This is a genomic window from Haloglomus salinum, assembly GCF_024298825.1.
Lineage (GTDB): Archaea > Halobacteriota > Halobacteria > Halobacteriales > Haloarculaceae > Haloglomus > Haloglomus salinum.
The window spans coordinates 1,918,924-2,029,718 of the sequence record NZ_CP101153.1; the positions used below are offsets into that span (position 1 = coordinate 1,918,924).

At 69.0% G+C, this 110,795-nt stretch carries 110 protein-coding genes (2 of these 110 only partly in view); 58 read left to right on the forward strand and 52 right to left on the reverse strand.

The annotated features are described in order from the left end of the window. The 4 genes from NL115_RS09215 to NL115_RS09230 form a co-directional block, all read right to left on the reverse strand. Positions 1-75, reverse strand: partial view of a plastocyanin/azurin family copper-binding protein gene (locus NL115_RS09215; RefSeq protein WP_254832889.1) — the 5' portion only. The gene continues 687 nt to the left of window position 1, outside the view; only the first 75 of its 762 coding nucleotides appear in the window; the start codon lies at positions 73-75; the stop codon falls past the left edge of the window. A gap of 22 nt (positions 76-97) precedes the next feature. Beyond that, positions 98-406, reverse strand: a complete 309-nt coding sequence (locus tag NL115_RS09220) for a thioredoxin family protein (protein ID WP_254832890.1) — start codon at positions 404-406, stop codon at positions 98-100. Between the two features lie 255 nt (positions 407-661). Then, the gene (locus tag NL115_RS09225) at positions 662-1,015 is read right to left on the reverse strand and encodes an SHOCT domain-containing protein (RefSeq protein ID WP_254832891.1); all 354 of its coding nucleotides are present in this window, start codon (positions 1,013-1,015) and stop codon (positions 662-664) included. Positions 1,016-1,071: 56 nt separating this feature from the next. Next, a complete protein-coding gene (locus NL115_RS09230; protein WP_254832892.1) occupies positions 1,072-1,392 on the reverse strand; it encodes a hypothetical protein in 321 nt (106 codons plus the stop codon). 331 nt (positions 1,393-1,723) lie between these two features. On the opposite strand from NL115_RS09230, the gene NL115_RS09235 reads away from it, so the two are divergent. After that, entirely contained in the window at positions 1,724-2,173 is a 450-nt protein-coding gene (locus NL115_RS09235; protein WP_254832893.1) for a universal stress protein, read from the forward strand. A gap of 46 nt (positions 2,174-2,219) precedes the next feature. On the opposite strand, the gene NL115_RS09240 is transcribed toward NL115_RS09235, so the two are convergent. The 7 genes from NL115_RS09240 to NL115_RS09270 all read right to left on the reverse strand — a co-directional run bounded on the left by NL115_RS09240 (position 2,220) and on the right by NL115_RS09270 (position 8,661). Then, complete coding sequence (locus NL115_RS09240) at positions 2,220-2,810, reverse strand: helix-turn-helix transcriptional regulator (RefSeq protein ID WP_254832894.1); 591 nt, start codon at positions 2,808-2,810, stop codon at positions 2,220-2,222. A gap of 132 nt (positions 2,811-2,942) precedes the next feature. Next, entirely contained in the window at positions 2,943-4,346 is a 1,404-nt protein-coding gene (locus tag NL115_RS09245) for a permease (protein ID WP_254832895.1), read from the reverse strand. Between the two features lie 106 nt (positions 4,347-4,452). Next, on the reverse strand, positions 4,453-4,947 hold the full coding sequence (locus tag NL115_RS09250; RefSeq protein WP_254832896.1) for a hypothetical protein: 495 nt from the start codon (positions 4,945-4,947) through the stop codon (positions 4,453-4,455). Then, positions 4,862-5,968, reverse strand: coding sequence for a hypothetical protein (locus NL115_RS09255; RefSeq protein ID WP_254832897.1), 1,107 nt, complete (start codon positions 5,966-5,968; stop codon positions 4,862-4,864). Before NL115_RS09255 ends, NL115_RS09250 begins: the two co-directional genes overlap by 86 nt. 14 nt (positions 5,969-5,982) lie before the next feature. Beyond that, a complete protein-coding gene (locus NL115_RS09260) occupies positions 5,983-7,146 on the reverse strand; it encodes a hypothetical protein (RefSeq protein WP_254832898.1) in 1,164 nt (387 codons plus the stop codon). A 22-nt stretch (positions 7,147-7,168) separates the two neighbouring features. Continuing rightward, on the reverse strand, positions 7,169-7,615 hold the full coding sequence (locus tag NL115_RS09265) for a hypothetical protein (protein WP_254820881.1): 447 nt from the start codon (positions 7,613-7,615) through the stop codon (positions 7,169-7,171). 311 nt (positions 7,616-7,926) lie between these two features. After that, positions 7,927-8,661 (reverse strand): helix-turn-helix domain-containing protein, encoded by a 735-nt coding sequence (locus NL115_RS09270; protein ID WP_254832899.1) that lies wholly within the window; start codon positions 8,659-8,661, stop codon positions 7,927-7,929. A gap of 88 nt (positions 8,662-8,749) precedes the next feature. On the opposite strand from NL115_RS09270, the gene NL115_RS09275 reads away from it, so the two are divergent. Next, a complete protein-coding gene (locus NL115_RS09275) occupies positions 8,750-10,045 on the forward strand; it encodes an MFS transporter (protein ID WP_254832900.1) in 1,296 nt (431 codons plus the stop codon). 54 nt (positions 10,046-10,099) lie between these two features. On the opposite strand, the gene NL115_RS09280 is transcribed toward NL115_RS09275, so the two are convergent. Both NL115_RS09280 and NL115_RS09285 read right to left on the reverse strand, forming a co-directional pair. Continuing rightward, positions 10,100-10,708 (reverse strand): zinc ribbon domain-containing protein, encoded by a 609-nt coding sequence (locus tag NL115_RS09280; RefSeq protein WP_254832901.1) that lies wholly within the window; start codon positions 10,706-10,708, stop codon positions 10,100-10,102. Between the two features lie 44 nt (positions 10,709-10,752). Next, positions 10,753-11,400, reverse strand: coding sequence for a zinc-ribbon domain-containing protein (locus tag NL115_RS09285; protein ID WP_254832902.1), 648 nt, complete (start codon positions 11,398-11,400; stop codon positions 10,753-10,755). Positions 11,401-11,739: 339 nt separating this feature from the next. On the opposite strand from NL115_RS09285, the gene surE reads away from it, so the two are divergent. From surE to NL115_RS09320, 7 genes are all read left to right on the forward strand, one after another. Then, complete coding sequence (gene surE, locus NL115_RS09290) at positions 11,740-12,591, forward strand: 5'/3'-nucleotidase SurE (RefSeq protein WP_254832903.1); 852 nt, start codon at positions 11,740-11,742, stop codon at positions 12,589-12,591. Positions 12,592-12,927: 336 nt separating this feature from the next. After that, a complete protein-coding gene (locus tag NL115_RS09295) occupies positions 12,928-14,007 on the forward strand; it encodes a DsbA family oxidoreductase (RefSeq protein WP_254832904.1) in 1,080 nt (359 codons plus the stop codon). A gap of 24 nt (positions 14,008-14,031) precedes the next feature. Further along, on the forward strand, positions 14,032-15,174 hold the full coding sequence (locus NL115_RS09300; RefSeq protein WP_254832905.1) for an acyl-CoA dehydrogenase family protein: 1,143 nt from the start codon (positions 14,032-14,034) through the stop codon (positions 15,172-15,174). 340 nt (positions 15,175-15,514) lie between these two features. Continuing rightward, entirely contained in the window at positions 15,515-15,931 is a 417-nt protein-coding gene (locus tag NL115_RS09305) for a DoxX family protein (RefSeq protein WP_254832906.1), read from the forward strand. A gap of 4 nt (positions 15,932-15,935) precedes the next feature. Continuing rightward, entirely contained in the window at positions 15,936-17,207 is a 1,272-nt protein-coding gene (locus tag NL115_RS09310) for an MFS transporter (RefSeq protein WP_254832907.1), read from the forward strand. A 98-nt stretch (positions 17,208-17,305) separates the two neighbouring features. Further along, positions 17,306-18,238: a DUF2513 domain-containing protein gene (locus NL115_RS09315; RefSeq protein ID WP_254832908.1), complete on the forward strand. Its 933-nt coding sequence runs from the start codon at positions 17,306-17,308 to the stop codon at positions 18,236-18,238. A gap of 127 nt (positions 18,239-18,365) precedes the next feature. Beyond that, complete coding sequence (locus NL115_RS09320; protein ID WP_254832909.1) at positions 18,366-18,755, forward strand: winged helix-turn-helix transcriptional regulator; 390 nt, start codon at positions 18,366-18,368, stop codon at positions 18,753-18,755. A gap of 119 nt (positions 18,756-18,874) precedes the next feature. Here the strand turns inward: NL115_RS09320 and NL115_RS09325 are convergent, their stop codons facing one another. Next, positions 18,875-19,603 (reverse strand): cupin domain-containing protein, encoded by a 729-nt coding sequence (locus NL115_RS09325; protein ID WP_254832910.1) that lies wholly within the window; start codon positions 19,601-19,603, stop codon positions 18,875-18,877. 87 nt (positions 19,604-19,690) lie between these two features. Between NL115_RS09325 and NL115_RS09330 the strand changes: the two genes are divergently transcribed. Together NL115_RS09330 and NL115_RS09335 are read left to right on the forward strand one after the other, a co-directional pair. Next, positions 19,691-20,365: a helix-turn-helix domain-containing protein gene (locus NL115_RS09330; protein WP_254832911.1), complete on the forward strand. Its 675-nt coding sequence runs from the start codon at positions 19,691-19,693 to the stop codon at positions 20,363-20,365. A gap of 114 nt (positions 20,366-20,479) precedes the next feature. Next, positions 20,480-22,873, forward strand: a complete 2,394-nt coding sequence (locus NL115_RS09335; RefSeq protein WP_254832912.1) for a type II/IV secretion system ATPase subunit — start codon at positions 20,480-20,482, stop codon at positions 22,871-22,873. Between the two features lie 307 nt (positions 22,874-23,180). Here the strand turns inward: NL115_RS09335 and NL115_RS09340 are convergent, their stop codons facing one another. Next, positions 23,181-23,966, reverse strand: a complete 786-nt coding sequence (locus tag NL115_RS09340) for a crotonase/enoyl-CoA hydratase family protein (RefSeq protein ID WP_254832913.1) — start codon at positions 23,964-23,966, stop codon at positions 23,181-23,183. Between the two features lie 174 nt (positions 23,967-24,140). Between NL115_RS09340 and NL115_RS09345 the strand changes: the two genes are divergently transcribed. Further along, the gene (locus NL115_RS09345; RefSeq protein ID WP_254832914.1) at positions 24,141-24,437 is read left to right on the forward strand and encodes a putative quinol monooxygenase; all 297 of its coding nucleotides are present in this window, start codon (positions 24,141-24,143) and stop codon (positions 24,435-24,437) included. Positions 24,438-24,632: 195 nt separating this feature from the next. On the opposite strand, the gene NL115_RS09350 is transcribed toward NL115_RS09345, so the two are convergent. Then, positions 24,633-26,153, reverse strand: a complete 1,521-nt coding sequence (locus tag NL115_RS09350) for an aldehyde dehydrogenase family protein (RefSeq protein WP_254832915.1) — start codon at positions 26,151-26,153, stop codon at positions 24,633-24,635. A gap of 172 nt (positions 26,154-26,325) precedes the next feature. Here NL115_RS09350 and NL115_RS09355 point away from each other — a divergent pair, with 172 nt between their 5' ends. Beyond that, positions 26,326-27,045: a helix-turn-helix domain-containing protein gene (locus NL115_RS09355; protein WP_254832916.1), complete on the forward strand. Its 720-nt coding sequence runs from the start codon at positions 26,326-26,328 to the stop codon at positions 27,043-27,045. Between the two features lie 27 nt (positions 27,046-27,072). On the opposite strand, the gene NL115_RS09360 is transcribed toward NL115_RS09355, so the two are convergent. After that, positions 27,073-27,900 carry a proline dehydrogenase family protein gene (locus tag NL115_RS09360; RefSeq protein WP_254832917.1) on the reverse strand — a complete coding sequence of 276 codons (828 nt, stop codon included), beginning with the start codon at positions 27,898-27,900 and terminating at the stop codon, positions 27,073-27,075. A 171-nt stretch (positions 27,901-28,071) separates the two neighbouring features. On the opposite strand from NL115_RS09360, the gene NL115_RS09365 reads away from it, so the two are divergent. Genes NL115_RS09365 through NL115_RS09390 form a run of 6 tightly spaced genes read left to right on the forward strand, consistent with a single transcriptional unit; the run spans position 28,072 to position 34,098 of the window. Beyond that, a complete protein-coding gene (locus NL115_RS09365; RefSeq protein ID WP_254832918.1) occupies positions 28,072-29,349 on the forward strand; it encodes an ABC transporter substrate-binding protein in 1,278 nt (425 codons plus the stop codon). 6 nt (positions 29,350-29,355) lie between these two features. Further along, on the forward strand, positions 29,356-30,297 hold the full coding sequence (locus NL115_RS09370) for a branched-chain amino acid ABC transporter permease (RefSeq protein WP_254832919.1): 942 nt from the start codon (positions 29,356-29,358) through the stop codon (positions 30,295-30,297). A 1-nt stretch (position 30,298) separates the two neighbouring features. Further along, complete coding sequence (locus NL115_RS09375; protein ID WP_254832920.1) at positions 30,299-31,477, forward strand: branched-chain amino acid ABC transporter permease; 1,179 nt, start codon at positions 30,299-30,301, stop codon at positions 31,475-31,477. Beyond that, positions 31,470-32,345 carry an ABC transporter ATP-binding protein gene (locus NL115_RS09380; RefSeq protein ID WP_254832921.1) on the forward strand — a complete coding sequence of 292 codons (876 nt, stop codon included), beginning with the start codon at positions 31,470-31,472 and terminating at the stop codon, positions 32,343-32,345. The genes NL115_RS09375 and NL115_RS09380 overlap by 8 nt, the downstream gene beginning before the upstream one ends. Before the next feature lie 2 nt (positions 32,346-32,347). Further along, positions 32,348-33,166 (forward strand): ABC transporter ATP-binding protein, encoded by an 819-nt coding sequence (locus tag NL115_RS09385; RefSeq protein WP_254832922.1) that lies wholly within the window; start codon positions 32,348-32,350, stop codon positions 33,164-33,166. Next, positions 33,163-34,098 carry a DMT family transporter gene (locus NL115_RS09390; RefSeq protein WP_254832923.1) on the forward strand — a complete coding sequence of 312 codons (936 nt, stop codon included), beginning with the start codon at positions 33,163-33,165 and terminating at the stop codon, positions 34,096-34,098. The genes NL115_RS09385 and NL115_RS09390 overlap by 4 nt, the downstream gene beginning before the upstream one ends. 161 nt (positions 34,099-34,259) lie before the next feature. On the opposite strand, the gene NL115_RS09395 is transcribed toward NL115_RS09390, so the two are convergent. Beyond that, complete coding sequence (locus tag NL115_RS09395; protein WP_254832924.1) at positions 34,260-36,431, reverse strand: amino acid permease; 2,172 nt, start codon at positions 36,429-36,431, stop codon at positions 34,260-34,262. Continuing rightward, complete coding sequence (locus NL115_RS09400) at positions 36,428-36,835, reverse strand: hypothetical protein (protein ID WP_254832925.1); 408 nt, start codon at positions 36,833-36,835, stop codon at positions 36,428-36,430. The genes NL115_RS09395 and NL115_RS09400 overlap by 4 nt, the downstream gene beginning before the upstream one ends. 198 nt (positions 36,836-37,033) lie before the next feature. Between NL115_RS09400 and NL115_RS09405 the strand changes: the two genes are divergently transcribed. Then, the gene (locus tag NL115_RS09405; RefSeq protein ID WP_254824397.1) at positions 37,034-37,504 is read left to right on the forward strand and encodes an Lrp/AsnC family transcriptional regulator; all 471 of its coding nucleotides are present in this window, start codon (positions 37,034-37,036) and stop codon (positions 37,502-37,504) included. Between the two features lie 112 nt (positions 37,505-37,616). Here the strand turns inward: NL115_RS09405 and NL115_RS09410 are convergent, their stop codons facing one another. Continuing rightward, a complete protein-coding gene (locus NL115_RS09410; protein WP_254832926.1) occupies positions 37,617-38,570 on the reverse strand; it encodes a ferritin family protein in 954 nt (317 codons plus the stop codon). A gap of 140 nt (positions 38,571-38,710) precedes the next feature. Here NL115_RS09410 and NL115_RS09415 point away from each other — a divergent pair, with 140 nt between their 5' ends. Beyond that, the gene (locus NL115_RS09415; RefSeq protein WP_254832927.1) at positions 38,711-39,721 is read left to right on the forward strand and encodes a TIGR03617 family F420-dependent LLM class oxidoreductase; all 1,011 of its coding nucleotides are present in this window, start codon (positions 38,711-38,713) and stop codon (positions 39,719-39,721) included. 133 nt (positions 39,722-39,854) lie between these two features. On the opposite strand, the gene NL115_RS09420 is transcribed toward NL115_RS09415, so the two are convergent. Together NL115_RS09420 and recJ are read right to left on the reverse strand one after the other, a co-directional pair. Further along, positions 39,855-40,955 (reverse strand): DHH family phosphoesterase, encoded by a 1,101-nt coding sequence (locus tag NL115_RS09420; RefSeq protein WP_254832928.1) that lies wholly within the window; start codon positions 40,953-40,955, stop codon positions 39,855-39,857. A 45-nt stretch (positions 40,956-41,000) separates the two neighbouring features. After that, a complete protein-coding gene (gene recJ, locus NL115_RS09425) occupies positions 41,001-42,494 on the reverse strand; it encodes a RecJ family nuclease (protein ID WP_254832929.1) in 1,494 nt (497 codons plus the stop codon). Positions 42,495-42,582: 88 nt separating this feature from the next. On the opposite strand from recJ, the gene NL115_RS09430 reads away from it, so the two are divergent. From NL115_RS09430 to NL115_RS09455, 6 genes are all read left to right on the forward strand, one after another. Next, positions 42,583-42,846, forward strand: a complete 264-nt coding sequence (locus NL115_RS09430) for a hypothetical protein (RefSeq protein ID WP_254832930.1) — start codon at positions 42,583-42,585, stop codon at positions 42,844-42,846. Between the two features lie 51 nt (positions 42,847-42,897). Continuing rightward, a complete protein-coding gene (locus NL115_RS09435) occupies positions 42,898-44,058 on the forward strand; it encodes an ABC transporter substrate-binding protein (protein ID WP_254832931.1) in 1,161 nt (386 codons plus the stop codon). Beyond that, on the forward strand, positions 44,055-44,963 hold the full coding sequence (locus tag NL115_RS09440; protein ID WP_254832932.1) for an FAD-dependent oxidoreductase: 909 nt from the start codon (positions 44,055-44,057) through the stop codon (positions 44,961-44,963). Before NL115_RS09435 ends, NL115_RS09440 begins: the two co-directional genes overlap by 4 nt. Before the next feature lie 114 nt (positions 44,964-45,077). Next, positions 45,078-46,220 carry an ABC transporter substrate-binding protein gene (locus NL115_RS09445; protein ID WP_254832933.1) on the forward strand — a complete coding sequence of 381 codons (1,143 nt, stop codon included), beginning with the start codon at positions 45,078-45,080 and terminating at the stop codon, positions 46,218-46,220. A gap of 1 nt (position 46,221) precedes the next feature. Next, positions 46,222-46,698: a DUF7552 domain-containing protein gene (locus NL115_RS09450; protein ID WP_254832934.1), complete on the forward strand. Its 477-nt coding sequence runs from the start codon at positions 46,222-46,224 to the stop codon at positions 46,696-46,698. Then, entirely contained in the window at positions 46,695-46,928 is a 234-nt protein-coding gene (locus NL115_RS09455) for a hypothetical protein (RefSeq protein WP_254832935.1), read from the forward strand. Before NL115_RS09450 ends, NL115_RS09455 begins: the two co-directional genes overlap by 4 nt. Before the next feature lie 196 nt (positions 46,929-47,124). Here the strand turns inward: NL115_RS09455 and NL115_RS09460 are convergent, their stop codons facing one another. Beyond that, positions 47,125-47,550 (reverse strand): metal-dependent transcriptional regulator, encoded by a 426-nt coding sequence (locus tag NL115_RS09460; RefSeq protein ID WP_254832936.1) that lies wholly within the window; start codon positions 47,548-47,550, stop codon positions 47,125-47,127. Positions 47,551-47,858: 308 nt separating this feature from the next. Between NL115_RS09460 and NL115_RS09465 the strand changes: the two genes are divergently transcribed. Further along, positions 47,859-48,998, forward strand: coding sequence for a FecCD family ABC transporter permease (locus NL115_RS09465; protein WP_254832937.1), 1,140 nt, complete (start codon positions 47,859-47,861; stop codon positions 48,996-48,998). Then, positions 48,998-49,864, forward strand: coding sequence for an ABC transporter ATP-binding protein (locus NL115_RS09470; protein ID WP_434084013.1), 867 nt, complete (start codon positions 48,998-49,000; stop codon positions 49,862-49,864). The genes NL115_RS09465 and NL115_RS09470 overlap by 1 nt, the downstream gene beginning before the upstream one ends. A gap of 99 nt (positions 49,865-49,963) precedes the next feature. Here NL115_RS09470 and NL115_RS09475 read toward each other — a convergent pair whose 3' ends face one another. The 4 genes from NL115_RS09475 to NL115_RS09490 all read right to left on the reverse strand — a co-directional run bounded on the left by NL115_RS09475 (position 49,964) and on the right by NL115_RS09490 (position 54,253). Beyond that, positions 49,964-50,785, reverse strand: coding sequence for a DUF7551 domain-containing protein (locus NL115_RS09475; protein ID WP_254832938.1), 822 nt, complete (start codon positions 50,783-50,785; stop codon positions 49,964-49,966). Between the two features lie 131 nt (positions 50,786-50,916). Beyond that, on the reverse strand, positions 50,917-52,872 hold the full coding sequence (locus NL115_RS09480) for an ABC transporter ATP-binding protein (RefSeq protein ID WP_254832939.1): 1,956 nt from the start codon (positions 52,870-52,872) through the stop codon (positions 50,917-50,919). Positions 52,873-53,017: 145 nt separating this feature from the next. After that, complete coding sequence (locus NL115_RS09485) at positions 53,018-53,467, reverse strand: TIGR00725 family protein (RefSeq protein ID WP_254832940.1); 450 nt, start codon at positions 53,465-53,467, stop codon at positions 53,018-53,020. Positions 53,468-53,518: 51 nt separating this feature from the next. Then, positions 53,519-54,253 (reverse strand): YqjF family protein, encoded by a 735-nt coding sequence (locus tag NL115_RS09490; protein WP_254832941.1) that lies wholly within the window; start codon positions 54,251-54,253, stop codon positions 53,519-53,521. Positions 54,254-54,352: 99 nt separating this feature from the next. Between NL115_RS09490 and NL115_RS09495 the strand changes: the two genes are divergently transcribed. The 4 genes from NL115_RS09495 to NL115_RS09510 all read left to right on the forward strand — a co-directional run bounded on the left by NL115_RS09495 (position 54,353) and on the right by NL115_RS09510 (position 59,834). Further along, the gene (locus tag NL115_RS09495; RefSeq protein WP_254832942.1) at positions 54,353-55,501 is read left to right on the forward strand and encodes an acyl-CoA dehydrogenase family protein; all 1,149 of its coding nucleotides are present in this window, start codon (positions 54,353-54,355) and stop codon (positions 55,499-55,501) included. A 58-nt stretch (positions 55,502-55,559) separates the two neighbouring features. Continuing rightward, entirely contained in the window at positions 55,560-55,967 is a 408-nt protein-coding gene (locus NL115_RS09500) for a hypothetical protein (protein WP_254832943.1), read from the forward strand. Positions 55,968-56,195: 228 nt separating this feature from the next. After that, complete coding sequence (gene ppk1 / locus NL115_RS09505; protein WP_254833081.1) at positions 56,196-58,697, forward strand: polyphosphate kinase 1; 2,502 nt, start codon at positions 56,196-56,198, stop codon at positions 58,695-58,697. A 60-nt stretch (positions 58,698-58,757) separates the two neighbouring features. Then, positions 58,758-59,834 (forward strand): guanosine monophosphate reductase, encoded by a 1,077-nt coding sequence (locus NL115_RS09510; protein WP_254832944.1) that lies wholly within the window; start codon positions 58,758-58,760, stop codon positions 59,832-59,834. Between the two features lie 855 nt (positions 59,835-60,689). Here the strand turns inward: NL115_RS09510 and NL115_RS09515 are convergent. Beyond that, positions 60,690-61,727: a threonine aldolase family protein gene (locus NL115_RS09515; protein ID WP_254832945.1), complete on the reverse strand. Its 1,038-nt coding sequence runs from the start codon at positions 61,725-61,727 to the stop codon at positions 60,690-60,692. Between the two features lie 108 nt (positions 61,728-61,835). Between NL115_RS09515 and NL115_RS09520 the strand changes: the two genes are divergently transcribed. Together NL115_RS09520 and NL115_RS09525 are read left to right on the forward strand one after the other, a co-directional pair. Further along, positions 61,836-62,924 carry an aminopeptidase gene (locus NL115_RS09520; protein ID WP_254824424.1) on the forward strand — a complete coding sequence of 363 codons (1,089 nt, stop codon included), beginning with the start codon at positions 61,836-61,838 and terminating at the stop codon, positions 62,922-62,924. Between the two features lie 183 nt (positions 62,925-63,107). Next, complete coding sequence (locus tag NL115_RS09525; protein WP_254832946.1) at positions 63,108-64,202, forward strand: aminopeptidase; 1,095 nt, start codon at positions 63,108-63,110, stop codon at positions 64,200-64,202. 319 nt (positions 64,203-64,521) lie between these two features. Here the strand turns inward: NL115_RS09525 and NL115_RS20600 are convergent, their stop codons facing one another. Next, a complete protein-coding gene (locus NL115_RS20600; RefSeq protein ID WP_286668312.1) occupies positions 64,522-64,653 on the reverse strand; it encodes a hypothetical protein in 132 nt (43 codons plus the stop codon). A 283-nt stretch (positions 64,654-64,936) separates the two neighbouring features. On the opposite strand from NL115_RS20600, the gene NL115_RS09530 reads away from it, so the two are divergent. Together NL115_RS09530 and NL115_RS09535 are read left to right on the forward strand one after the other, a co-directional pair. Continuing rightward, positions 64,937-65,383 carry a peroxiredoxin gene (locus tag NL115_RS09530; RefSeq protein WP_254832947.1) on the forward strand — a complete coding sequence of 149 codons (447 nt, stop codon included), beginning with the start codon at positions 64,937-64,939 and terminating at the stop codon, positions 65,381-65,383. 46 nt (positions 65,384-65,429) lie between these two features. After that, positions 65,430-65,873, forward strand: coding sequence for a peroxiredoxin (locus NL115_RS09535; protein WP_254832948.1), 444 nt, complete (start codon positions 65,430-65,432; stop codon positions 65,871-65,873). Between the two features lie 69 nt (positions 65,874-65,942). On the opposite strand, the gene NL115_RS09540 is transcribed toward NL115_RS09535, so the two are convergent. Then, positions 65,943-66,419 carry a hypothetical protein gene (locus NL115_RS09540; protein WP_254832949.1) on the reverse strand — a complete coding sequence of 159 codons (477 nt, stop codon included), beginning with the start codon at positions 66,417-66,419 and terminating at the stop codon, positions 65,943-65,945. A 33-nt stretch (positions 66,420-66,452) separates the two neighbouring features. Continuing rightward, positions 66,453-67,841, reverse strand: a complete 1,389-nt coding sequence (locus NL115_RS20605) for a DUF7282 domain-containing protein (protein ID WP_286668316.1) — start codon at positions 67,839-67,841, stop codon at positions 66,453-66,455. Positions 67,842-67,955: 114 nt separating this feature from the next. On the opposite strand from NL115_RS20605, the gene NL115_RS09550 reads away from it, so the two are divergent. Next, positions 67,956-68,546 (forward strand): hypothetical protein, encoded by a 591-nt coding sequence (locus NL115_RS09550; RefSeq protein WP_254832951.1) that lies wholly within the window; start codon positions 67,956-67,958, stop codon positions 68,544-68,546. 167 nt (positions 68,547-68,713) lie between these two features. Here NL115_RS09550 and NL115_RS09555 read toward each other — a convergent pair whose 3' ends face one another. Next, on the reverse strand, positions 68,714-70,099 hold the full coding sequence (locus NL115_RS09555) for a DUF7282 domain-containing protein (RefSeq protein WP_254832952.1): 1,386 nt from the start codon (positions 70,097-70,099) through the stop codon (positions 68,714-68,716). Between the two features lie 155 nt (positions 70,100-70,254). On the opposite strand from NL115_RS09555, the gene leuS reads away from it, so the two are divergent. Both leuS and NL115_RS09565 read left to right on the forward strand, forming a co-directional pair. Further along, positions 70,255-73,104: a leucine--tRNA ligase gene (gene leuS / locus NL115_RS09560; protein WP_254832953.1), complete on the forward strand. Its 2,850-nt coding sequence runs from the start codon at positions 70,255-70,257 to the stop codon at positions 73,102-73,104. 231 nt (positions 73,105-73,335) lie between these two features. Further along, positions 73,336-75,204 (forward strand): cation:proton antiporter domain-containing protein, encoded by a 1,869-nt coding sequence (locus NL115_RS09565; RefSeq protein WP_254832954.1) that lies wholly within the window; start codon positions 73,336-73,338, stop codon positions 75,202-75,204. A gap of 119 nt (positions 75,205-75,323) precedes the next feature. Here the strand turns inward: NL115_RS09565 and NL115_RS09570 are convergent, their stop codons facing one another. Then, positions 75,324-76,691: a serpin family protein gene (locus NL115_RS09570; RefSeq protein WP_254832955.1), complete on the reverse strand. Its 1,368-nt coding sequence runs from the start codon at positions 76,689-76,691 to the stop codon at positions 75,324-75,326. 73 nt (positions 76,692-76,764) lie between these two features. Beyond that, positions 76,765-77,760 (reverse strand): ornithine cyclodeaminase family protein, encoded by a 996-nt coding sequence (locus NL115_RS09575; RefSeq protein ID WP_254832956.1) that lies wholly within the window; start codon positions 77,758-77,760, stop codon positions 76,765-76,767. Positions 77,761-77,913: 153 nt separating this feature from the next. Here NL115_RS09575 and NL115_RS09580 point away from each other — a divergent pair, with 153 nt between their 5' ends. Beyond that, the gene (locus tag NL115_RS09580) at positions 77,914-78,822 is read left to right on the forward strand and encodes a hypothetical protein (protein ID WP_254832957.1); all 909 of its coding nucleotides are present in this window, start codon (positions 77,914-77,916) and stop codon (positions 78,820-78,822) included. 153 nt (positions 78,823-78,975) lie between these two features. On the opposite strand, the gene engB is transcribed toward NL115_RS09580, so the two are convergent. Continuing rightward, positions 78,976-79,596 (reverse strand): GTP-binding protein EngB, encoded by a 621-nt coding sequence (engB, locus tag NL115_RS09585; RefSeq protein ID WP_254832958.1) that lies wholly within the window; start codon positions 79,594-79,596, stop codon positions 78,976-78,978. Between the two features lie 130 nt (positions 79,597-79,726). Here engB and NL115_RS09590 point away from each other — a divergent pair, with 130 nt between their 5' ends. Beyond that, on the forward strand, positions 79,727-80,212 hold the full coding sequence (locus tag NL115_RS09590) for a PaaI family thioesterase (RefSeq protein ID WP_254832959.1): 486 nt from the start codon (positions 79,727-79,729) through the stop codon (positions 80,210-80,212). Between the two features lies 1 nt (position 80,213). On the opposite strand, the gene NL115_RS09595 is transcribed toward NL115_RS09590, so the two are convergent. Beyond that, complete coding sequence (locus NL115_RS09595; protein WP_254832960.1) at positions 80,214-80,696, reverse strand: GNAT family N-acetyltransferase; 483 nt, start codon at positions 80,694-80,696, stop codon at positions 80,214-80,216. Positions 80,697-80,794: 98 nt separating this feature from the next. Further along, positions 80,795-81,418 (reverse strand): GNAT family N-acetyltransferase, encoded by a 624-nt coding sequence (locus tag NL115_RS09600; protein WP_254832961.1) that lies wholly within the window; start codon positions 81,416-81,418, stop codon positions 80,795-80,797. Between the two features lie 131 nt (positions 81,419-81,549). On the opposite strand from NL115_RS09600, the gene NL115_RS09605 reads away from it, so the two are divergent. After that, entirely contained in the window at positions 81,550-82,926 is a 1,377-nt protein-coding gene (locus NL115_RS09605) for an aryl-sulfate sulfotransferase (RefSeq protein ID WP_254832962.1), read from the forward strand. A 22-nt stretch (positions 82,927-82,948) separates the two neighbouring features. On the opposite strand, the gene NL115_RS09610 is transcribed toward NL115_RS09605, so the two are convergent. After that, entirely contained in the window at positions 82,949-83,527 is a 579-nt protein-coding gene (locus tag NL115_RS09610) for a cysteine hydrolase family protein (RefSeq protein WP_254832963.1), read from the reverse strand. A gap of 109 nt (positions 83,528-83,636) precedes the next feature. On the opposite strand from NL115_RS09610, the gene NL115_RS09615 reads away from it, so the two are divergent. Next, positions 83,637-83,888, forward strand: a complete 252-nt coding sequence (locus NL115_RS09615) for a ferredoxin (RefSeq protein ID WP_254832964.1) — start codon at positions 83,637-83,639, stop codon at positions 83,886-83,888. Positions 83,889-83,950: 62 nt separating this feature from the next. Here the strand turns inward: NL115_RS09615 and NL115_RS09620 are convergent, their stop codons facing one another. The 3 genes from NL115_RS09620 to NL115_RS09630 form a co-directional block, all read right to left on the reverse strand. Then, on the reverse strand, positions 83,951-85,852 hold the full coding sequence (locus tag NL115_RS09620) for a pentapeptide repeat-containing protein (protein ID WP_254832965.1): 1,902 nt from the start codon (positions 85,850-85,852) through the stop codon (positions 83,951-83,953). Positions 85,853-85,974: 122 nt separating this feature from the next. Continuing rightward, positions 85,975-86,889: a malate dehydrogenase gene (mdh, locus tag NL115_RS09625; RefSeq protein WP_254832966.1), complete on the reverse strand. Its 915-nt coding sequence runs from the start codon at positions 86,887-86,889 to the stop codon at positions 85,975-85,977. Between the two features lie 96 nt (positions 86,890-86,985). Further along, positions 86,986-88,107, reverse strand: a complete 1,122-nt coding sequence (locus tag NL115_RS09630) for an ORC1-type DNA replication protein (RefSeq protein WP_254832967.1) — start codon at positions 88,105-88,107, stop codon at positions 86,986-86,988. Between the two features lie 155 nt (positions 88,108-88,262). On the opposite strand from NL115_RS09630, the gene NL115_RS09635 reads away from it, so the two are divergent. The 4 genes from NL115_RS09635 to NL115_RS09650 all read left to right on the forward strand — a co-directional run bounded on the left by NL115_RS09635 (position 88,263) and on the right by NL115_RS09650 (position 91,801). After that, a complete protein-coding gene (locus NL115_RS09635; protein ID WP_254832968.1) occupies positions 88,263-89,516 on the forward strand; it encodes an RNA-guided endonuclease InsQ/TnpB family protein in 1,254 nt (417 codons plus the stop codon). A 141-nt stretch (positions 89,517-89,657) separates the two neighbouring features. After that, positions 89,658-90,257: a DJ-1/PfpI family protein gene (locus NL115_RS09640; RefSeq protein WP_254832969.1), complete on the forward strand. Its 600-nt coding sequence runs from the start codon at positions 89,658-89,660 to the stop codon at positions 90,255-90,257. 98 nt (positions 90,258-90,355) lie between these two features. Then, positions 90,356-91,147: a ribonuclease H-like domain-containing protein gene (locus NL115_RS09645; protein ID WP_254832970.1), complete on the forward strand. Its 792-nt coding sequence runs from the start codon at positions 90,356-90,358 to the stop codon at positions 91,145-91,147. A gap of 120 nt (positions 91,148-91,267) precedes the next feature. Further along, positions 91,268-91,801, forward strand: coding sequence for a DUF6653 family protein (locus tag NL115_RS09650; RefSeq protein ID WP_254832971.1), 534 nt, complete (start codon positions 91,268-91,270; stop codon positions 91,799-91,801). 9 nt (positions 91,802-91,810) lie between these two features. On the opposite strand, the gene NL115_RS09655 is transcribed toward NL115_RS09650, so the two are convergent. Next, positions 91,811-92,329: an HPP family protein gene (locus NL115_RS09655; RefSeq protein ID WP_434084019.1), complete on the reverse strand. Its 519-nt coding sequence runs from the start codon at positions 92,327-92,329 to the stop codon at positions 91,811-91,813. A 224-nt stretch (positions 92,330-92,553) separates the two neighbouring features. Between NL115_RS09655 and NL115_RS09660 the strand changes: the two genes are divergently transcribed. Continuing rightward, the gene (locus NL115_RS09660; protein ID WP_254832973.1) at positions 92,554-93,717 is read left to right on the forward strand and encodes an acyl-CoA dehydrogenase family protein; all 1,164 of its coding nucleotides are present in this window, start codon (positions 92,554-92,556) and stop codon (positions 93,715-93,717) included. Between the two features lie 16 nt (positions 93,718-93,733). Here the strand turns inward: NL115_RS09660 and NL115_RS09665 are convergent, their stop codons facing one another. The 3 genes from NL115_RS09665 to NL115_RS09675 form a co-directional block, all read right to left on the reverse strand. Beyond that, complete coding sequence (locus NL115_RS09665) at positions 93,734-94,135, reverse strand: DCC1-like thiol-disulfide oxidoreductase family protein (RefSeq protein ID WP_254832974.1); 402 nt, start codon at positions 94,133-94,135, stop codon at positions 93,734-93,736. A 68-nt stretch (positions 94,136-94,203) separates the two neighbouring features. Then, entirely contained in the window at positions 94,204-94,704 is a 501-nt protein-coding gene (locus NL115_RS09670) for a cupin domain-containing protein (RefSeq protein ID WP_254832975.1), read from the reverse strand. Positions 94,705-94,780: 76 nt separating this feature from the next. Continuing rightward, positions 94,781-95,320, reverse strand: a complete 540-nt coding sequence (locus tag NL115_RS09675) for a cupin domain-containing protein (protein WP_254832976.1) — start codon at positions 95,318-95,320, stop codon at positions 94,781-94,783. A 99-nt stretch (positions 95,321-95,419) separates the two neighbouring features. Here NL115_RS09675 and NL115_RS09680 point away from each other — a divergent pair, with 99 nt between their 5' ends. Further along, complete coding sequence (locus tag NL115_RS09680) at positions 95,420-96,796, forward strand: hypothetical protein (protein ID WP_254832977.1); 1,377 nt, start codon at positions 95,420-95,422, stop codon at positions 96,794-96,796. A gap of 38 nt (positions 96,797-96,834) precedes the next feature. Here the strand turns inward: NL115_RS09680 and purH are convergent, their stop codons facing one another. From purH to NL115_RS09695, 3 genes are all read right to left on the reverse strand, one after another. After that, a complete protein-coding gene (gene purH / locus NL115_RS09685; RefSeq protein WP_254832978.1) occupies positions 96,835-98,439 on the reverse strand; it encodes a bifunctional phosphoribosylaminoimidazolecarboxamide formyltransferase/IMP cyclohydrolase in 1,605 nt (534 codons plus the stop codon). Between the two features lie 159 nt (positions 98,440-98,598). After that, positions 98,599-98,991: a DUF5611 family protein gene (locus NL115_RS09690; protein ID WP_254832979.1), complete on the reverse strand. Its 393-nt coding sequence runs from the start codon at positions 98,989-98,991 to the stop codon at positions 98,599-98,601. Between the two features lie 126 nt (positions 98,992-99,117). Next, the gene (locus NL115_RS09695) at positions 99,118-100,116 is read right to left on the reverse strand and encodes a DUF7093 family protein (RefSeq protein ID WP_254832980.1); all 999 of its coding nucleotides are present in this window, start codon (positions 100,114-100,116) and stop codon (positions 99,118-99,120) included. Positions 100,117-100,300: 184 nt separating this feature from the next. Here NL115_RS09695 and NL115_RS09700 point away from each other — a divergent pair, with 184 nt between their 5' ends. The 4 genes from NL115_RS09700 (at position 100,301) to NL115_RS09715 (ending at position 104,063) form a co-directional block, all read left to right on the forward strand. Continuing rightward, the gene (locus tag NL115_RS09700; RefSeq protein WP_254832981.1) at positions 100,301-100,600 is read left to right on the forward strand and encodes a DUF6432 family protein; all 300 of its coding nucleotides are present in this window, start codon (positions 100,301-100,303) and stop codon (positions 100,598-100,600) included. Between the two features lie 151 nt (positions 100,601-100,751). Continuing rightward, positions 100,752-100,895, forward strand: coding sequence for a hypothetical protein (locus NL115_RS09705; RefSeq protein ID WP_254824457.1), 144 nt, complete (start codon positions 100,752-100,754; stop codon positions 100,893-100,895). Positions 100,896-100,992: 97 nt separating this feature from the next. Next, complete coding sequence (gene ygfZ, locus NL115_RS09710) at positions 100,993-102,087, forward strand: CAF17-like 4Fe-4S cluster assembly/insertion protein YgfZ (protein ID WP_254832982.1); 1,095 nt, start codon at positions 100,993-100,995, stop codon at positions 102,085-102,087. 1,799 nt (positions 102,088-103,886) lie between these two features. After that, a complete protein-coding gene (locus NL115_RS09715; RefSeq protein WP_254832983.1) occupies positions 103,887-104,063 on the forward strand; it encodes a hypothetical protein in 177 nt (58 codons plus the stop codon). Positions 104,064-104,103: 40 nt separating this feature from the next. Here the strand turns inward: NL115_RS09715 and NL115_RS09720 are convergent, their stop codons facing one another. Beyond that, on the reverse strand, positions 104,104-105,111 hold the full coding sequence (locus NL115_RS09720; protein WP_254832984.1) for a transcription initiation factor IIB: 1,008 nt from the start codon (positions 105,109-105,111) through the stop codon (positions 104,104-104,106). A 251-nt stretch (positions 105,112-105,362) separates the two neighbouring features. Between NL115_RS09720 and NL115_RS09725 the strand changes: the two genes are divergently transcribed. Further along, entirely contained in the window at positions 105,363-105,668 is a 306-nt protein-coding gene (locus tag NL115_RS09725; RefSeq protein ID WP_254832985.1) for a DUF7577 domain-containing protein, read from the forward strand. Between the two features lie 250 nt (positions 105,669-105,918). Then, positions 105,919-106,290, forward strand: coding sequence for an Hsp20/alpha crystallin family protein (locus NL115_RS09730; RefSeq protein WP_254832986.1), 372 nt, complete (start codon positions 105,919-105,921; stop codon positions 106,288-106,290). 72 nt (positions 106,291-106,362) lie between these two features. On the opposite strand, the gene NL115_RS09735 is transcribed toward NL115_RS09730, so the two are convergent. From NL115_RS09735 to NL115_RS09745, 3 genes are all read right to left on the reverse strand, one after another. After that, the gene (locus NL115_RS09735; RefSeq protein ID WP_254832987.1) at positions 106,363-107,262 is read right to left on the reverse strand and encodes a diacylglycerol/lipid kinase family protein; all 900 of its coding nucleotides are present in this window, start codon (positions 107,260-107,262) and stop codon (positions 106,363-106,365) included. Positions 107,263-107,339: 77 nt separating this feature from the next. Continuing rightward, on the reverse strand, positions 107,340-108,425 hold the full coding sequence (locus NL115_RS09740; RefSeq protein WP_254832988.1) for an SDR family oxidoreductase: 1,086 nt from the start codon (positions 108,423-108,425) through the stop codon (positions 107,340-107,342). Between the two features lie 88 nt (positions 108,426-108,513). Next, positions 108,514-109,203: a DUF4232 domain-containing protein gene (locus NL115_RS09745; protein ID WP_254832989.1), complete on the reverse strand. Its 690-nt coding sequence runs from the start codon at positions 109,201-109,203 to the stop codon at positions 108,514-108,516. A 145-nt stretch (positions 109,204-109,348) separates the two neighbouring features. On the opposite strand from NL115_RS09745, the gene NL115_RS09750 reads away from it, so the two are divergent. Next, entirely contained in the window at positions 109,349-109,759 is a 411-nt protein-coding gene (locus tag NL115_RS09750; protein ID WP_254832990.1) for a DUF2237 family protein, read from the forward strand. 372 nt (positions 109,760-110,131) lie between these two features. After that, a protein-coding gene (nasA, locus tag NL115_RS09755) for an assimilatory nitrate reductase NasA (RefSeq protein WP_254832991.1) crosses the window boundary here: on the forward strand, positions 110,132-110,795 show its start. Its footprint extends 1,490 nt past the window's final position; only the first 664 of its 2,154 coding nucleotides appear in the window; it begins with the start codon at positions 110,132-110,134; its stop codon lies beyond the right edge, outside the window.

Below are 110,795 nucleotides of genomic sequence, written 5' to 3' on the forward strand. Positions count from 1 at the left end.
TGGCCGGGGGAGGCCCGCAGTTGCAACCGTGCCGGCCCCGAGCGCCCCGATGAACTGGCGTCTACTGTAATTCATTGTCTGAGTTGTCTGGTTTCAGTTATCCGCGGACGAGACTGGCAATCCGCTGTGCGAGGCCGGCCGATTGCTGCTCAGCGCTCTGGATAGCGGCCTCCAGGTCGTCCCGGTCGACGACCCCGATGAACTCGGCAGTCCGTTCCCCGTTCGCGTACACGAGCGTCGTGGGCGTCTTCCGGACCCCGTACGCGTTGGCTGTCCCCAGCTCGTTCTGGATATCGACCTCCCGAAATTCGACATCGGGGTATTCGTCCTCCAGGCCCCCGGTTTTCTCTCGTTGCGTTGCACATGCCCCACACGTCTCCTGCGTGAAGAGGAGTACCTCTGTCATACAGTACAGTACGATTTTGTGCCTTTTGCACATTTCTATTAGTATCCGAAAGCTCAGCCGGTCGCAGAGTCCGGATTCGAAGGGAGCCTACGGACGGCATCCCCGGAGTCCCTGTTCGAATCGTACACTCCGGGCTCGAGGAGACACCCCCCTCGTAATCGATCCTGCCCGAGTGTCGAGCTTGTCTCGACGGGGAGTGCCGCAACGACGGGCGTCGAAGGTGGGGTGTACCGGGTGGAACAGCAGCTGTTCCGGTCATCCGGTACGTTCGAGCTGTGTTCGCCGTCGGTCGAATTCGTCGTCCGAGAGCTCACCCCGGGCGTAGCGCTCACGGAGAACCGACAGCGGCTGCTCGTCGTTCTCGCCGGAGCCTCGGTTGAGGAGCGCATACAGGATGTAGAGCGGGACAGCGAAGAGGAGCCCCATCCAGAGGAGTCCCCAGAGCCCCATCGCTCCGCCGAAGAGTCCCCAGCCGCCGCCCATCATGCCGCCGCCGTAGCTCCCGCCACCGTGGGCAGCAACCGTTCCAGTCGCCGCGACCAGCAGCGGGACGGCGAGGATCGCGGGTCGGCGGGCAGTGCGTCCGATGTGAATGGTGAGTTGGGTCATTGTTCTGGGTTGGGTAATCGGGTGTTCGGTCGAAGCGATCGGAACGGTCAGGGCCGTCAGCAGTGGCCCTGCCCGTACATCCCGCCGTTGGAGCCGGTTTCGGCCCCGTTGTGGTATTCCTCGTCAGCCATGTCCCGGGCCATCTCGTCGACGGTCACACCCATGTGCGACTCCATCCACTCGACGGCACCAGGGCCCATGTGTTCGGTCATCTGTGCCTCCATCCAGGCCGCCCAGTCGCCGGTGGGCTCGTCGGACGGGGGCGCATCGTCTGCGGTCGTGTCGTTGCCGTGGGCGCTGACCACGGGGGCGGCGAACGCGAGTCCGACAATCGCGAGTGCCACGAGCAGCCAGCGGCCGAGTTCGAAGTTGGTCATTGTCGTTCTCCTCGGTTACTCGTAGGACCGCTCGGGAGTTATCTCGATGGGTGTGAATCCGCGCAGGAGAACGTTCGAGAACGTATATGGGGTTCGCTAATCGTCTTTCAGAAATGAAATCGTTCATCTCCGCCGAATTCGGCGGGAGTGAGGGTTCCCCACCTCGGTCCGGTGGAACGCTCGGCCGCCAGTCGGAGGGACAGACACAGACCGCCGAGTACCGACCCACCCAGTCGCAGCGGAATCCGTGCCCCCGCCGGACATGGGTGCACCTCCTGAGCGGCGGGCTCGGAACCTGACTCTATGCCGCCTCAATCTGAAGCCCGACTACATGTACGACCGCATTCTGCTTTCGACGGACGGGACAGTCGCGTCCGAACGGGCTGCGGCGCACGCACTCGAACTTGCGGCGACTCACGATGCTGTCCTCCACGTGCTCTACGTCGTCGACGAGGACGTCGTGACTGCCTACAGCGGGGACGAGTACGTCGACGAAGCCGAAGGCCCGGAGCACGGACTGGAAAAGCACGGGGAGGAGACGCTTTCGGCACTCCGTCACCGGGCATCGGAGGCCGATGTCGATATCGAGACGGCGATGCAGCACGGCCGCCCCGACGAGACGATCGTGCGGTACGGCGACGACCAGGAGGTGGACGTACTCGTGCTGGGAACCAAACGCCGACCGGAAGAGTACCGGACGCTTCTCGGGAGTGTCACCGACCGCGTCCTCCGATTGACCACCCGCCCTGCAATCGTCGTGAAGACAGAGGTCAAAGAGTAGCGACAACCGGTCATCTTCAGCCCTGGTCGACAGGCAGGAGCGACGGCTAGCTCTGGCTCTGCTCCAGGTCGTCGCTCGGATAGATCCGGTAGGTCCGTCCCTGGCGCTCCCGGTACAGCAGGCCCCGCTTCTCGAGGCCACTGACCGTCTGGCTCACCTTGCTCTTCGAGAAGTCCGACCGATCCCTGAGTTCGACCTGCGTGATACCGGGTGAGGAGAGGACCGGGTCGAGGATACGTCGTTCGTCCTCCGGCAACAGGTCCAGCACGCGGGCCCGAGGCTGGGCCTCTGGATTGCTGCCGTCGTTCGAGCGAGCGGTGTCACCTGATGTCTCAGCACTCCCCTGGGCAATTTGCTCCGATGCAGCACGCCGTTGCTGGTCGACTCCCCCCGTGCTGGTGAGCTCATCGCGAATCGCCAGATATCCACCGCCGACGAGGGTCGCGACGAGGAGGGTCCCGAGGACGTACCAGAGCGGATTCGTCCCGTGAACGGTCCCCATGGACGTGCCCATCATCGACCCCATCTGCTCGAATGCCTGCTGTTGCTGGTAGGCGTCCCAGCTGAGTGCTCCGCCGACGAGAACGACTGCAGCGACGAGGAGACCGACTACTGCATCGGCTCGCCGTCGATTCATCCACCCCACCTCGGCCTGTCGTGAGACTGGGTCATACCCGAGCGTTGACGAGACACCACCGTACCAGTTGTGATTGGCCGACGCAAGACTCGTGGGGGCCTGGCCCCGGTACCCGGTGTCGAGAGGTGGCGTTCAGTGATGGTCATGGCTCTGGGAGGCTCTATTTCCTGCGATTTCTGGGTGCTGGTGTGCGAATTCGGATGGGTGTTTCTCGAACGACTGTTTGCATCGGTCCGAACAGAAGTAGTACGTCTCGCCGTCGTGGGTGAGACTCGGCCCGCTATCATCGGTCCGCATCCCACAGACCGGGTCACGGTACTGGCCAGGTGCACCGAGTCCACGCCGATAGACGTAGAGGAGGAAGCCAGAGAACACGAACGCGATGAGGTTGAGGTAGAAGGTGTAGTTGAACTCGAAGTACGTCTGCTCGGATGCGGTCTCCCCGCGGGCGAGGTTCGGGACGATGCCGAGGGCGTTGAACAGTTCCTCCATGAGAAAGCCCGTGAAGGCCATGGTCACGAAGAAGATGCCGAGGATGTACAGCATCACATGCCAGCCGTAGTACTTCCGGTAGATGTTCAGGACGGGGATGGTGATGAGGTCGGCGTAGACGAACGCGATGACACCGGCGAAACTGATGCCACCGCCCCACAGCGCGACGGCGAAGGGAACGTTGCCCATGCTACCGACGAAGCTGATGACCGCGATTGCCACACCCATGACGGCGTTCTCTGCGCTCACCAACAGTCCATCACCCTGGAGGAACAGTGTGTTCCAGACCCACTGCGGGACGAAGACGATGACGAACCCCGAGATGAGAAAGCCCGCGACGACGTCCTTCCAGATCATCGACCACTCCTTGCGGTACTGGTTCCCGACCTTGTACCAGCCGCCCCACGACAGGAGCTCGTCGCGCCACCCGCCGCTGCTGGCCACCTCCTGCTGGTAGGTCTCCATACACCCCTCCGAGCAGAACGTCACTGTCTCGCCGCCGTCGGTCGTCAGCGAGTACTCGTCCGTGCCTTCCATCCCGCAGGTCGGGTCCTCGCTGACACCCTGTGCCAGCTCGCGTTGATTCAGTTCCCGTCGGACCTCGTCGAAGCGGTTCTCGGGGAGGGTCAGATGGACGAGGAGTGCCATCACGGCGATGAGGATGACACCGCCGAGGAGTTCGGCGACGAGGAACTCCCACCCGAGCAGGATGAGTATCATCAGGCCGAGTTCGACGATGAGGTTCGTCGAGGCGAACATGAACGCGAGGACGTTCACCGTGTGCGCACCCTTCTTGAACAGGCCTTTCCCGATTGCGACGGCCCCGAAGCTACAGCCACTACTCGCGGCGCCGAACACCGTCGCCTTCGTGAGGCCGCTCAGGTCCTCGGTTCCGAGGACCTGGGCCATCCGTTCCTTCGAGACGTAGACCTGGACGAGGCTCGTGATCACCAGCCCCATGATGATCGCCCAGGCTGCCGTCCAGAGGAAGCCGACACCGATCCGCAGCGACTCGAGGATTCCGTCGAGGAGGGCGGCCTGCATGTCTAATCCATCACAGCCATCTGTTTTGCCAATTGCTCTTACGAAACCGAGGCAGTAGGCGAGGATAGAATTTGCATCCGGAGGTGAAACCCCCCATCAGCTGTGGTTACCCGTTCTGGGTCCGGGTTCGGCCCGTTCGTTTCTGTGCGTCACTGGCTCCAGTTGGTGGGTGCTGCTCGTTCCTCCGACGGAACGGCCACGCGGATGTCAGCGTCGTACCGCTGTTCTCCCACGAGATTCCCGTGTCGTGTTGGCAGAAACAGAACCCCGGCGTCTCCCCGGCGGTATCGACCGCGTCCCAGCTGCCCCCGGTGCCGAGGAACACCTGACCGGTGTCGGTGGAGTAGTACTCGGCGCCGTCCCTGGGTTCGTAGTCGCCGGTGGTCGCTTCCACGTCGCGGACCTCGATGTCGGTGTCGTACTGCTCGACGTTCTCGTCGGACGGCTGGTGCCAGTCCTGCTCGCCCTCGTTCAGGACGTTGCAGTCGTGGCTGGGTGTCTTGGGTGTGAGTCCGTCAGTCGTCGGCCGGCGCTGGTGACGGGTCCGTGGTATCGGCAGCTCCGGGCTCCCGCACCACCCGCTTGTCCGCGTGGCCGTCACGGGTCCCCTTCACGGTGTAGGAGAACTCGTAGTCGCCGGTGCCGTCGAGGTCCGCGAACACCAGCCGCTCCGTGGACCGTTCGACGGCCGCAAGGCCGTTCGATTCGACCGCGTACGGTGTCGTCTGGACGTGCAACGGCTCGTCGGCGTCGGTGACCCACGCGAAGTGCTCCGGGAGGCCGACCGTGGCACGGCCGTCCGCCAGCTCGGCGACGCCCGACGCCTCGGTGTGGGGCGTGCCGGCCTCCACGGTCGTGTAGACCACCTCCCGTTCGCCGTCGTCGGTGTCGACCGACTGGACGAAGTTCTTGTTCCCGCTCACCTCGAAGTCGCCATTGACGGAGGCCGTGTCCGGTCGAATCCGGAGCGTGTGGCCACTGGTGCCCGCACCGAGCTGGAGCTGCTCGAGGCCACCCTTGGCGCGGACGTTGCATGCACCTCTGCCGCCCCCGCCCAGCGCGACGCCCATCGTGAGTCGGTAGTCCCCATTCCCGATTCGGAGATCGCCGTCGTTGCTGTCGAGGTTCCAGTTGTCCTGTCCGTGGACGTCCAATGGCACACCCGGTGAGGCTCTCCCGATACCGACCTTTCCATCGCCGGCGATATCGTGCCCCTCATCGTTCACAGACAGGACGTTGTGCTGATCGCCATCGTCGTCGAACAGCGTCGCGAGGAAGCGGCCTGGACCAGGTTGATACCCCATTATCATTTTGAGGTCTCCATCTCCGTTCAGGAGGTCGATCCGACTCACTTCGCTCGAGACTTCGAGTCGATTCAGTTTCGGGACCCGACCGCTGGTCTCCAGGCGGTCCCACGACGACCCAGAACCGATGTAGACCGTTTCGGTGTCGGTCGCGAGGAACTTCGCGCCCGCCTTCGGGTCGTAGTTCCCCTTGTTGCCATCGGTGTCGCGGATCTCGATGTCGGTGTCGTACTGCTCGAAGTTCTCGTTCAGCGGTTCGTGCCAGTTCTGTGCCCCCTCGTCGGGGACGTTGTAGCCGTGGTTGGGTGTCTCGGGCATTGATCTCGTAATCGTCAGTCGTCGGCGGTCGGACGCTCGGTACTGTCGGACGCAGCGTCCGCTGCCGAGGGCTCGCGGACGATCCGCTTGTTTTCTTGACCGTCGCGGGTCCCTTTGACGGTGTAGGCGAATTCGTAGTCCCCCTCGCCGTCGAGGGCCTCGACCACGATGCGATCGGTCGATCGCTCGACGACCTTCAGTCCGGTCGACCCACCGTACGGCGTCGTCTGGACCATCAGTGGGTCCGCCTCGCTGGTCACCCACGCGAAGTGCTCGGGCAGGTCGACCTCGGCCCGGCCGTCCGCCAGTTCGGCGACGCCCGACGCCTCGGTGTGTGGCGTCCCCGCCTCGGTGGCGGTGTAGACGACCTCCCGCTCGCCGTCGTCGGTGTCGACCGACTGAACGAAGTTCTTGTTCCCGCTCACGTCGAAGTCACCGTTCACCGAGACCGTATCCGGGCGGATGCGGAGGGTGTGCCCGCTCTCTCCGGCGCCGAGCTGGAGCTGCTGGATGCCGCCCTTCGCCCGGATGTTGCACGCGCCCGCCCCACCCCCGCCGAGCGCGACGCCCATCGCGAGCCGGTAGTCGTCGTCGCCGATCTTGAAGTCTCCGTCACCCTCGTCGAGGTTCCAGTTGTTGTCGCCGCCGACGTGGAGCGGGACATCCGGCGACGAGTCGATCGGCATCGAGACGCCCACGTGGCCGTCGCCGCGGCTCTTGACGGCGTGGAAGGTTCGCTCCTCGCCGCGGTGCCTGATCAGCCACTCGTCGGTCTCGTCGTCGAACGTCTGCTCCAGCCGGAACGTCGTCCCGTTGTGTTCCCCGTTCGAATCTAGGGTGTAGACCGAGTGTCTCATCGTCGAACGGCCGTCCGGCTCGGAGATCAGACGGAGGCTACCTCCGAGGCCATCCCCGTCGATATCGACGGTCTCGAACGTCGGTCGCGGCCCCATCGACGAGAACCCCTGCCACTCCGAGCCGTCGCCGATGACGGCGACCCCGATGTCGGTGGCGAAGAACTTCGCCCCCTCTTTCGGCTCGTAGTCGCCGATGTTCCCCGACTCGTCGCGGATCTCGATGTCGGTGTCGTACTGCTCGAAGTTCTCGTTCAGCGGTTCGTGCCAGTTCTGTGCCCCCTCGTCGGGGACGTTGTAGCCGTGGTTGGGTGTCTCGGGCATGGTGGTCACTCCGTGCGTCGCGTCACGGGGCAACGCCCCCGTAGCCGTACTGGCCGTAGCCCTGCTCGCCGTACTCGTCCTCCGGGGTCGAGGTCGGCGTATCCGTCGCATTGGACCCGGATGCGGGCGTGTCGGTCGGCGTGGCTGTCTGCGACGACTGGCCACCGGGCGTATCCGTCGCGGTCTCCGGCCCGTCCGTCGGCGTCTCCGTGTCGCCGGGCACCGTCGTGTCCGTCGGCTGAGTCGCGTCCTCCGTCGCTGTCCCCGTAGCGGCCACGGTCGCAGTGGCCGTGGCGGTGGGAGAGCCACCGTAGCCGAACGAGGTCGGCGTCGGCGTGTCGTCCCCGTCGGGGTCGCCGTCTGAACCCCCGTCTCCGGTGAGGATCGAACACCCGGCGGTGCCGACCACCATTGTCGCGCTCACGGCGGCGAGCAGTTCTCGCCGCCGCGGCCCGTCGTCGTCCGTCATCGCCGTCGATACCTCCGTCTACGGGGCCGCCCCGACGCTGCCGGGGCAGCCCTACAGCCGATCTTGTGCATCATGTTTCCCCCCATAGGAGCCACCTCGTACGTCCGGCGAATCCTATGGTTCCAATATCCGATGTGGTATGGGGCTAAAAAAGGAGGGGCCACCGTGGTAGCAACCGATCGAAGGGGGTTCGGGGCCACGACGAGGGGGACGGTCCCAGAGGGGGAGCACGGCTCCTTGCCACACGGCACCCACCGGGAGGCTGGGCGACGGAGGTCTCGACTCCGACAGCCGCTCGTGACCGCCAGCGTTCAGTCCGCGTTCTGCTCCGGCGTCGGCGACGGCTCCGCCCCCAGCGGGTTCGTCGCGGTGCCCGCGGTCACGAGTCGCAGGAGCGCCCCGACGTTCGTGAGCAGCTTGTTCTCTGCCTTCCGGAGGTGCTCCTCGTAGGTCGAGCGGGCCACCGAGGTCATGCCGGCCAGCTCACGGAGCGAGGTCCCCCGGGGCTGCTCGTAGTAGCCGTTCTCGAGGGCGAGCTGTAGTGCGGCCAGCTGCCGGTCGGTGATATCCTCGAACAGCCGGTCGACCGGCGTCAGCATGCTGTGTGGGAGCTGCTCGTCCGCGATGGCGGTCTTCGAGAGGACCTCGATGTCGCGGTCGGCCTCCAGGTCACGGAGCAGGGCCCGGATGTCGCCCTCGTCGAACGCGACGACCGTGTAGTGCTCCCAGCCCTGCCGGTGGACGGTCGGCGGCTGGTAGAGGGCGTTGTGCCGCTCGAACCGGTCGAGGATGGAGTCCTCCAGCGAGCAGAGACACGCCTGCGTGACGACGTGGAGGCCAGACTCGTCGGCGGACTCGTGGAGGGTGGTTCCAAGCGCCCGGACGTCCGCGAGGAGGTCCTCCGTCGGCGTCTCCGCCGAGGTGATCTCCAGCACCTGGCAGTCGCTCAGGTACCACTCCCGGATGGTGAGGTCCGGGTGTCGCTCGGAGAGTTCCCGATAGGGACACTCGTGACGGACCCGGAACGAGGCCTGGTGGAGGCTCATACACGACCGTACGTCGCCAGCTGATTAACGATGCCGGCCATGTCCCGCAGTGTTCATATCCTACTTCCCACCGTACGCGTCGGTACCGATGGGTTCGAACTCGGCCGCAGACCTCGAACAGGGCATCCGTGAACACCTCGGGCAGTTCTCGCTCCACGTCCTGCTGGTGTTCGCGACCGGACTGACGATCGGCTCCGAGCGGGCGGTCGTCCCGGTGCTGGGCCGGGACGTGCTCGGCGTCGAGTCGCTGTTCGTCATCGGCTCGTTCGTCGTCTCCTTCGGCTTCGTCAAGGCCCTGCTCAACCTCTACGCCGGCAAGTGGGGCGATGCGTACGGCCGGAAGCCGGTCTTGGTCCTCGGGTGGGCGACCGCGCTGCCGCTGCCGGTCATCCTCATCTTCGCCCCCAGCTGGAGCTGGATTACCGTCGGGAACATCCTGCTGGGTATCAACCAGGCGCTGACCTGGAGCATGGCCATCAACGCCAAGATAGACCTCGCGGGCCCCGAGCAGCGCGGGCTCGCGGTCGGCATCGACGAGGCGTTCGGCTACAGTGGCGTCGCCGTCGGCGCCTGGATAACCGGCCTCATCGCGGGCCAGTGGAGCCTCCGACCCGAGCCGTTCTACTTCCTGGGTGTCGTCGTGGTGCTGGCGTTCCTCATCTCCATCTTCCTCATCAGGGAGACTGCCCAGTACGCGCAGGCCGAGATCGACGACGATGAGGACCACCACGACGCGAACCTGCCGTTCAACGCGGTGCTGAAGCGGGCGACCTACGGTGACCGGACGCTGTTCGCGGCGGCCCAGGCCGGCCACATCGAGAAGTTCGTGGACACGCTGTTCTGGCTGGCGGTGCCGCTGTATCTCACCAGCCAGGGACTGGGCATCGAGGCCGTCGGCGTCGTCGTCGGCATCCACAGCGCGATGTACTTCCTCCAGGTCGGAACCGGCGGACTCGCCGACCGCATCGGCCGCCGGCCGCCGGTCCTGGTCGGGATGTTCCTGGCCGGCGGGGGCGTCCTCGGGATGGTGCTGGTCGAGGGCTACCTCGCGTGGGCTGCCCTCTCGGCGGCCTCAGGGCTGGGGATGGCGCTGCTGTACCCCAACCTGATGACCGTCCCGAGCGACGCGGCCCACCCCACGTGGCGAGTCGCCGGGATGGGCGTCTACCGGATGTGGCGCGACGCCGGGTACGGCGTCGGCGCCATCGTCATCGGGCTCGGGATGGAGTTCGTGAGCGCCGAAGCCGCGTTCTACCTGACCGCGGCCCTGATGTTCGTCTCGGGGGCGGTCGTCTACCTCTGGATGGAGGAGACCCACCCCGACTTCGGCACGCACGAGCCGGTGCCTGCGGAGGGGGATGCCGCGCCGACGCGGGCCGACTGAGGGCTCTCGCGACGAGCGCGCCGCGGGCGTGACCGGTGGCTGCGAGCGCCCCCCTCAATCGCTGGCCACCGCACCCCCCACCAGGCCGCCGATGACGCCGAAGACGATGTTGGCCACGAACGCGGCGAGGACGATCACGACCGCGATGACTCCGTAGGCGGCGAGGAGGTTCTCCCCCTGTGGCGAGTTCGTGGCGAGGGGGGTGTTGGCGATGAGCCCGCCGAGGCCGACCGCCAGGACGCCGAACAGGAGGACCGCGAACGGGATGGTCGACAGCCCCCCCGAGACGGCCCCGACCTTCGCACCGCCGCTGGGTCCCTGCCGGTACAGTACCCCGCCGACGAAGGCTCCGCCGATGACCCCGACGAAGTAGAGGAGTCCTCCAGTGAACGAGGAGAGGAGCAATCCGAGGACGAACGCCAGTACGGCGCCGACGAGCGTGGTGACCCAGAAGCGGCCCGCCAGCGAACCGGCCGTTCCGGACGACTGGTCCCGGGCTCCGGTGTCGGTCTCTGCGGCGTCCGTCGTCGGGGACGCCTCACGCGTCTCCGTCCCGCTCGTCCCGTCGTTCTGACTCCTGCTGTCCGACAGCGACGTGCCACACTCCGGACAGAAGCTGGAACCGTCCGCGATCTCCGTTCCACATTCGTGACAGTAAGGCATTGTCCGATTCCGCTACCTGAAGTCGTTCGTTTGTGCTGGTGGTGCTATCCCTGCTTGGCGAGGTTCTCGGCGAAACCGCCGATGACGGGGGCCACGAACCGCTCTCCCTGATAGGCCTGGATTATCAGGTACACCCAGGCGACGAAGCCGGCCAGCCCGATCACCGCCTGGACGAGACCGAGCAGGGATATCAGGAGTACCCCGATGACATCCGGGAGGAACGACAGGATGCTCGTCAGCACCCCGAAGACCAGATACAGTCCTCCGAACGCCACCGACAGCACGATGCTCTGCGCTGCGTGGAACTGCACGAACTCGTTCTCGTCCTCGATGATGAAGACGACGAGGCCGGTTAGCAGGCCGAGGACGTACGAGAGCGCAGCAGCCTGATTGGCCGGCAGGTCCAGGCTCGACTCCTGGTTCGCCGGGTCATCGGCAGTTCCAGCGGTACTCGACGTGGTGGTCGCCGTGGCGTCGGCGGTGGCCGTCCCGCCCGCCGACGTGGTGCTTGCGGTGGCCCCATCGGCGGCGGTCGTCCCCCCGGCACCGCGCTCGTTTGTTCCCGACGTGCCGGAGCCGCTTCCCGCGGGCGGTGAGTTCGCCGCCGCAGAGTCCTCCAGGGGGGTCCCGCACTCGGAGCAGAACTTCACTCCCTTCGAAACCTCCGCGCCACAGTCCGGACAGTACGCCATCGGTCACGCACCCCCCAGGTCTGCGCCGGTCACAGCCCCGTACCCCTCGCCGGCGGGCGGACCAGACCCGCGGCATGTGGCTCGTGTGGGGTTCCCCCTCGCCACCGTTCGCTCGCCATCCCCACAGGCCATGTGTGTTGATACCATGTATTGACACACATCATTTAGCGTTCATAAAACTATTCCCCGAACTATCACTGGCCGAACGGGGTGAGTGGTCTGGAACCACGAGGCTCCAGTCCGGACACCGCCACCCGATTTATGTCCCTCCGACGGCGAGACGGACCCGATGACACGACGACCGGCCGTGGCTCGCCGTTCCTGCATCACGGGTGCACGATGAAGGTCCTGCTCACGAACGACGACGGCATCGACGCCCCCGGCCTCCGGGCGCTCGCGGACGCGCTCGAAGCACTGGGTGAGGTGACCGTCGTGGCCCCAGCCAGCAACCAGAGTGCCGTTGGCCGAGGGCTCTCCTACGGCCGGATGGGCCCCGACGACGGCGGGAACGACGGCGATCTCGGACTGGGTGCCGACCCGGACGACCCGTTCACGGTGACCATCCCGCACGAGGAGCACGAACTGGGGTACGCGGTCCACGGGACGCCGTGTGACTGCGTCATCCTCGGCGTGGGGGCGTTCGACCCGGACGTGGTCGTCGCGGGCTGTAACGCCGGCGCGAACCTCGGCATCCACGTCCTCCCGCGCTCGGGGACCGCGAGCGCCGCGGTCGAGGCCGCCTCACTGGGGGTCCCCGGCATCGCCGTCTCGATGGATGTCATCGGGCTGGCCCGCGACGGGCTCGCCCCCGAGGACTTCGAGCGGGCCGCCCGCGTCGGCCGGACCGCCGTCGAACGAGCCCTCGACGGGGACGCCTTCGACCACACCGACTACCTCAACGTCAACGTCCCGCGGCCGGACCGCGCGCTCGCGGGCGTGGCCATCACCCGACCGACACCCCGGTACGACATGCACGCGGACCTCGCGGACGACCGCTTCGCCCTCCACAACCCGCTGCACGCGGGGATGGCCGAGGGTGACATCCCCGACGAGGAGGGCACCGACAGGCGGGCGCTGCTCGACGACCGCGTCAGCATCTCCCCGCTCACGCTCCCGCGACACGGCATCGACGAGGCCGTCTTCGAGCGACTGGCGGCCGTCTTCGCGGACGTGGCGGGGACGGCGGACTGAGCCGCGGGGGTAGCTCAAAACGCTGTTTGAGCTAGTGGTAGCTTTACACCCATCGCGCCACACGGTTCGGATGCCGGAAGCCGCCCGAACGGTGCCCGGCAAGACCATCCAGTGTCCGGGGTTGCCCGCCCCCCGGTCGAGCCTGGATTGGCCCCCGCTCCCCCTGCCCCCCCTACCCCTCCACCCCCCTGCCGCACTCCCTCCATCGGGGGGAGCCCGCCGCTGCGACATGACCCAACCACCCGGTAACGAGCCGAAACCTGATACGCCGCGGGAGACGTGGCATAGTGTAATTTAGCTGAAACTTACCGGACAGGGGCCGGTAGTCGGCCCCGTATGCCCGAGACAGTCGACGCCAGTGTGACGCTGATTCAGTTCACCGACCCCATGTGTACGTGGTGCTGGGGGTCCGAGCCGGTGCTTCGTCGGCTCCGAACCGTGTACGGTGACCAGCTTCGTCTCGAGTTCGTGATGGGCGGACTCGTCGAGGACTTCGACGCGTTCTACGACGCCGGCAACGACATCGCCGAGCCGAGCGATGTCGGCCCACACTGGCTCGAGGCGTCCGAACAGCACGGGATGCCCGTAGAGACGGCCATCTTCGAGACGAACCCCGCGCGGTCGACGTACCCCGCCAGCATCGCCTTCGCGGCCGCGCGGCTGCAGGACCGCGAGCGAGCACACCGGTACCTCCGGCTGCTGCGCGAGGTGTATGCGACCCAGGCGCGCAACGTCAACGAACGGTCGGAGCAGGTCGCGCTGGCCGAGCGGGTCGGCCTGGACGTGGAGGCGTTCACCGGCGCACTGGACGACGGTACCGCACAGGCCGCCTTCGAGGACGACCTCGCGCGCACCCGGAACGCCGGTGTCCGGGCCTTTCCGACCTACCGCATCGAGGGGGCCGAGGACACGCTCCAGCTCGCGGGCTTCCAGTCGTTCGACGCGCTCGCCGGGCGGCTCGAAGCCGCCGCGCCAGGGCTGGAACGGTCGTCGCCGCCACCAATTCGGGAGTTCGTCGCCGAGTACGGCCCCGTCGCGACCCGAGAGGTCGCCGAGGTGTACGACCTCGACGACGGGAAGGCCCGACAGGTACTCCAGTCGCTCGTCGACGAGGGGGCGCTGACCCGCGAACAGCGCGGGAACGGCCTGTTCTGGAACGACGTGAGTGGAACCGTCTCACACCACCACAACGAACTATCGGGGACCGACCCCGGTCGTGACCACGAGCGATGTCCGCGGACGAACCCCCGCCAGTCGAACCGCCGCCGCCGGAGGACCCACCCGTCGACGCCACGCGAGACGAGCCGGAGCCAGGACCCACCGACGCCGACCTCGGGTTCTCGCTCGCGGGGCTCCGCGCTGGCATCGCGAAGCTGTAATCGTTCCCACAGGAACGCGTTTCAGCGAGAGTATTAGTGCCCGCCAGCCGCGGCTCCGACCATGCAGTTCCAGCTCACCGAGGAGCAACGGGCGCTCCGTGCGGCGGCCCGCGAGTTCGCTCAGGAGACGATTCGCCCCCAGGCTATCGAACTGGACCGGGCCGAGGAACACCCGAGTGCGATTCTCGACGAACTGGGCGACCGGGGGTACGCGGGACTCACCCTCCCCGAGGAGTACGGCGGCCGGGGCGAGGGCCTGGTCGAACTCGCGCTCGTCGTCGAGGAGCTGTCCGCGGCGCTGATGCCCGTCGCGAGTGCGATGGCGCTCCATCTCGGCGTCGCCACCGTCATCGAGCGGTTCGGCACCGGCGAGCAACGAGAGCGGTACCTCCCCTCGATGGCGTCGTACGACACGGTGGGGGTGCTCGGCCTCAGCGAGGCGAACGCCGGGAGCAACAAGCTGGAGATGGAGACGACCGCCGACCGTGACGGCGACGAGTGGGTGCTGGACGGCCACAAGCAGTGGGTTACGAACTTCCGCCACGCCGACTACGTGCTCACGTACGCGAAGACCGGGCCCGAATCGGAGCAGCCCCACAACATCACCGCGTTCCTCGTGCCGACAGACGCGTACGAAGTCGAGGAGGTGTGGGACACGCTCGGCGCCCGGTCGGTGAAGTCACCGCGAGCGTCGCTCTCGGGGGTCCGGGTGCCCGACAGCCAGCGCATCGGCGAGGTCGGCGAGGCCTACGTCCAGCGCGGGGCCGTCAAGACCGGGGTGAACGTGCCCGCCCGCGGCGTGGGCATCGCGCGGGCGGCACTCGACGACACTGTCGCCTACACCAGCGAGCGCGAGCAGTTCGACCAGTCCATCGGCGACTTCCAGGGCGTCAGGTGGGAGGTCGGCGAGATGGCCCAGCGGGTCGACACCGCCCGGCTCCTGACCCTGCGCGCCGCCGACCGTGCCGACCGGGGGCTGGACACCGCTCGCGAGTTCAGCATGGCGAAGGTCCACGCGACCGAGGCCGCCGTCGAGAACGCGAACACGGCGATGCAGCTCCACGGCGGCATCGGCTACACCACGGAGAAGCACGTCGAGCGCTACCTCCGGGACGCCCGGCTCCTCACGCTCGCCGGCGGCCCGAACGAGGGCCACAAGGACACCCTCGGCGAGGCCGTCTTCGAGGCGCACCCCCGGCGGTAGGCGAGGCTCCCACACCCGGCGTCGGCGGGGTAGGAGCACGTGATTGCAAGATAGCCACAACAACCCACTTCTAAGCTATTTTTGGCCCTAAAACCCAATAAAGCCATCAAGGCCCCAATTTCCACAACCTAACAGCCAAATATATAGATAATCGTTCCATCGGCCCCACCAGTATAGCGGGCTGAACCTGGTATAGTGTAAGCTGCCTGAAACTTACATCGACGGGGGTACCATCCCGAGATGCGATGATAGCAGCAACCAACGGTCGAAGCAGCAGTGGAGAATCGACGCCCCAGCGTGGCACGGGAATCACGACCCGCCGAATCGGAGGTGGCGTCTGATGGTGTTCGACTCGACGCTCTCCGGAGTGGCGTTCCTGCTCGGACGGGCGCTGTTCGCGCTCGTCGTCGGCTACCTCGCGCTCGGGAACCTCCTCGACCTGGAGGCTTCGGTCGGCTACGCGCAGAGCAAGGGGGCACCCCTGGCCTCGGTCACCGTCCCGCTGGGGAGCCTGGGGCTGGTCGCCGGCTCGCTGGCGGTCCTCCTGGGCGTCTACCCCGCGGTCGGGACGCTCGCGGTGGTCGCGTTCCTCGCCCCTATCACGGGCATCATGCACGACTTCTGGACGCTGGAGGGCCAGGACCGGCAGAACGAGCAGATCCACTTCCTGAAGAACGTGGGCCTGCTCGGGGCGGCGCTCGTCTTCCTCGCGCTCTCGACGGTCGAGTGGCCGCTGGCGGTCGGCCTCGGGCTCTGAGTCCATGCCGGTCCCCGACTCCGACGCCGCGGCTGACGACGCGGGCACGGACGCGGACGGGAATGCAGGGATTTCGTGGCGGTCACCGGCACTGCTCGCGATACTCGCGGCCACGCTGTTGACCCCGACGGACGTCCCGCTCATCAGTCCCGCCCTCCCACGCGTGCAGGCTGCGTTCGGTATCCCCGAGTCCAGCGCCGGGCTGCTCGTCACCCTGTACGCCCTCCCGGGAATCGTCCTGGCCCCTGTCGTCGGCGCACTCGCTGACCGGGTCGGCCGCCGGGAGGTCCTGACAGGCTGTCTCGTGCTGTTCGGGCTGACGGGGACGGCCGTCGCCTTCACGGACGCGTTCGCGGTGGCGCTGGGCCTGCGGGTCCTCCAGGGGGCCGCCGCCGGCAGCCTGTTCGCCGCGCTGGCGATGACCGTCGTCGGCGACCGGTACGAGGGCGCCCGGCACGACGCCGTCATGGGTGTCACGTCGGCGGCGCTGTCACTGGGGACTGCGGTCTACCCGCTCGTCGGCGGCTACCTCGCCGAGCGAGCCTGGAACGCGCCGTTCCTGGTGTACGCGCTCGCGCTCCCGGTTGCCGCCCTCGTCTGGGTGGCGCTCGACGGTGGGTCGGCCGGAGCCTCGACCACCCGCGAGTCGGCGTCTGCCGAGGGCGGCTACGTCCGGGAGGCGCTCCGGGCGGTTCCGACCCGACGAGCGCTCGCGCTCTACGGCGTCATGTTCGTCTCGTTCGCCCTCCTGTTCGGCGGGCTCTACACCGCCGTCCCGTTCTACCTCGACGCCGCGTTCGGCCTCTCGCCCACGGCCGTGGGGCTGGTGACGAGCGCCGTGTTGCTCGTGACTGCCGTCGTCTCGATGGGGAACGGCCATCTCGCGAGCAGGGCGTCGCGCACGGAACTGCTCGCGGCCGGCTTCGCGTGCTACGCGGTCAGCTTCCTCGGCGTCGCGCTCGCCGGTACGCTCCCGCTGCTGGCCGGCGCGCTCCTCGTGTTCGGCGCCGGAAACGGGCTCGTGACGCCGACGCTGTTCGCCGGCGTCAGCTCCCTCGCCCCCGACCGGGTCCGGGGCGGCGTGATGAGCCTGCAGACCACGACTATCGGTGTCAGCCAGGCAGTCGGCCCCCTCGCGTTCACCCTCCTCGCCGGCGCCGTCGGCGACCGGACGGCGATTCTGGGCGCAGCGGGCGTCGCAGCGGTCGCCCTGGTCGCGCTCTCGATACTCCCGCTGGCTCCCCGGGGGACCGGCCCGGTCGCGGAGTCGGCCTGAGTGACGAGTGCGAGCGGCACCGGGGCCCACTGCCCGGGCCCGGGAATGGCCGTTCCCCCCCACCAGATTTTTTCACCACCTGGCGAGACACCCCGGACATGAGCCACGAACGGGGGGACGTGGACCGACCGACGGCCGCTGCGGAGTCGGCGTTCACCGTGCTGAGCCACGAACTCCGGCTGAACATCCTGCTGGCGCTGTGGGAGGCGCCGGGCTTCTCGCTCTCGTTCGCGGAGCTCCGGAAGGCCGTCGACGAGCGCGACTCGGGGAAGTTCAACTACCACCTCGGGAAACTTCAGGACCACTTCGTCGTCGCGACCGACGAGGGGTACGAGCTGCAGTATCCCGGCCATCGGGTGCTGGACGCCATCCAGAGCGGCGTCTTCCACGAGGAGACGACCGTCGACCCGGTCGAACTGGACGCGGACTGCCGGGCGTGTGGGTCGGGGCTCACCTTCGAGTACGGGACCGACTGCATCGGCCGGGTGCGGTGTCCCGACTGCGGGAACCGGGCGCTGGAGTGGCCGTTCGACCCCGGCGGCGTCGCGGACCGGGACCCGGAGGACGTCGTCGCGGCGTTCGACCGCCGGACCCGGCTCATCTGGTCGTGTGCGCTCGACGAGGTCTGCCCGTTCTGCGCCGGGCGCATCGCCCGCGAGTTCACCGGCGCCGCCACCGAGGAGGGCACCTGCGTCGGCGTCATCGAGGGGCTGGACCGGTACGAGGAGTACTTCGCCAGCGACCACCCGGCGCTCGTCTACGTCGACTGCGAGCGGTGCAGCTTCTACAGCTTCCTGCCCGTCGGCGTGGTGCTGCTGACGCGTCCGTCGGTGGCCGGACGCCTCCACCGCACCGGCGTGGCCGTCCGGGAGACACCGCTGTGGGACCTCGGGTTCGTGGTCGACGCCGACGCGCTCGACGTGCGGTCGACGGCGCCGTTCGAGGTCGCCATCGCGGTCGAGGACGGTGACGAGCCGCTGACCGCGGTCGTCGAGGACGGGCTCGCGGTCTCGCTGGAGGCCGGCGGCTGACGTGTCAGGTGAGTTAGAGCAACTGGTTTCGCCAAGCGCTTAATCACCACTCCGGCGTTGGTCCGCCCGGACCGGGGCGGGGCCCCGGCGGAACGGTCCCCGCGGCCCCGTCCCATCGAACACAGCCATGACCGCAGAAACCGACGCCCGCCAGGAGGAGATCCGAGCCAGCAACGAATCGGCCTGCCCCGTCGTCCACGCCATCGACCAGGTCGGAACGCCGTGGCGGCTGAACATCCTCCACGCGCTCCAGGACGGCGAGCAGCGCTTCAACGAACTCAAGCGCGCCACGAACGCCCGCTCGAAGACGCTCTCCGACGCGCTCGATGGACTGGCCGAGGCCGACATCGTCGAGCGCCGGATGGAGGAGGCGGCGCCGGTCGCCGTCTACTACAGCCTCACGGCGAAGGGCGGGGCGCTCACTGACGCCCTGTCGGACCTGGGCGACTGGGCCGAGGAGTGGGCCGACGTGCCCACCGCGGAACGCCCGGCGGTCAGAGGGCCGACACAGCACTGAGCACGGCCCGGACCGCCCTCAGTTCCCGGCAGCAGACGCCCGCTCGCCGCCCTGGGGGGACGCGTCGAACGCCCGGTCATCAGGTTCGGCGCTACTCCTCCAGCGTCCGGTCGCTCCGTTCAGCACTGCTCCTCCAGGACCGGCTGTTCGACGTGGCGCCGCCAGAACGCGTCGTCGAGGTAGGACTCGTCGATGCCCGTGTATCCCAGCGCCCGCGCGACGCGGCCAGCGGTGGCCCAGAGCAGCCGCTGGAGGGCGACCGGCGCGGCCGTCATCGTGGTGTCATCGTACACGTCCTCGCTGAGGACCAGCCCGTGCAGGGGCCCCGGCTCGCCGAACCCACCGTCAGCGGCGAAGGCACCCTCGTGGTCGAGCCCCCAGGTGGTGTACAGCGACAGAACGGTCCGCATCGACGGCAGTTCGGCACGGAAGGCAACGACGCCGTCGGTGTCGTTGCGGAAGGCGTGTTCGACCCCGGGACGAACCGTGACGGCATCACCGGAATCGAGTCGATGCTCCTCGCCGTCACGGACGACCGTCAGCCGCCCTCGCAGCACCTCGAACCGCTCCGGAGCCGGATGCCGGTGGACCGGTGGCTGCCCCGCGTCCGGCCCCAGCCACTGGAGCAGTTCAGGCGCCTCGGTCTCGCCCTCGTCCGGCCGCGAGAGCAGGACCCCCCACGTCCCAGCCCCGGGGTTCGACGCCAGCGGTCGTGGGGCGTCCCGGAGGAGCGCAGCGGCCTCGCTCTCCGGGTCGAGTTCGAGCACCGGCCCTTCGCGGGGGGCGCCGTGCTCGTCCAGCGGGCGCCCGGTCCGTCGGACGGCGTCCAGTCCGGTCGTCGTGGTCATAGCCGGACGGTTCGCCCGCCAGCCGCGAGGGATTGCTGCGATAGATAGGAGGGTAGTTTAACCCGGGACTCCGCCGAACGGGCAGCCATGAAACACCTCCGGGTCACGGCCGCGGTCGACCAGGAGCGGGCGCCGCCGTTCTACACGATGCTGGCGGACTCGCCGGCCATCGAGGAGACACGGGTCGTCGAGTGGAACCTGACCGGCGGCGGAGTCGAGACGGTGCTGTTCGCCGTCGACGGGGACACGGCGCCGTTCGCCGCCGGGACAGCCCCCAGCGTCGAGTCGGTCGAGCGCACCGAGACGGACGGGCGGTGGACACACGTGCTGGTCGAACTGCGCCCCCTGGAGACGCCGCTGTTCGACGCCATCCGCGCGGCTCGGGCCCGACCGGGTATCGTCGTCCGCAAACCAATCGTCTACCGCGACGGAGACATGCGCTTCCGGGTCGTGGGCAACGCCGCGGCGCTCCAGGCGGCCCTCGACGAAACCCCCGACGCGATGGACGTGACGGTGACCGATATCGGGACGTTCCACGGCGAGAGCGAGCATCCCATCGCCGCGTTGAGCGACCGGCAGCGCGAGGCGCTGGCCGTCGCGCTCGACCTGGGCTACTACGACCAGCCGCGGAACGCGACCCACGACGACATCGCCGCCGAACTGGGCTGTGCCCCGCCGACTGCGTCCGAACACCTCCAGAAGGCCGAGGCCAAACTCGCCAGGGCCGCGATGGACGACCTGCGGAGCGACCGTCACCGATAACTGCCCGACGATTCCGCCGACACCGACCCCCCGATACCGCTCCCGACGGAGCAGCCACAAGATTACCACGAATATTCCGCAGATTTAAGTCCGAAAACACACCCACAACGACCCATGGCCGACGAGCCACCGACCGTCCCGGCGCCCGAACCACCCGACGCCCCGGACGCGTGGTACGCTCCGGGGGTCCGGGCCCAGTACGAGGTCCGACCCGGCGTGGTCGTTACCATCCGGGAGCGCGAACAGCCCGGGACGGAGTTCGAGTACGCCGTCAGGGAGCCGTCACTGTCGGGAGCGGGGGCCACAGGACTGGACCGACTCCGGGACTACTTCGCCGACGCACCGCTCGACCGGCCGCTCACGCGGGAGGGGGCACGCGAGCGGATGCGAGAGGGGTTCGACGGGAAGTACGAGCGGGTACTGGACCGGCTGCTCGACCTGCCGGCCGACGCCCGTCGCCGGGTGGAGTACCACGCGCTCCGCGAGGAGCGCTGTCTCGGCGAACTGACGGCGCTGGCACTCGATGAGCGCATCGAGGTGGCGGACACGCGCCCCATCGACGATGACGCGAGCACCACGGGTGACGGCGAGCGGCTCGTCGTCCACACCGAGGACTTCGCCCCCGCCGCGACGGGCGTGACCGACCCGGACGAGGACCTCCTCTCGCGGTTCGTCAGCGAACGGCTGGCGCGCTATACGGTCGAGTTCCGTGGGTTCGAGATACCAGTCGTTCGCTACCGCGAGCACACGCTCGGCGGCGACCCGTTCGTGGCGAAGTACGCCGTGCAGGAACCGGACCTGCTACCGGGCGACGAGGAACTGGTCGCGGCCTGCAAGGAGCGCGTCTGGGAGACGGGGACCGACGCGGTGCTGGGCCGGGCGGACGAGACGCCGCCCGACCGCGATGCCGAGCCTGGGACGACCCGCGACCGGACGGCGTTCGTCCGCGAGCGCGCCGAGGAGCTGCTCTCCCGTCGACTCACCGCCCGCAACACCCGAACGTGGCTCGACGCGACCCGCCACCGTGTCCGGTCGGCACTCGCCGAGCACGGACTGGCCCTGCCGCCGGCCGGCGAGCGCTACGCCGAGGACCGACTGGACGACCTCGTCTACCACGTTCTCCGCGATTTCGTCGGTTTCGGTCCGCTCACCGTCCCCATCCGGGACCCACATCTGGAGGACGTGGAGGCCAATCGCGTCGGCGAGCGGGTGAAGGTGGTCCCACGGAGCGATGCCCCCGGGAGCGAGTACCACGGAGCTGACGCTGGCGACCGGACTCCAGGGCCGGGCCGTGACGGCCCCGAACGGCGCGTTCCGACCAATCTCGCGTTCGACGACGAGACGACGTTCGTCAACGTTGTCCGACAGCTGGCCGCTGCAGACGGGGTCGAACTCGACGCCAGCCAGCCCTCCGCGAAGGTGAACCTCGATCCGCCCGGCGTCGACGAGACCATCCGGTGTGCCGTCGCGCTCCCGGTCATCACGGAGGACGGCCCGCACGTCTCTATCCGGAAGCAAGCGCCCGGCGCGCTCACGCCCGTCGACCTCGTCGAGCGCGACGCGCTCTCGGTGGACCTGGTAGCGCTACTGTGGTTGTTCTACGAGCACCACGGCGTCGTCCTGTTCTCCGGGCCGACGGGGGTCGGGAAGACGACACTCCTCAACGCGCATATGCCGTTCGTGGATTACCAGGACCGCCCGGTGAGCATCGACGAGGGGAGTCGGGAGGTGCGCCTCCCCCACGAGACGGGCGTCTCGCTGTCGACGCGCGACCATCAGGACGAGTTCAAGCGCGTGACGATGGCCGACCTGATGACCGAGTCGAACTACCTCAATCCAGATATAGAGGTTATAGCTGAGATAAATACCTCCGAATCGTTCGAGACGTTCGGGGAATCGCTCAACACCGGCCACGGCATCCTCGGCACGACCCACGCCGAGGACGTGGAGAAACTCGTCAACCGGGTCGTCGAGCAGGGGTTGCCGGCCTACCTGCTCCGGGAGATCGACCTCGTGGTGTTCCCGAAGCACGCGGCCGGCGAGCGCTACGTCGCCGAGGCCGTCGAGTTCCTCTCGGCGACGGCGTACGAGGCACTCGACCGACCCGGCGACCCCGGTCGAGACCACGGCACCATCGAGAAGGACGGCACGACGGTCCACTGGAACCGGGTTGCCCGCCGCGACCACGACGGCGGCTTCCGACACGCCTTCGCGCTCGACGGGGCCGGCAGCGAGTCGGCCGGCGGCGCCGTGAGCGACCGGACCCGCGTCTTCGAGCGACTGGCACGGACCACCGACCGCCCGGTCGAAGACGTCGAGCAGGAGTTCCGCCGGAAACGCCGCTACGTGGAGCATCTCGTGCGCGAGGAGCGCGACGACTTCGAGGAACTGTTCGGCTTCCTCGCGGATCTCCGTGCGAACGAGGCCGCGACCGTCGAGCGGGTGCAGGACCGGGGAACGCGGGATGTGGTCGCCGACGGCGGGAGTGGGTCAGCTCCCCACGACTGAGATCGTGGGCTTCCGGCCCTGTGTCACCTGTGGGTGAGTCGGGCGCTGCTGTACCGACGCACCATCGCCGATTCCTGCATCTCACTCGACGACATCCATCGTGTGGCCCCCACGACGGTGCTCCGTCCGGACGCGTTCGTGGAGGTGGAGTGGTCCGCACTGTCGGTTCGTGGTGGGAGGTACTGGACGAGATACGTCGGCTCGTGGTCGTCTGCGTCGGCACCCGACTTCCGGGCTTCTCGGCCGCGTCGGGCCGCTCCGGCTGCTGTTCGCGGGGGCCACCTCACGTCCCTCGCCACGCGGAGCGTCATCCCCCGTCAGGGTCCTCGATTCCGGCGCCACTGCGCCCCTCGCCGCCCGCGAACCGGTCGGCACCGGCCTCGGCCGTCCGCAGCACGCGCGAGCCGTGCCAGCCCTCCAGCCCGAGGCCCTGCTGGAGCGGCGTCCCGATACCGTCGTAGACGGCGTCGCGGTCCGAGAGCATCGTGTCCTGCGGGAAGTCGGCCAGTTGTTTGCCCAGCTCGACGGCCGTCTCCAGGGCCTCGCCCTCGTCGGCGAGCCGCGTCGCGAGCCCCCACCGCTCGGCGGTCTCGGCGTCGACCGCGCGGCCCGTGAGAATCATGTCCAGCGCGCGCCCGAGGCCGACGATGCGGGGCAGGCGCTGGGTCCCGCCGTCGACGAGCGGCACACCGAAGCGCCGCTCGAAGCAGCCGAACGTCGCCCCCTTCGCGGCGACGCGGATGTCGCACCAGCACGCCATCTCGATGCCGCCGGCGACGCAATGGCCCTCGATGGCGGCGATGACGGGCACCTCGCAGCGCGTGCGGGTGAACCCGAGCCATCCCTCCGGCGAGTCCTGCAGGTCCATCGCCTTCAGGTCCGCACCCGCCGAGAAGGTGCCCTCCGAGCCCGTGAGGACCGCCACCTTCGCGTCGGTCTCCTCGACGCGGGTGAACGCGTCCAGCAGGTGCTGGCTGGTCTCGTAGTCGATGGCGTTGCGCCGCTCCGGCCGGTCGACGGTGACGACGGCGACCGGGCCGTCACGCTCGTAGTGGACGGGGCCGTCGTCACCGTCGAGGTCGTGGTCGCTCACGCGCCGGGAGACGGGGGCAGGGGTGTTAACTCCGGCGTGGGTGGTGACGGTGGTGGATGCCTCCAACCGGTCGGTGGAGGCAGTCGGACCATCCACCGGGCAGACCCGTGCTAGCACTGCTCGTGGCATGCTTATGCGTTCGCGAGTCCTACACGAAAGTTAGTGTAGAATAAGATGTATCTACTGGCAAATGCAGCCGTAAAGGACTTCGAGAGCTGGAAATCGTCGTTCCACAGTAACGAATCCTACCGCGCCGAGCACGGAGAACGGGGGTATCAGGTCTTTCAGTCCGCCGACGACCCGAACGAGGCTGTCGTCCTCTTCGAGTGGAGTGACGACGAAGACCCCCGTGCGTTCTTCGGCTCCGAAGAAATGCGTGAGCGAATGACGGAGGCAGGCCTGGTGGCCCCTCCAGAGATGACTGTACTCGAGTTAGTCGAGGAGAAGTCGGCTCGACAGCCGTCTGCGTGACCGCACAGACGGATCGACGTATCCTCTCGCCTCCTTCCGTTCGAACAGCGCTAGCTCCGCGGGTTGTTCTTCTCTAATTTCGATAATAACAGATTTAAATGCCTGCGCATGTCTCTAAATGCAAATTCTCAACAATTATAACGAATGCTCTAAAAATATTCGGGTGGTGGCGCGGTCGGATTCCTCTGATTCTCCTCAGTCGTCCTCGGTGATGATGTCCGCGGAGAGTCCCTGCGCCATCCGGATTTCCTTCGAGTTGTTCAGCGTCCACGCGGTGCGGTCGGTGACAGCCTCGATGATTTCGCGGGCGGAGGGGTAGCCGTTGCCGGACTTCTTGACGCCGCCGAACGGCAGTTGCACCTCGGCCCCGATGCACGGGAGGTTCCCGTACGCCAGCCCGAGTTCCGCGTGGTCGCGGTAGTAGTTTATCTGCCGGTAGTCCTCGGAGACGATGGCCCCGGCGAGGCCGTAGTCCGTGTCGTTCTGGATGTCGACGGCGCGCTCGATGTCGCCGTCGTACTCCAGCAGCGCGACGTGCGGGCCGAACACCTCCTCCTTGGTACAGCGGAGGTCGGCGTCGGGGTCGGCCTCGTAGACGAACGGGCCGACCCAGTGGCCGTCCTCGTGGCCGTCGGGAATCTCGTCGGCGTCGAGTTCGGTGCGGTCGACGAGGACGTTCACGCCCTCCTCGGCGGCGAGTTCGTTGTACCGCGTGACCTTCTCGCGGTGCTCGCCCTCGATGAGCGGGCCCATGAACGTGTCCTCCTCCAGCGGGTCGCCGACGGCCACCTCGCTCGCGATGTCGACGAATCGGCGCCTGAACTCCTCGTACACGTCGGTGTGGACGATGAGGCGCTCGCTGGAGACACAGCGCTGGCCGGTCGTCTTGAACGACGACATCACCGCGGAGTGGACGGCGATGTCGAGGTCGGCCTCCTCGGTGATGACGACGGCGTTCTTCCCCCCCATCTCGCAGGCGGCGCGCTTGCCCGAGTCCGACCCGACGGCGTCGGCGATGCGGTGGCCGACCTCCGCGCTCCCCGTGAACAGGACCGTCGCCACGTCGTCGGACTGGACGATGGCGTTGCCGGCGTCGCCGAAGCCCTGGACCATGTTGAACACGCCGTCCGGAATCCCGGCGTCCTCGAACATCTCGGCGACGATCTGGGCACACCAGGGCGTCTGCTCGGCGGGCTTCCAGACGACCGGGTTCCCCTCGACGAGTGCGACGGCCATGTGCCAGTACGGGATGGCGATGGGGAAGTTCCACGGCGTGATGCAGCCGGTGACGCCGCGGGGCTTGCGCCGCATGTAGGCGTCCTTCTCGGCGATCTCCGAGGGGATGATGTCGCCGCTGGGGTGGCGGGCGTCGCCCGCGGCCCACTCGACCATGTGCGCGGCCTCGACCACGTCGGCGCGCCCCTCGGATATCTCCTTGCCGCACTCGCGCGTGACGATCTCGCCGAGTTCGTCCGTCCGGTCGCGCAGTTCGTGGTACACGTCCCAGAGGTACTCCGCACGGTCGATGCGCGAGAGCTCGCGCCACTCCTCGTAGGCGTCGGCGGCGGCTGCGACGGCCGCGTCGATGTCGGCGGGCGTGCCGCGGTGGAAGGTTCCCAGCGTCTCGCCCGTCGCGGGGTTCTCGCTCTCGAAGGTCTCGGTGTCGGCGCCGGTTGTCCACTCGCCGTCGATGTAGTGTCGGTACGGGTCTGCCATTGGTCGTCCGTACCGCCCCACCTGTCCAAAGCACCCAGCCGACCATGGGCGGGCCGGACATCCCCGGCGAAGGTTGCTGATTCGTCGTCGGATGGGGTCATCCTCCGACCATGGTCGGGTGGCTGTTCGTGAGCCCGACACACACATGCTCATCCGGAGCGATTCACAACGTATGGCTGCCGTCGAACGGAGCACGACGCGGTTGACCCTCGACCTCTGGCACCCGAACTGCTGGGCTATCGAGGCGACCGGGAAGACCGGCGGTGGAGTACTGGCACACGCGATCTACAACTCGCCCCGGACCGACGGTGACAGCCCGACGTCGGTCCAGGGGCTGTTCACGGCGTTCGGGGAGACCGAGGCCGAGGTCGAACACCTCCTCGACGCCATCGCCGACTCCGAGTACGCCGGCGACCTCTCCGAGTTGCAGGAGCGCTTCGGCCGCGAGCGGAGCGCCCCGGGCAACGTCGTCCGGGAGTTCTTCCTCGAGTACGACCCCGCGGACATGGTCTGCCCGACGCTGCTGGAGTACGGCTTCGTCCACAGCGCGCCGGTCCGCATCGAGAACGGGCGCGAGGAGTGGCAGGTCTGCTTCGTGGACGAGCGCTCGAAGATCGAGGACGCGCTCGATGCGGTCCGCGACCAGGCCGGCGCGGAGGTCGAGGTCGACTCCATCACGACCGGCGAGACCAGTAGCCTCACCACCCGCGACCAGCGCCTCGACACCCTCACCGTCCAGCAGCGGCAGGTGTTCGAGCACGCGCGGCAGGCGGGCTACTACGAGTGGCCGCGCGCGACCTCGACCCGCGAACTGGCCGCCGAGTTCGACGTCTCGAAGACGACGCTGCTGGAGCACCTGCGGAAGGCCGAGGCCAAACTGCTGGACCCCTGAGCGAGCGGTGAGCGTGGCCCGCGCCCGTCAGCGCCCGATGACCGCCCGCAGCGCGAACAGCGCGTTCCCCTTGCGCTCGCGGATGCGACGGTAGAAGTAGGAGAACCACTTGCTCCCGTACGGCACGTACTGGTAGACGGGGTACTCCTCGGCGAGTTCGAACTGGGCGTCCTCCCGGACGCCGGTCAGCATCTGTATCTCGAACGGGGTCCCGTGCTCCGCGTGGAGCTCTTTCGCGAGGTCGATCATCGCCGGGTCGTGGCTCCCGACGGCGACGCCGTCCTCGAAGTGCTCGAACATGTACGCGAGATACTCCCGGTACACCTCGTCGACGCGTGATTTCTTCCGGTAGGAGATGTCCTTGGGCTCCTCGTAGGCCCCCTTGACGAGGCGGACCTTCCCCGGGAGCTCGGCGAGGTGTTCGAGGTCCTCGCGCGTGCGCTTCAGATTCGCCTGGATGCAGACGCCGACGTTGCCGTCCGTCTCGCGGGCGTGGCGCTCGAAGGCGTCCAGTGTCACGTCGGTCGTCGTGTGGTCCTCCATGTCGACCCAGACGAAGCAGTCGGCCGCGTCGACGATGCGCGCGAGGTTCTCCTCGAACGCGTGGTCGCCCACCTCCAGCCCGATCTGGCTCGGCTTCACGGAGATACAGGCGTCCGTGTCCCGTTCGGCCAGCGCCTCCACGAGGTCGATGTAGGCGTCGGCGTCCGCGTCGGCGTCGGCGCGGTCCTCGTAGTGCTCGCCGAGCAGGTTCAGGATGGCGCCGACGTCGCGCTCGTTCAGGTCGTCGGCGTGGTCCATCGCGTCGCCCGCCGTCTCGCCCGCCACGAAGTTGCTGGCGATGGGGGGAATCATACGAATCGAACGTGCCGGACCCTGGTATAACACCACCCGACCAAATCTTCCTGACACGTTAGTGTCGGACACAAGACGGCCGGACCGTCACTGGACGGGTGAATGTGGTCGCTCCCGACCATGGTCGGGCGCTAGTTGAGGCCCGTCTGACGCCCTGTACCAGTAGACAGTATGTCACGAGATACCATCCGGGAACTCGATAGACGGACGCTGCTGACACTCGCCGGGACGGCTGGCATCGCCGGCATCGCCGGCTGTTCCACCACGGATAGCGACGGTGGTGACGGCGGCGGTGGTGACGGCGGCGGTGGTGACGGTGGCGATGGCGGGAGCGGCCCGTACACCATCGGGATGATCGACTCGCTGACCGGCTCGCTGTCGGCGTTCGGCGAGCGAAACCAGCGTGGGAAGGACCTCGCGCTGGCGGCGGTCAACGAGGTCGGCCTCGACGGGCGCGAGCTGGCCATCACCGTCGAGGACTCCGAGAGCGAGAACCAGGGTGGCGTCTCCGCGGCCCAGAAGCTCGTCAACCAGGACCGGGTCCCGTTCGTCGTCGGGGCGGTCGGCTCCGGCGTGTCGCTCGCCATCTACGAGAGCGTCATCAGCGGCACCGACGTGGTCCAGCTGAGTCAGAACTCCACCGGCCTCGGGCTGACCGACTTCCCGGGCCTGCTCCGGATGTCGCCGACGGGTCGCACGCAGGCGACCGCGCTCGCGGACATCATCTCGGGCGACGGCTACGACGAGGTGGCACTCACCTACGTCAACAACAACTACGGGTCGAGCCTCGCCGATGCCTTCAAGAACGCGTGGGACGGCGACCTCGCGTACGACAACCCCCACGACCAGGACCAGCAGTCCTACTCCGGGCTCGTCTCCGAGATGAACGGTTCGGGCGCCGACGCCTGGCTGTTCGTCACCTACCAGGCGGAGTACGCCACGATGGTCAACGAGATGTTCTCGAACGGGTACGAGCCGCAACTGTACGGCGCCGACTCCGTCTCCGGGGACAACGTCCTCGAGAACACGCCCGAGGGGAGCATGGACGGGATGAAGATCGTCGTCCCCTCCGCGCCCGTCGAGGAGCAGAACTACCAGGACTTCGCCTCCGAGTTCGAGAGCGAGTACGACGAGGCCCCGACCGCGTGGTCGGCGTACGCCTACGACTGCGTCGTGACGGCGGCACTCTCCATCCTGGCCGCCGACGAGTTCACCGGCGCGGCCCTCTCGGAGGTCGTCCGCGAGGTGACCCGGCCGGAGGGCGAGCAGGTCACCTCCTTCGAGGCGGGTGCCGAGATCCTCGCCGACGGCGGGGGTGCGAGCGATGTCGACTACCAGGGAGTCAGCGGCCCCATCGACCTCGACGAGAACGGTGACCCGGTCGGATTCCTGCAGATCACGGAGGTCCAGAACCACTCCTACGAGGGCATCGGCTTCATCGAAGGCTGAAGGGGAATGGTGCTCGACCTACTCGCCAACGGGCTGGTGTACAGCAGCATCATCGTGCTGGGGAGCATCGGGCTCTCGCTGGTGTACAGCATCGCCGACTTCGCCAACTTCGCCCACGGCGACACGATGACCGTCGGTGCCTACTCGGCGCTGGTCACGTTCGGTGCGGTCGGCGGTCTCGGTGGCGCGATACTCGGACTCCCGTTCGGGTTCTTCGTCGCGCTGGTCGTCGGTATCGCGATGGCCGCCGTCGTCGCCGTCGTCACGGAGAAGGTCGTCTACGAAGGCCTGGACGTCGGGTCCATCGGCCTGCTCATCACCTCCATCGGCATCGCCTTCGTCTACCGGGCGGTCATCCAGATGGGGTTCAGCTCCGACTTCACTCGCTACGACATCCAGGCACTCCGACCCATCGAGGCACTCCTGCCGTACGGTGTCCGGGTCACGGAGCACGACGTGGCCATCTTCGTCTCGGCGGTCGTGCTGGTGACGGGGCTCCACGTCCTGTTGCAGTACACCGACCTCGGGCGGAAGATGCGCGCGATGGCGGACAATCCCGACCTCGCGCGGGTCAGTGGCATCCGGACCGACCGCGTGAAGCTGTGGACCTGGGTCATCGGCGCCGGGTTGGCCGGCGCCGGTGGCGTGTTCCTCGGCCTCTACGGCCGGCTGGGTCCGCGGATGGGGTTCGACCTGCTGCTGGTCATCTTCGCGGCCGTCATCCTCGGCGGCATCGGGTCGGTGTACGGCGCGATGCTGGGCGGAGTGCTCATCGGGATGGTGAACCAGCTGACACCGCTCCTCTCGGGCGTCGGCGCTCTGGTCCCGATGGTGCCCGACGGCTGGGGCATCGGTCTCGAGTACGCGAACGCTCTTGCGTTCCTCATCATGGTGGTCGTGCTGCTGTTCCGTCCCACCGGCATCGCCGGGGACGGGGAGGGGACCTGAGATGTCGGTCCTCTCCGACCCGAAGGGGTACTGGGCGGACCTGACGCGGGCCGAACAGGGCGTGCTGGCGTTCGTCCTCGGGTTCGCGCTCCTGCTGCTCCTGGGGCTGCTCACCGGTGGCATCGGGCCGTCGTACTTCCTGTTCCTCGTCGGGCTGGCCGGGATGTACGCGCTGCTCTCGTTCGGGCTGAACGCCCAGTGGGGCTACTCCGGACTCATCAACTTCAGCGTCGCCGCCTTCTTCGGCATCGGCGCGTACGGCACCGCGCTGGCGAGCGCGAGCTCGTCGCCGCTGGCCGGGGGCATCCCGCCCATCGTCGGGCTGTTCGTCGCGCTCGCGCTCGCGGGCATCCTGGCACTGTGCATCGGCATCCCCACCCTGCGCCTGCGGGCCGATTACCTCGCCATCGCCTCCATCGGCCTGGCGGAGGTCGTCCGCATCATCATCCTGAACGAAGGGTGGCTGACCAACGGGAGCGCCGGGGTCCGTGGCATCCCGGGCTTCTTCGAGGGCTGGCCGGTGCTGGAGACGTTCCCGGAGACGATGCCGGGTGTCATCGTCAGCTTCCTCCCCGGTCCGGACATCGTGCTGGGGACGCCGTTCTGGCGGGCACTCCTGAACGTAGCGCTCGTGCTCACGCTCGTGGGCATCTGCTATCTCGTCCTGCGGCGGGTCCACCGCTCCCCCTGGGGACGCGTCCTGCGGACCATCCGCTCGGACGAGGACGCCGCCCGCGCGCTGGGGAAGAACACCTACTCGTACAAGATGCAGGCGTTCGTCCTCGGGAGCCTCATCATGGCGCTGGCGGGCGTGTTCTACGCCCACCTGAACCTGTACGTGGGCCCCGGCGACCTCAACCCCATCACGACGTTCTACGTCTGGGTCGCGGTCATCCTGGGCGGCAGCGGCTCGAACCGCGGGGCACTGTTCGGCGGCTTCGTCATCGTCGCCATCCAGCAGGGGACCCGGTTCCTCAACGAGTTCGCGTGGATTCCGGTCGACGTGGCGCCGCTGCGGCTGCTGCTCATCGGCGTGCTCATCGTCCTGCTGATGCGGTTCCGCCCGCAGGGCGTGCTGCCGCCACAGCGCGAACTCATCTGGTCCAGCGTCGTCGACGACGCCCCGTCCCAGCCGGACCGTGGCGTCCGCGGGAGCAAGGCGGGTGAGAGCGATGACTGAACCACGGGACTCCGAATCGGAGTCGGCGGGCGACCCCACATCGGCGGCCGCGGCGGCGACCCAGACCGAGTCGCCCGCGTCGCCCCGGTCCGGGGCCGACCGCTCGAAGGAGGACGTGGTGCTGGAGGCCCACGACCTCGTGAAGGCGTTCGGCGCGCTCGTCGCGACCGACCACGCCACCTTCCAGGTCGAGCGCGGCACCATCACCGGCCTCATCGGCCCGAACGGGGCCGGCAAGTCGACGCTGTTCAACCTCGTCTCGGGCTTCTACGAGCCCGATTCGGGCCACGTCGAGGTGAACGGCACCGACGTGACCGACCTCGAACCGTACGAGATTGCCGACCACGGCCTGATACGGACGTTCCAGACCCCGCGCAAGCTGGAGGGGATGACCGTCCGCGAGGCGATGCTGGTCGGGCCACAGAACCAGCCCGGCGAGTCGTTCGTGAAGCTGTTCACGTCGACCGACGAGGTCCGCGAGCACGAGACACGGAACCTCGCGGACGTCGAGCGCATCCTCGGCGAGTTCGAGATCGACCACCTGGCGACCCAGCCGGCGACGAAGATATCCGGCGGGCAGATGAAGCTGGTCGAGCTGGCCCGCGCGATGCTGGCCGAGCCGGACATCCTGCTGCTGGACGAGCCGGCCGCCGGGGTCAACCCCACCCTGCGGAAGAAGCTCGCCGAGCAGATCCGCCGACTCCACGACCAGGGCACGACCTTCCTCCTCATCGAGCACGATATGGAGTTCGTGATGAGCCTCGCGGACCCGGTCATCGTGCTGGACCGCGGGAGCGTCCTGATGGAGGGGACGCCCGACGAGGTCCAGACCGACGACAGAGTCATCGACGCGTATCTCGGAGGCTGACCATGAGCGAGAATCCACCCACGAACGCGGACGCGGACGGAACCGCCACGGGCGCCGAGGCGGCGTCCACGACCAGCGACGGGGCCGGCACGAGCGCCGGGACCGGTGACACGGAGCCCGTCGTCGAGGTGTCGGGCGTCGACAGCGGCTACGGCGAGGTACAGGTGCTGGACGACTGCTCGCTCCACCTCGGTCCCGAGGAGATCGTCTGTCTCATCGGGCCGAACGGTGCCGGGAAGTCGACGGTCCTCAAGACGGTGTTCGGGATGCTGACCCCGTGGGACGGGACGGTCACCTACCACGGCGACGATATCGGTGGGATGGCGCCCGAGGACATCGTCCGGATCGGCATCGGCTACGTCCCCCAAACTGACAACGTGTTCGGCTCGCTCACCATCGACGAGAACCTCAGGATGGGCGGCGTCGCCCGCAAGGGCGGGCTGGACGAGGTCATCGGACGGCTGTACGACCGGTTCCCGCTCCTCGACGACAAGCGGGAGGCGAAGGCCCGAACGCTCTCGGGCGGCCAGCGCCAGGTGCTGGCGTTCGCCCGGGCGCTGGTGATGGAGCCCGATGTGCTCCTCATCGACGAGCCCTCCGCGGGGCTGGCGCCCAACACCGCACAGGAGGTGTTCGGCCACGTCCAGGCCGTCAACGACCTCGACACGGCCATCCTGATGGTTGAGCAGAACGCCAAGGAGGGCCTGGCCATCTCCGACCGCGGCTACGTCCTCGACCAGGGGACGGTCCGGTTCGAGGACCGCGCCGACCAGTTGCTCGACAACGACGAGGTCGGGCGGCTCTACCTCGGCGGAGCGTGACGGCGCTCGGACGCTACGCCTTCGCTCTCGCTCCGCTCGCCGCCGCCGCGCTCTGGGGCGGGATGTACGTCGTCAGCAAGTGGAGCTTCGAGTTCGTCCCGCCGGTCACGCTCGGCTTCCTCCGGGTCGCGCTCGGCGGTGTCGCGCTGTGGCTCGGGCTCCGGGCCGTCACTCTGCTGCGTCCCGGTAGCCACTCGGGGGTCGACCGGGCCGACTGGCCGGGCGTCGTCGAACTCGGCGGCTGGGTGGCGCTCACCATCGCCACCCAGTTCCTCGGGACGCACCTGACGAACGCGAGCCAGGGGTCGCTGCTGACCGTCCTGACGCCGGTGTTCGTGGTCGTCCTCGGCGCGACGCTGCTCGGCGAGGGCGTCACACGGCTGAAGGCCGCCGGTACTGGCCTGGCGGGGGTCGGCACCGTGGTCGTCCTCGCCGGCCAGTACGAACTCGCGGCCGTCGCAGCCGGCAACGCCGCCGGTGTCGGCCTGCTCGTCCTCGCGAGCCTCGCGTGGGCCGGCTACACCGTCCGGGGCGTGGCCGTCGTCCGGCGCTACTCCGCGCTGACTGCGGCCACGTACTCCACTCTCGCGGCGATACCCATGCTGGGGCTGCTGGCCGCCGCCGAGCTGTGGTATCTCGGGCAGGGGGTCGGCACCATCCCGGTGCGCCCGGCGGCCCTGCTCGCGGTTGCGTATCTGGGGCTGGCCGCGACCGCGGCCGCGTGGTATCTCTGGTACAAGGGCCTGGAGTTCGTCCCGTCGGGGACCGTCGCGGTCTTCTTCTTCGTCCAGCCGGTCGTCGGCAGCGCGCTGGGCGCGGCCCTGCTCGGCGAGCAGGTCGGCCCCGGCTTCCTCGCCGGTGGCGCGCTCATCGGGGCCGGCGTGTGGGTCGTGAGCCGGGACCGCGGCGCCGGTCGCGGGTCGAGCCGGTGACGCACGGCCGACCGGGGCCGACATCTTCAGCAGGGCTCGATTCGTGTTCGGAAAAAAGCCAAACAGGTGTTGAAATTCTGATATTATTGAGGTAGCTCAGAGTTTCAGAAGTTGTGGGCAGTTTTGTAAAGATATCTGGGATTCTATCGGCGTCCCAGCCGTCAGAAGGTCGCCCGTTCGAGGAGCCGCCGCAGGAACGGCGGGCGGCGCGACTCGTGGGGGTAGACAGTGACCGTGGTACAGCCCGGGCTGGGGGCGACCGGCCGGTCGTCGAACAGGGCGTCCCGGACCCCGCCGTCGGACCGCCCTCGTACCAGCAGGTCGGGGGTCGTCGCCCGACCGCCGTCCGTGCGGGTGGTCGCGTCGTGGACCGGAACGCGGAGCAGTTCCGAGAGCTCCGTCCGGTAGTCCTCGACGGTCCGCCGCCGCTCGTCGGTCGACTCGTCGGCGGGGTACCACAGCGAGACCGACCCCTCGCCGGCGGCCGCGACGGCCCCGGCCACGCTCACCGCCAGCGGCGGATACGGGGGCGTCCCGGAGAGGACGACCGCCTCGGCCCCGTCGTAGCCGAGGTTGTCGACCAGCAGTACGTCACAGGGGGCGTGCCGGACGACCCAGTCGATGGGGTCGCCGAGCAGCCGCGAGCGGAGCCGGAGCGGCTCGTGCTCGGCGACGACCGTGTCGACGCCGCGGTCCGCAGCGAAATTGACGACCGCGTGTTTGGTGTCGTGGCTGACGACCTCGTCGGCCTCGACCGCGACGCCGAGGTCGTCGGCCAGCGACGCCATCCGGGCCTCGAACGACCGGTCGGCCGCCGACTGGGCGGCCGCCTCCTCGGTCAGCGGCAGCTGGTCGGGAACCTCCTGGAACCGGACGGCGACGACACGGCCGTCGTCGGGCCGGACCAGGTCGGCGGCCAGCCGGACGAGCGCGCGCTCGCGGTCGGGGTCGCCCGCTTTCGTCAGCGCGACCAGCACCTCGCGGCGCCCCTCGTCCATGGTGGACTCGACCTCGGTGAGCGACTCGCGGCCGACCTGCCGGCGGATGGCGTCGGTCGCGGCGCCCTCCCGGCTGACCCGCGGCCGGACGTAGACGAGGTACCAGGCGATGCTCCCGAGGGTGATGACCACGGCCCCCGCGAGTGCGATGGTCCCCATCTGGGTGAGCAGGCCCAGCCCCGTGACGACGCCGAACAGCTGTACCCAGGGGTAGAGCGGCGACGTGAACTCCGGCTCGTAGGCCGTGCTCCCCTCGCGGAACGCGATCACCGCGAGGTTGATCATCGCGAACACGAGAATCTGGAAGGCGCTGGCCAGCTTCGCGATCTCCATGATGGGGACGAACGCGATGAGCACCAGCAGCACCGCGCCCGTGAGGGTGATGGCGTTGACGGGGGTGCCGAAGCGCTCGCTGACGGCCGACAGCGACGGCGGGGCCAGCTTGTCCCGGCTCATCGCGAGCGGGTAGCGCGACGAGGAGAGGATGCCAGCGTTGGCCGTCGAGACCAGCGCGAGGACGGCCGCGAGGATGACCGCCACCACGCCCGCCTGCCCGAGGGTGGCCTCGGCAGCGACCGCGACCGGGGTCAGCGACCCGGCGACGCTACCGGGGTCGGTCACGCCCACGAGGACCGCCACGATGACCACGTACAGAACCGTCGTGAACGCGAGCGAGCCGAGGATGCCCAGCGGGATGTTCCGCCCGGGGTCCTCGACCTCCTCGGCGACGCTGGCGACCTTGGTGACGCCGGCGTAGGAGACGAAGACGAGGCCGGTCGCGGCGAGCAGCCCGCCGATACCGGCATCGAAGAAGCCGGCGTAGTTGGCCGACTGGACCGCGGGGGCGCTCCCGGCGGCGAACCAGCCCAGTGCCGCCAGCATCACGACCACGATGGCGAGCTGGAGCCGCCCGGTCTGTTTCGCCCCGAAGACGTTCACGAGGATGAGGAGCGCCGCCAGCCCCAGCGCGACCGGCTGCAGCGGCAGGTCGACCAGCAAGAGCAGGTACGGGACGCCCCCGACGAGCGCGAGCGCGCCCTTGAACGACAGCGAGAACCACGTTCCCACGCCGGCGATAGTTCCGAGCAGTGGGCCCATCCCGCGCTCGATGTAGATGTACGTGCCGCCGGCCTCGGGCATCGCCGTGGCCATCTCCGACTTCGAGAGCGCCGCTGGCACCACGAGCAGCCCGGCCAGCGCGTACGCGACGATGACGAGCGGCCCGGCGAGGCCCAGCGCGAGCGCCGGCAGGATGAAGATACCGCTGCCGATCATCGCGCCGATGCTGATGGCCAGCACCGAGGGCAGCCCGAGGTCCCGTTCCAGCTCCTTCATAGCTCCCCGATCACCGTCCTGGTGAGTGCCGAGGTCACACAGACCGGGTCGTGTCCGGCCGCCGCGAACGGCGCCAGCCGGACCGGGTCGTGGACGAGCACGAGTATCCGGTCGGTGCCGAACCGGGTGCCGATCCGCTGTGCGAGCAGGAGGTTGCGACTGTCCGAGCGGGTCGCCACCACGACCGTCGACGCCGCCGCCAGCGCGTCGTCGTCGTCGAACGCCGAGAGTGGGTCGTCGCCCGCGTCGTCCGCGTCCGCCGTCGCGTCGACCAGCTCGACGCTGTGCCCGTCTGCGCGGAGCTGGTCGGCGACGGCGGCGCCGACAGCGCCGCCCAGTACGCAGTACTCGCTCGATTCCGCCTCCTCGGTCCGGCCACCGCCGGTGGGTCGGCTGAGACTCATGATGGGTGTGGGTGTCCCGCGAGCGTTGCCCGCGGGGGCTACTCGACGTTAGATGACGGAAGTGCATAAACTAGCGGATTGAAATGACGGATTGTCATTCAAAAGCTACAAAATGCTCGTACTGTCTTCGAGCATCCGTCGGTCGTCGCGGGCCTCCGGCGGAAACACTGATACGGGATGCGGGCCCGCAGGGGAAGCATGAAGGACGGCGAACTGGATGCGACGGACCGGCGCATCCTCTACCACCTCCAGCAGGACGCGAGACGGACCTCGTCGAGCGATATCGCAGACGAGCTCGACCTCTCCTCGAGCACCGTCCGGACCCGGCTCAACCGGCTCGAGGAGAGCGGCATCATCCGCGGGTACCACGTCGATATCGACTACGACCTGGCGGGTTACCCCCTGTACACGAAGATCATCTGTACAGCCGCGGTCACGGAGCGGGACGAACTCGCCAACCAGGCCCGGGAGATACACGGTGTCACGGCCGTCCGCGAGATCATGACCGGCAAGCGGAACGTCTACGTGAACGCCATCGGGCAGAGCCACGACGACCTCAACCGCATCGCCGGGGAACTCGACGAGCTCGGACTCGATATCGTCGACGAGCAGATCATCCGGGACGAGTACGTCTGCCCGTACCACGGGTTCCTCGACCCGGACGAATAAGTCTGGAAAGCGGTAACTAATCCATCTATTCTGGCCTCAGGAAGGGAGAATCTACTTTTGAGGGGTTATCCGGCTCCAATATCTGTCATCTGGGTCGGCTCCGGGACGCTGGTCAGTCGGCGGTGAGCTCGTCGGCCGTGTCCAGCGCCACCAGTTCGTCCACGTCCGGAATCTCGGCGTCGGCGTCGGTGATGATCTCGATACGGCGCGTGAGCTTGTCGCGGGCGTACTCGACGAGCGGCACGGGGTCGATGAACTCCTCGTCGTAGGTGACGATGTCGGCCACGTTCGTCATCTGGGCCTGCAGGACGTCCTGCACCCCCTGTGGGTCGACCCCGTCCTCGGCGATATGCTGCTGGACCTTGTGCATCCCGAAGCCGACGTGGCGGCCCTCGTCGCTGCGGATGTAGCTGAGCCCCTCGACCAGCCCCGGGAGGTGGGGCACCTCCGGCGCGTGGTCGAGAATCAGTTCCTCGGAGGTGTCCGCCTGGAAGGCGCTGGTCAGCCCGAAGTAGCCGGTCTGTGCGAGGACGGACTCGACGACGAGGTGGTAGTGGCAGTACGCGTCCACGCGGTTCTCGGGGGTGTCGTCCTCGAGCAGGCGGTGCATCGACGCCTCGACGTCGTCGAACAGGTCGACGTAGGCGTCCATGAAGTAGCGGTCGTCGGTCGGCTTCACCGGTTCCCAGCCCCGTTCCTCGGCGACCGGCAGGAGCACCTCCCGCCAGTAGCGGTCGAAGAAGGCGGTGTGTTTGGCCTCCTCGTAGAGCTGCGAGGTGAGGAACAGCTGGTCGTCGATGTCGTCGAGCGCGATGGCCAGCGGCGCGAGGTCCTCGGTGACGGCCTCCTCGCCCGCGCCGAACAGGGCGAGCCCCTGCGCGAGCGCGTCGGAGTCGTCCTCCTCGAAGTCGGCCTCCATGAGGGCCCGCCGGTCCTGTTCGAGCAGGTCGTCGGCGATGTCCTCGTACGGGTCCCAGTGGTTGTAGACGGCGTGGCGGAAGTATCCCCCCGACTGGCTGTCCGGGTCGAGGCGGAGCGACCGGCTGGTGTCGGCGTATCGACTCATACCTCCTCCGTTTGTGAACGAGTCCCGATGTCTGCACCGCCCGCATGCTGCGGCCCTTGATAAGCTGACCGGCGATGGACGCCTGCTGGATGCTCCCGGCTCACAAACACCTAACTCCCCTCCCTCCGGCACGTGTTCGCATGACGGACCTCCGCATCGACGCGAGCGTTCCGGGGCTGGACGAGCAGACCGCCGACCTGGCCGAGGCGGCCGAGGCCGCCGGCTTCGACGGTATCTGGGCGCCGGAACTGGACTTCGACCCCGTCCTCCCGCTGCCGGTCGTCGCCGAGCACACGACCGATATCGAACTCGGGACCCGCATCGCCACCGCGTTCACCAAGAGTCCGATGGTGCTGGCGCTCCAGGGCTGGGACCTCCAGCGCTACTCCGACGGGCGCTTCGTACTGGGCATCGGGACGCAGGTGAAAGGGCACAACGAGCGCCGGTTCTCGGTCGACTTCGAGTGGGAGCGCCCCGGCCCGCGCCTGCGCGAGGTCGTCGAGTCCATCAAGCACATCTGGGACGTGTTCGACGGCGAGGCCGACGAACTCGAGTACGACGGGGAGTTCTACCAGTTCTCGCTGCTGCCGGAGGCGTTCAACCCGGGGCCGCTCGACTCGGGCCCGCCGGACATCTGGGTCGCCGGCGTCAACGAGTACAACCTGAAGATGGCCGGCGGCACCGCCGACGGCCTCTGCATGCACGTGTTCAACACGCCCGAGTACACGGAGGAGGTCATCGAACCCACCGTGCGGGCCGGTGCCGAGCAGATGGACCGGCCGTTCGAGGAGGTGACCCTCTCGGCCAGCCCGTTCGTCATCACGGGCGACGAGAGCCGCCGGGAGGCCCGCCGCGAGGAGGTCCGGAGCCGCATCGCCTTCTACGGCTCGACGCGGACCTACCACGACGTGCTGGAACTCCACGGCTGGGAGGACGTGGGGATGGAGCTGCACGAGCTCTCGAAGGAGGACGCGTGGGGGGAGATGTACGAGCTGGTGACCGACGAGATGGTCGAGACGTTCGCCGTCGAGGCGCCTCCCGCGGAGCTGGCCGACGAGATCCGCGACGTGTACGGCGGCGTCGCCGACCGGGTGCAGCTGGAGTTCGATCCGAGCGAGCCGTTCTGGGAGGACGTGGTCGGGGCGCTGTGACAGCCCCGTCGGTGTCTTACGGCCCGCTCCCCGCTCGGTTACTGGGCGCCTCCCTGCGGTCGGCGCCCGTCACTCCTCACGGCTCCCGTCGGTCGCCGTTCGGATACCGTGGGCCCGCTCCATTCGGCCCCACTCACTCCTCCTCGGTCTCGTCTTCGGGCAGGTTCATCGCCTCGACCAGCCGCCCGGTGACGATGCCATCGACGAACTCGACCAGTCGCTCGTCCGTCGCCGCGTCGGCGAACAGCCCCAGTGGTATCTTGCCGCCGGCCATCTCCCGGTGTCCGCCGGCGCTCCCGACGTCCGCGAACGCCGTATCCAGCACCTCGCCGATGTGGACCCGGGAGTCGGTGGTGCGGGCGCTCAGCTCGATGCAGTCGTCGACGATGCCGAAGACGACCGCGCTTCCGACGCCCTCGAGTTCGACGAGGTAGTCCGCCGACTGTGGGAGCGCGTCCCGCTCGTCCGTCCGGCCGACGTGCGAGATGAGCGTGGAGGCCCGGACCTCGCGGTTGTCGATGGCGGTGCCGAGAGCGTCGGCCGTCGAGCCGGTGACCGGCGGGCTCGCCAGCTGCCGGAGCGTCTTCTCGTCGGCGTGTGGGTGGAGTACGGCGGCGGCCTCGTGCTCGGCGGCGGTCACGCCCCGGAGGAAGCCGAGCGTCTCCCGTCGGACCGCGAACAGCAGCCCGGTCGCGAGCCGTCCCTCCAGGTCGACCCCCAGCGCGTGGATGTACTCCGTGAGGATGGTCGCCGTCGCCCCCGCCGCCTCCCGCCGGTCGACGAACCGCGCCTCGACGCCCTCTGCCGGGTGGTGGTCGATGACCACGTCTATCTGTGTCCCCTCGGGGACGGCGTTGTTCTGCCCCGGGACGGAGTGGTCGACGAACGCGACCGACCGGCCGTCCAGCAGTGCCGGGTCGAACGGTTCGAGGTCGAGTTCGAGCAGGTTGACGAACGCCCGGTTCTGCTGGTGGGAGATGTTGCCATCGTAGCAGATGACCACGTCGTCGATGCCGGCGTCGCGGGCGAGCGCCGCGAGCGCCATCGCGCTCGCCAGGCAGTCCGGGTCCGGGTTGTCGTGGCAGACGACGGTGAGCGACTCCTCGGTGGCCAGCAGGTCGTGCAGTTCTCGGGGTCGGGAGGGTTCCGGGTCGCCCGGCTGCACGGCCGCCGTCCCGCCGCTGTCGTCGTCCGGCGGGTCGGCGTCGGTCGACTCGTCGTCGTGCTGTTGCATACCGGCTCTTGGGCGGCACGGCCCAAGGATGTGCGGGTGGGTCGGTCAGCCCAGCTGGTCGCCGACGATGCGGTCCGCTTCCTCGATGAACGCGCGCTCCTCGCCCGCCGGGATGGTGGCCCCCGCGGCCACGTCGTGCCCGCCGCCCCCGCCCCCGACGGCCGCCGAGGCCTCGCCCATCACGACCGAGAGGTCGAGGCCCTGCCCCACGAGCGCGGGTGTGCCGCGCGAGGAGACCTTCGTCTCGTCCTCGTTCTTCCGCGCGAACGCGACGATGGGGGTGTTCCGGTCGACACCGCTCGTCCCGACGGCCATCCCGGCGATGATGCCGACGATGGTCTCGCGGATCTCCTCGCCGGCGTCGAACCACTGGAGGTTGTCCTCGCGGGTGACGCCGGTCCGCTTGACCCAGTTCAGCCCCTCCGAGAGGTTGCGCCGGTGGTCCCGCAGGAGGGTCCGGGCCCGTGCGAGCCCCTCGTCGCGGTCGCCCCGGCAGACCGCGAGCCCCACGTCGGCCCGTTCGTAGCGCGCGGTCGCGTTCAGCAGCGTCGAGAACTCGCTCGCGTCGCGGAGTTCGGTCCCGACCGGCTCGTCGAGCAGCGTGTAGGTCGTCCCGACGAGGTTCTCGGCCTTCCGTGCCGGCACGCCGGAGCGGACCGCCCGTTCGACGAGCCCGGAGGTGATGGCCTTCTGCTCCTCGCGCGCGAGGTCGACCCAGGTCCGCCAGTCGCCGTCCTCGTCCTGCAGGTCCAGCTCCAGCGAGCGGAGGAACTCGATGGCGCCGGCCTCGTCGTTGGAGATGCCGGGGACGAACGTGTCGGTGGCGTACTCCAGCAGTTTCGGCAGGGGCCGGGTCTGCTTGCCGTACACCGCGAGGTCCTGGGCCTCCTCCAGCACCCCGGCGGCGACGCCCTCGGCGACGATGCCGGCGTTGGCGCCGTGCAGTTCGCCCCCCGAGGCCTGCATGTCTCCGACCGCGCCGACGACGGCCAGCGCCGCGAGGTCGCGGTTGTCGGCGTCGTGCCCGTGCTCGCGCTCGGCTCCCACGGGTTCGAGCGCGCGGGCCAGCACGTACGCCGCGCCCGCGCCAGACAGCTCCGAGGCGCCGTTCAACCCCCGGAGCAGCGGGTTCAGGTGGAACTCCGTCTCGCAGTCGCCGCCGTCCGCGGCCTCCTCCTTCGCGGGCTGGTGGTGGTCCGCGATGACCGGCTCGAAGTGACCCTCACGCTCGTGGGCCGCGATGATATCGAGCTGGCCGCTGCCGAAGTCCGTGAACAGCACCGTCTCGTAGTCGCGGTCCGCGATGCCCGCGATGGACTCGGCGTCGAGCTGTTTCTCGAAGACGACCTCGTACGGGATGCCCGCGCGCTCCAGCGCGGTCGAGGCGACGGCGGCGCTGGTCAGCCCGTCGGCGTCGATGTGCGAGGCCAGCAGGACCCGGTCGGCCTCGGCGAGCCGCTCGGCACAGCGGACGGCGTCCTCGGCCAGTTCCGGCACCGGGAGGTCCTCCGGGTCCGGCGCGGCAACGGTGGCAGCCATTACCCGACGGTGGGTCGGGTTCCCGGATAAACCTGCGGTCGGCTGCGGATGCACGCGGAGTTATGCTCTCGCCGGTCGAGTGGTCGGTATGCGCATCGAGGTCTCTCCCCTGGAGCGGCGGACCGGCGGCTGGCTACTCCTCCTCGCCGGACTCGCGCACCTCCTCGCCCCGAACCTGACGGTGGATGTCGTCCGAGCCGCGTACGCCGAGACGCTGGACGCCGCGTTCATCCCCCGAGACGGCACGAACACCCGCGTCCGACTGGTGGGCGCGGTGCTGGTGGCTGTCGCGGTGGCGATGCGTTGGGGGACCGACGTGGGCCGCTCGGCCGGCGACTGCCGGGACAGTTAGGGCGGCCTAAACTTCGATGGGCTTTTCAATAGTTAGGGTGGCCTAAACCATATGGCAGACGACAGCGGCCGCGGTGTGTCGCGCAGGGACGTGCTGACGACCAGCGCTGGACTCGGCAGTGCGGCGTTGCTCGCGGGCTGTACCGGGGGCTTCGCGTCCGGCGGTGACGGTGGCGACGGCGGCAGCGGTGGCGAGGGAAGCTACACCGTGTCGATGGCGCCGACCGGCGAGGTCGAGTTCGACGCGCCGCCGGAGTCGGTGGCGCACTACTTCCCCGGCTACGCGGACATGGCCGTCGCCCTGGGACACGCGGACAGCATCAACTCCATCGGCGTCGTGAGCCGCTACCACGTCGACCACTACGACGAGCTCGACGGCGTCGCCATCGACAAGTCGTCGCTGACGGAGCTGGTGGGCGACAGCGGCATCGACAAGGAGCTGTTCTACGACCTGGAGAGCGACCTCCACCTGATCGACCCGAAGTGGCTGGTCAACAACGGCTTCTTCGGCTTCGAGCAGGCGGACATCGAGGAGCTGTCCGAGAACGTGGCGCCGTTCCTCGGCAACACGGTCTTCCGCCGGACCGACAAGTGGCACGACTACCGCTTCTACACGATGTACGAGGCGTTCGGCAAGATGGCCGCGGTCCACCAGGAGCAGGAGCGCTACGAGTCGTTCCGGTCGTTCCACGACGAGTTCCTCGCAACCCTGCAGGCGTCGCTGCCCAGCGCCGACGCGCGCCCGAACGGGCTGCTGTGCTTCGCCGGTTCTGACGAGCCCGAGGTGTTCTCGCCCTACCGCCTCACGGACAAGGGGACCAACAAGAAGCCGTTCCGCGACCTGGGCATCCCGGACGGGCTGGCGGGAACCGGCATCGAGGGGCTGTCGACGAACGACCGCGGCCAGATCGACTACGAGACGATGCTGGACGTGGACCCCGACGCCATCTTCATCCGTGGGCACGAGGACAAGAGCCGCCAGGAGTTCGAGGACACCGTGGTCGCGTTCATGCAGGACCACAACACCGCCAGCGAACTGACCGCCGTGCAGGAGGGGCGCGTCCTCCGGGGTGGCCCAATCTACCTCGGCCCCATCCAGCACCTGTTCGTCACCGAGCGGCTGGCGCTGGAGTTGTTCCCGGACAGCTACTCCGGGGACCTGTTCGACCGTGACGAACTCGCGGAGATCGTGACGGGGAACCGCTCGGGATGACCACCGCTGGCGCGGAGCAACGGGCGCCCGACCACGATGTCGTGGTCGTCGGCGGAGGCCCGACCGGCTGTTCGGCGGCGGTGTTCACTGCCCGGTACGGCCTCGATACGGTCGTCTTCGACCGCGGCCCCGCGGCTCTGCCCCGGTGTGCGTACCTGTCGAACTATCCCGGCTTCCCGGCCGGTATCGACGTCGAGACGTTCCAGGACCTGCTGCACGCCCACGTCGCGGAGGCGGGGGCCGACCGCCGCGAGGAGCAGGTGACGGCGGTCGAGCGCCGGGACGAGGAACCAGGGTTCGTCGTCGAGACGGACACCGGGGGCGAAGTCACGACGGAGTACGTCCTCGCGGCGGCGTGGTACGACGGCTCCTATCTCCGACCGCTCGGGGAGGACGCGATGTTCGAACTGCAGGAGCACCACGGCGAGGAGGAGCGGTTCGCTCCCGACTACCCGGATGCGGACGGTCGCACGCCGGTCGAGGGGCTGTACGTGGCCTCACCCAGCGGCCGGAGCGAGCAGGCCATCATCGCGGCGGGCAACGGCGCCCACGTCGCCCGGAGCCTCGTCGAGGACGTGCGCCGCGACGAGGGCTACGCGGGCGACCTCGCGTCCCACTTCGACTGGCTCCGCTCGGAGTCGGAGTTCTCCGGCGAGTGGGCCGAGCGCGACCGCTGGCGCGAGTGGTTCGAGAACGAACTCCCGGACGATTACGACCTCGACGAGGACCGCCTCGTCGAACTCCGGGAGCGCTACATCGACGGGGCCTTCGGGACCGCGCTCTCCGACGAGGCGGCGGCAGCGCGAGCGGAGCGTGGCCGCCGGGAACTGATCGAGGGCATCGGGGCCGAGCGGGTGCTCGACGCCATCGACGACGAGCGAATCCGTGAGTACGTGAGCGAGTGAGGAGTGCAGCGAGGCGCCGCGGCGGCTGGTTCACGGACGGAGCGGGCTCCCGGGAATCGTGGCCCGGGGGGCCGCAACCGCAGCAACTATATTGTTTTAGGCCAGCCTAAAAACATGGTCGGCGTTTCGACACACCACGGGGCACCGACGCGACGAGATATCGTGAAGTGCGGTGGCGCAGCGGCAGGAACGGGCCTGCTGGCTGGCTGCACGGGCGACCTGACCAGCGGGGACGGCGGCGGCGGGAACCCGACCCCGACCGACACCTCGTACACCGTCTCGATGGCGCCCGTCGGCGAGGTCGAGTTCGACGACGTGCCCGAGACGTGGGTCCCGTTCACCGGCGACTGGGCGGACATGGGTGTCGCGCTCGGACAGGCCGACGGCCTCGCGGCAGTCGGCATCAAGGCCCGCTACGCGTCCCACCACTACGACGAGCTGCCCGGCGTCTCTGTCGACACCGGAGCCATCGAGCAGCTCTACAACGAGGGCGTCGACAAGGAGCGGCTCTACGATATCGGCGCCGACCTCCACGTCATCGACCCGAACTTCGTGGTGAACCGGCTCGGGCTCAGCGAGGGGGATGTCGAGGAGCTGGGCGAGAACGTCGCACCCTTCTTCGGGAACACGATCTTCTCGCGGGTGTACGACTGGCACGACTACCGCCACTACGACCTGTACGAGGCGTTCGGGAAGCTGGCGGACGTGTTCCAGGAGCGCGAGCGGTACGAGGCGTTCGCGAGTTACCACGACGAGGTGGTCGCCGACGTCGAGTCCCGGCTCCCCGAGGAGCGACCGGACGTGGCCGTCCTGTTCCCGGCGGGCGCGCCGCCGGAGGCGTTCTACCCGTATCTCATCGGTGAGGGGACGCAGTCGAAGCAGTGGCGTGACCTCGGCGTCGGGGACGCGCTGGGGAAGGCCGGCGTCACGGACGCGCAGGCCGGCGGCGGAACGGTCGACTTCGAGACGCTGCTCGACATCGACCCCGACGTGCTCGCGGTCCGGCTCCAGGGCGAAATCACGGACGAGGCGTTCGAGGAGCGCATCGTCTCGCACCTGGCGGACCACGACGTGGCGAGCGAGCTGAGCGCCGTGCAGAACGACCGCGTCGTCTACGGCGGGATGACCTACCAGGGGCCCATCATCCACCTGTTCCAGCTGGAGCGGGCCGCACAGGGGGTCTCCCCCGACGAGTTCGGCGGCGAGCAGCTGTTCGACCGACAGCGCGTGGCGGACATCGTGAACGGTGAGCTCTGAGATGGCGCAGGGCACGACCGAACCCGCGTCGCCCCTCCAGCGGGCCCGCGAGCGGGTCGAGGCGCTCGCCGACCCGGACGGGGAGTTCGCGGTGGCCTGCGCGGAGACAGGCGTCCGGCCCCCGCCGGTCTGGGGGACCCGATTCCCGTCGTTCGAGGCCGCGGAGCGCGCCCGTGACGCGGCGGTCGCCTACCGCGAGACGCTCCGTGCCCTCGACCCCGGATGCGAGTCGTACGACCTCGTCGTCTGCGAGGAGACGGAGTCCTCGCTCGGGTTCGCCAGCGTCCGCGAGACGACGGACGGCCGGCGAGCCAACGGCCTGCCCCGGACCCGCCGGACCGTGACGCTGGCGGGTGAGGGGCGCGACGAGTGGCTCCGCGTCGAGAACGCGCCGGTCGTCGACCTCGTGGGGCCCGACGCGCTACTCGACGACGAGGTCGTGGAACGCCAGCTCCGGACGATGGAGGGCGAGCGATGAGCGACGGCTCCGGCGAGGCCACCGCGACCGCCATCGATGATGAACCGGGCGCGATGCGCACTCGGGAGTGGGCTATCGCCGCGAACTTCCACGACCCCGCGGACTACGGTATCCCGCCGCTGCCGGAGTGGACCGTCTACAAGGAGGCTCGTGGTGGGATGGCGCTCGGTGTCGCGGACGGCGACGGCGTCTTCATCGCCGCGGACGACCCCGTCAAGGTCCGGCGATAGCGCTACGATGTCGAGCGGCCCCGATGCAGCGAACGAGGGGGTACCCGGGAAGCGTGGCGACCCGAACAGAGACTGACCTGGGACTGCACGGTTAGTGGGCAATCTATGGGTTTGTGTGTCTGCCTTGGATATAAATGCGTAATATCGGAATGAGTGGATTAATAACGGTTCTCACGTCGAATGAGCGGATGCTGTCCTATCGCGCGGGGGCGTCGCCGCCGTCATCGGGCTCCGGATTGGGGACATCCACCTCCGGCGGCACGTCGGCGTCGTACGGCAGTGTCCCGACCAGCTGTGCCGCGACCTCGTGGTCCATCACCGCGGCCATCTCCATCGCCTTCCCCTCGTGGTCGTCGAGGTCGAGCACGCTCCGGAAGAACCACGAGAGCAGGACGTACGTCTCGTGGAGTTCCTCCGCCCGTGCCCGACCCGCGTCGGTGAGCGCGACGCCCTCGTAGGGCTCGTAGTCGACCAGCCCGTCCTCGCCGAGCTTGCGGAACATCTCCGAGGCCGTCGCCGGCGACCGACCGAGCCGCTCGGCGACCCGACCCGGCGAGACCGGCGGGTCGTGCTGGTGTTCGACGATGTAGAGCGCCAGCACGTATTCGTCACGTCCGCTCATCCGTGTGCCCTCCCGGGGGGAGTCTGCCTGTTCGGTCCGCGACCCCGTGGCCGGCTGCGTCCATTGGCTCCCGCACTCGCCATGTGTTTAGGTTAACCTAAAAATACAAAACGGTTCGGGTCTGTCGCGGCCCTCGCGCTGTCGGCGGGCGACCATCGTGCTGTCGTGGGGTTCCTCGCGACCGCCGGGCCGCCAGGTGGTCACCGGACCGGCGACCCGTCCGTCGCCCCCACGAGGGTGCCGAACCGCAACCCTCATCAATGCTTAGGCCACCCTAAACCGTAACGAGATGCTCACGGAGGACCGGGATGGCGACTGAGACACGCGAGGTGCTGGGCCGTGAGGTCGGCTGGCTCGACAGCTCGCTCGCGGTGACCTGCGCGGCGGGCCTCGCCATCACCGTCCTCGCGGGCCTGGTGCAGGTGCGCTTCGGCGCCTACGACATGACGTTCTGGCAGGTCGTCGCCGCCGTGTTCGACCCGCTGGTGTGGCTCCGGCCGAACGTGCTGGCGTCGTTCGTCCTCGGGGACGGCCTGGCGAGCGCGCTCGGCTTCCGCACCGAGTTCGACCTGCCGACGACGACGCTCATCGTCTGGAACGTACGGCTGCCCCGCGTCCTCGTCGGCGCGCTCGTCGGGATGAACCTCGCGCTGTCGGGCGCGGTGTTCCAGGCGGTCACGCGCAACGAACTCGCGAGCCCGTTCATCCTCGGCGTCTCCTCGGGGGCCGGCTTCGCCGTCCTCCTGACGCTGGTCGTCTTCGCCAACTTCGCCGCGCTCCTGCCCGTGACGGCCGCGCTCGGCGGCACCGTCGCCTTCCTCGTCGTCTACGCCATCGCGTGGCAGGGCGGCACCTCCCCGGTCCGCCTCGTCCTCGCGGGCGTCATCGTCGGCACCGTCCTCAACTCGATGCAGACGGCGCTGTTCTTCTTCGCCTCGGACCTCGGGACCGTGCAGGCGGCCATCGCCTGGACCACGGGCTCGCTGACGGGGGTCGACTGGGAGCAGGTGCGGATGATTCTCCCACCGACGCTGCTCGTGCTGCCCGCGGCCGTGCTGGGTGCGCGCTACCTGAACGTCCTCCTCCTCGGGGAGTCGACCGCGAGCGCGCTCGGGATGCGCGTCGAGCGGGCGCGCTTCCTCCTCTCGGGGCTGGCCATCCTCGCCGCCGCCGCGTCCGTGGCGGTGGCGGGTATCGTCGGCTTCGTCGGCCTCATCGTCCCCCACATGGTTCGGACAGTCGTCGGGAGCGACTACCGCCGGCTGATGGTGGGCTGTGCGTTCGTCGGGCCCGCCCTCCTCGTGGCGGCGGACCTGGGTGCGCGGCTGACCTTCCAGTTCGCCACGGGCGCGCCCATCCAGCTCCCGGTCGGTATCGTCACCGGCCTCGTCGGCGGCCCGTACTTCCTCTACCTGATGCGGCGCAAGCAGAACCTGGGTGACCTCTGATGGACGGGACAGGCGCTACGAAACCGGTCGAATCGGACGACAGCCAGGCCACGATGACGGCGACGACCGAAGCGACCGACGCCAGCGAACTCGTCGGCCGCGACCTCGCAATCGGCTACCCCGCGACCGAGGAGCCCATCGTCGAGTGCGAGCGCGTCGTCATCCCGGCCGGCGAGGTGACCGCCCTCGTCGGGCCGAACGGGAGCGGCAAGTCGACCCTGCTGAAGGCACTGGCCGGCCAGCTCGAACCGTGGGCGGGGGGCGTCGAACTCGACGGCGAGGACGTGTACGCGATGGGCGACAAGGTCCGCGCCCGCAAGGTCGGCCTGCTCTCCCAGGAGCGCGAGGAACCGGGGTCGCTCACCGTCGAGAAGCTCGTCCAGCACGGGCGCTACCCCTACCGGGGGTTCCTCGACGGCCTCGAGGACGCCGACCGGTCGGCCGTCGACCGCGCCATCGACCTCACGGGCGTCGAGCATCTCCGCGACCGGCCGCTCACGGACCTCTCCGGGGGACAGAAGCAACTGGCGTGGGTCGCGATGAGCCTCGCGCAGGAGACGGATGTCCTGCTGCTCGACGAGCCGACGACGTTCCTCGACCTGCGCCACCAGCTCAACGTGCTGGAGACCGTCCGGACGCTGAACGCGGACCGCGACATCACCGTCGGCGTCGTCCTCCACGACATCTCGCAGGCCGCCCGCTACGCGGACAACCTCATCGCCATGCAGGACGGCGAACCGTACGACTGGGGGCCGCCGGCCGAGGTGGTGACCGAGGAACTGCTCGCGGACGTGTTCGGGGTGGACGCGACCGTGCGCGAGGGGCTGGACGGTCCCGAAATCGTCCCTCGACGGCCGCTGGAGTAACCCGCTCTCGGCCCCGTCCTGTCGCCCGTTGCACCGGGCGCTCGCGGTGGTGTTCCAGCAGCTCGTCTCCCACACACCCCCACCCGTCGCCCCCGTCGCTCAGCCCACGGGCGCCCGGCAGAGCCCCTCCGGGTACGCGGCGTCGAGCGCCAGCCCGAGTTCCCAGCGGTCACCCTCGCGGGTCGCGCGGGTGACCGCCGGGCGCGTGCCGGCCCGCAGGAGGCCAAGCGACAGCGGCAGCGTGGGGCAGCCGTCCGGGCCACGCCCGTCCGCCGTGAGGGCGTAGCCGTCGAGTACCACCGTCGCGTGGCGGCCGCCGTCGAGGTGGTCGTGGGTCTCGAACCCCTCCAGCAGCCGGAGCGTGCGGAGCCGCAAGAGCACTCCGTCGACGGGGTCGGGTGCGACCGTCGCCGGGGTCGAGAGCCGTCCGGCGGCGTCCGAGAGGACGAGCGCCTGCTCGGTCGGGGAGAGCTGCTCGGCCAGCTCGGCGGCCGCGGTGCGCAGCAGCGAGCAGCAGAGTTCGTCCCGACCGACCGTCTCCGCGGCGTCGAGGTAGCGGTCCATCACGGTCCGCTCGACGGCGTCGAACCCCTGTGCGGAGAGCGCCTCGAAGGTCGCCCCGGCGAGGTCGTGGCAGAACTCCACCATCGCCGTCGCGCGTGGGCGCGGCGGGTCGTCGGGCAGCGCCTCGCAGGCGACCAGATCGAGCGGCGGGAGCCGCTCGTCGTAGCGCCGGAGTGCCGCGCGATAGCGTCCGGCCAGCCCGGCAGCCTCGGCGGCAGCCTCCCGGTCCGGGAACCGCCGGTCGGCGACGGGGAACGGCTGCTCGCCGGTCCGGGCACACACCACCTCGAACCGGCCGTCGGGGGCCGCGAGCGCCTCGATGCGCTCGCGCAGTTCGTGCAGGTCACGACCGACCATCGGTCACCTCCCGCCACTCGGCGCCGTTCACCATATTTTTCGGCGTGCCTAAAACAACTTGAACGTACCGGAGCGGGACGGGAAGCGGGCGGCGCGAGCGCCGCGTCGGTCGTCCACGTCAGTCGCGCGCGTCAGCCGTCGGCGTCGGCCCGATCGACCAGCTCGTCGACGACGCCCTCGCCGGCCTGCGCGGCCCAGAGCGCCGCGTAGAGGCCGCCGTCGTCCTTCAGGTCGTCGTGCGTACCGCGCTCGACGACGCGGCCGGCCTCCACGACGAGGATGGTGTCGGCGTCCGTGACGGTGGAGAGACGATGGGCGATGGCGAGCGTCGTCCGGTCCTCGGAGAGGCGGTCGAGCGAGCGCTGGATGCGCGCCTCGGTCGCGGTGTCGACGGCGGAGGTTGCCTCGTCGAGGATGAGGATAGCCGGGTCGCGCAGCATCGCACGAGCGATGGCGATACGCTGACGCTGGCCGCCCGACAGTTTCACGCCGCGCTCGCCGACCCGCGTGTCGTAGCCCGCGGGCAGGTCCGTGATGAAGTCGTGGGCCTCGGCCGCGCGGCAGGCCTCGCGGACCGCCTCGTCGCTCGCGTCGAACCGGCCGTACCGGACGTTCTCGGCGATGGCGCCGTCGAAGAGGACGGCGTCCTGCCCGACGTAGCCAACCGCGTCCCGGAGGCTGTCGCGGGTCACCTCGCGCACGTCGCGCCCGTCGACGCGCACCGCGCCCTCGGTGGTGTCGTACAGCCGGAGCAGCAGTTTCGCGAGCGTCGACTTCCCGGCGCCCGTGGGCCCGACGAGCGCGACCGTCTCGCCCGGCTCCGCGACGAACGACACGTCCTCGATGACCGGTCCCTCGTCGGCCCCGCCGTCGGTGGTGGCGTCCCGGCCCGCGTGCTCGGCGTCGGCCGCATCCGCGTCGCTCGGCCCCTCCGGGTACGCGAACGTCACGTCGTCGTACTCGACGTGCCCTTCGACGTCGCCGAGTTCGACGGCGTCCGCGGCGTCGGTGACGGTCAGCGGGATGTCCATCAGGCCGAAGACGCGCTCGCTGGAGACCTTCGCGTTCTCGTAGCGGTCGACGATGTCGGAGACCTCCGCGAGCGGCGAGACGAACCGCTGGGTCAACAGCAGGAAGGTCACGAACGTCCCGATCTCCAGCCGGCCGGCGCCCGCGACCGGCGGCCCGACGAGGAGCCAGTACCCCCCGACGCCGAACGTGAGCGCGAACGACAGGCCGGCGAGCAGTTCCATCCCCGGCCGGTAGAAGTACGACAGCCGGAGCATGTGCATCGTGTCGTCGAACAGGCGGCGGCTGGCCCCCCGTACGCGGTCGGTCTCGTACGGCTCGCTGGCGGTCGCCTTCGTCAACTCGACGCCCGCGACGGCGTTCTCGATGCGCGTGTTCAGGTTGGCGACGCTGGAGCGCCGCGCGGCGTACCGGGGCTCCGCGGCGCGCATGAACCAGCCCGTGAACAGGACCATGGCCGGCACGGCGACGAGAGTGACGACTGCGAGGGACGGCTGTTCGAGGAACAGGACGACCGCGATGCCCAGCAGCAGCGTACCGAGGCGGACGCTGCTCACGAGCGCGTCGTCGAGGAACAGCTCCAGGTTCTCCGTGTCCGAAGAGAGAATCGAGAGCACCTCGCCGGTCTGCTTGTCGTCGAAGAAACTCATGTCCAGCCCCGACAGTTTCTCGAAGCAGTCCACCCGGACCTCGTGCATCACGCCGTGGGCGAACTCGTTGGCGGCGACGCCGTACACCCAGGTCGCGAGCGCCGTCAGGACGAACGCGCCGGCGATGGCGACCAGCGAGAACTCGAAGGCGGCGGCCTGCGTTCGGGGGAGCCACCCGTCCGGGACCAGCGGGAGGCTGAACTGCCCGACCCCGAACACGCCGTCGATGGCCGCCCCCAGGACGACCGGCGGGACGAGCGAGGCGAACTGCGCGACCAGGTTGGCGAGGACGCCGACGACGAACCAGCCGCGCCGGTCACGGCCGTAGGTTCCGAACAGCCGGCGCATCGGTCGCTTCACGTCCGCGCGGTACCGGTCGAAGACGCTCCCCTCGTCGCCCGTGCTCATTCACCCGGAGTCGGGGAGTCGTGCGGATAGGGGTTACTCATCGGGAGGAGTCCGGACATAACGCCGTGATGGATGGTACTTCTGAACGACACGCGCAGTCACCGAATTATGTGGCATAGACATCGGGCGCGACCCCATCGCGCGCTCACAACCGCCGCTCGACGCTCTCGACGGCCGCCTCGGGCGCGTCGACCGCCTCGAAGCCGTCGAACGCGGACAGGTCGTGCGTGTCCAGTCCCGCCACGGGTTTGCCGTCGTCGAGCGCCAGCGCCAGCTCCGAGAGTGTCCCGGTCGCGCCGTTGACGGCGACGACGCCGTCGCCGTTGAGCACGACCAGCACGTTCCGGCCGTTGCCCATCCCCGTCACGATGGGCGTGTCCACGTAGTCGTTCGCCGCGGACGGGTCGGTCCCCTTGAGGATGCCGACGGTGTGGCCGCCGGCCTCGCTCGCACCACGACAGGCAGCCTCCATCACGCCGCCGTATCCACCGCAGACGACCGTGTGGCCGCGCTCGCCGCAGATCCGACCGACCGTGCGGGCCCGCTCGTAGGTCGCCTCGTCCACTCGACCGCCGCCGATGACGCTCACGCGCATATCCGGGGCTCTCCCCCCGTCGGCGAAAACCTCCCGAACGGCGGTACCGTCCTACCGGCGCGTCGTCACGACTGACTGGAAGCCGGGGCTGTAGTGGAGGTGTGGCTCACCCGAGAGGTCGAGACCGAGCGGGCGCCCCAGCGAGTTCGTCGTCACGTCGGCCGTCGCGGGTGCGACCTGCCACGGGTCACGGTCGATTTCGCCGACGCGGACACCCGGCCCGGCCCGAGCGAGGTACGGCGAGGGCTGACCGGCGTCGGTGAACCAGCCCCGGCGCTCGATACAGAACTCGGCGAGCGACCCCGGTTCGACCGGTTCGGCCGCCCCGTCCGGTGCGTAGTCGGTGGCGAACGCCGCGGCCGGCTGGCCGGCCTGCGACCGGCGGCTCCGGAGGGAGACCGACTCGACCGCCTCGCTCCCCCGCCGGATGTCGACGGTCGTCGACGCGACGTAGCAGGGTATCCCCATCGCGCTGTGGAGTGCCGCCGCCCCGACCCGGGTGCCGGCGTCGACCGAGAGGAAGTAGACCCCGGGCTGGTCGCCGTGCCGGACGTACGTCCGGAGGTTGACCTGGCCGAACGCCTTCGAGGGCCACAGCCCCGCGGGCAGCGCCTTCGGCCGCGCCTCGGTCACCTCGAACGCGAGGATGCTTGCCCACGCCGATCCGTCGTACGTGTCGAGTTCGAGGCCATCGGGGAGGTGCGGCCGGAGCTGGTCGGCGTCGACCCGCCAGTGGACGAACAGCACCGCCCGGCCGGTGGTGGTCAGGGCGGTGTCCATGCGCATACGCCCCCTTGCGGGCGGGGGGTCTTGCCGTTTCGGGCCGGGCCACCCGGCCCCTTTTGTCGGGGGAACCTACTTCCCGACGCCACCCGCCCGTGAGTCATGGTCACGCTCACCGACGAGCAGCGGATGCTGGTGGACGTGCTGGACGACATCGCACGCGAGGAGTTCGTCGCCGACGCGTTCTCGCACGACGGGTTCCCCTGGGAGAACGTCCGGACCCTCGCGGAACACGACCTCTGGGCGGTCAACCTCGGCGAGGAGTGGGGCGGCGGCGGCCTCTCGGAGTTCGCCGCGGTGCTGGCCATCGAGACCGTGGGCGCGGTCTGCCCGGAGACCGCGAACGCCCTCTACGGGCAGACGATGGTCGCGCCCCGCGCCATCGAGATGTTCGGCAGCGAGACCCTCAAAGAGGAATACCTCCCGCCGGTCTGCGCGGGCGAGTCCGCCATCGCCATCGGCATCAGCGAACCCGGCGCCGGCAGCGACGCCGGCGCGATGGAGACCACCGTCGAGGAGACCGACGACGGCCTCCGGCTCTCGGGCGAGAAGATCTGGCTCTCCTACGTCCCCGCCAGCGACGCCGTCGTCGTCTGGGCGCGCTTCCCGGACGGCAACCTCGGAACCGTCCTCGTCGACCTCGACGCGCCCGGCGTCGACGTCCACGAGCACTACACCAACATGGCGGGCCACACCCAGAGCCACCTGTTCTTCGAGGACGTTGCGATCCCCGAGGAGCAGGTCCTCGTCCGCGGGAAACGGGCGCTCAAGGAGCAGCTGAAGGCGCTCAACTGGGAGCGGGTCGGGAGCGCCGCCTACGCCACCTCCATGGCGCGCTGTGCGCTGGAGCATGCCATCGACTACGCCGGCGACCGTGAGCAGTTCGGCCAGCCCATCGGCGAGTTCCAGGGGTTGCGCTGGGAGGTGGCCGACGCCGTGAAGGAGTACACCGCCGCCCGAGCGCTCACCCACGACGCGGCCACGAACACGCGTGGCGGGAGCGACACGCCCGCGCACCCGGAGCGCCTGCGCGCCAGCCTCGCGAAGTTCCACGCCTCCGAGACCGCCGAGTCGGTCGTCAGCGACTGCCTGCAGGTGTTCGGCGCGACGGGCTACCAGCAGGGCCACCCACTGGAGTTCCTCCACCGACTGGCGCGCGGGCGCCGCATCGCCGCCGGCACGGACGAGATCATGCGCGAGAACATCGCCGACGAGGTGTTCGACGGCAGCGGGCTGCCGTCGCTGGGGTGAGACGGACACCGCCACCGGGGCCGGTCCGGCTTTCCGGCCGCAGCACGTACCTGCGCGTATGAACACGCTCGAACTCCCGACCGGCGAGACGGTCACGCCCGAGGACGTCTTCTGCTACGAGGGCTACCCCTACCGGTTCGTCCCGGCCGAGGACCGCCCGGGGACCAACGCCCGCGTCGAGGGACCCGGCCCGGGGCCCGACGAGGTCCAGTTCTATCTCGTTCCCCTCTACTGGGGCGGCGGCGACATGGACGTGCCCTTCCCGGACCGCGAGTCGCTGGTCGAGCAGTGGGACGACGCCCGCGGGGTGCTGACCGACGAGGAGTGGCGCGACTGGCTGGTGGAGTCCCGCGCCGACGGCCGCTTCGACAACAACGAACTGGACGCCATCGCCGCGGAACTCGGCCTCGCCGAGGGGCGTGGCGGGGGCGGCCTGCTCGCCCGCGTGCGGCGGCTGCTGGGGTAGCCCCCGACGGGGAACACGTTGCTCACAATAGTCGCCTGTTTTCTCAATAGGGTGGCATATATATCGTTATTACTCGGGAATTTAGACGGAAAGCGATTAGTTATCGCGGGATATTCGCGAATATGTGGGCCTAAGCCAAACGTATCGGTGTCGTTCGTCCCCATCCGGTGATGGGGTGGTTCCCCTGTGACCGACGACCCGGTCGTCGAGCGGGTCGCCGCCGAGCCGTTGCCCGACCCCGATGGCGAGCCCGACCTCTCGGACCCGACGTACTACCTGAACCGGGAGCTGTCGGAACTCGCCTTCCAGCGGCGCGTCCTGCAGGAGGCACTGGACGAGCGGAACCCGCTGCTGGAGCGGGTCCGCTTCCTCGGCCTGTTCACCAAGAACATCGACGAGTTCGTCATGAAGCGGGTCGGTGGGCTGAAACAGCAGATTGACGTTGGCGTCACCGAGCGAACGGTCGACGGCCGCACGCCCCGCGAGCAGTGGGAGGCGGTGCTGGACGCACTGGGGCCGATGCTCGAGGCCCAGACGGAGTGTTTCACCGACGAGGTCCAGCCGGCGCTCGCCGACGCCGGCATCCACCTCCACGCGTACGACGAGCTATCGGCCACCCAGCGCGAGGACCTGCGGGCGTACTTCGAGGCGTCCGTGCTGCCGACGCTGACGCCACTGGCGTTCGACCCGGCGCACCCGTTCCCCTTCATCTCGAACCGGTCGCTGTCGCTGGCCGTCGTCACGCGCCGTGACGACGAGGACGAGCCGACGTTCACGCGCATCAAGATTCCGCAGAACCGCCCCCGACTCGTCGAGGTCGGTGACGCCGAGTACGTCCTGCTGGAGGAGGTCGTCCGCGAGAACCTGGACCTGCTGCTGCCGAACGTGGACATCGTGGACACGTCGCTGTTCCGGCTCACCCGGAACGCGGAGGTCCGGCGCAACGAGGAGGTCGCCGAGGACCTCATCGACATGATCCAGGAGGTGCTCGAACAGCGTCGGTTCGCGACCGCGGTGCGGATGGAGATCGAGGCCGACGCGCCCGACATCGTCGTCGACATCCTCACCGAGCAACTCGACCTCGACGAGCACGAGGTGTTCCGGCGCGAGGGCATCCTCGACTACCGGCCGCTGCTGGAGCTGACGGACCTCGACCGCCCGGACCTGCAACTGCCCGACTGGTCGCCGATGCCCCACCCGCGACTCGAGCGCGGCGCCGGGAACGCGGCCGTCCCCGGGGCCAGCGGGGACGAGCGCCCCTCCGTCTTCGGTGAGGTCGCGCGCGACGACGTGCTGTTGCACCACCCGTACCACTCCTTCGAGGAGACGTTCCAGCGGTTCCTCGAGGAGGCCGCCGAGGACCCGGATGTGCTGGCCATCAAGGCCGCCATCTACCGGACGGCGAGCGATTCGCGGGTCATCCAGAGCCTCATCGACGCCGCCGACAACGGCAAACAGGTCGCAGTGATGGTCGAGTTGAAGGCCCGCTTCGACGAGGAGAACAACCTCGACTGGGTCCGAACGCTGGAGGAGGAGGGCATCCACGTCGCCTACGGTACCATCGGGCTGAAGACCCACACGAAGACCGCGCTCGTCGTCCGCGACGAGTCGAACCACGGCGAGGGGGACGCCAACACCGCCGACGCCGAGGGGGTCCGGCTCTACTCCCATATCGGCACCGGCAACTACCACTCCGAGACGGCCAAGGGGTACGTCGACCTGGGCCTCCTGACGGCGGACCGTGACATCGGCCGCGACCTGGTGAAGGTGTTCAACTTCTTCACTGGCCCGTCGCTGGACGAGGAGTTCCGGAAGCTGCTCATCGCACCGGTCACGATGCGCCGGGAGTTCACGCGCTCCATCCGCCGCGAGGCCGAGCACGCCCGTGCGGGCCGGCCCGCCCGCATCGTGGTCAAGGTGAACGGGCTGGAGGACCCCGATATCGTCCGAGAGCTGTACGAGGCGTCGCAGGCCGGCGTCGATATCGACCTCGTCGTCCGCGACATCTGCCGGCTCCGGCCGGGTATCGAGGGCGTCAGCGAGACCATCCGGGTCCACAGCATCGTCGGCCGGTTCCTCGAGCACTCGCGGATATTCTACTTCGAGAACGGTGGCGACCCCGAGTGGTACACCGGGAGCGCCGACTGGATGACCCGGAACCTGGATAGTCGTGTCGAGGCCGTCACACCCGTCGAGGACCCGGCCATCCGCGAGCAGCTCCGCTTCAACCTCCACCTCAACCTCTCGGACAACCGCAAGCGCTGGACGATGCACCCGGACGGCTCGTACGTCCAGCAGCGCCCGGGCGACGAGCCGGAGGTGAACACCCAGGAGATCCTGATGGCGTGCGCCCGTGAGGCGACCCGGCGCGACGATGTCCACACGGGCATCGTTCCGGAGCACGAGCACGTCACCGGCGACCTGCTCGTCGAATCCGTCGACGACCCGAGTGGCGACGAGGCAGACGAGAGCGGGCTGCCGGCGTCGCCGGACGGGAACGGGGCCGCCGTCGCGGACGGGAGCGACGTGGTAGTGCCGTCACCCGCGGCCACCGAGGACGCGGCGGCCGACCTCCCGGCGGTGCTGGCGGCCAACCGCGACCACTGGTACGTCCCCGACAGCGGCCGGTACGAGTACGCGGTCCGGACACCCGATGGCGACCGCCGCTACTTCCGAACGGTCGAGGGCGCCGCGAACGCCGTCGCGCGGTTCTACGCCGGGGGGGCGTGAGTCCGGGCCCGGAACCGAACGCCTAAACGCCTCGCCGCCGTGCCCACCTAGGGTTCGAACATGTCAGCAGACGACCCCGCCATCCGCACGGGGCTCTCCTACGACGACGTGCTGGTCGTCCCGGCACGGTCCCCCGTGGACTCCCGGAGCGACGTCTCGCTCGCCACACACCTGACCGACGACATCGCGCTGGAGGCACCCATCCTGAGCGCGCCGATGGACACCGTGACGGGACCGGAGCTCGCGGTCGCGCTCCACGAACTGGGCGGGTTCGGCACCATCCACCGCTTCCAGACCGTCGAGCACCAGGTCGCTGCCATCGAGGAGACGGTCGCGCAGGGCGCCCGCGTCGGCGCCGCACTCGGCATCGACGAGGCGTACCGCGACCGCGCCGAGCGCGTCCTCGAGGCCGGCGCGGCGTGTCTGATGGTCGACGTAGCTCACGGCCACATGGAGGCCGCCCTCGACGTGGTCGAGCACGTCGCCGACGAGTTCGACGTGCCGCTCGTCGCGGGCAACGTCGCCACCGAAGCCGGTGTCGCGGACCTGGCCGCAGCCGGCGCGGACTGTATCAAGGTCGGTATCGGTCCCGGGTCCCACTGCACCACGCGCGAGGTGGCCGGCGCCGGCGTCCCGCAGTTCACGGCCGTCCGCGACTGTGCCCGCGCCGCCGAGGAGTACGGCGTCCGCACCATCGCCGACGGCGGCATCTCGGGGTCGGGCGACGCCGTGACGGCCCTGCTCGGGGGCGCGGACACCGTGATGATGGGCGGGTTCTTCGCGGGCACCGACGAGGCGCCCGGCGAACTCGTCGAACACGCCGGGAGCCGCTACAAGCGCTCGCACGGGATGGCCTCGACCTCCGCGAACGAGGCGCGCTCGGACAAGGCCGCCGCGGAGTCCGCGCCGGAAGCCGACGAGGGCGTCGCCGGACTGGTCCCCTACCAGGGGTCGCTGTCGAGCGTCGTCCCCGAGTTCCTCGCGGGTATCCGCTCGGGGGTGAGCTACGCGGGCGGCTACACGCTGGACGAGGCCCGCGAGGGCGTGGAGTTCGTCCGCGTCACCGAGGCAGCGAAGGCACGCGGCGGGTCGCACACGTTCGTCCGTGACGAGACGCGGCCGACAGGTAGTGATTGAGCAACCGCAATAAACCATCCATTTCCCATATTGTGATATTATGTGGTCTTTTAGTCTACATTCGAGTCGTGTTATAGTGGGAATCGTCCGGAACGGAACCTACGAAGCCCTCACGCTCTCGTGACGCCGCGACTCGCTGCGCTCCTCGGGTTCGCTACGCTCACCCTGCGGTGCTTGCTTCGTCGGGGCGACGACGAGAGCGCTCGCCCTTCGAGTCCGCCAGGGACGCGGGAGGTGGCACGGGCGCGGCGGCCCTGCCCTTCCCCAGGTCGCGCGGGTTCGCCCGCAGGGGCGAACCACGCGCTCCCGGCCCGTGGATTGTGGCGGGTGCGCACCACCGTCAGTCGAACGGGCGCGCGCTGGCGGCTGTGCCGCAGGCCAGCCGCCGCCCAGCGCGCGAGGGACGAGAAGCGCAGGGAGCGAAGCGACCGAGCATCGCAGGCGGTTGGGGAGGTATGAGGCCAACGGCTACTGACTGACGAATCCGCGGTCCTGGTGGAATCGAAGGTGAGCCGAACGCAGTGAGGCGAACAGCGGGGGAGCGAAGCTCCCCCGAGCGAACGGCGGCTTCGCCGCCGTGAGCGTCGGCAGAGCTTGCTCTGCCGGAAGGCGAGCGCTCTCGACCCGGTGAGACGACGTCTCCGGAAATCTTCGATCTCCGGGATGATGAAAATCGCCAGGGGCGATTTTCAGATCACAAGGACCACAGCGCGAGCGAAGCGAGCGCGAGGACCGCAGCGAGTCGCAACCGGTCGAGAGCGCGAGGGCTTCGGAGGCAGTCCCGTCGTCGGAGTCCTCGCCCCGAGAATCACGAAAGCGTCGGAATAAGCCACTCATCAGCCGAAATATTCCCCCTCACACAACCTGCGAGACCCGCTCGACGACCGCCTCCACGTCCGCACGACTCACATCCAAATGCGTACAGAACCGGACCTGATGGTCGTCGAACGGCACCGCCAGCACCCCCACCTCCGCACACCGCTCCAGGAACGCCTCCGCCGGGTCCTCAGTATCCACCAGCACGATGTTCGTCTCCGGGTCGTGCGCGGCGAGTCCGTCCAGTTCGTCCAGCCCGTCCGCCAGGCGCTCGGCGTTCCGGTGGTCCTCGGCGAGGCGGTCGCGGTTCTCCAGCGCCCGCAGGCCCGGCGCCGCGATGATGCCGGCCTGCCGCATCCCGCCGCCGAACAGCTTGCGATGCCGGCGCGCTCGCTCCACGAACTCGGCGTCGCCGGCGAGCATCGAGCCGACGGGCGCGCCGAGCCCCTTCGAGAGGCAGAACATCACCGAGTCCACCTCGCGGGTGAGGCGCGCGGCCGGCACGTCCAGCGCGGCGGCGGCGTTGAACAGGCGCGCGCCGTCGAGGTGGACGGGCACGTCGTACTCGTGCGCGGCATCGGCGGCGGCGTCGATGCGCTCGGGGGCGATGGCGGTGCCACCCTTCGCGTTGTGCGTGTTCTCCAGGCACAGCAGCCCCGTCCCCGGCCGGTGGCCGTCGGCCGCGACGTGGCCCGCGTGGACCGCCTCGGGCGTGACGACGCCGCGGTCGCCGCCGTCGACGGTGCGGACCTGCAGGCCCGAGTGCTGGGCGAGGCCGCCGAGTTCCCACCGGTAGACGTGGCTGTCGCGCTCGACGAGGGCCTCCTGCCCCTGCTCGGTGTGGGTGCGGGCGGCGACCTGGTTGCCCATCGTCCCCGTCGGGACGTAGAGGGCGGCCGCCATCCCCACGAGGTCGGCGGCACGAGCTTCGAGTTCGTTGACGGTGGGGTCCTCGCGGTAGACATCGTCGCCCACGTCGGCGTCGTGGGCGGCCTCGCGCATCGCGTCACTCGGGCGCGTGACCGTATCGGAGCGGCAGTCGATGGGGTCGTCGTGGTCGGTGTCGGCGGTGGGCATGGGCCCCTGTTTCGGGTCGAACGGCATATCAGCGGCGACGGCGGCGAGGAGTTCGCACGGCCGCCACGTGGCGGAAACGGTATGCCGGCCCCCGCCGAATCCGGGCGCATGGACCCGCGAATCCGAGAGCACGCGCAGGTGCTCGCCGACGCCATCGACCTCTCCGAGGGCGACAACCTCGTCATCAAGTCCGAGCCCGCCGCCGAGGACCTCGTCGTGGCCCTCTACGAGGTCGCCGGCGACCGTGGCGCACACCCGCTCCACATCACCACCAACCGGAGCGGCCGCGCCATCCGAAACTACCTCCGTGCCGCCGAGGAGTCCGGGATGGCGTTCGAGACGCCGCCCCACGAGCAGGCGCTCGTCGAGGCGGCCGACTGCCACGTCGTCATCCGGGCCCACGGCAACGTCACGGAGATGGTGGACGTGGACGACGACCTCAACGCTGACTACGAGTCCGCCCACAGCCCCATCCTCAACGAGCGGCTCACCGACCGCTGGACGCTCACCCAGCACCCCACCCCGGCGAACGCCCAGCTGGCCGAGATGTCCACGGAGGCCTACCAGAACTTCGTCTACGACGCCATCAACAAGGACTGGGACGCCCAGCGCGAGTTCCAGGAGCAGATGGTCGAGATCCTCGACGCTGGCGAGGAGGTCCGCATCGTCTCCGGCGACACGACGGACGTGACCATGTCCATCGCGGGCAACATCACCATCAACGATACCAACTCCAACAACCTCCCCGGCGGCGAGGTGTTCACCGCCCCCATCCCCGACAGCGTCGAGGGCGAGGTTCTCTTCGACAAGCCCGTCTACCGCCGCGGCAAGGAGGTCACCGGGGCCCGCCTCGTCTTCGAGGACGGCGAGGTCGTCGACTACAGCGCCGAGAAGAACGAGTCGTTCCTCGGCTCCATCCTCGATACTGACCCCGGCGCGCGCCGGCTCGGGGAACTCGGCATCGGGATGAACCGCGACATCGACCGGTTCACGTACAACATGCTGTTCGACGAGAAGATGGGCGACACCGTCCACATGGCCGTCGGCCGCGCCTACGAGGCCAACGTCGGCGAGGGCAACGAGCAGAACCAGAGCGCCCAGCACGTCGACATGATCGTGGACATGAGCGAGGACTCGCGTATCGAGGTCGACGGCGAGGTCGTGCAGGAGGACGGGACGTTCGTCTTCGAGGAGTGAGCGGTTCCGAGCGGAGCGAGGAACCGCAGTAGCGAGCGGGGTGCGGAGGCGACCCGCGAGCACTGAAGGCCGCAGTGAGCGAAGCCCAGGAGTCCGAGCGGCGGACCCGCGAGGACGGGTTCGAGGCGGAATCCGGGGGCCGCTTCGGGCACGTTTTTCGCGCCGGACGCCGAAGCCGGCCGTATGGACTCCCGAATCAGGGAACACGCGGAGATACTCGTCGACGACTGCGCCGAGGTCGAGGCCGGCGATCAGGTCGCCATCGTGGCCCACCCGGCCGCCGAGGACCTCGTGGTCGCGGTCGCCGAACTGGTCGGCGAGCGCGGTGGCGTCGTCAGCACCTCGCTCGGGACTGCTCGGACCCGGCGAGCACACAAGCTCGCCGCCGACGAGGAGACCCTCTCGCAGGAGAACGAGATGGCACGCTCGAAGTACGAGGCCGCCGACGCAGTCGTCCAGATCCGTGGCGAGCGGAACCTCAACGAGACGTCCGACGTGCCGCCCGAGAAGAACGCGACGAGCAGCAAGGCCAACCAGGCCGTTCAGGAGGCGTTGCTCGACTCGCGGTGGGTCCTCACGCAGTGGCCCTCGTCGGGGTACGCACAGAAGGCCGAGATGTCGACCGAGGCGTACGAGGAGTTCGTCTGGAACGCCGTCAACAAGGACTGGAACGCGGTCCGCGAGCATCAGGCACAGCTCGTCGAGTTGCTCGACCCTGCCGAGGAGGTCCGTATCGTCTCGGGGGACACCACCGACGTCCGGATGTCCGTCGCCGGCAACCACGCGAAGAACGACGCCGACGACAACAACATGCCCGGCGGCGAGGTGTTCACGGCGCCCGTCGTCGACAGCGTCGAGGGCGAGGTTCTGTTCGACAAGCCGGTCCTCATCCAGGGCCGCGAGGTGCTGGACGTGCGGCTCGTCTTCGAGGGTGGCGAGGTGGTCGAGCACGAGGCGACGAAGAATGAGGCCCTGCTGACGAGCCTGCTGGAGACCGACGAGGGGTCGAGCCGGCTGGGCGAGCTCGGCATCGGGATGAACCGCGACATCGACCGGTTCACCTCGAACATGCTGTTCGACGAGAAGATGGGTGACACTGTCCACATGGCCATCGGCCGCGCGTACGAGGAGACCGTCGGCGAGGACAACGAGTGCAACGAGTCCACCGTCCACGAGGACATGATCGTGGACATGAGCGAGGACTCGCGCATCGAGTTCGACGGCGAGGTGGTCCAGGAGGACGGGACGTTCGTGTTCGAGCCGGGGTTCGAGGACTGAGCGACGCCGGACGAAGCGGAGGCGTTCGGGGAATCATGGAGGCCTGGATGAACGGGTCGCACGTGTCTGCCCGTGTTCCCGTGCCCTACCGGTGACTCGCGGACGACGGAACCGGCTTCCCACGCTGGTCGCGGTGCTCGGAGTCGAGAGACAGTGCCGGCGGAGAACGCCGGCGAGTGGACAGCGGCGTGCTGGCGCGGTGGGCGCCAGCCACATGGACTTCGGTGCCGGCGTGACAGGGCGCCGGCGGGCCGGACGGGCGCACATGGCCGCCCGCCCGATGCAGGTATGGCTGGATGGAGACGCGGGCTGAGCCTGGTCAGATCCCCTCGTTGCAGACCGAGCAGCGGCTCTCCTGGGCCTCGTGGTCCCAGACCAGCGTACCCTCGTTGCACTCGTAGCACGGCGCGTAACTCGCCGACGGACCCGATGGGGGCAATGACGCGGACATTACACTCGACGAACATCGAGCGATATCCATAAGCCTTGGGCATAATGGTGTTAATATGCTCTAGAAGTATTCGTACGGGTTGGAATATTTGGCTAAGGGTGAATTATGGAATAGTAAAATCGGTTCTCCCTCGACGCTCGTCCGGTTCCCGGTCGCTTCGAGCAGGAGGACTGGACGACCCACGGAATCCGGGGCCACGAACCGGGCACGCGTCCGCTCGTGGCGAGCCGGACCGACGGACGAGACCGGCAGTCGTATGCCGCGTGCGGGGGAACCGCCGTGCATGCTCGAACCGGGCGACCCGGCACCTGACGTGAGTGCGCCCAACCAGCACGGCGAGCCCGTCACTCCCGAGTGGGCGGGCGTGACGGTCGTCTACTTCTACCCCGAGGACGAGACGCCCGGCTGCACGGTCGAGGCCCAGCAGTTCACGACCGAGGCCGAGAGCTACGCCGACGCCGGCGTGACGGTGTACGGCGTCTCCACCGACGACGTGGAGAGTCACGCCGACTTCGCCGAGGCCGAGGGTGTCGCCTTCGACCTGCTGGCCGACCCCGAGGAGGACGTGTGCGAGGCGTTCGGTGTCCCCCGCATCACCGGCCGCGCGAAGCGGACCACGTTCGTCGTCGTCGACGGCGAGGTCGAACGTGTCTACGAGGGCGTCGACCCGGATGGCCACGCCCGCGACCTCCTGCTCGACCTGCTGGACGACGGCGTCGTCGACCTGTAGCGGACCGACCCAAACCGGTATCCCATCCCCGACCGAAGCGGAGGCCATGCTCGAATCCGGCGACGCAGCACCCGAGGTCAGCGCACCCAACCAGCACGGCGACACCGTCACCCTCGACTTCTCCGGGCCGACGGTCGTCTACTTCTATCCGAAGGACTTCACGGGTGGCTGCACCATCGAGGCCAACGACTTCGAGGAGCACCTCCCTGCGTTCGAGGACGCCGGCGTCTCCGTCTACGGCGTCTCGATGGACGACGTGGAGAGCCACGCCGACTTCGCCGAAGAGGAGGGTGTCACCTTCGAACTCCTGGCCGACCCCGAGGGCGAGGTGGCCGCCGCGTTCGGCGTCGACACGGACGAGGGTTACACCGACCGCGTCACCTTCCTCCTGAACGACGGCGAGGTCGTCGCGGCGTACGACCCCGAACTGGCCGACCCCGCCGGCCACGCACAGGAGGTACTCGAAGACGCGACGGAACTGGCGGCGTAACGGTCTCGAAAAATCCACGGTCTTTCTGAGAACGTAATACTTTCTACATTCATGTCTGGGGTTTCAGAACTAATTTGCCTCGTTGGTTAGCTCTCCGGCGACTACTGCGACCTCGTCGACCGCCGCCTGCCAGCCGTCCGGTCGCTCGCCGCCCCGCTTCGGGGGGTCGAGGTCCACCGTGACCGGATGGTAGGAGAGCCCGTCTAGCGTGTTCGCGGCCACGTTCCCGACGAACTCCGCGTTCTTCCGCTTCGCGGAGACGCCCCCACTGGCGAGGTCGTAGTAGCGTGTGAACAGGTGGACGACGACCACGCGGTCGGCGTCGATGGCTCCCTCCGAGAGATGCCGGAACAGTTTGGCCGCGTTGTCCGAGGGGTCCGCACGGCGCCACTCCAGTTCGACCGCGACGAGCAGGTCGTCCCCCGAACCGGCCACGTCGACCGGCGTCCCGGCGACGTGGTGTTCCGTGGCCCAGTCGAGTACGGGACGGTCCGTGGCGAGTCGCTCGCGGAGGCGGGCAGCCACGTCACGAGCGAACGAGCCCATCGAGCTGGGCGAGCGGCGCCCCGAGCTTGAGCGTTACGCCGCCCGGCGCGCGAGCAGTGCAGCGCCGACCAGCGCGACGAGGGTCGCGATGGTACCGAAGCCGGGCTGTCCCCCGGTCTCTGTCCCGTCCGCCGGCGGTTCGGTCGGCGTGTCCGCCACGGTCGGCGAGGTGGTCGGACTCGTCGTCTCGAACGGGGTCGGCGAGGCCGTCGCCGTGCCGGTGCTCACCGCCGTCGGCGTGGCGGTTCCGTCGGTCACGGGCGTCGGCGCCGCGGTCGGGGTGCCGGCGCCCGTACGGTCGGTCGACGTGGGGGTGGCCGTGGTCGGCGTCCCGTCGCCGTCGTCGGTCCCGGTCCGGGTCTCCTCGGGCGGCGTGGGGGTCGCGGTGTCGTCGCCCCCGTCACCGCCGTCGACCGGGGTGGGCGTCGGCGTCGGGGTGGCTGTCGGCGTCGACTCATCGCCGCTGCCGTCCGATGGCGTTGCCGTCGGCGTGGGGGTCCCGGTGTCGCCCCCGCTGTCCGTCGTGTGGCTCACCTGCGCGGTGTCGGTTCCCATCAGGTTCCCGTCGCGGGTCCGGTAGGGGAAGTCCTCCTCGCCGCCGGAGACATCGTACTCGAAGCGGCGGTTGGCGTTGGCGTCCGTGTACGCCTGCGCGACGAGTTCGCGGTCGCGTTCGACCGGCGTCTCCAGCCGGACGGTCACGTCCTCGTGGGTGCCGGCCGGGAGGTAGTCGGAGTGCCCACGGACCTCGTCCGGCCGGGCACCGCTGGCGTTCTGGACGGCGACGAAGCCGGCCTCCGAGAGTGTCACCGACGAGACGGTGACCGTCTCCCCGGTCGTCGACTGGTTCGCGAACGCGACGCTGGCGTCGTTGTACTCGTAGGTGACCGTTCCCGTGGCGGTGTCGTTGACGCCCTGACTGTTGACCGTGACCTCGACCTCGGCGCTGCCGGCGTCCTGTGGGTTCTGGACCGGCCGCAGGACGACTACCACCTCGTCACCCTGCTGGAGCGTGAGTGCCCCGCTCGTGGCGATGCGGACCGCACCCCCGTCTCGCTTCCCGCTGACTGTCGTCACGTTCGCCCGGACGTCAACGCGGGTGCCCCGGTCGTCGCCGCCGCGGTCGATGCCGATGCGCTCGATGGTCCCGGCGCCGACATTGGAGACGTCAGCCTCCGGTTGCCCGACCGCGTAGTCCACCACCACGTCGCTGAACGCCGTGCCGGGACTCTCGGCGTCGGCGCCCAGCGGCACGACGACGGCGTGGGTCGATTCTGCCTCGTTCGGGTCGCTCGGTGTCGCGTCCACCGTCGCGACCGACCCGAGTTCGCCGGTTCGTGCCGTGCCTGCAGAAGCCCCGGCCGTCGCCCCGAGGACGACGACCACGGCGAGCAGCACCGCTCCCACATTGGTCGTGTTCATACACAACACGGACAGTCGCTGCCGTTGATACGTTCTGTGGCGAACTGTTCGACACTTGAAACGGTGGGTAGAGCCGGCAGTAGCGTGATGGGCCGAAATCCCGTCCGTACGGCCGTGAACGAACGACGTGCTCCGGACGACGCTCGGTACCGGCGCGCGGACGGTGCCGACGAGATGGTCCCCGAACGGTCCCGATTCTCGGTTGCCATCGACACCGCCTGGCGGTGGGCCGTGACAGTGTGGGTTCGTATCGTGGCCGGCGCGGTCTGGGGGGTCACCGCGTTCTACGTCGGTATGCTACTCGACGCCGCCGGCGTCCCCATCGCCGAGGCCGCCAGCGCCGCCGTGACCGCCGCACCGTTCGTGTCCACGGTCGGCAGCGGTGCGCCGACGCTGCTCGCGACCGCCGCGTTCCCGCTGGGGATGCTCTGGACGCTCCGCGGGGACGATACGCCGAAGACGCACCGCCGGCGCCTCATCGCCCTCTCGCTGCTGGTCACGCTCCCGGTGGTCCTGCAGGCCGTGGAACTCGTGACCGTCGGCGCAGCGAACGCGCTCCTGAGTCAGGCGGTGGGCGTCCCCGAGGCCCCGATTCGAGCGTTCTACCACGTCGCGACCACGCTCGCCGTCGCCTACGGCGCCGCCTTCCTCTGGTACCACATGAAGACGGAGCCGAGTCGGAGTCGCTGGAGTACGTACTACTGAATGGGTACTCACCGGACAACGAGATCCCGGCTCGTTACCCAGCCACGCACAGGAGATGTTCGATGACACGCCGTCATCAGAACAGAGAATAGGAGACCAGCAGGCGCTGCTACGATTGTGCGAGCAGCGGAAGAAGAGGTTCAGCGAGCGGCGGGTCGATCCAGACCTCAGGCTGACCGTCGCACGAGCAGGGCCGCCCCAGCCAGTGCAACGAGGGCCACGACGAGACCGAACCCGGCCTGACCGCCGGTCTCAGTGCCGCCCGGCGTCTCGTCACTGCCGCCCGTGCTGGTCCCGCCCATGTCGTCGGCAGCGGTGGGTGTAGCCGTCGTAGTCGCAGTCGCGGTCGCGGTCTCGTCCATCACGGGGGTCGGCGTCGTAGTCGGGGTGCTCATACCCCTCTGGTCAGTGTCGGTCGGTGACGGGGTGACGAGCGTGCCGCTCTCCCAGGCATCCCCGTCGTCGCTGGCAGTCGGGGTCGGAGTTATCTCACCGTCGTCACCGCTGTCGTCGGTCGGCGTCGCGGTGGGCGTCGGCGTCGCGGTCATGTCCTCGTCGGTCGGTGTCGCAGTAGGCGTCGGCGTCGCGGTCATGTCCTCGTCGGTCGGCGTCGCAGTGGGCGTCGGCGTGGCCGTCGAGGTGTCACCTGCCTCGTGTGTCACCTGCGCCGAGTGGCTCCCGTTCAGGTTCCCGTCCCGGTTGCGGTACGGGAAGTCCTCCTCGCCGCCGGAGACGTCGTACTCGAACCGGCGATCGCCGTTGGCATCCGTGTACGCCTGCGCGACGAGCTCGGTATCGTTCTCGATGACCGGGTCGAGCTGGACGCTCACGTCCTCGTGGGTCCCGGCGGAGAGATAGGTCGAGGAGCCGCGAATCGCGTCGGCGCTGGTGCCACTGCTGTTCTGGACGGCGACGAATCCACCTTCCGAGAGCGTCACCGACGAGACGGTGACCGTCTCGCCGGTCGTGGACTGGTTCTCGAACGTCACGTTCGCGCCGTTGTACTCGTAGGTCACGCTCCCGTTGGCGACATCCGCGGCGTTCTGACTGTTGATGGTAGTCGTGACCTTCGCGGTCCCGGCGTTCTGCGGGTTCTGCACCGGACGGAGCACGACGACCACCTCGTCACCCTGCTGTAGGGTGTGGTCGCCAGCGGTGGCGATACGGAGCGCCGATCCATCCTTCTTCCCGCTGACTGTCGTGACGTTCGCACGCACGTCGATGCGGGTTCCGGGGTCGTCGCCGCCGCGGTCGATGCCGATCCGTTCGATGGTCCCCGCTCCCACGTTCGAGACATCGGCTGTCGGCGACCCGACGGAGTAATCGACGACCACATCACGGAACGGCGAGCCGGGGCTCTCCGCAGCACTCCCGAGCGGGACCACGATCGTGTGTGTCGACTCGGCGTCGTTCGGGTCGCTCGGTGTCGCGTCGACCGCCGCCACGTCGCCGAGGTCGCCGGTCCGCATCGTCCCGGCGATCGCACCGGTGGTCATCGCTGACAGTACGACTGTCGCAACGAGCAGCACCGCTCCAACCTGGTCAGTTCGCATACGACGAACAATGACCACGATTGGACTACAGTTTCAGGCTATTTATTCGGCTCTTTATTTCGGCCTCCGGGACAGCGTGCCCTCGACCCCTGCCGTGTGGGCAATGGTGGCGCGGATGAGACGAGTATTTAGGCCCCGCCCCACGCACTCTGGGTATGAGCTACGACCCCGCCAGTATCGAGGCCCGGTGGCGCGACCGGTGGCGCCAGGAGGGCTACTACGAGGCCGACCCGGACGACGACGGGGACGCGACGTTCATCACCGTCCCGTACCCGTACCCCTCGGGCGGGATGCACGTCGGGCACGCCCGCACGTACACGGTCCCGGACGTGTACGCCCGCTACCGGCGGCTGCAGGGTGACAACGTCCTGTTCCCCATCGCGTGGCACGTCACGGGGACCCCCATCATCGGCGCCGTCGAGCGGCTGAAGAAGGGCGAGGAGGAACAGCTCTCGGTCCTGCGTGACACGTACAACGTCCCCGAGGACACCTTACAGGACCTGGAGACGCCGATGGGCTTCGCCCGCTACTTCATCGAGGAGCACTACAAGAAGGGGATGCAGCAACTGGGGCTCTCGGTCGACTGGCGCCGTGAGTTCACCACCAACGACGAACGCTACTCGAAGTTCATCACCTGGCAGTACCGCACCCTGAAGGAGCGTGGCCTGCTGGAGAAGGGTCTCCACCCGGTCAAGTACTGCACCAACGAGAGCAACCCCGTCACCACGCACGACCTGCTGGAGGGCGAGGAGGCCGAGTTCCAGGAGTACACGCTCGTTCGATTCGAGGACAGTGACGGCACCATCCTGCCGATGGCGACCCTGCGCCCGGAGACGGTGCGCGGAGTCACCAACGCCTTCGTCGACCCGGACGGGGAGTACGTCCGCGCCGAGGTCGACGGCGAGGAGTGGGTCGTCTCGGCGCAGGCCGCCGAGAAGCTGCGCCTGCAGGACCACGAGGTCGAGGTCGTGGAGGAACTGGGCGGCGCCGAACTGGTCGGCGAGCGCGTCACCAACCCCATCACCGAGGACGAGGTCGTCATCCTGCCCGCGTCGTTCGTCGACACGGACAACGCGACGGGCGTCGTGATGAGCGTCCCGGCGCACTCGCCGGACGACTACATCGCCCTGCAGGAGGCCAAGGAGCGCGCCGACGAGATGACCCAGTACGGCATCGACCCGGACGAGGTCCGGGCCATCGAACCCATCCCCATCCTCACCATCGAGGGGTACGGCGAGATTCCCGCCCGCGACGCCGTCGAGGAGTACGACGTGTCCAGCCAGGAGGACCCCGCGCTGGAGGAGGCCACCCAGGAGCTGTACAACCGGGAGTTCCACCAGGGCAAGCTCATCGACGCGTACGGCGAATACGCCGGCGAGACCGTCGAGGACGTACGCGAGCGGTTCCGCGACGACTACAAGGACCGCGGGGCGTTCGGCTCGATGCAGGAGTTCACCGAGGAGGTCGTCTGTCGCTGTGGCGGCGACGTCGAGGTGGCCAAACAGGAGACCTGGTTCCTGCGCTACAACGACGAGGACTGGAAGGCGAAGACCAAACGCCTCGTCGAGGACCTCGACGCCATCCCGGAGAACACGCGCGAGCAGTACACGCACACCGTCGACTGGCTGAACGAGTGGCCCTGCATCCGCAACTACGGGCTGGGCACGCGCCTGCCGTGGGACGAGGACTTCGTCATCGAGCCGCTGAGCGACTCGACCATCTACATGGCCTACTACACCATCGCCCACCGGCTGGACGACATCCCGCCCGAGGAGATGGACCAGCAGTTCTTCGACACGCTGTTCTACGGCGCCGACGCCGCCGACGAGCCCGACGAGCGGGCCCTGGACCTGCGCGAGGAGTGGGACCACTGGTACCCGGTCGACTACCGCGTCTCCGCGAACGACCTCATCTCGAACCACCTGACGTTCTACCTCTACCACCACGCCGAGCTGTTCGACGAACGCAACTGGCCGGAGGGTATCACCATCATGGGGATGGGCCTGCTTGAGGGCCAGAAGATGTCCTCCTCGAAGGGCCACGTGGTCCTGCCCGGCGAGGCCATCGACGAGTACGGGGCCGACACCGTCCGGTTCTTCCTGCTGAACTCCGCGGAGCCGTGGCAGGACTACGACTGGCGCGACGAGGCCGTCTCCTCGGCCCACGGGCAACTGCGCCGGTTCTACAACCGCGCGACGGAGGTCATCGAGCAAGAGGCCCCCGACAACCAGCCCGACCTGCGACCCATCGACGAGTGGCTCCTCTCAAAACTGCAGGGCGTCATCCGCGACTCGACCGAGGCCCTGGAGGGCTTCGAGACCCGGACCGCGAGCCAGGCCGCCTTCTACGCGATGGAGGAGCACCTGCGCTGGTACCGCCGCCGCGCGGACATGGACCGCGAGGGAGCGCGCTGGACGCTCCGGCACGTCCTGAGCCAGCGCCTCCGCCTGCTGGCACCGTTCACGCCGTACCTGACGAACGAACTGCACGAGAAGCTCGCCGGTGAATCGGCCGAGACCGCCGGCTGGCCCGACGTGGACGAGGCCCGCGAGGACCCGACTGTCGAGGTCCGCGAGTCGCTGGTCGAGTCGCTCACCGACGACATCAACGACATCGTCGACGTGACCGGCACGGACCCCGAGGTCGTGCGCGTCTACACCGCCGCGGACTGGAAGCGCTCCGTGTTCGAGCAGGTCGTGGAAACCGGTCCCGATGTCGGCGCGGTGATGTCAGAGGTCATGTCGGACCCGGACCTGCGCGAGCGCGGGAACGAGGTGAACCAGCTGGTGCAGGAGCTGGTCGAGTTCGTCCGCGAGGCCGACGAGGACCGGCTCGCCATCCTGGAGGCGGCAGACGAGGCCGACGTGTACGCCGACGCCGTCGACTTCTACGAGCGCGAGTTCGACGCCGACGTGCGCGTTCTCGACGAGGGCGCCGACCCCGAGGACCCCGGCGACAAGGCCGGTGACGCGGTGCCGTTCCGCCCGGCTATCCACATCGAGTGACGGTGCACGGGTCCGGACGGTCGGTCACTCGTCCGTCGCCGCGCGGCCGCTCCGACGTCCGCCCCGGCCGGTCGACAGGCTTCCGGAGACGAATGTTGATTAGGCACACACCCCTACCCCGCGACCGAACGCGGAGCGGTGTCCCATCAGAGACCGTCGGACGATTCCCTCGTAACCGATGATGGCACGCACGACACATGTCCGGCGCTCGCCCGCCCGGGGTGGGAGGAGATGAGCGCCGCCATCGAACTCATCAGCGTCGTCGTGACGATAATGGGGTTGGGCGTCGCCTCGCAGGTCCTCGCGGACCGGTTGCAGGTACCGAGCGTGGTGTTCCTCATCCTGGCGGGCGTCCTCGTCGGGCCGGAGGGACTCGGCGTCATCACCCCGTCGGTCTTCGGGGAGACCCTCCAGGCCATCGTCGGACTGAGCGTCGCCATCATCGTGTTCGAGGGGGCGTTCCACCTGCGAATCGAGCGGCTCAGGGGAGCCCAGCGGGAGACGCTCCTGCTGGTCACGCTCGGCGCGTTCGTCTCGCTGGTCGGCACGGCCGTCGTCGTCCGGTACGCGCTGGGCGCGCCGTGGGACGTGGCCATTCTCATCGGGTCGCTGCTCATCGCGACGGGCCCGACGGTCATCACGCCCATCATGAACGTCGTTCCCGTCCGCGAGCGGGTGGCCTCGACGCTCGAGACCGAGGGGGTCGTCAACGACGTCACGGCCGCCATCCTGGCCATCGTCACCTTCGAGTACGTCCTCCTCGGGTCGCAGGGGCCCCTGGCGCTCGTCGGCGAGTTCGCGCTCCGGTTCGGCCTCGGCATCGCCGTCGGCGGGACCATCGCCGCAGGCCTGTGGTACGTCCTCCGGCACGGCACGCAGGCGGTGGAGAACGCTCCGCAGAACGCGCGGCTCATGGTGCTGGTCTCGTCGCTGGCGATGTACGGCGTCGCGGAGGTGCTGGGCGCGCGGTTCGGCGCCTCCGAAGCCGGCATCGCGGCGGTCGCGACCGGCGGGTTCGTGCTCGGCAACACGGACATCCCCTATCGAGACACCATCGAGCAGTTCAAGGGCGACGTCTCGTTGCTGGTCATCGCGTTCGTGTTCATCACGCTCGCGTCGCTGCTCTCGCTGCGGGACCTGCTCTCGCTGGGCGTCGGCGGAATCGTCGCCGTCGTCGTCATCGCGGTCATCGTCCGGCCGCTGGGGGTGCTGCTCAGCACCGGCGGCGGCCGGCTGACGACCCCCGAACGGCTGTTCATCAGCGCGCTGGGTCCGCGGGGAATCATCCCGGCCAGCGTCGCGACCCTCTTCGCACTGGAACTCCAGGCGACGAACCAGACGGCGGCGACGACGCTCGTCGGCACCGTCTTCCTCGTCATCTTCGCCACCGTCGTGATTGAAGGCGGCCTGGCCCGTCACATCGCGCAGGCGCTCGACGTGATACCAATGCGTGCCATCATCATCGGCGGCGGCCGGGTCGGTCGCGAACTCGCACAGCGGCTCGAGGAGCGCGGCGAGGAGGTCGTCCTCATCGAGCGGGACGAGCAGGAATGCGAGCGGCTCAGGGAGAGGGGATTCACCGTCCACAAGGGCGACGGGACACGGCAGGAGGTGCTGGAGCGGGCCGGCGTCGGGAACGCTCGCATCGTCGCGGCGTCGACCCAGGACGACGACGTGAACCTCCTCATCGGGCAGCTCGCGAAGAACACGTACGACATCGAGACGGTCGTCGCCCGCGTGAACGAGCCGTCCAACCTCGACGCGTTCGAGGACCTGGACGTCGAGGCCATCTCCACCTCGATGTCGGTCGCGTGGTCGATGGACAACGTCATCGAACGGCCGGGCATCTCGAAGTGGATGACCGAACTCGACCGCGACGGCGACGTCCAGGAGGTCGAGGTCACCTCCGAGGACCACGCCGGGAAAACGGTCGCGACGCTGGGTGAGGAGCTCCCCGAGGGGTGCCACCTGGCGCTCATCAGTCGCGACGAGACCAACCGACTCCCCGAGGCCGACGACACCATCGAGCTGGGCGACCACCTGACGTTCATCGGCCGGCGGTCGGCCGTCCGGGAGGCCATCGACTACTGTACCAGCTGATGGCAGGTGAGCGCGGACGCAGTGCCTTGAGATTCGAACTCGACTGTTGAAAGATAATGGCGTGCTATGCAACATAATATGGCACATTCATCCTCTAATTGTGGCCGATATAGATTATATCACGGCTTCACGGTCGGGTCCGTCACCCGGCCGAGGAACAGCACGGCGTCGGTCGGCCGGTCGCGGATGCAGAACAGGAACGGCCGGTCGAGGGTGATGGACGGGTGGCCCGACACCTGGTCACCGAGACTCGCGGAGATGGCGACCGCGACGGTCCCCTCCTCGTCGACCGCGACGTAGGTGTCCTGCAGGACGTGGCTGAGATGGAGACCATCGGCGGCGCTCGGCGGGTCCGTCATCCCGCCGAAATCAGCGGCGGCGCGGTCGAACGCCGTCGTCATCCCCAGCCGCTTCAGCGGGCCGTTCAGCTCGAACTCGTTGGCGAAGGTGAACTTCGGCATCGTCACCGACGCCTTCCCGGGGTCGCGCTCGTCGAACTCGTCGAATCGTGACTGCAGCCACCCGCCGTCGATCGCTGCCTCCAGCTCTGCGAGCGACCGTTCGCGCTCCGGGACGACCAGCACCATGCTCAGGTCGCCGCCGACGTACGGGAGTTCGACGGCCCGGTAGCCGACGCCCGCCTCGGAGTCGTCGGGGTACTCCCGGAGGAGCGTGAACTGCCCCTCCTGGTGCATCAGCGGCACGTCGACGGTCGAGCCGCCCGGTCGGGTGAACTCGCCGCGCTCGGTGTCGTCGGGGTCGAACGACTGCTGCCAGTCGGCGCGCAGCGCGACGGCGTTGGTGAGCGCAAATCTGGTGAGCTCGGTGACGGCGTCCGGACCGAGGAGTTCGTCTACCCGGCCGTCCGAGGCGCGTTTCCCCCAGTCGTTGATGCGCCGGCGGGCGGCGTCCGGCGACGACTCGAAGTCCACCTCGCGGAGGTCAGCGCCGTAGTTCTCGGCCAGTGTCCCGCGGAACGCGTCGGCGAAGGGATAACCCGTCTGTCCCCAGAACGCGTTCGCCAGCCCCAGCGAGAACCGGTTGACGTTCCACAGCTGCGGGAACTCCCGGTGCTGAACACCCCGGCCGCGGCCGTCGAGGTCGTGCTGGAGGGCGCCGACGGCGGGATGCAGGCGGCCCTGCTCGAGCGGGAAGTGACACGTCTCGGCCATCCGGCGTTCGGTCTCGCCGCGGGCGCCCGCCCACGTCATCGCCAGCGCGCTCGACAGGCCGAGCGGGGAGACCATCGCGTTCGGCGCTCCGTCGGGGAGTTCCGAGAGGAGGTCCAGCCCGAAGGCGGTGCAGCCACGGGCGTACGCGTCGACGGCCTCGTCGCTGGTGTCCGGCCTGCCGTCGGGACCGCTCACCTCGGCGCCGCCGGCGCCACGGAAGGTGTCGACGCCGAGCACACTGGCGAGCCCCAGTCCCGCGAGGCCGACGGCGCGGCGGCGGGTCAGGTCGACATCCGGGTCGAGACGCTCGCGCATGGCCGGCCCGTCGGCACGAGCGGAGAAGAGCGCCCGCGTTTTGCACGGGTGTAACCGGTACGGCTCCCCCGTCCTATCGAACCCGCGTGTCCACCAGCTCGAACGGGTAGCCGTTGTCGTTGTCGTCGGCGTGCTCGTAGACGACGTGTGCGGTCGCCACGTCCTGGATGGCCAGTCCCGTGGAATCGAACAGCGTGACGCCGTCGCCGGGTTCGCGGCCGGGTTTCTCGCCGGTGACGATCTCGCCGAGTTCCCCGTAGAGGTCGTCGTCGCCCAGTAGCCCCTCGCCCCAGGGGACGTTTATCTCGCCCGAGTGGGTGCACTGCTCGTAGTCGTCGATGACGAGCTTGGCATCGAGCAGTGTCTCGTCCCCGTGTTCGTGCTTGCCGGGCGCGTCGGCGCCCATGGCGTTGACGTGGGTACGCTCACCCAGCGCCCCCCGCGGGACGATGGGCTCCTCGACGGGCGTCACCGTCGAGAGCACATCGCACGCCGCGGCCTCCTCGATACTCCCCCCGCGCACGTCGTACTCGTCCTCGTAGCGCTCGACGAAGGCGGCGACTGCCTCCTCGCGCACGTCCGCGACGACGACCTCCTCGATGTCGCGGACGCAGGCGATACCCTCCAGCTGGGTGTAGGACTGCACCCCGGCGCCGACGATGCCGAGCGAGGTGGCGTCCTCGATGGCGAGGTGGTCGGTGGCGACCGCGGCGGCCGCGCCCGTCCGGAGTCGGGTGAGGGTGGTCCCGTCCATCAGCCCGAGCGGGAAGGCGTTGCGCGGGTCCGAGTAGACCATCGTCCCGAGGACGGTGGGCAGGTCGTACTGCTCGACGTTGTCCGTGTGGACGTTGACCCACTTGATGCCGGCCGCGTCCCAGTCGCCCGCATCCATGTACGCCGGCATCGACCGGAAGTCCCCGTTGTACCGGGGGAGGTCGATGTAGCTCTTGGCGGGCATCTGCGTGTCGCCGCGCTGGTAGGCGCCGAAGGCCTCCTCGACGGCCCGAATCACGTCCGGCATCTGCGCGTTCTCGCGCACGTCGGACGGGTTCAGGAGGAGCGTCTGCATGGGCGGCAATTCTTGCTTCCCCCACTTCGCTGTTCCCCTCCCATCGTCGGGTCGGGAGCCGGCCGTGCTGGTCGGAGCCGGTTGGCCGACGGTCGGGTAGCCGTCGCGGCGGCCGCCGGAACCCGTATGCTCCGTGCGTCCGAACCACGGGACATGCATCGGCTCGGGGCCGTCGCGCTCGCCTGTCTGCTCGTTCTCGCGGGCTGCAGCGCGGTTCCCGGAGGCGGGACCGGGAGTGGGGACGGCGGCGCGAGCGACCGGACGGAGACGTTGACACCGGTTGCCGTTCCGGAGACGGCGACTCCGGTCGAGCGACTCGCGCCCGGGCTCACGGCCCGTGGGGTGACCGACCCGCTGACGCTGGCGAACGCGCACGCCAACGCGCTCGGGGACCGCTACCGCTTCCACTCGAACTGGACCGTTCGCTACCGGAACGGCTCCGTCCACGCCCGCGCCGACCAGACCACCGCCGCGGTGCCCGGGCGCTTCCGCTCGCGCATCACCGTCGCCGGTAACACCGGCTTCCTCACCAACGGCGCCACGACCACGGTGACCGTCTGGGCAAACGAGTCGGTCCTGTTCGAGCGGCTCGAGCGCGACGGGATGAGCAGCTACCGCTACCTCGGCCCGGAGACGTACAACGGCGGTGCCGGCTTCTACAGCACGCTCCGCCGGCCGATCCCCTGGCGCGACCACTACGCCGTCTTCGCGGGTGTGTCGACCCGCGTCGCCGACCGGACGGCCGGCGGCGACACAGCCCCGACGACGTACACCCTCGTCGGCGAGCGCCTGCGTGACCCCATGACCTTCGCCGCGGCGACTGGCGTCAGCGAGCCGCGGAACGTCTCGCTCCGGGCGACCGTGACCGAGCGCGGCGTCGTCCGTTCGCTCGACCTGTCGTACGAGGGGCGCCTGCGCGGCGGGGAGCCGGTCCGGGTCTCCCGCTCGGTCGTCTACCGCGAGCCGGTGGGCGACGTGTCGCGCCCGCCCTGGTACCGGGCGGCGCTGAACGGGAGCCGGAACAGCCGCGGGAACGTCCCGAACCCGCGACTGGCGGGGTGAACGTGCCGAGGGAACGAGAGCGCAGCTACCCGATGCGATGTATCGCATCCGCGCGAGCGACCGTAGGGAGCGAGGAGCGGCTTTTTTGGTGCAGATTTTTTGGCCGAGCGGTTCGCCGGCGGAGCCGGCGAACCCGAGGCGAAAAAAGGTGCGTTAGAAGAACTTGAACAGGTCGTCGCGCTTCGCCGCGTGGAGGTGGTGCCGGACGGCCTGGTTCAGGGGCTCGATGCGGCCCTGTTTCGCGACGATGGGGGCGATGGTCTCCTCCTCCCACTGCTGCCACGGTGGGTAGAGTCCGAAGCGGTCGGCGATGTCGTCGAGGCGCTCGTCGCGGTCGTCGACCTTGTCCATCTTGTTGACCGCCAGCACCGCGGGGATGTCGAGTTCCTGCAGGAACGAGAACAGCTCGACCGTGTGGGGGATCTCCTCGGGGCCGGAGTGGCGGTCGATGATGTCGACCGCGGCCTTCCCGTCGAGGACGACGACGCCGGCGAGTATCTGCTCGGCGTACTGCTCCAGATAGCGGACGATGTCGGTCTTGATGTTCTCGCGGCGCCCTTCGTCGACGCCCGCCATGAACCCGAAGCCGGGCAGGTCCGTCACGACGAAATCCTCCGAGGCCCAGTCGTAGTGGTTCGGCTCCCGCGTGACCCCCGGTTTCCCGCCGGTGTCGAACTTGTGGCCCGTTATCTCGCGCATCAGCGTGGACTTGCCCACGTTCGACCGCCCGAGGAGGGCCACCTCGGCGTCGCGGTCCGGGCGTGTCTCGAACATGTACAGAGGCAGTGGGCTTGTGGGGATAAGGCGTGCGGGTCGAGGTACGAGGCTGCGGCGCGTACCGGGAGAACTGTCCGCTCGCTCGAACCACAGCCTACATGCCACGGACCCACATACGGAGTCGCCAATGCCCGACGAGCCGGCCCACGAGATGCCCGAGGACGCGGCAGCGATGATCACCGAGTACCTGGAGAACCAGCACGAGTTCCTGTCGTGGCTCGGGTTCACCGTCGAGGAGTTCACCGCCGACCGGCTCGTCGGGCGCATCCCGTTCGACGAGAAACTCACCAATCCGACCGAGCCGCCGACGGTGCAGGGCGGCGTCGCCTCCACGCTCGTCGATACGACCGGCGGCATCGCGCTCCGGCCGTATCTGGCCGACCCCGTCAACGACGGCATCGCCACCATCAACCTCAACGTCAACTACCTCCGGCGGGCCGGCGGGGACCTCGTGGCGACCGCCGAACCCATCCGCGCCGGTGGGTCGGTCGGCGTCTCCTACATCGAGGTCGTCAGCGAGGTGCCCGGCGAGGGGCAGAAACCGGTCGCCGCGGGGACGGGCGCGTACCGGCTGTTCAACTCCGAGCGCGAGGACGGGGGCGAGGGCGAGTAGGTCACAGGCGCGTCGCGTACCTGACTCCGACGATCTGCCCCGCCGCGTACGACACCCGCTCGACCCGCTCGTAGCCCAACGACTCGTACAGCCCCTGTGCCGCGTACTGTTCCTCGCCCGTCTCCAGCACGACGCGCTCGGCACCGCGCTCGCGGGCGATATCCTCCAGCGCCCGGACGATGGCCCGGCCGTGTCCCAGTCCCTGCTGCGCGGGCAGCACGGCGACCCGCGTCATCTCGACCGCGGACAGGCCATCGTCCTGGCCTGGCTCGACCGGCCGGAGGCCGCCCACCGCGACCACCTCGCCGTCGGCCTCGCCGACGAGGAACGCGCCGTCGGCGTACGCCTCGGTCGGAGCGTCGAGGTCCGAGTGGTCCGCGGCCGCGAGGTAGGCATCCGCATCCCGCATCGCGCGCTCGTAGACGGCCCGGACCCGCCCCGCATCGGCGGAAGTGGCTCGACGGATGTGGCGGGCGTCGCTCATGCCGGGTCCCTGTTCCCGTAACGGTTTCAGAGCACCGGCTACCGGCAACGTAATGGCTGAACGCTCCAGATAGAGTGGATACGATATCGATAATGGAATCATATCTGCTTTTTGCCGTTTCGGATATCCGTTATGGACTTCTCGAATCTGACGAGTTCGTACTCGCCCTCCTGCAGCCGGCCGACCTCCTCGTACCCCCGCGACCGGTAGAGTTCGACCCCGGCGCGCTGGCGGGCCGCGGTGGTCAGCACGGCCCAGTCGAACCCCGCGTCGGCGGCGCGGTGCTCCAGTTCGTCAAGCACGGCGGCCCCGAGCCCGTGCCCCTGCACTTCGGGCGCGACGGCGATGCGGAACAGTTCGACGGCCGCGGCGGGGTCGGCCTCGCCGCCCGTGAACCCCTCGTGGCCGCCCGGCGGGAGGTCGCTCGCCGGGCGGAACCCACCCATCGCGACGATGCCTGACGGCGCCGCCCCGTCCGCCTCGCCGACGAGGAACTCTCCGCCGTCGAGGTACGTCGCCGGGATGGCGTCGAGGTCGTCGGTGCCGGGCACGTCGTCGGCGTCGGTGCCGGCGTCCCGAAGTGCCCGCTCGTGGAGGGCGTGGAGGTCGGCGGGGTCGTCGCGCGAGGGGTCGAAACGGCGGAGCCTGATGCGGTCGCTCCCTGCGGCACCTGCGTCGGTGCCGTCCGTCGGGTCCCGGGGCTCGGCGCCGTTCTCGCTCACGTGGACGACGGCGTTCGCCGGTGGCTTCAATCGTGGGGGGTCGACCGCGAGGACACGACGGCTCGTCACTGTGCTCCACCACCCATTTACCCGGCGGGGTGTTGCCGACGCACGATGAGGGGTGCCCCGTGATGAGACGCCCTGCCCCCGGACGGAACGGCGTCCGGCTCGTTCTGGTCCTCGTCGTCCTCGTGGCCGGCGCGCTGCTCGTCTCCAGCTGGCTGGCGACGCCGCCGGACGCCGCCGCAGTGGCGGCGAACGCGACCGACCGGTCGCTCGCCGAGCACGAGCCCGTCGCCGCCGACCGCGACGGCGCGACGGTCATCACGACCGACCCACCCGGCGGCAGCGACGGACGGGCCGCCATCCTCGCCTTTGCCGCCGACGGCCGGCCGCTGTACCACGACGACACGTACGGCAACTACTTCGACGTGGACCCGGACCCCCCGGGGTCGCGGACGGTGCTGTACGTCGCCGGGTCGCGGTACGAGACGTGTCCCGACCGCCTCGCGGCGCGGTCCGACCGGGCGTTCGAGGACGGCTGTGCCGAGGTCGTCGTCGAACGGACGAACCTGACGACGGGCCTGACCGAGCGCGTTCACACGGCCGTCACGGCGTGGGACATCTGGCACGACGTGGACCGGGTCGGCGAGCACCGGCTCCTCGTCGCCGATATCGCGCAGGACCGGGCGTTCGTCCTGAACACCCGGACCGGGGAGCGGGAGTGGACGTGGACCGCCGAAGGGGACATCGACCGTGACGCGGGCGGGCAGGCCGGCGACTGGACACATATCAACGACGTGGAGGCGCTTCCGGACGGCCGGGTCATGGCGAGCCTGCGCAACAACGACCGCGTGGTGTTCATCGACCCGGGCGATGGCGTCGACCGGAACTGGACGCTCGGCGCCGAGGACTCGTACGACGTGCTGTACGAACAGCACAACCCGGACTACATCCCCGCGGAGCAGGGTGGTCCGACCGTCCTCGTCGCGGACTCGGAGAACAACCGCGTCGTCGAGTACCAGCGGGCGGACGGCCGGTGGCACGAGTCCTGGGCGTGGAGCGACGGCCGACTCCGCTGGCCCCGCGACGCCGACCGGCTCCCTGGCGGCCACACGCTGGTGACCGACTCGCAGGGGAACCGGGTCCTCGAACTGGACGAGCGCGACCGGACCGTCTGGCAGGTGACCGTCTCGACGCCGTACGAGGCCGAGCGACTCGGCACCGGCGACGAGAGCGCGACCGGGCGGAGCAGGGTGGTGCTCCGGAACGGCACCGGAACGGTCGACGGCGCCGACCCACCACGAGAGTCGAAGACCGGGCTCGCGTGGCTCGTCGCCTTCCTCCGGGGCCCCGTCGTCAACGGGCTGCTCTACGTCGCTCCTGCCTGGATGACTGTCGCGGACCTCGCGGTCGCCGGGGTCGGCCTCGGCGCGCTGGGCACACTCGGGGCCCTGGAACTCCACTGGTCGCGGTTCGGCCCGGCGTGGCTCCGTCGGCGGTGGTGAGTATCCGGACGCCCGCCCGGGCTCACGCGAACGTCACGTCGTCCTGCTGTTCGACCTCGCCGAACAGCCAGTCAGCGTGTTCGAGCGCGTACTCGCGGTGGTCCTCCTCGATAGCGCCGATGGCGTCCTCGACGAGGACGGGCCGGTAGTCGCGCAGCCCCGCCGAGCCCGCGGTGTGGAGTACACAGACGTTCGCGAGGGTTCCGCAGACGGCGAGGTCATCGACGCCCCGCGCCGAGAGCCAGCCGTCCAGCTGCGTCTCGTGGAAGGCGTCGTACGTGTGCTTCTCGACGACGAGGTCATCGTCGCGAACGTCGAGTTCGTCGACGAGTTCGGCCTCCCAGGAGCCCGCCACGACGTGCTCGCCCCAGCGCTCGAACTCGTCGTAGTAGTGGTTCCCGTCGAACTGGCCCGGCGGGTGGACGTCGCGGGTGTAGACGACCTGCGCGCCCGCGTCGCGAGCGCGCTCGACGAGGTCGACGACGGGCTCGATGACGGCCTCGCTGCCGGGCGCGTACAGCGCGCCGTCGGGCTTGCAGAAGCCGTTCTGCATGTCCACGACGACGACCGCCGCCGAATCGCTGTCGAGTGTCGCTGGCATACGCGGCCGTTGGACCGCGCGGGAGAAAACCGTTGTCCGGGGTTCGGCCGTCGGCTCGCCGGCGTGGGCCCGTCGTCACGCATATCACGACACCCGCCGAAGCCGCCGTATGCGCATCGAGTACGACCGGGACACCTGCATCGGGATGTTCCAGTGCGTCGCGGAGTGGGACGCCTTCGAGAAGGACGAGAGCGCCGGAAAGGCCGTTCTCGCCGACGCCGAGCCGAGCGAGGACGACCCGGATGTCTTCGTCCGCGAGGTGCCCGAGGAGGCCGAACTGGATGCGAAGTTCGCCGCCCGGGCCTGCCCCGTCGAGGCCATCGAGGTGTACGACGACGAGGGGAACCGCATCGTCCCGTAGACCGCCTCGTTCCGCAGCCGGCTCCCGCAGACCACCTCCTCACCCGGCGGCCGCCAGCCGCGTTACCGGTGGACGGAGCGGGTGAGCGCGAAGACGAACAGTGCGATGCAGAACGCTCCCAGGAAGGCTTCCGACGCGGCCAGCGCCCGTACCTCGACGGGGGTCGGCGTCTTCGGCAACTCGCCGACGACGAAGGCCACGAACGACTGGAAGCTCAGCAACAGGTCGCCCGTCAGGGTCTCGGCCGCCCGGAAGAGCGCGAACACGCCCGCGTAGAGGACGACGACGGCCACCGAGAGGCCGACCGTTCGCTGCGGTCGCTCGCCGTAGCCGACTGTCAGGTCGAGTGCCAGGTTCGACAGGCCGCTCCCGAGGGCACGGAGGCGCGTCGCCGCGTCCTCGCCATCGCGGACGGTCCGCCACGCACTCCGGCGGCGGTTCCGCATCTCGCGCAGGAAGAACTCCGCACCGGCCGTGCTGTCGCCGACGGCCTCGGCCCCGTTCTTGGCCTTGAGGTACGTGTCCACGAGGTCGTTGACTCCCGGTCGCTCGACCGCCCCCGCGAACGAGTGGATATCCCAGCCTCCGGCGAGTGCCTCGGTGTGCCGCCCGAAGTCGAACCCGTCGAAGGTGGTGTTCACGAACCGGTAGGCGTCGAGTGACGTGACCGGTTCGAGGTCGTGCTGACGGAGCGTCACGGCCCCGACGGTCGCTCCCGTGAGGTCGTACAGCGTCGTGCCGGTCGCCGGCTGCCGGATGCGTCCCCCCTCGATGACCGCGTCGGACAGGTCGACGGGGCCGTCGCTCTCGGTGGCACCGAACCGGGCCCGGTCGCTCGCGACCAGCTCCGGCGCCCGGAGCCCCTCGTCGAACGTCGCGTCCGTGAACAGCACCTTCTCGCCGAAGGTCGCCTCGATCATCGCCGCCCGGCCTGCCCACTCGCCTCGGCTGAAGTCACACCGACCGCCGACCTCGAACTCTGACATGTCGGCGGTGTCGCGGAACGTCGCGCCCCGGAACGTGATATCATCGACGACGACGGTCTGGAGGAAATCCGCCGCCCCCCCGAACGTCGCACCGCGGAAGTCGGTCTTGCGCCCGCCCAGTGTCGCCCGCTTGAACGTCGCGTCGCCCGCGAACTCGCAGTCGGTGAACCGGCAGCGGTCGTGGAACGCGGCCTTCCAGAAGGTCGCCTCCCCCTCGATTCGTGCCCCCTCGAACAGGACGTCGTCGTGGAAGGTCGCGTCCGTGGCACTGAGCCGCCCCTCGATACGGGCGCCGTCGAACGAGAGGCGCCCGGTCGCCGTCGCGTCGTCGAGCACCACGGCGCCGCTGACCGCGAGCGACCGGGCGTCGACGCGCTGGAGGTCGGTCCCCCGTAGCCGGAGGGCCGCGACCCGGGCCCCGGTCAACTGGAGGGGTCGGCTCGTGGCCCCCTGCGTGAGGTCGACCGGTCCGTCGACGACCGCGTGGCGAAGGTCCACCGGGCGGGTGTCCGGTCCCTCGAGCCGCGTGTACGGGATGTCGAGCGCGTCGAGTCGGGCTCCGAGGTAGCTCCGGGGGCCGTCGTCGCTCGACAGGTCCGCGAGGAACCGGTCGGTCAACGCGGGCTTGGCGTCGTGGTCGTGCGGGAGATGCACGGCACAGCGCTCGTCCGCGACCGCCGACCGGGGACAGCGCTCGGGTGGGTCGGGTCCCGGCGCGGCCGCCATCCACGCCCGCCACCACGCCACCACGTCGGTCGTGGGGAGGACGTCCGTGCCCGCGGTGAGCACCCGCTCGATATCGACGGTGTCGATGTCGGGCGGTGACACGTCGAGCTCCGTGGCGAGGCTCTGCCGCCGGTCCGAGGGGTTGTCGACTGCCGGATGCCGTTCGAGGAGTTCCAGCACGGGTCGCCCGTCGAGGAACGCTGTCACCTGTGCTGTCCACTCCGACGACTGGAAGAATCGACACCTGCCCATCGTGTGGGAGTGCCAGCGCGCTGGCTGATAAATCTCGTCACCGAGACGAGTTCGCGATGCTCGCTGACGGTCGGAATCGGTCCGAATATGCCGCGAGAACGGGAATGCCGTCGGGACGTCGCTTACGCGATCTCGTCGTACTGCTCGGAGAGCTTCTCTGCCGCCTCGTCCATCAGGTCGGCCTCGTAGTCGTCGAGGTCCCACTCGACGACCTCCTCGATGCCGTTCGAGCCCAGGCGGACGGGGACGCCGAACGCGGTGTCCTCGTAGCCGTACTCACCGTCCAGCACGAGCGAGCCGGGCAGCACCTCGCCCGTGTCGCGGATGACGGCCTCGACCATGTGGGCAACGCCCGTCGCCGGGCCCCACTCGGTCGCGCCCTTGCGCGAGATGACGTCCATCGCGGACTCCTGCAGGTCGCCGAGGATCTCCTCCTTCTCGTCGTCGCTGAAGTCGGGGTCCGTGCCGTCGACGCGGACCTTCGAGAAGACCGGCACCTGCGCGTCGCCGTGCTCGCCCAGGATAGTGGCCTCCACGTTCTGGACGGGCGCGTCGAAGCGCTCGGAGAGGACGTAGCGGAAGCGCGCCGAGTCCAGGCGGCCGCCGAAGCCGATGACCTTGTGACGGTCGCGGTCACCCGACTCGTACAGGTGGCGGTTCAGCAGGTCCACCGGGTTCGAGGTGGTGATGGAGACGAAGTCGTCGTTGTACTCGGCCAGCGAGGAGCCGATGTCGTCCATGATGGGCGCGTTGTCGCCCGCGAGGTCGATGCGGGTCTGGCCCTCCTTGCGCGGGATGCCGGCCGTGATGACGACCACGTCCGAGCCCTCGGTCGCCTCGTAGCCACCCTGCCGGACCGTCGTGTTGGAGTCGTAGGCGATGCCGTGGTTGGTGTCGGCGGCCTGCCCGATGGTGGTCGCCTCCATGTCCGGGATGTCCACGAAGACGAGTTCGTCCGCGATGTCCCGAAGCGCGATGTTGTACCCCGCCGCCGCGCCGACCGTCCCGGCGGCGCCGATGACGCTCACTTTGGTCATGTGTCGTTCGTGTGTGGGTGGGCCTCACCCGTTAAGGATTGCTCTTTCCCGTTGTTCACTGACGAACGTGAGGAATCCGGGCGGGCGGTGCGGTGCTCACTCCAGCCGGTCCAGCACCGCGTCGGCGTCGTAGGCGAGCGAGAACTCCCGTGAGCGGCCCCGCCCCTCGACGTCGGCGTACTCGGCCTCGACGAGCCCCAGCTGTTCGAGCTTCTTGAGTATCTCCGAGTAGCGGGTGTAGCCCAGCCCCGTCTCGGCCTCGAACACCTCGTACACCTCGCCGGCCTGCTTGCCCTGGTTGTCGGCCAGCACCCGAAGGAGGTCCGCCTCGGAGTCGGAGAGCCCGCGGAGGTGCCGCGAGAGGTGGACGTGTTTGGCCTTCTCGTAGGCTGTCTCCACGTCCTCGCGCTCGACGGTCGTCGACCCGCGCATCTCGGCGGTCATCCCGGCGCGCCGGAGCAGGTCGATGCCCACGCGCAGGTCGCCCCCGGCGTCGGCCGTCAGCGCCGCGACGCGGTCGAGCACCTGTGGCCCGACCACGCCCTCGCGGAAGCCCTTGTCCACCCGTTCGCGGAGGATGTCGACGATTTCGGCCTCGTCGTAGGTCGGGAAGTAGACCTCCTCCGGGCGGAACACCGACTGGACCCGCGAGTCCAGCGAGTCGATGACGTCGAGGTCGAGGTCCGAGGAGACGACGACGACGCCGATCCTCGCCCCGGAGTGCTCCTCGTGGGCACGGATGAGCGAGTACAGCGTCTCGGAGGCCTCGGACTCGTAGAACAGGTAGTTCACGTCGTCCAGCGCGACCACCAGCACCTCGTCGTCCTCGACGAGCCGGTCCGTAATCTGGCTGAACAGCTTCTTGAACGAGATGCCCGAAGTGGGCGGCTCGTAGTCGAACATCCCCTCGAACAGCTGGGAGAACACCGAATAGCGCGTCGAGTTCACCTGGCAGTTCACGCGGACCGCGCGCACGTCGGGCATCCCCTGGAGTTCGTCGAACAGCTTCCAGACCGCCGTGGTCTTCCCGGTCCCCGGCGGCCCGCGCATCATCACGTTCAGCGGGCGCGAGCCACGCACGGCGGGACGGAGCGCGTACTTCAGCGTCTCCATCTGGCTGTCCCGGTGCTTGAACGTCTCCGGGAGGTAGTCGAACTCGAAGACGTGCTCGTCGCGGAAGACGGACTCGTCCCAGCCGAGCATGTCCTCGTCGCCCATAATTTCACTTTCACCACGGTCGGGCGGCCACTTCAACTAATCGGTGGCACGGAGTCCCCTTTCTCAAGGAGCGACCAACGGGAGCGAGTAGGGAGGAGCGCGTTCGTATCTGGACAAGACAATATTTTAAGTAGCCATACGTTCACATTGAAACTGTGGCAGACGACTACGTGCGTCGGACGGCAATCACTCGTCTCGAAGTCACGGACGAGCAACGCGACTTGCTCGAAGACACCATCTCCGAGTGGAAGCGTGGTTGCCAGATCGCCACCGACATGGCGTGGGGCACGTGCAACGCGAAAAGCGACGTACAGCCCCTCGCCTACGACGACGTGCGCGAACACACCGACCTCGGGAGTCAGCACGCGATTCTCGCCACCCACCAAGCCGCACAGGCCATCACCAGCTGTCTCGAACGCCGAGCCAACGGGAAGAAGGTCAGCAAACCGACGTTCACCGCACCCACAGTAAAATACGACACCCGGAGTATGACGCTGTTCGATGACGGCACAGTGTCTCTCTCCACCACGGAGAGCCGCGTCCGGTGTGAGCTTGCTCTGCCCGACGCCGACGATGGCTACCAACGGCAGTACTTGGACTCCGACAAGTGGAGCGTCACGGAAAGCACGCTCACCGCCCGTGGTGGCGATTACTTCCTGCACATCGGCTTCCGCCGACACAAGAGGGATACCGAACGGAACACCGCCGAGGACGGAACGGTCCTCGGGGTGGACCTCGGTATCGAGAACCTCGCCGTCACGAGTACCGCCTACTTCTTCAGCGGGCGGGAGTTGACCCACGAGCTCCGCGAGTTCGAGAAGGTACGCGCTGGACTCCAACAGACCGGCACTCGAAGCGCTCACCGGACGCTCGAACAGTCGAGTGGCCGTGAGCTACGATACGTCCGCGACGTCCTCCACCGGGCGTCGAACGCCATCGTAGACGAAGCTCTCCGGTACGAGTGCGACGTGATAGCGTTCGAGGACTTGACCCACATCCGCGACCAAACGGGAGCGTCGTGGGGTCACAAGTGGGCGTTCCGAACGCTCTACGAGCAAGTGGCGTACAAAGCCGAAGCGGAAGGCATCGCGGTAAAACAGGTGGGGTCGGCATACACCTCGAAACGGTGCGCGGAGTGCGGGTTCACGGCAGACGAGAACCGCCCGGCTCGTAATGACTTCCGATGCGTGGAATGCGAGTCGGAAGCGAACGCGGATTACAACGCCGCGAAGAACATCGGGATGCGGTATGTCCGTCGGGGCCAACAGTCGTCTCGGCGGACGGGCGACAGTCAACTCGCCCTGAAGTCTGGGACGCTGACGCCGAATGGCGGATTTACCGCCTACCCTCACGGGTCGGAGGTCGAGTCCACGGACAAGCTCCACCCGCAAAGTGCCGAAGGCGCTTAGCGTGGGGTAGTTGACGCTTCCCTCCGGCGTGTGACGCGGAGCACACGAAGAGGACCGTTTCCGGTCGAGAGGGGGCGGCCGCCCGAACCCGTCAGGTCCACCGAGAGGTACGCTCAAGCCCTTCGAGCGCCTCGCCCGCGTATGCACGCCGCGATACTCCTGTACGACGGGTTCGACGAGATGGACGCCGTCGGGCCGTTCGAGGTGTTCGCGAACGCCGCCCGCGCCGGGGCTGACTGCGAGGTCTCCCTCCGCGAGATCGACGACGCGGCGGTCGTGACCGCGAGCCACGGGCTCCGCGTCGAGCCCGACGGCCCGCTCCCACAGCTCGGCGGCGACGACCTGCTCGTCGTCCCGGGCGGGGGGTGGAACGACCGCGACCGGCCGGGGGCGTGGACCGAAGCCGAGCGTGGTGCCGTCCCCGACAGCATCGCTGCCATGCACGACGGCGGCGCCACCGTGGCGAGCGTCTGTACCGGCGGGATGCTCGCCGCGCGCGCCGGCATCCTCGACGGCCGACCGGCGGTCACGCACGCGAGCGCGCTCGACGACCTCCGCCAGTACGCCACCGTGGTCGACGCGCGCGTCGTCGACGACGGCGATGTCGTCACCGCGGGGGGTGTCACCTCCGGGCTGGACCTCGCCTTCCACCTCGTGGACCGCGAGTTCGGGTCCGAGGTGGCCCGGCAGGTGGCGACGGAGATGGAGTACACGCCACAGGGCGACGTGGTGCGGCCGTAGGTGTGTACTCGCGGTAAACACGTGGAGTGAGAGTACACACCGCACAAACGAGAGTGCGCACGGAGCGTTTATGCTCCCGGGGATGGGAACGGTTCGACGTGCGACTGACGAACTCGTTCATCGGGGTCCGCGGGGTCGGCGAGGCCACCGAGCGGCGGCTGTGGCAGCGAGGCGTGACGCGCTGGGCCGACTACGACCCGGCCGTGGCGCGGGACTGCCGCGGCGTCGGCGCGACGACGGCCGACCGCATCGAGGCGTTCGTCGACGAGGCACCCGAGCGACTGGACGACCGCGACGCTACCTTCTTCGACGAGCGCCTCCCCTCCAGCGAGCGCTGGCGGCTCTACGAGGACTTCCGCGACGAGGCCGCCTTCTTCGATATCGAGACGACCGGGCTGGACGAACACCGCGACGACGTGACCACTGTGAGCGTCCACCGCGACGGCGAAACGCGGACACTGGTCAACGGCGGCGGCACGGAGCCGCCCCACGAGCCGCTGACCCGGGAGCGACTCGCCGACGCGCTCGACGCGCCGCTGCTGGTGACGTTCAACGGCATCCGCTTCGACCAGCCGTTCCTCGAGACCTCGCTGGACTGGTCGACCGAGGCGGCCCACCTCGACCTGATGTACCCCTGCAAGCGCCTCGGCCTCGACGGGGGGCTCAAGCGCATCGAACAGGACGTCGGCATCGACCGCGACCGCCCGGACATCTCCGGCCGGGACGCGGTGCGGCTCTGGCGCGAGTACGAGCGCGGCGACGCGAGCAGCCTGGCGACCCTGGTATCGTACAACCGTGAGGACACGGTCAACCTCCGGCGGCTGATGGACCTGGTCGGCGAGCGGCTCCACGACGAGGTGTTCGTGGCGGCGCGTGATGGTGGGGAGTAGGGAGAAGGCACCTGTCTGTTCTAGCGGCAATCCGACTGCCGACGGCGACAAGCACCTGTTGAAAGCCCCCGCGGGCTCGACCGGAACAACACTCACGGCACAGTGGAACCTCTCTCCGGTATGGTTCCCGACACGGCCGAGAACACTCCCGCCAGCCTCCGCGAACGCCTGGAAGCGACGATGTGGGCGCGTCACGAGAACCCGTGGAGCGGCTGGACCCGGGTCCCCGCCGGCCCTGCGCTGCTGCTCGCGGTTCACCTGCGGAGCAAGCGCCTGCTCGCGGTCGTCCTGGGGTGGGTCGTCGTCAACCCGTTCCTGTTCTCCCCGCCGGACCCGGAGACAGAGAGCTGGATGACCCGCGGCGTGCGCGCCGAGCGGTGGTGGCTCGGCGAGGGCCGCGGGACGCTGGGGCTGGACTGGCCGAACGTCGTCAACCTCGCCGGCGCGCTGGCGTACGTCGTCGGGCTCGTGGCCGCACTCCGCCGACGGCCGCGAGCGACCGCCGTGGCAACCCTCCTCGCGTCCGGGCTGAAGCTCGCGTGGATAGCGGTCATCGCCCGACGATACGACCAGCGGGACGAATCTTCGAACGAAAATCCGGAATTCTCCGATTCGGCCCAGAGTATCGAGACTATCACAGAGTTATGTGAGTAACTGTCCAGGTTACTGCATCGTATCGCTCGCACCCAGCGTCCGCTGGCCCTGCGAGACGGCCACCCGCCCGGCGCGGTGGACCGCGACCAGCGCCGCGACCGCCGCGACGACGAGTAGGCCCGCGCGGGCCGTCGAGAGCAGGCCCAGCGAGACGATGAGCGTGGTCGCGCACGCCGGCGCGTGGCGGAGGTCCGTCGCGAGCATCGCGCCGGTCGTGAGCCCGACACTGAGGACCCCTGCGGCGGCGAGGCGGAGGCCAGCCAGCGACCCGGCGGCTGGCGGCGCCGCGACGCTCCCGGACCCGACCAGCAGGACGAAGCACGCCAGTCCCGCGACGACACCGATGGCGTGGCCGCCGAGCACCCGGCGCGGCTGGCTCTCGGACGCCGTCGGGCGGTCGGCCAGCACGTACGCCGTCGGGCCGAGGCTGGGGAACAGCGCCGGGAGGCCCGTGAGCCACGCGGCACCCCCGGAGACGAGGAGAAGCGCACCCGCTGCGAGGCCGGTCCGGAGCGTACGGGCGTCGATGCGGGACACGCCCGTGGCTCGGACGGTCCGTGGACAAAGGTCCGGGGATTTCGGCTCGGAACACTGGCCGGCCGTCCGGTTCTGGCGAGGAGGTCGCAGTATTCGCCGCCGGGAGATAGGCAGGCGGGGCAGGTGGCCCTCACACGGGATTCTATACATAAACGAGCCAGCAATCCACGGCACTCGACCCGCACGTTTTTCCGCGCGCTACCCCTGAATCGGGTATGCTCGACTACGTGGATCTGGAGGCGGACCTGACCGAGGAGGAGCGGATGGTCCGGGACACGGCGCGCGATTTCGTGGAGGACAACGTCAAGCCGGTCGTCGCGGACCACTGGATCGAGGGGACGTTCCCGAAGGACCTCATCCCGGAGATGGGCGAACTCGGCTTCTACGGTCCGAACCTCTCGGGCTACGGGCTGCCGGACCTCTCGGAGCGAGCCTACGGCATCCTGATGCAGGAGCTGGAGGCGGGCGACTCGGGGCTGCGGTCGATGGCGTCGGTGCAGGGGTCGCTCGTGATGTACCCCATCTACACGTACGGCAGCGAGGCCCAGAAGGACGAGTGGCTCGAGGCGATGGGGACCGGCGAGAAAATCGGCTGCTTCGGGCTGACCGAGCCTAACCACGGCTCGAACCCGTCTCGGATGGAGACCTACGCCGAGGCCGAGGACGACGGATACGTGCTGAACGGCACCAAGACCTGGATTACCAACTCCCCGCTCGCGGACGTGGCGCTCGTGTGGGCGCGCGACCGTTCGTCCCCGGACGACCCCGTTCGTGGGTTCCTCGTCGAGACGGACCGCGACGGCGTCGAGACGCCGAAAATCGACGAGAAGCTCTCGCTCCGGGCCTCGATTACCGGCCAGATCGAACTGTCGAACGTCTACGTCCCCGAGGCCAACGTCCTGCCCGACGTGCAGGGGATGAAGGGGCCGCTCTCCTGTCTCACGCAGGCGCGCTTCGGCATCGCGTGGGGCGCCATCGGCGCCGCCCGTGACTGTTTCGAGACCGCGCGGGAGTACGCCACCGACCGCGAGCAGTTCGGCAAGCCCATCGGCGGCTTCCAGATTCAGCAGGAGAAACTCGCCGAGATGGCCACGCAGATTACCACCGCCCAGTTGCTCGCCTACCGGCTCACCGAGCTGAAGGAGCGCGGTGACCTGCGCCCGGAGCAGGTCTCGATGGCCAAGCGCAACAACGTGCGGATGGCCCGGGACCAGTCCCGCATCGCCCGTGAGATGCTGGGCGGGAACGGCATCACGGCGGACTACTCGCCGATGCGCCACATGGCCAACCTCGAAACGGTCTACACCTACGAGGGCACCCACGACATCCACTCGCTCATCCTCGGCCACGACCTGACCGGCATCCCCGCATTCGAGTAGCGGTCTGTCGGCGCTCTCACTGCGGTTCCCGGCGCTCCGGTGGCGCCTCGGAGACGAACCGGCCCCACCAGGCCCGCCGGTCTGCCGCCGCGCGGTACAGTTTCTCCCGCACTGGCCCGTAGTCGGCCGTCTGGTTCAGGAACAGCCGCAGCTCCCGGGGCAGCACACCGAGCCGGCCGAGGACGGCCTCGATGGCCGCGCCACAGGACCACACCTCGTCCTCGGTCAGGAGGTGGGCACAGTCCTCGTAGTCGCCGGGGAGGCGCGCGCGTTCCTCGTCGGTGAGCGCCGCGAACCCGATGATGCCGAGGTCGGTGTGCTCGGCCGCGACGGCCGCCCACCACGAGCAGAAACCGCAGTCGTCGTCGTAGACGAACCAGGCCGGTCCGTCCCCGCTGGCGTCACGGATGTCGCTCATGCGTACTCGTACGGGCGCGAGTGGGGAGTGACTTCTGCCGAGTGCGGCGGCGACCGGCTGACGGCGAATCAGTCGAAGCGACCGGTCTCCGCGCCGCAGTCCTGGCAGACGGTGACGAGCGCGTCCTTGTCCTCGGTCGGCTGGACGGCCTGCTCGGTCCGCTCGCCGCAGTCCTCGCACTCGCGGAGGATGGTCGTCTCACCCATCTCGGCGGGCGCGCCGATGGCCAGCGCGACGACACGCTCGTCGGTCTCGTTGGTCCCCTGCTGCCACTCGCCCGGGGCGAACCGGACCGCCTCCCCCTGCGCCACACGGACCTCCCCGTCCTCGCTCGCGGATTCGGAGCCGCGTCGCGGCTCCCCTGCCTCGAACGTCGCGGTCCCCTCCAGCACGTAGAAGACCTCCTCCTGGCCCTCGTGCTGGTGGTAGCCGAAGGCGAAGCTCTCGCCCGGCGCGAGCTCGTAGTGGTTGATGGTGACGTCCTCGGCGCCGAGCGCGTTCGACAGCGGGCGTTTCGCGCTCGCCGGGCTCATCCACGAGTCCACGTCCTCGATGCGCACGTGTTCCATGGCCGGCCCGTCGCGGGTGGCGGACTAAAGCCTACTCCCCGTCGCTGTCGTCGGGTTCGTCGGCGCCGGCCGCAGGTCACTCGGCGCCGTCGCCCTCGCTCCCGGCCGCAGCGTGACCACCAGGGCCGTCCGCGTCCCAGTAGCCCACCGCGTCGGCCTCGCGGAAGAACGTTGGCGACGCGTCGCCCTCGCCACCCGGTGCCCGACCGACGAAGGTGCCGACGGTCCCGGACTCGGGGTAGACGGCCACGTCGGGCTCGTTCATCGTGGAGATGGCGAGGAAGCGCAGCGGTTCCGCCCCCGTGTTGACGAGCTGGTGGGCGCCGCGCTCGTCAGCGGGACAGGCCACGTAGTCGCCCGCTTCGACGGGGTGGCCGTCCTCGGTATCGTCCGCCTCGTCGGTCCGGAGCCGCCCCTCGCCGTCCAGCACGAAGAACGCCTCCTCGTTGCCCGTGTGGTAGTGGAGCGGCCACGAGCGGGCACCGGGCGGGAGTTCGTAGAGGCTCGTCCCGATGCGCTCGCCACCCGCCGCCGCGGCGAGTTGCTTCCGCCGGAAGTGGGTCGCCCCTTCCTCCGTCTCCGTCCACTCGAGGTCGTCGGCGTTCACGGGGTCCATGCGCCTGCCACCGGACGCCGGGGCCCTCAGCGTACCGGTCGCGCGTGCCGTGGTGACGGTGGCCACGGGTTTCTTTACAGCCGAGGAGCACGCGACGATATGCGACTGCTTCCCGCGCTGGTCGTCGTGCTCGGGATGGTGGGAGTGCTCGTGCTCGCGTCACCCGCGGCAGCGGTCGACGACGACCGTACCCTCTCGAACGCGACGCTCGCCTCCGGCGAGACGTACTGTGAGGGACAACGAGCCTTCTTCGGCGCACCCAACAGCAGCGCCAACGCCACCTACGAGGTCACGACCGAGGACCCGCCACCGATCGCGCCGCCGGAGAAGGAGGTCACCCTCGACGCGAACGCGACCGGAGTCGTCCCCACGAACGGTCTCGGGGGGGTCTACGTCCTCCGCAACGAGAGCGGGGCGCCGGTCGTGGTCGACGGGACGGGCTACCAGACCCGGACCGGCGATGCCTCGGACGCCGCCTGGGAGGTGCTCGACTGTACCTTCCGCGTCGTTCCCCGGCAGGGAATCGTCGATGTCGATGATGACGGCGGGACCGCATCGTTCACGGTCTCGGCCAGCGACGACGATGCGGTCTACGTCCGGTCAGAGCGCCTGAGCGTCGACACCCTCGCCGACCTGACCGGCGGCACCAGAACCGCGGATGGTGTCCGGGTCCCGGTCACGGACGGGCAGCTGACGATGGAGTTCCCCGCGACCTTCGCCTGTCGCGCCGACGAGTACGACTTCGTCGTCGAAGGTGTCTCGACCGGAGCGACGACGACCGATCGCGTCACGCTGGAGGCGACCACCGAAACCCGGGTCGTCCTCGACGGGTCACCCGTCACCATCGACTCTGGGGAGACTGTCGGCATCGGCGTGCTGACGCGATGCCATCCGAGCGCGACCGTCCGCATCGGCTCCGAGAACGCGCCGTTCCTCGCGAACGCGACGTTCACCACCACCCGCGAGAACGACTACGGTGAACTCCGGTTCGACACCGCGGCCGCGGGCTCGGCACCGCCCGCCGAACTGTTCGGGGCCACCACCGGCGCCACCTTCGCGAACGCGACTGTCGAACGCCGTCCCGATACCGATGCACTCCCGCCGGGCGAATACGACCTGACCGTGTACCAGAACGGCCACGAGCAGGATGTGGGCACGCTGCGGGTCCGGTCGACGGCGACCCCGACAGCCACACCGACCACGGTCACGGCGGCGACGGTGACGGCGACACCCACGAACGGGACGCCGGTTCCGACCGTGACCGACCCCCCGACGCCCACGCCGACTACCCCGACTGCGGGCCCGGAGCCGCCGACCGCCTCACCGACGCCGACACCCGTGGTCGACGGGACCCCCACCGCGACGCCGACCGACGGAACGCCGCCCGTGACGAGTAGTGATGGACAGCCCGGATTCGGTGTGGGGGTCGTGATTATCTCGGCAATGGTGGGACTCTACGCTAGAGTCGCGAGATAAATGGGGAATTCGGCGCTCCGACGCGAAAAACGCTCCCGTCAGTCGTGACGGAACGACCGCTGCCCCGTGAACGCCATCGCCATCCCGTGTTCGTCGGCGGCCTCGATGACGTCCTCGTCGTTGACGGAGCCGCCGGGCTGGATGACGGCCTCGATGCCCGCGTCGGCGGCCGCCTCGATGCCGTCCGGGAAGGGGAAGAAGGCGTCCGAGGCCATCACGGCGCCCTGGGCGTCCTTGCCCTCGGCGTGTTCCTCGGCCTTCATCGCCGCGAGGCGGACGGCGTCGACCCGGGAGACCTGGCCCATCCCGACGCCAACCGTCTCGGTGCCCTGCGCGAACAGGATGCCGTTGGACTTGACGTGCTTGAGCGTCTTCCAGGCGAACAGCATCGTCTCGACCTCCGCGTCGGTGGGCTGGCGCTCGGTGACGAACTCCAGGTCGTCGGCGCTCACGTCCTGCAGGTCCCGGTCCTGGACCAGTCGGCCGCCGACGAGGGGCTTCTCGGTGTGGCGCTCGCTCGTCTCGGAGAGGGTCGACTCGTCGCCCACGTCCAGCACGCGGAGGTTCTCCTTCTCGAACAGCACGTCGAGCGCGGCGTCGGTGTAGCCGGGCGCGACGACGACCTCCTTGAACGAGTCGATGATCTGCTCGGCCGTGGCCGCATCGCACTCCCGGTTCAGGGCGACGATGCCGCCGAACGCGCTCATCGGGTCCGTCGAGAGGGCGTCCGCGTACGCGTCCGCGAGCGTGTCCGCGGTCGCACAGCCGGCAGGGTTGGTGTGCTTGATGACGGCCGCGGCGGGCTCGTCGAACTCCTTGATGAGGTCGAGCGCGCCGTCGGCGTCGTTGTAGTTGTTGTACGAGAGGGCCTTCGCGCCCTCGTTCAGCTGCGGGGCGTCGACGACGTTGGCCTCCTCGCAGGTGGCGTCCGCGTACAGCGCGGCGGCCTGGTGGGGGTTCTCCCCGTAGCGGAGGTCGGCGACCCGGTCGTCGGCCGCGAGGCGCCGTCTCGGGAACGGCTCGCCGTCGTCGCGGGTGGCGGTGTCGCCGTCGACGCGGACGACGCCCTCGTCGTGGTCGACCTCGGCGCGGCCCTCGACGAACCACTCGACGGCGCGCGGGTAGGCGGCGAACTCCGCCTCGTACAGCACCCGCTCTTTCAGGTCGGCCGGCTCGTCGTCGTCGTAGACCGGCACGGGTTCCTGCGTGACGATGGGGCCGCCGTCGACCGTCTCGTCGACGACGTGGACGGTACAGCCAGTGACCGAGACGCCCGCGCCGAGCACCTGCTCGTGGGCGTCCATCCCCGGAAACGCCGGCAGGAGCGACGGGTGGACGTTGAGCGTCGTCGGCACCTCGTCGAGGAACGCCTCGGTGAGGATGCGCATGTAGCCGTCGAGGCAGACGAGGTCGAACTCGTAGCCCGCCAGCCGCTCACGGACGCGTGCCTCGTGTGCTTCGCGGGACTCGCCCTCCTCGCGGACGACGACCTCGGTCGGGATGCCACGCTCGGAGGCCGCCTCGAGGACGGGTGCGCCCTCCTCGTTGGCGAGGACGACGGCGAACTCGGCACCACCCGGTGCGCGGTCGGCGATGTGCAGCAGGTTGCGCCCACGGTTGGACGCCATTCCGGCCAGTTGCATATCCGAGTGGCGGGGTGGCCGGCCGTTAGTGGTTGCGGTCCAGCGGGTGCGAGAGGCTCGCTCGCACGGGCCACGCTCCCGTGGCTCTCGTGTTCGCGTCCGTGACAGCGCGGCCGCTCCTGCGGTGGGGTTCGAGAGGAGTCGACGGTGGTCGCAGCCTCAGACGTCGTCCGGCGTGTCGGCGTCGTCCTCGACGGCGCGCTTCATCGACTCGCGACGGGATTTCGCGTCACGCCCGGTACACTCCAGCAGGAAGTCGTTCTTCGCGGCGTTGGCGTCCCCCGCGGCGTCGACGTCGCCCGTCTCCATCAGGCTCTCGAGGTCGCGCTCGACGAAGTCGACCGCGAGCTTGTCCTTCTTGCCCGAGTAGGCGACGGCGCCCGCGACGACCTTCTCGAAGACGGGGTTGTCGGGGTCGCCGACGACGTACAGGTCGCTCCCGTTGAACTCCTCCGTGCCAGTGATGGGGCCGAAGTAGTCCTCGATGGTCCCCTCCAGGTCGGGGACACGCTCTTCGAGATACTCGCCCCGGCGCATCTTGTACTCCTCCATGGGCGCCGATTTGCGGAGCAGGGGTTTACCGATTTCGGCCTGCTGTCTCCCGCGGCGGCCCACGCGCCCCGGCGCAGCCGCTGACTCTGGTGGGTCGCCGTCAGGAGTGCGGTGGCGGTCGGGACGCTACTCGCTCGCTTCCAGATACCCGTGGACACACTCCGGGCAGGCGTCGCCCCGCCGGAACGACGACTCGGCGGGGATGGTGTGCCCACACTCCGGGCAGCGGTAGTGGCCCTCCGGGACCGTGAAGGAGGCGGTGGCTGCGGGCTCGGGCTCGATGTCGGGTGCCGGCTCGGCCGCCGTGTTGGGTGTCCCCCCCGCGTCACGGTCGTCGTCGAGAATCTCGGCCGATTCCGGCTTGTCGGCGTCGCTCGCATCCGTCTCGGGCTCGTCGGGCGCGTCGACCTCCTCGGCCTCGTCGTGGGTCAGCGGCTCCGGTTCCCAGGCCTCGCCGGCCTCGTCGCCCGGCCACTGACCGGGTGCGCGGTCGGACGCCGGCTCGTCGGTGAGTATCTCGGCGTCCTCGGTCACAGGGTCCGCTTCGTCGGCCGTCACGTCGGTCGCGTCGGCCGGTTCGGCGTCGAGGTCCACGTCTGCCGGGTCCGCCGGGTCCGATGCGTCGTCGGTCATCAACTCGACACCCTCGTCCTCGCCGGTGTCGGGTGCGACCGTCTCGGCCGCGCCGCCGGTGGCCGCCTCGACACCGCCGTCGTCGGCGTCGCCGGCCGACCCGCTCCGGTCGACGATGCTGCCGAAGCCGCCGGTGTCGGCGCTCTCGGTCGCGGCGCCGGTCGACGTCTCGCTGGCGGTGGTCGGTTCGCCGGTCCCGCTCGGCGCGTCGGTGCCGAGCTGGTCGGGTGACTCGAAGGCGTCGTTGTCCCCCGCGGCGGGTTCGTCGCCGGGGGTCCGGAGGGTCGTGTCGGTACTGACGCCGCCGTCGGCCGTGGCGCCCGCGGTGGAGACGACCTCCTTGTTGGTCGAGACGACGCGCGTCGCGTCACACTCCGTGCAACGCTCGACGTCCTTCACGACGGTGACGACCTCGCTCCCCTTGGATTCGCGCTCTCGGACCATCTCGCGCTCGTCGTACGAGTGCCCGAAGAGCGAACACTTCAGCCCCATTGTGCGAACGTGGCCCCGACGCGAATTTAAACGTACTGCAGGGTGTGACCCCCGACGTGCGGGCGTCAGTCACGCGTCAGACGCCGTGCCGCACCGCGGTTCTCGTCCGCGGCCGGGTCGGCAGGGCGGCTCCCCGCGACCCGCTCCGCGCGGATTTATGACCGCCGGCGTGCTACAGTCGGGTATGCAGGCGAAGCCCGAGTTCCGTGACCGGGACGAGGCCGAGGTCGCGGTGCTCGACGCGCTCGTCGACCGTCACGAGGACGGGATGACGGTGTTCGAGCTCCGGTCCGGGACGGAGCTGGACATCGACACCATCGAGGCGGCGCTCGGGGAGCTGAAGGGGGCCGGGCTCATCCGCGTCGAGGAGGAGGGGAGCCGGACGCGCATCTACCCCGACGAGCGGGTGGTGCCCGCCCCCGGCGAGGCCGAGGAGACCGACCCCTCGCTCGTCGACCGGCTCCTCGGCAGACTGCCGCTGTGAGCCATCGTCGATGCCACTGCCGACCGTACGCGGTCGCGCAGGTGTCTGACGTACGGCTGACTGCTCGCGACACGTCCCTCTGCCGTCTTGCGGTTTCTACTTCCGACGTAGTCCGACAGGGTATTTACTGCTCGCGCGTCTCGGAGGGGATATGATCGCACGCGTCGTTGCGGCGCTCCGGGGGAACCGCTCGGCCGGCTTCCACGAGTGCCGCCGCTGTGGCACGACCGTCGAGCCGTCGGCCTCCGGCTGCCCGGCCTGTGAGTCGACCGATATCGCTCGGTACGACCTCTGAGGCCGTCTTCCGGCTGTCTTCTCGTCCGTTCTGTCTCGCCAGCGACGGCCGGGTCCATGGCGTCGGAGTTATCCCCCGACGCCCGCAATCGGCGGGTATGACTGTCGTCGCGGAGGAACACGAGGCACACGGGGCGACCTTCCGCGAGCTCGCGGACGGCCGTCGTGCCGTGGAGGCGTATCACCGGCCCGAGCGAACGGCCACCGCCGTCCGGAACGGGGTCGGCGTCATCGAGATGGGCTACGGCGTCGTCGCCGTCACCGGGGAGGACCGCCACGAGTTCGTCGACGACGCGGTGTCGAACAGGGTCCCGGCCGCGGACGGCGAGGGCTGCTACGCGCTGTTGCTCGACCCACAGGGCGCCATCACGACGGACATGTACGTCTACAACGCCGGCGAGCAACTGCTGGTGTTCACGCCGCCGGCCCGCGCCGCGCCGCTGGTCGAGGACTGGTCGGAGAAGGTCTTCATCCAGGACGTCGAGGTGCGTGACGCCTCGTCCGATTTCGGCGTCTTCGGTGTCCACGGCCCCACCTCGACGGAGAAGGTCGCCTCCGTCCTCCACGGTGGGTCCGGGTCGCCGGACCCGCGCCTCTCCTTCGTCCGCGGGTCGCTGGGTGACGCCGGCGTCACCGTCGTCCGGACGGATGCCCCGCTCGGCGAGGAGGGGTACGAGGTCGTCTGCGCCGCAGACGCGGCGAACGAGGTGTTCAACACGCTCCTCACGCGGGGGCTGAACGCCGTCCCGTTCGGCTATCAGGTCTACGAGACGCTCGCGCTGGAGGCCGGAACGCCGCTGTTCGACACGGAGTTGGAGGGGCGCATCCCGAACGTCGCCGGCGTCAGGAACGCGCTCGACTTCGAGAAGGGCTGCTACGTCGGCCAGGAGGTCGTCTCGAAGGTGGAGAACCAGGGCCGGCCGTCCCAGTGGCTGGTCGGCCTGCTGCCCGAGGCGCTTCCGACGGCGGGTGCGGCCGTCTTCGACGGCGACAGCGCGGCCGGCGAGGTCACGCGCGCCGTCGAGTCACCGACGCTCGACCAGCCGGCGGCGATGGCCTACGTCGACTTCGGGCTGGCGTCGGACGACGTGACGGTCCGTGTCGACGGCGACGAGGTTCCGGCCGAGGTGGTGGAGCTGCCGCTCTACGAGGGCTCGGACCGGTCGGCGCGGGTTCCGGAGTACGTGAGTTAAAATCTGGCTCTAACGACCATTTCTCAATTAACTGGCGACTTTTCCGAAAATATGTCAATTCTACGTTTTAGTGTGGCTGACAACCGATTCCTACACCTGTAGAAAGCCCCCGCCCGCTCTCCCTGGGACCGCGGTGACAACCGCGATGAACCGTGTAGAAAGCCCCCGCCCGCTCGACCATCCGGGACTCGCTGCGCTCCTCACTCGCTGCGCTCCTCACTCGCTTCGCTCCTCACTCGCTGCGCTCCTCACTCGCTTCGCTCCTCACTCGCTGCGCTCCTCACTCGCTTCGCTCCTCACTCGCTGCGCTCCTCACTCGCTTCGCTCCTCACTCGCTGCGCTCCTCACTCGCTTCGCTCCTCACTCGCTGCGCTCCTCACTCGCTTCGCTCCTCACTCGCTGCGCTCCTCACTCGCTTCGCTCCTCACTCGCTGCGCTCCTCACTCGCTTCGCTCCTCACTCGCTGCGCTCCTCACTCGCTTCGCTCCTCACTCGCGCTGCGCTCCTCACTCGCTTCGCTCCTCACTCGCTGCGCTCCTCACTCGCTTCGCTCCTCACTCGCTGCGCTCCTCACTCGCTTCGCTCCTCACTCGCTGCGCTCCTCACTCGCTTCGCTCCTCACTCGCTGCGCTCCTCACGCCCTCCTCACTCGCTGCGCTCCTCACTCGCTGCGCTCCTCACTCGCTTCGCTCCTCACTCGCTGCGCGCTCCTCACTCGCTTCGCTCCTCACTGCCTCGCTTCGCTCCTCACTCGCTGCGCTCCTCACTCGCTTCGCTCCTCACTCGCTGCGCTCCTCACTCGCTTCGCTCCTCACTCGCTGCGCTCCTCACTCGCTTCGCTCCTCACTCGCTGCGCTCCTCACTCGCTTCGCTCCTCACTCGCTGCGCTCCTCACTCGCTTCGCTCCTCACTCGCTGCGCTCCTCACTCGCTTCGCTCCTCACTCGCTGCGCTCCTCACTCGCTTCGCTCCTCACTCGCTGCGCTCCTCACTCGCTTCGCTCCTCACTCGCTGCGCTCCTCACTCGCTTCGCTCCTCACTCGCTGCGCTCCTCACTCGCTTCGCTCCTCACTCGCTGCGCTCCTCACTCGCTTCGCTCGTTGCGGTGCTTGCTTCGTCCGGGATGGGTCGAGCGAGCGGCCCCTTTCAGTCCTGCCCTGTTGCTTGTTGGGCCGAGCGTTCGCACGTGGTGGTTCCAGCAGGCCGCAGGGGCCCCAAACCTCCCCGCGCCGTCGCCGTGAGGCTTCGACACGCTCGCTCGCGCTCGCGGTCTCGGTCGATGAGGCGACGGCGCGCTTCCTGTCGGCGGAACCGGCCGGCCGACCAACCGCTCCCCGGCCGGGAGCGCGTGCCGAGGCCCTTGTGGCCGAGTGCCGCGCGACTCGGGGAAGGGCAGGGACGCCGCTCCGCCGAACAGACAACGATGGGTGGGACTGAAAGGGGCCGGCCGCTCGACCCGTCCCCGGCGAAGTAAGGACCGCAGGGCACCTCTGGCGCCCGAGGACCGCAGCGAGCCGCGGACGGTCGAGCGGTCGGGGGCTTTCAACACCTGGTGATTGCTGTTGTCGCAGTTGTGATTGACCGAGCGGTCGGGGGCTTTCAACACCTGGTGATTGCTGTTGTCGCAGTTGTGATTGACCGAGCGGTCGGGGGCGTTCAACACCTGGTGATTGCTGTTATCGCAGTTGTAATTGACCGAGCGGTCGGGGGCGTTCAACACCTGGTGGCAGTCGTTGAGACTATCGTCGCCTCCTGCTAGCCACCGATACCGTCAAGCCCCGTCCCCCTTACCCACGACGTATGCGCGACGAGGCGGCAATCCGCGATCGGATCGCCGAACTTGAGGCCGAGTACGACAGCCACGACCCGCCGTCCTCGGCGCTGGAGGACGAGGCCGAGGTGGCCATCCTCCGGGCCATCGAGGAACTGGAGTGGGTGCTCGAGGAGCACGACGCGGAGGGCGGGTTCACGACCTGACGCGCCGGCCGGGTGGTGGGTCCGGACGACTCCTGGCTCGTCAGGCGCCGGCGGTCTCGGCCGCCGAGTCGGGGCCCATGACTCCCGCGGCCTCCAGCAGGTCCTTGTACCGGTTGCGGATGGTGACTTCGGAGATATCGGCCACGTCGCCGACCTCGCTCTGGGTGAGCCCCTCGCTCGTGAGGAGCGAGCCGGCGTACAGCGCGGCCGCCGCGATGCCAACGGGTGACTTGCCCGAGAGGAGCTGTTCCTCGCTGGCGGTCTCGATGAGTTCGACGGCCTTGCGCTCGGTGGCGTCGCCGGCATCGAGCTCGCTCGCGAACCGGGGCAGGTACTCCGTCGGGTCCGCCGGCTCGATGGCGAGGTTCAGCTCCTTGACGATGTAGCGGTAGGCGCGTTTGAACTCCTCCTTGTCGACGCGGCAGACCCGCGCGACCTCGTCGAGGCTCCGCGGGACGTTCGCCTGCCGCGCGGCGGCGTAGACGGCCGCGGTCGCGATGCCCTCGATGGAGCGGCCGGGGAGCAGGTTCTCGTCGAGCGCGCGGCGGTAGATGACCGAGGCGGTCTCGCGGACGTTGTCCGGGAGGCCCAGGGCGCTAGCCATCCGGTCGATTTCCCCGAGGGCCTGCTTGAGGTTGCGCTCCTTGGAGTCGCGGGTGCGGAACCGCTCGTTCCAGGTGCGGAGGCGCTGCATCTTCTGGCGCTGCTTGCTGGACAGGCTGTTGCCGTAGGCGTCCTTGTCCTGCCAGCCGATGTTGGTCGAGAGCCCCTTGTCGTGCATCATGTTGGTCGTCGGGGCGCCGACGCGGCTCTTCTCGTCTTTCTCCTGGGCGTCGAACGCGCGCCACTCGGGGCCGCGGTCGATGCTATCCTCCTCGACGACGAGCCCACAGTCCTCGCAGACGGTCTCGCCGTGCTCCGTGTCGACGCTCAGGCTCCCGCCGCACTCCGGGCAGACGAGCGTCGCCTGTGTCTCCTCGTCCTCGACTGCCGGCTGTGTCTCCTCGGACGACCGCTCGGCACGCTGGGTGAGTCGAGTGTCGGACATGGATTCGTGGTGGTGGTGGCGTCGCGGGTCGGTCCGGCTGGCGGTGCCCGTTGCCGGTTCGACGCCGGTCGGCACGGGCCGCCGTTCGTACGCGAACGTAGGACCGTCCGCTCCCTCAGCGCTGTGCCGAACAGTTTGGCGTTTATTATGCCCACCCGTGGATGGGCCCCTGCACGGTATCCCCGCCCTGCTCGTCGGTGTGTGTCTCCGTCCCACGGTTTATTTCGCTGGGGCTCGTAGCCCCTCGTGTCATGTACGACCCGCAGGTCTACGGCCTGCTCGGGGCCGTCCTGCTGCTGCACCTCGGGACGCTCGTGTACGTCTACATCCGGCGGAACGGGGACGAGGGCTCGCCAGCCCCGGACCGGGACGGCGAGACCGTCGACCGGGGCACCGAGACCGCGGTCGACGCCGGCACGGAGGCCGACGAGACGGTGGTCTGTACGGAGTGTGGTGTCCGGAACGCGGCTGACTACCGCTTCTGCCGGGCCTGTGTCGCGGACCTCTCGGGAACGCCGGCCCAGGGTGGGAGCGAGGCGTTCTCGAACGCCGCCTGACCGTCCGTCCACATTGCCGGTGGACCGCAGCCAGCCGTCCGCCACGCGTGGCACCGGCCCGGTGTTTCCCGCCCACCTGCCCATTCGCCGAGTCATCTATCCACGTCCGTACGCTATGTGGTGGGTTCGAGTTCCGATTCTCGACTTTATATCTGCATATTGTTCTATCTGTTTCGGTGCTGTGGGTATACGTTCTTGATATTCAGTTCCAGCGGAACGCTTACGTGCGAGAGGCGACGACATCTCTGTGATGAGTGACCGGTCTCGAACGCGGACGTTCTTCGATGCTCTCACGTTCCCGGTGCGGCTGTTGAGCGCCGGGCTCGCCGAGGACGAGAACGCCCGCGTCCGTGTCGAGCAGGACGCGTACGTGCTCGAACTCGACCTGCCGGGATACGACACCGAGGCCTTCGATGTGTCGTGGGACGACGGCTATCTCTCGGTGACTGCGGGCACTGACGACCGCTCGTACGAGAACGAGTTCCACTTCCCCTCGGTCGTCCGCGCGGCCGACATCCGTGCGACCTACGACGCCGACGAGGGCCGACTGACCGTCACCCTGCCCGTCTACGGGCGCCGCCCGCCCGGTGGCGCCACCGCCGAGCAGGGGGCGGCCGACTGAACCACCGCCCCGCCGTCAGCCGTTCGTCCGGCACGGGGTTTCGCGCGCGTGCCGTCGCCCGTCGCCCACCGTTCAGCGTGGCTTCGGGACGTAGTCGGGGCCGACACGGAGGTCGAGCGCCTGCGGGCGGGCATACATCGTGACGTGGTCGTGCTCGGCGATCTCCCCGTCCCGCGAGAAGGTGATGGCCTCGTCGCTGGTCACCGTGACCTGTGCCGCCTGGAAGTGGTGGACCGAGTCGGTTCCCTCGCCGAGCAGCCGGTGGATGACCGCCTCGACCGCGAGGTTCCCCGCGGGGACGTCCTCGATGACCGCCACGTCGAACAGCCCGTCCTCCATGTCGGCCTGCCCCCCCTGCTCGACGAACCGGCGGGCGTTCCCGACGAGGACGGTCACTGCCGAGCCCTCCCAGCTGTCGCTCTTGCCGCCGCCGTGGAGGTCCAGACGGAGGTCGACCCCCTCGAACTCGACGGCCTGCTGGAGCCCGCTGACGACGAACGCCAGCGTGCCGAGGCGCTGCTTCAGCTCGCCCGAGGCCGAGGTACTGGCGTCGGCCGGGAAGCCGGCGATACAGGAGACGACGAACGGTTTCCCGTCGGCGAGTCCCACGTCGACCGACCGGACCTCGCCCTTGTCGGTGAGCTGGAGCCCGTGTTCGATGCTCCGGATGCCGACGGCGTTCGCCAGCAGGTTCGCCGTCCCCGCCGGGATGACGTTCAGCGTCACCTCGCCCAGGTGGTCGGCCTGTTCCAGTCCCCGGAGCACCTCGTTGATGGTCCCGTCGCCCCCGCAGACGGCGATCTCGCTGACGCCCTCCTCGCCAGCCTCCCGCCCCAGCGTCACTCCGTCACCCTCACCCTCCGTCTCCCACACCGCGAACCCCTTCCCGCGGGCCTTCTGACGCACGATCTCGGCGTGGTCGCCGGTCCCGCTGACGGGGTTCATGATGAGGGTGCGCGACCCGACCTGCATACGTTGGCGGTCGGCGTGCGGATACTTAGGGGGTGTGGAGACCGTCCCGCGCTACCGCCGGTGCACGGGCGAGACCCTCAGTTCATCCCTTCCGTCCCGATGTCGGGGTTCTCGCGGTAGAACTCCACGAGCGTCTCGGCGTAGTCCTCGAAGTCGGGGCACTCGATGCCCGACCCTTCGAGGTCCGCGACGGCGTTCGAGCAGTCGAAGGAGGCGGGCCAGGTCTGGTACTCCAGCCCGCCACTCTTCAGCAGCTCGGATTCGGGCTTCAGGCTCTCCAGCAGGCCCTTCACGATGCCCTTCGGGTACGGGACGACGAAGGTGCGGTCCTTGCCCGCCGCCTCCCCCAGAATCTTCACGAGTTCCGTCGTCGTCGGCGGGTCCGGGTCCGCGAGGTGGTACGTCTTCCCCTCGGACTCGTCGATGCCCGAGAGGTAGCCGATGGCGTCGACGATGTAATCGCGGGGGACGACGTTGAACTCGCCCTCGCTGGCACCCTTCGGCGCCGGGATGACGGCGTTGTCGCCCTGGTCGACGAGCCCCTCGACGAAGGCGTACATCCCGTCGTACTTCTGGGTCTCGCCGGTCTCGCTGTCGCCGACGGCGACGCCGGGGCGGTAGATGGTCGTGGGCACCTCGTCCATCCGCTCGCGGACCTGTACCTCGGCCATGTGCTTCGTGGACTCGTAGTAGTTGTAGAATGACTGGCCCTCCTGGAGCATGTCCTCGGTGAAGCGGCCCTCGTAGTCGCCCGCGACGACGACGCTGGAGACGTAGTGGAAGCGGTCGGCGTCGGCCGCGGCGGCGAACTCGGCCATGTGGGCGCTCCCGTCGATGTTGACGGCCTTGCCGGGCGCCCGATCCATCGTCAGGTCGTAGATGGCCGCGAGATGGTACACCACGTCGGTTTCGTCGACAAGCGCGTCGTAGTCGTCGACCGCGAGTTCGGGGTCCGTGATGTCGCCCTCGACGAGTTCGACCCGGGCCTCGGCGTCGGCATCGACGTCGTCGCCGATGTCGCTCACCCGGGTCTCGGCCTCCGGGCGGAACTTCGGCTGCACCAGGCAGGTCACCGTAGCATCCTCGTCGTGTCGTTCCAGCAGTACCTCGACAAGCGCCGAGCCCAGGAACCCCGGGAACCCGGTCAGGAACACGTCCGTCATGGCCCCGACCGGGCGGGCCGCCGACAAAGAGGTTGCCCCGTGTGTACAGGCCCCGCTTATATCGTTCCGCCCGGTGCGCCACGGGAACTCACTCCAGCAGGACCGTGAAACCCCACTCGCCGCCGCTCCCCTCACCGGGTGCCGAGCCGGCAGGGCCGACCTGGTAGCGGGTCCGGAACGTGTGCTCGCCCACCGGGAGGCAGGCGTCCGTCTCCGAGCTCGCGTACAGCGCCAGGTCGGCCGTCGCCGACGCGCCCGGCGCCAGTTCGAACGTGCGGTACTCCTCGGTGGTGACGATACCGTGGCGGAGCCGCCAGCAGTCCGGTTCGGCGTCCCACTCGCTCTCGACCGGGAGCAGGACGAGCCGCCCGGACTCGTCGTGGACGTACCGGAAACGCGCGGCACGCCCCTCACCAATCCGCACGGCGCCGTCGCCGGTGTTGGTGAGCGTCACGCGGAGCGCGGGTGGCGCCTCGGCGGTCGCGACGGGTGCTACGAGCGTCACGTCGGCCGCGAGCGGCGCGGCCGGTCCGTCGATACCGACCAGCGAGACGCCGGGGCCGCCGCTCCCGGCGGGTCGGGTGCCACCGGCTGCCCCGCCGTCACCGTCGGCACCGGCGAGGCCGCCGTCGGTGCCGGTGGGCGTGGGCGTCGGCTCGTCACCCGTGCCCGGGTCGCTGGCTCCGGTCGTACAGCCCGCGAGGAGTGCGAGCCCCGCGAGCCCACCGGCACGGAGGAGGGTTCGGCGGGTCGGACGGTCGGATGGCTCGATGTGCATACCCACCAGACGCGCGTTCACGGCATGAACTAGTCGATGCCTCAAACGCCCGTTTGCGGTACCGTGTGGCCTGCTGTCTCGTGTCCGAGTGTTCACGGTCGCCGCCGGCCGGGGGTTGATGACGCCGCCGGCCGCAGTGACGGGTATGTCCGACGCGCCCACGCCGCCCGACGACGAGCGCAACGTCCTGGGCGACCCGCTCGAACCGTGCAGTACGGACCCGATGACCGGCGCGTTGCGCGACGGCGAGTGCCACGCGCTCCTGCGCGACCCGGGCCGCCACGAGGTCTGTGCGGTGATGACCGAGGCGTTCCTCGAGTACAGCCGCGCCCAGGGCAACGACCTGGTGACCCCCCGCCCGGACCTGAACTTCCCCGGGCTGGAACCGGGCGACCGCTGGTGTGTCTGTGTGCCCCGGTGGCTGGAGGCCGCCGAGGCGGGTCAGGCTCCGCCGGTCGTCCTCGAAGCGACGAACGAGTCCGTGCTCGACATGATTCCACCGTCCCGGCTCGAGGCACACGCGCACGACGCGGACGCGCCAATCGACCTCGACTGAACGGGGACGGGGTACCGACCCCGATCACCGACCGCATCGTGGTCGGGGCCGATTCTCCCGCGCGCTTCCCCCGTAACTCTCCTTCGCCGCCACTGCCTGGCTCCGGATGCAATTCCTGCCCCGACCTGACGCTCGTCCAGTTCTGTCCCGTAACGGGCTCCAGATTCGGACGTTCGAGAATGCCCGAATCATTATATCCGTTCCAAGATTCCGTGCTCCGGAGATTCACGAGATGTTTTTTCCGCATATATAAACGATAACGCGTAAATACGTCTGTTCGGTCTGTTCTTAGCGTGAATAACTGATGTTCGAAAAGCTATTCTGCCGAAGGATAGACGAGCGTCGCATCGTCGTTCGTCCGGAGGTGTCCGGATGAGCGAGTGGGTGTCGACCACCTGTATGCGGTGTGCGGTCGGCTGTGGCCACCGACAGCGCGCCGTCGACGACGGCTACGGCATCGACACCGTCAGCGGCGATCCGATGCACCCGGTCAGCGAGGGGCTGGCCTGCCGGCGGGGGACTCGCGAGTCGGCCGACCCCGACGGGTCGTGGCTCACGCGACCGCTGGTCCGGCGCGACGGCGAACTGCTCCCGACAACGTGGGAGAACGCCCTCGACGAGGCCGCCGGGGCGATGCGGCGGGCGATGGCGAAGTCACCCGACGCGGTCGCGGTCCTGGGAAGCGGCCAGCAGACCAACGAAGCCGCCTACGCGCTCGGGAAGCTCGCCCGCGGTGGCATCGGGACCCGGTACTACGACGCGAACACCACACTCTGCATGGCGAGCGCCGTCACTGCCTACTACGACGCGTTCGGCAGCGACGCGCCGCCCTGCACGTACGACGACATCCCCGGTGCCGAGGCCCACGTCGTCTGGGGGGCTAACCCGGCCGTCGCACACCCGGTGCTGTTCAGGTGGATCCGCGAGTCAGCCGAGGGCGGCGAACTCCTCGTCGTCGACCCCGTCGCGACCGAGACCGCGGACCTCGCTGACCGCCACGTCGCCCTCGACCCGGGCGGCGACCTGGCGCTGGCAC

What these genes read in the sequence shown, in the direction of transcription:
- NL115_RS09220 (WP_254832890.1), bottom strand. Translation starts at nt 406, where the DNA reads ATGACAGAGGTACTCCTCTTCACGCAGGAGACGTGTGGGGCATGTGCA.
- NL115_RS09225 (WP_254832891.1), bottom strand. Translation starts at nt 1,015, where the DNA reads ATGACCCAACTCACCATTCACATCGGACGCACTGCCCGCCGACCCGCG.
- NL115_RS09230 (WP_254832892.1), bottom strand. Translation starts at nt 1,392, where the DNA reads ATGACCAACTTCGAACTCGGCCGCTGGCTGCTCGTGGCACTCGCGATT.
- NL115_RS09235 (WP_254832893.1), top strand. Translation starts at nt 1,724, where the DNA reads ATGTACGACCGCATTCTGCTTTCGACGGACGGGACAGTCGCGTCCGAA.
- NL115_RS09240 (WP_254832894.1), bottom strand. Translation starts at nt 2,810, where the DNA reads ATGAATCGACGGCGAGCCGATGCAGTAGTCGGTCTCCTCGTCGCTGCA.
- NL115_RS09245 (WP_254832895.1), bottom strand. Translation starts at nt 4,346, where the DNA reads ATGCAGGCCGCCCTCCTCGACGGAATCCTCGAGTCGCTGCGGATCGGT.
- NL115_RS09255 (WP_254832897.1), bottom strand. Translation starts at nt 5,968, where the DNA reads ATGCCCGAGACACCCAACCACGGCTACAACGTCCCCGACGAGGGGGCA.
- NL115_RS09260 (WP_254832898.1), bottom strand. Translation starts at nt 7,146, where the DNA reads ATGCCCGAGACACCCAACCACGGCTACAACGTCCCCGACGAGGGGGCA.
- NL115_RS09265 (WP_254820881.1), bottom strand. Translation starts at nt 7,615, where the DNA reads ATGACGGACGACGACGGGCCGCGGCGGCGAGAACTGCTCGCCGCCGTG.
- NL115_RS09270 (WP_254832899.1), bottom strand. Translation starts at nt 8,661, where the DNA reads ATGAGCCTCCACCAGGCCTCGTTCCGGGTCCGTCACGAGTGTCCCTAT.
- NL115_RS09275 (WP_254832900.1), top strand. Translation starts at nt 8,750, where the DNA reads ATGGGTTCGAACTCGGCCGCAGACCTCGAACAGGGCATCCGTGAACAC.
- NL115_RS09280 (WP_254832901.1), bottom strand. Translation starts at nt 10,708, where the DNA reads ATGCCTTACTGTCACGAATGTGGAACGGAGATCGCGGACGGTTCCAGC.
- NL115_RS09285 (WP_254832902.1), bottom strand. Translation starts at nt 11,400, where the DNA reads ATGGCGTACTGTCCGGACTGTGGCGCGGAGGTTTCGAAGGGAGTGAAG.
- surE (WP_254832903.1), top strand. Translation starts at nt 11,740, where the DNA reads ATGAAGGTCCTGCTCACGAACGACGACGGCATCGACGCCCCCGGCCTC.
- NL115_RS09295 (WP_254832904.1), top strand. Translation starts at nt 12,928, where the DNA reads ATGCCCGAGACAGTCGACGCCAGTGTGACGCTGATTCAGTTCACCGAC.
- NL115_RS09300 (WP_254832905.1), top strand. Translation starts at nt 14,032, where the DNA reads ATGCAGTTCCAGCTCACCGAGGAGCAACGGGCGCTCCGTGCGGCGGCC.
- NL115_RS09305 (WP_254832906.1), top strand. Translation starts at nt 15,515, where the DNA reads ATGGTGTTCGACTCGACGCTCTCCGGAGTGGCGTTCCTGCTCGGACGG.
- NL115_RS09310 (WP_254832907.1), top strand. Translation starts at nt 15,936, where the DNA reads ATGCCGGTCCCCGACTCCGACGCCGCGGCTGACGACGCGGGCACGGAC.
- NL115_RS09315 (WP_254832908.1), top strand. Translation starts at nt 17,306, where the DNA reads ATGAGCCACGAACGGGGGGACGTGGACCGACCGACGGCCGCTGCGGAG.
- NL115_RS09320 (WP_254832909.1), top strand. Translation starts at nt 18,366, where the DNA reads ATGACCGCAGAAACCGACGCCCGCCAGGAGGAGATCCGAGCCAGCAAC.
- NL115_RS09325 (WP_254832910.1), bottom strand. Translation starts at nt 19,603, where the DNA reads ATGACCACGACGACCGGACTGGACGCCGTCCGACGGACCGGGCGCCCG.
- NL115_RS09330 (WP_254832911.1), top strand. Translation starts at nt 19,691, where the DNA reads ATGAAACACCTCCGGGTCACGGCCGCGGTCGACCAGGAGCGGGCGCCG.
- NL115_RS09335 (WP_254832912.1), top strand. Translation starts at nt 20,480, where the DNA reads ATGGCCGACGAGCCACCGACCGTCCCGGCGCCCGAACCACCCGACGCC.
- NL115_RS09345 (WP_254832914.1), top strand. Translation starts at nt 24,141, where the DNA reads ATGTATCTACTGGCAAATGCAGCCGTAAAGGACTTCGAGAGCTGGAAA.
- NL115_RS09350 (WP_254832915.1), bottom strand. Translation starts at nt 26,153, where the DNA reads ATGGCAGACCCGTACCGACACTACATCGACGGCGAGTGGACAACCGGC.
- NL115_RS09355 (WP_254832916.1), top strand. Translation starts at nt 26,326, where the DNA reads ATGGCTGCCGTCGAACGGAGCACGACGCGGTTGACCCTCGACCTCTGG.
- NL115_RS09360 (WP_254832917.1), bottom strand. Translation starts at nt 27,900, where the DNA reads ATGATTCCCCCCATCGCCAGCAACTTCGTGGCGGGCGAGACGGCGGGC.
- NL115_RS09365 (WP_254832918.1), top strand. Translation starts at nt 28,072, where the DNA reads ATGTCACGAGATACCATCCGGGAACTCGATAGACGGACGCTGCTGACA.
- NL115_RS09370 (WP_254832919.1), top strand. Translation starts at nt 29,356, where the DNA reads ATGGTGCTCGACCTACTCGCCAACGGGCTGGTGTACAGCAGCATCATC.
- NL115_RS09375 (WP_254832920.1), top strand. Translation starts at nt 30,299, where the DNA reads ATGTCGGTCCTCTCCGACCCGAAGGGGTACTGGGCGGACCTGACGCGG.
- NL115_RS09380 (WP_254832921.1), top strand. Translation starts at nt 31,470, where the DNA reads ATGACTGAACCACGGGACTCCGAATCGGAGTCGGCGGGCGACCCCACA.
- NL115_RS09385 (WP_254832922.1), top strand. Translation starts at nt 32,348, where the DNA reads ATGAGCGAGAATCCACCCACGAACGCGGACGCGGACGGAACCGCCACG.
- NL115_RS09395 (WP_254832924.1), bottom strand. Translation starts at nt 36,431, where the DNA reads ATGAAGGAGCTGGAACGGGACCTCGGGCTGCCCTCGGTGCTGGCCATC.
- NL115_RS09400 (WP_254832925.1), bottom strand. Translation starts at nt 36,835, where the DNA reads ATGAGTCTCAGCCGACCCACCGGCGGTGGCCGGACCGAGGAGGCGGAA.
- NL115_RS09405 (WP_254824397.1), top strand. Translation starts at nt 37,034, where the DNA reads ATGAAGGACGGCGAACTGGATGCGACGGACCGGCGCATCCTCTACCAC.
- NL115_RS09410 (WP_254832926.1), bottom strand. Translation starts at nt 38,570, where the DNA reads ATGAGTCGATACGCCGACACCAGCCGGTCGCTCCGCCTCGACCCGGAC.
- NL115_RS09415 (WP_254832927.1), top strand. Translation starts at nt 38,711, where the DNA reads ATGACGGACCTCCGCATCGACGCGAGCGTTCCGGGGCTGGACGAGCAG.
- NL115_RS09420 (WP_254832928.1), bottom strand. Translation starts at nt 40,955, where the DNA reads ATGCAACAGCACGACGACGAGTCGACCGACGCCGACCCGCCGGACGAC.
- recJ (WP_254832929.1), bottom strand. Translation starts at nt 42,494, where the DNA reads ATGGCTGCCACCGTTGCCGCGCCGGACCCGGAGGACCTCCCGGTGCCG.
- NL115_RS09430 (WP_254832930.1), top strand. Translation starts at nt 42,583, where the DNA reads ATGCGCATCGAGGTCTCTCCCCTGGAGCGGCGGACCGGCGGCTGGCTA.
- NL115_RS09435 (WP_254832931.1), top strand. Translation starts at nt 42,898, where the DNA reads ATGGCAGACGACAGCGGCCGCGGTGTGTCGCGCAGGGACGTGCTGACG.
- NL115_RS09440 (WP_254832932.1), top strand. Translation starts at nt 44,055, where the DNA reads ATGACCACCGCTGGCGCGGAGCAACGGGCGCCCGACCACGATGTCGTG.
- NL115_RS09445 (WP_254832933.1), top strand. Translation starts at nt 45,078, where the DNA reads ATGGTCGGCGTTTCGACACACCACGGGGCACCGACGCGACGAGATATC.
- NL115_RS09450 (WP_254832934.1), top strand. Translation starts at nt 46,222, where the DNA reads ATGGCGCAGGGCACGACCGAACCCGCGTCGCCCCTCCAGCGGGCCCGC.
- NL115_RS09455 (WP_254832935.1), top strand. Translation starts at nt 46,695, where the DNA reads ATGAGCGACGGCTCCGGCGAGGCCACCGCGACCGCCATCGATGATGAA.
- NL115_RS09460 (WP_254832936.1), bottom strand. Translation starts at nt 47,550, where the DNA reads ATGAGCGGACGTGACGAATACGTGCTGGCGCTCTACATCGTCGAACAC.
- NL115_RS09465 (WP_254832937.1), top strand. Translation starts at nt 47,859, where the DNA reads ATGGCGACTGAGACACGCGAGGTGCTGGGCCGTGAGGTCGGCTGGCTC.
- NL115_RS09470 (WP_434084013.1), top strand. Translation starts at nt 48,998, where the DNA reads ATGGACGGGACAGGCGCTACGAAACCGGTCGAATCGGACGACAGCCAG.
- NL115_RS09475 (WP_254832938.1), bottom strand. Translation starts at nt 50,785, where the DNA reads ATGGTCGGTCGTGACCTGCACGAACTGCGCGAGCGCATCGAGGCGCTC.
- NL115_RS09480 (WP_254832939.1), bottom strand. Translation starts at nt 52,872, where the DNA reads ATGAGCACGGGCGACGAGGGGAGCGTCTTCGACCGGTACCGCGCGGAC.
- NL115_RS09485 (WP_254832940.1), bottom strand. Translation starts at nt 53,467, where the DNA reads ATGCGCGTGAGCGTCATCGGCGGCGGTCGAGTGGACGAGGCGACCTAC.
- NL115_RS09490 (WP_254832941.1), bottom strand. Translation starts at nt 54,253, where the DNA reads ATGCGCATGGACACCGCCCTGACCACCACCGGCCGGGCGGTGCTGTTC.
- NL115_RS09495 (WP_254832942.1), top strand. Translation starts at nt 54,353, where the DNA reads ATGGTCACGCTCACCGACGAGCAGCGGATGCTGGTGGACGTGCTGGAC.
- NL115_RS09500 (WP_254832943.1), top strand. Translation starts at nt 55,560, where the DNA reads ATGAACACGCTCGAACTCCCGACCGGCGAGACGGTCACGCCCGAGGAC.
- NL115_RS09510 (WP_254832944.1), top strand. Translation starts at nt 58,758, where the DNA reads ATGTCAGCAGACGACCCCGCCATCCGCACGGGGCTCTCCTACGACGAC.
- NL115_RS09515 (WP_254832945.1), bottom strand. Translation starts at nt 61,727, where the DNA reads ATGCCCACCGCCGACACCGACCACGACGACCCCATCGACTGCCGCTCC.
- NL115_RS09520 (WP_254824424.1), top strand. Translation starts at nt 61,836, where the DNA reads ATGGACCCGCGAATCCGAGAGCACGCGCAGGTGCTCGCCGACGCCATC.
- NL115_RS09525 (WP_254832946.1), top strand. Translation starts at nt 63,108, where the DNA reads ATGGACTCCCGAATCAGGGAACACGCGGAGATACTCGTCGACGACTGC.
- NL115_RS20600 (WP_286668312.1), bottom strand. Translation starts at nt 64,653, where the DNA reads ATGTCCGCGTCATTGCCCCCATCGGGTCCGTCGGCGAGTTACGCGCCG.
- NL115_RS09530 (WP_254832947.1), top strand. Translation starts at nt 64,937, where the DNA reads ATGCTCGAACCGGGCGACCCGGCACCTGACGTGAGTGCGCCCAACCAG.
- NL115_RS09535 (WP_254832948.1), top strand. Translation starts at nt 65,430, where the DNA reads ATGCTCGAATCCGGCGACGCAGCACCCGAGGTCAGCGCACCCAACCAG.
- NL115_RS09540 (WP_254832949.1), bottom strand. Translation starts at nt 66,419, where the DNA reads ATGGGCTCGTTCGCTCGTGACGTGGCTGCCCGCCTCCGCGAGCGACTC.
- NL115_RS20605 (WP_286668316.1), bottom strand. Translation starts at nt 67,841, where the DNA reads ATGAACACGACCAATGTGGGAGCGGTGCTGCTCGCCGTGGTCGTCGTC.
- NL115_RS09555 (WP_254832952.1), bottom strand. Translation starts at nt 70,099, where the DNA reads ATGCGAACTGACCAGGTTGGAGCGGTGCTGCTCGTTGCGACAGTCGTA.
- leuS (WP_254832953.1), top strand. Translation starts at nt 70,255, where the DNA reads ATGAGCTACGACCCCGCCAGTATCGAGGCCCGGTGGCGCGACCGGTGG.
- NL115_RS09565 (WP_254832954.1), top strand. Translation starts at nt 73,336, where the DNA reads ATGAGCGCCGCCATCGAACTCATCAGCGTCGTCGTGACGATAATGGGG.
- NL115_RS09570 (WP_254832955.1), bottom strand. Translation starts at nt 76,691, where the DNA reads ATGCGCGAGCGTCTCGACCCGGATGTCGACCTGACCCGCCGCCGCGCC.
- NL115_RS09575 (WP_254832956.1), bottom strand. Translation starts at nt 77,760, where the DNA reads ATGCAGACGCTCCTCCTGAACCCGTCCGACGTGCGCGAGAACGCGCAG.
- NL115_RS09580 (WP_254832957.1), top strand. Translation starts at nt 77,914, where the DNA reads ATGCATCGGCTCGGGGCCGTCGCGCTCGCCTGTCTGCTCGTTCTCGCG.
- engB (WP_254832958.1), bottom strand. Translation starts at nt 79,596, where the DNA reads ATGTTCGAGACACGCCCGGACCGCGACGCCGAGGTGGCCCTCCTCGGG.
- NL115_RS09590 (WP_254832959.1), top strand. Translation starts at nt 79,727, where the DNA reads ATGCCCGACGAGCCGGCCCACGAGATGCCCGAGGACGCGGCAGCGATG.
- NL115_RS09595 (WP_254832960.1), bottom strand. Translation starts at nt 80,696, where the DNA reads ATGAGCGACGCCCGCCACATCCGTCGAGCCACTTCCGCCGATGCGGGG.
- NL115_RS09605 (WP_254832962.1), top strand. Translation starts at nt 81,550, where the DNA reads ATGAGACGCCCTGCCCCCGGACGGAACGGCGTCCGGCTCGTTCTGGTC.
- NL115_RS09610 (WP_254832963.1), bottom strand. Translation starts at nt 83,527, where the DNA reads ATGCCAGCGACACTCGACAGCGATTCGGCGGCGGTCGTCGTCGTGGAC.
- NL115_RS09615 (WP_254832964.1), top strand. Translation starts at nt 83,637, where the DNA reads ATGCGCATCGAGTACGACCGGGACACCTGCATCGGGATGTTCCAGTGC.
- NL115_RS09620 (WP_254832965.1), bottom strand. Translation starts at nt 85,852, where the DNA reads ATGGGCAGGTGTCGATTCTTCCAGTCGTCGGAGTGGACAGCACAGGTG.
- mdh (WP_254832966.1), bottom strand. Translation starts at nt 86,889, where the DNA reads ATGACCAAAGTGAGCGTCATCGGCGCCGCCGGGACGGTCGGCGCGGCG.
- NL115_RS09630 (WP_254832967.1), bottom strand. Translation starts at nt 88,107, where the DNA reads ATGGGCGACGAGGACATGCTCGGCTGGGACGAGTCCGTCTTCCGCGAC.
- NL115_RS09640 (WP_254832969.1), top strand. Translation starts at nt 89,658, where the DNA reads ATGCACGCCGCGATACTCCTGTACGACGGGTTCGACGAGATGGACGCC.
- NL115_RS09650 (WP_254832971.1), top strand. Translation starts at nt 91,268, where the DNA reads ATGGTTCCCGACACGGCCGAGAACACTCCCGCCAGCCTCCGCGAACGC.
- NL115_RS09660 (WP_254832973.1), top strand. Translation starts at nt 92,554, where the DNA reads ATGCTCGACTACGTGGATCTGGAGGCGGACCTGACCGAGGAGGAGCGG.
- NL115_RS09665 (WP_254832974.1), bottom strand. Translation starts at nt 94,135, where the DNA reads ATGAGCGACATCCGTGACGCCAGCGGGGACGGACCGGCCTGGTTCGTC.
- NL115_RS09670 (WP_254832975.1), bottom strand. Translation starts at nt 94,704, where the DNA reads ATGGAACACGTGCGCATCGAGGACGTGGACTCGTGGATGAGCCCGGCG.
- NL115_RS09675 (WP_254832976.1), bottom strand. Translation starts at nt 95,320, where the DNA reads ATGGACCCCGTGAACGCCGACGACCTCGAGTGGACGGAGACGGAGGAA.
- NL115_RS09680 (WP_254832977.1), top strand. Translation starts at nt 95,420, where the DNA reads ATGCGACTGCTTCCCGCGCTGGTCGTCGTGCTCGGGATGGTGGGAGTG.
- purH (WP_254832978.1), bottom strand. Translation starts at nt 98,439, where the DNA reads ATGCAACTGGCCGGAATGGCGTCCAACCGTGGGCGCAACCTGCTGCAC.
- NL115_RS09690 (WP_254832979.1), bottom strand. Translation starts at nt 98,991, where the DNA reads ATGGAGGAGTACAAGATGCGCCGGGGCGAGTATCTCGAAGAGCGTGTC.
- NL115_RS09695 (WP_254832980.1), bottom strand. Translation starts at nt 100,116, where the DNA reads ATGGGGCTGAAGTGTTCGCTCTTCGGGCACTCGTACGACGAGCGCGAG.
- NL115_RS09700 (WP_254832981.1), top strand. Translation starts at nt 100,301, where the DNA reads ATGCAGGCGAAGCCCGAGTTCCGTGACCGGGACGAGGCCGAGGTCGCG.
- NL115_RS09705 (WP_254824457.1), top strand. Translation starts at nt 100,752, where the DNA reads ATGATCGCACGCGTCGTTGCGGCGCTCCGGGGGAACCGCTCGGCCGGC.
- ygfZ (WP_254832982.1), top strand. Translation starts at nt 100,993, where the DNA reads ATGACTGTCGTCGCGGAGGAACACGAGGCACACGGGGCGACCTTCCGC.
- NL115_RS09715 (WP_254832983.1), top strand. Translation starts at nt 103,887, where the DNA reads ATGCGCGACGAGGCGGCAATCCGCGATCGGATCGCCGAACTTGAGGCC.
- NL115_RS09720 (WP_254832984.1), bottom strand. Translation starts at nt 105,111, where the DNA reads ATGTCCGACACTCGACTCACCCAGCGTGCCGAGCGGTCGTCCGAGGAG.
- NL115_RS09725 (WP_254832985.1), top strand. Translation starts at nt 105,363, where the DNA reads ATGTACGACCCGCAGGTCTACGGCCTGCTCGGGGCCGTCCTGCTGCTG.
- NL115_RS09730 (WP_254832986.1), top strand. Translation starts at nt 105,919, where the DNA reads ATGAGTGACCGGTCTCGAACGCGGACGTTCTTCGATGCTCTCACGTTC.
- NL115_RS09735 (WP_254832987.1), bottom strand. Translation starts at nt 107,262, where the DNA reads ATGCAGGTCGGGTCGCGCACCCTCATCATGAACCCCGTCAGCGGGACC.
- NL115_RS09740 (WP_254832988.1), bottom strand. Translation starts at nt 108,425, where the DNA reads ATGACGGACGTGTTCCTGACCGGGTTCCCGGGGTTCCTGGGCTCGGCG.
- NL115_RS09745 (WP_254832989.1), bottom strand. Translation starts at nt 109,203, where the DNA reads ATGCACATCGAGCCATCCGACCGTCCGACCCGCCGAACCCTCCTCCGT.
- NL115_RS09750 (WP_254832990.1), top strand. Translation starts at nt 109,349, where the DNA reads ATGTCCGACGCGCCCACGCCGCCCGACGACGAGCGCAACGTCCTGGGC.